Source organism: Sulfitobacter sp. W027 (genome assembly GCF_025143985.1).
Classification (GTDB): domain Bacteria; phylum Pseudomonadota; class Alphaproteobacteria; order Rhodobacterales; family Rhodobacteraceae; genus Sulfitobacter.
Genome location: NZ_CP083564.1, coordinates 394,238 through 492,500, shown reverse-complemented (window position 1 = coordinate 492,500; position 98,263 = coordinate 394,238). Strand labels below are relative to the sequence as shown.

The 98,263-nt window shown below is 61.7% G+C and carries 93 protein-coding genes and 1 tRNA gene (2 of these 94 cut by a window edge); 39 read left to right on the top strand and 55 right to left on the bottom strand.

All coding sequences use genetic code 11. From position 1 onward, the window contains the following. Positions 1 to 429: the 5' end (the start) of a protein-methionine-sulfoxide reductase catalytic subunit MsrP gene (msrP, locus tag K3759_RS02415; RefSeq protein WP_259984175.1), read on the bottom strand. 477 nt of this gene lie to the left of the window's left edge; the window shows 429 of its 906 coding nt (coding positions 1–429); it begins with the start codon at positions 427 to 429; the stop codon falls past the left edge of the window. A gap of 122 nt (positions 430 to 551) precedes the next feature. Between msrP and K3759_RS02410 the strand changes: the two genes are divergently transcribed. After that, positions 552 to 986: a DUF302 domain-containing protein gene (locus K3759_RS02410; protein ID WP_259984174.1), complete on the top strand. Its 435-nt coding sequence runs from the start codon at positions 552 to 554 to the stop codon at positions 984 to 986. A 72-nt stretch (positions 987 to 1,058) separates the two neighbouring features. On the opposite strand, the gene clpB is transcribed toward K3759_RS02410, so the two are convergent. Then, complete coding sequence (gene clpB / locus K3759_RS02405; RefSeq protein WP_259984173.1) at positions 1,059 to 3,674, bottom strand: ATP-dependent chaperone ClpB; 2,616 nt, start codon at positions 3,672 to 3,674, stop codon at positions 1,059 to 1,061. A 354-nt stretch (positions 3,675 to 4,028) separates the two neighbouring features. On the opposite strand from clpB, the gene K3759_RS02400 reads away from it, so the two are divergent. Next, a complete protein-coding gene (locus K3759_RS02400; protein WP_259984172.1) occupies positions 4,029 to 4,343 on the top strand; it encodes an orotidine 5-phosphate decarboxylase in 315 nt (104 codons plus the stop codon). A 244-nt stretch (positions 4,344 to 4,587) separates the two neighbouring features. Continuing rightward, the gene (pyrF, locus tag K3759_RS02395; protein WP_259984171.1) at positions 4,588 to 5,283 is read left to right on the top strand and encodes an orotidine-5'-phosphate decarboxylase; all 696 of its coding nucleotides are present in this window, start codon (positions 4,588 to 4,590) and stop codon (positions 5,281 to 5,283) included. Between the two features lie 182 nt (positions 5,284 to 5,465). Here the strand turns inward: pyrF and K3759_RS02390 are convergent, their stop codons facing one another. Continuing rightward, the gene (locus K3759_RS02390) at positions 5,466 to 5,900 is read right to left on the bottom strand and encodes an NUDIX hydrolase (protein WP_259984169.1); all 435 of its coding nucleotides are present in this window, start codon (positions 5,898 to 5,900) and stop codon (positions 5,466 to 5,468) included. 60 nt (positions 5,901 to 5,960) lie between these two features. On the opposite strand from K3759_RS02390, the gene K3759_RS02385 reads away from it, so the two are divergent. Continuing rightward, positions 5,961 to 7,214: a DNA polymerase IV gene (locus K3759_RS02385; RefSeq protein WP_259984168.1), complete on the top strand. Its 1,254-nt coding sequence runs from the start codon at positions 5,961 to 5,963 to the stop codon at positions 7,212 to 7,214. Positions 7,215 to 7,216: 2 nt separating this feature from the next. On the opposite strand, the gene K3759_RS02380 is transcribed toward K3759_RS02385, so the two are convergent. Beyond that, positions 7,217 to 8,077, bottom strand: coding sequence for an N-formylglutamate amidohydrolase (locus K3759_RS02380; RefSeq protein WP_259984167.1), 861 nt, complete (start codon positions 8,075 to 8,077; stop codon positions 7,217 to 7,219). Between the two features lie 145 nt (positions 8,078 to 8,222). On the opposite strand from K3759_RS02380, the gene K3759_RS02375 reads away from it, so the two are divergent. The 4 genes from K3759_RS02375 to K3759_RS02360 all read left to right on the top strand — a co-directional run bounded on the left by K3759_RS02375 (position 8,223) and on the right by K3759_RS02360 (position 10,649). Continuing rightward, positions 8,223 to 8,297 (top strand) — tRNA-Val (locus tag K3759_RS02375). Positions 8,298 to 8,373: 76 nt separating this feature from the next. Beyond that, positions 8,374 to 8,499, top strand: a complete 126-nt coding sequence (gene ykgO / locus K3759_RS02370; protein WP_005850168.1) for a type B 50S ribosomal protein L36 — start codon at positions 8,374 to 8,376, stop codon at positions 8,497 to 8,499. A 128-nt stretch (positions 8,500 to 8,627) separates the two neighbouring features. After that, entirely contained in the window at positions 8,628 to 9,503 is an 876-nt protein-coding gene (gene yghU, locus K3759_RS02365) for a glutathione-dependent disulfide-bond oxidoreductase (protein WP_259984165.1), read from the top strand. A 129-nt stretch (positions 9,504 to 9,632) separates the two neighbouring features. After that, the gene (locus tag K3759_RS02360) at positions 9,633 to 10,649 is read left to right on the top strand and encodes a Fe(3+) ABC transporter substrate-binding protein (protein ID WP_259984163.1); all 1,017 of its coding nucleotides are present in this window, start codon (positions 9,633 to 9,635) and stop codon (positions 10,647 to 10,649) included. 163 nt (positions 10,650 to 10,812) lie between these two features. On the opposite strand, the gene K3759_RS02355 is transcribed toward K3759_RS02360, so the two are convergent. The 9 genes from K3759_RS02355 to K3759_RS02315 all read right to left on the bottom strand — a co-directional run bounded on the left by K3759_RS02355 (position 10,813) and on the right by K3759_RS02315 (position 21,721). Beyond that, positions 10,813 to 12,483 (bottom strand): iron ABC transporter permease, encoded by a 1,671-nt coding sequence (locus K3759_RS02355; protein WP_259984161.1) that lies wholly within the window; start codon positions 12,481 to 12,483, stop codon positions 10,813 to 10,815. 53 nt (positions 12,484 to 12,536) lie between these two features. Then, positions 12,537 to 13,763: a phenylacetate--CoA ligase family protein gene (locus tag K3759_RS02350; RefSeq protein WP_259984160.1), complete on the bottom strand. Its 1,227-nt coding sequence runs from the start codon at positions 13,761 to 13,763 to the stop codon at positions 12,537 to 12,539. Positions 13,764 to 13,846: 83 nt separating this feature from the next. Further along, positions 13,847 to 14,683 (bottom strand): ABC transporter ATP-binding protein, encoded by an 837-nt coding sequence (locus K3759_RS02345; RefSeq protein WP_259984158.1) that lies wholly within the window; start codon positions 14,681 to 14,683, stop codon positions 13,847 to 13,849. A gap of 66 nt (positions 14,684 to 14,749) precedes the next feature. After that, entirely contained in the window at positions 14,750 to 16,033 is a 1,284-nt protein-coding gene (locus K3759_RS02340) for an ABC transporter substrate-binding protein (protein ID WP_259984156.1), read from the bottom strand. A gap of 80 nt (positions 16,034 to 16,113) precedes the next feature. Continuing rightward, positions 16,114 to 17,190: a branched-chain amino acid ABC transporter permease gene (locus tag K3759_RS02335; protein ID WP_259984154.1), complete on the bottom strand. Its 1,077-nt coding sequence runs from the start codon at positions 17,188 to 17,190 to the stop codon at positions 16,114 to 16,116. Between the two features lie 63 nt (positions 17,191 to 17,253). Further along, entirely contained in the window at positions 17,254 to 18,243 is a 990-nt protein-coding gene (locus K3759_RS02330) for a branched-chain amino acid ABC transporter permease (protein ID WP_243262196.1), read from the bottom strand. A gap of 56 nt (positions 18,244 to 18,299) precedes the next feature. Beyond that, entirely contained in the window at positions 18,300 to 19,118 is an 819-nt protein-coding gene (locus tag K3759_RS02325) for an ABC transporter ATP-binding protein (RefSeq protein ID WP_259984152.1), read from the bottom strand. A gap of 50 nt (positions 19,119 to 19,168) precedes the next feature. Next, on the bottom strand, positions 19,169 to 21,139 hold the full coding sequence (locus tag K3759_RS02320) for an AMP-binding protein (protein ID WP_259984150.1): 1,971 nt from the start codon (positions 21,137 to 21,139) through the stop codon (positions 19,169 to 19,171). Between the two features lie 159 nt (positions 21,140 to 21,298). Beyond that, complete coding sequence (locus tag K3759_RS02315; protein ID WP_259984148.1) at positions 21,299 to 21,721, bottom strand: cytochrome c; 423 nt, start codon at positions 21,719 to 21,721, stop codon at positions 21,299 to 21,301. A 126-nt stretch (positions 21,722 to 21,847) separates the two neighbouring features. On the opposite strand from K3759_RS02315, the gene K3759_RS02310 reads away from it, so the two are divergent. Further along, a complete protein-coding gene (locus K3759_RS02310) occupies positions 21,848 to 23,758 on the top strand; it encodes a PAS-domain containing protein (protein ID WP_259984146.1) in 1,911 nt (636 codons plus the stop codon). After that, positions 23,755 to 24,471, top strand: a complete 717-nt coding sequence (locus K3759_RS02305; RefSeq protein WP_259984145.1) for a response regulator transcription factor — start codon at positions 23,755 to 23,757, stop codon at positions 24,469 to 24,471. Before K3759_RS02310 ends, K3759_RS02305 begins: the two co-directional genes overlap by 4 nt. Before the next feature lie 6 nt (positions 24,472 to 24,477). On the opposite strand, the gene K3759_RS02300 is transcribed toward K3759_RS02305, so the two are convergent. Continuing rightward, the gene (locus K3759_RS02300) at positions 24,478 to 25,671 is read right to left on the bottom strand and encodes a Zn-dependent hydrolase (protein ID WP_259984143.1); all 1,194 of its coding nucleotides are present in this window, start codon (positions 25,669 to 25,671) and stop codon (positions 24,478 to 24,480) included. A gap of 15 nt (positions 25,672 to 25,686) precedes the next feature. After that, positions 25,687 to 28,452: a formate dehydrogenase subunit alpha gene (gene fdhF, locus K3759_RS02295; protein WP_259984141.1), complete on the bottom strand. Its 2,766-nt coding sequence runs from the start codon at positions 28,450 to 28,452 to the stop codon at positions 25,687 to 25,689. A gap of 162 nt (positions 28,453 to 28,614) precedes the next feature. Between fdhF and K3759_RS02290 the strand changes: the two genes are divergently transcribed. From K3759_RS02290 to K3759_RS02280, 3 genes are read left to right on the top strand one after another with little or no spacing between them, the layout of a single operon-like run. After that, positions 28,615 to 29,265: a histidine phosphatase family protein gene (locus K3759_RS02290; protein ID WP_259984139.1), complete on the top strand. Its 651-nt coding sequence runs from the start codon at positions 28,615 to 28,617 to the stop codon at positions 29,263 to 29,265. Between the two features lie 26 nt (positions 29,266 to 29,291). Continuing rightward, complete coding sequence (locus tag K3759_RS02285; protein ID WP_259984138.1) at positions 29,292 to 29,915, top strand: glutathione S-transferase family protein; 624 nt, start codon at positions 29,292 to 29,294, stop codon at positions 29,913 to 29,915. Further along, positions 29,912 to 30,967, top strand: a complete 1,056-nt coding sequence (locus tag K3759_RS02280; protein WP_259984137.1) for a saccharopine dehydrogenase — start codon at positions 29,912 to 29,914, stop codon at positions 30,965 to 30,967. Before K3759_RS02285 ends, K3759_RS02280 begins: the two co-directional genes overlap by 4 nt. A 2-nt stretch (positions 30,968 to 30,969) precedes the next feature. On the opposite strand, the gene K3759_RS02275 is transcribed toward K3759_RS02280, so the two are convergent. From K3759_RS02275 to K3759_RS02220, 12 genes are all read right to left on the bottom strand, one after another. Continuing rightward, positions 30,970 to 31,701, bottom strand: coding sequence for an SDR family oxidoreductase (locus tag K3759_RS02275; RefSeq protein ID WP_259984135.1), 732 nt, complete (start codon positions 31,699 to 31,701; stop codon positions 30,970 to 30,972). Next, the gene (locus tag K3759_RS02270) at positions 31,698 to 32,264 is read right to left on the bottom strand and encodes a DUF3833 family protein (protein WP_243262183.1); all 567 of its coding nucleotides are present in this window, start codon (positions 32,262 to 32,264) and stop codon (positions 31,698 to 31,700) included. Before K3759_RS02270 ends, K3759_RS02275 begins: the two co-directional genes overlap by 4 nt. Beyond that, positions 32,261 to 33,496 (bottom strand): MFS transporter, encoded by a 1,236-nt coding sequence (locus K3759_RS02265; RefSeq protein WP_259984132.1) that lies wholly within the window; start codon positions 33,494 to 33,496, stop codon positions 32,261 to 32,263. The genes K3759_RS02270 and K3759_RS02265 overlap by 4 nt, the downstream gene beginning before the upstream one ends. Continuing rightward, complete coding sequence (locus K3759_RS02260; RefSeq protein ID WP_259984130.1) at positions 33,493 to 34,281, bottom strand: DUF1365 domain-containing protein; 789 nt, start codon at positions 34,279 to 34,281, stop codon at positions 33,493 to 33,495. The genes K3759_RS02265 and K3759_RS02260 overlap by 4 nt, the downstream gene beginning before the upstream one ends. Beyond that, entirely contained in the window at positions 34,278 to 35,597 is a 1,320-nt protein-coding gene (locus K3759_RS02255) for an NAD(P)/FAD-dependent oxidoreductase (protein WP_259984128.1), read from the bottom strand. Before K3759_RS02255 ends, K3759_RS02260 begins: the two co-directional genes overlap by 4 nt. A 136-nt stretch (positions 35,598 to 35,733) precedes the next feature. Beyond that, positions 35,734 to 36,747, bottom strand: a complete 1,014-nt coding sequence (locus K3759_RS02250) for a pyridoxal-phosphate dependent enzyme (protein ID WP_259984126.1) — start codon at positions 36,745 to 36,747, stop codon at positions 35,734 to 35,736. Continuing rightward, positions 36,748 to 37,992: a DNA recombination protein RmuC gene (locus K3759_RS02245; RefSeq protein ID WP_259984123.1), complete on the bottom strand. Its 1,245-nt coding sequence runs from the start codon at positions 37,990 to 37,992 to the stop codon at positions 36,748 to 36,750. Next, a complete protein-coding gene (gene mutL / locus K3759_RS02240; RefSeq protein ID WP_259984122.1) occupies positions 37,989 to 39,860 on the bottom strand; it encodes a DNA mismatch repair endonuclease MutL in 1,872 nt (623 codons plus the stop codon). The genes K3759_RS02245 and mutL overlap by 4 nt, the downstream gene beginning before the upstream one ends. A gap of 283 nt (positions 39,861 to 40,143) precedes the next feature. Then, positions 40,144 to 41,073 (bottom strand): metal ABC transporter permease, encoded by a 930-nt coding sequence (locus tag K3759_RS02235; protein ID WP_259984121.1) that lies wholly within the window; start codon positions 41,071 to 41,073, stop codon positions 40,144 to 40,146. Next, positions 41,070 to 42,275: a metal ABC transporter permease gene (locus tag K3759_RS02230; protein ID WP_259984120.1), complete on the bottom strand. Its 1,206-nt coding sequence runs from the start codon at positions 42,273 to 42,275 to the stop codon at positions 41,070 to 41,072. The genes K3759_RS02235 and K3759_RS02230 overlap by 4 nt, the downstream gene beginning before the upstream one ends. Beyond that, on the bottom strand, positions 42,272 to 43,066 hold the full coding sequence (locus K3759_RS02225) for a metal ABC transporter ATP-binding protein (protein WP_259984118.1): 795 nt from the start codon (positions 43,064 to 43,066) through the stop codon (positions 42,272 to 42,274). Before K3759_RS02225 ends, K3759_RS02230 begins: the two co-directional genes overlap by 4 nt. A gap of 3 nt (positions 43,067 to 43,069) precedes the next feature. Beyond that, positions 43,070 to 44,059, bottom strand: a complete 990-nt coding sequence (locus tag K3759_RS02220) for a metal ABC transporter solute-binding protein, Zn/Mn family (RefSeq protein ID WP_259984116.1) — start codon at positions 44,057 to 44,059, stop codon at positions 43,070 to 43,072. Between the two features lie 175 nt (positions 44,060 to 44,234). On the opposite strand from K3759_RS02220, the gene deoC reads away from it, so the two are divergent. After that, positions 44,235 to 45,248: a deoxyribose-phosphate aldolase gene (gene deoC / locus K3759_RS02215; RefSeq protein WP_259984115.1), complete on the top strand. Its 1,014-nt coding sequence runs from the start codon at positions 44,235 to 44,237 to the stop codon at positions 45,246 to 45,248. 44 nt (positions 45,249 to 45,292) lie between these two features. Continuing rightward, positions 45,293 to 47,638, top strand: coding sequence for an aldehyde dehydrogenase family protein (locus K3759_RS02210; RefSeq protein WP_259984114.1), 2,346 nt, complete (start codon positions 45,293 to 45,295; stop codon positions 47,636 to 47,638). Positions 47,639 to 47,695: 57 nt separating this feature from the next. On the opposite strand, the gene K3759_RS02205 is transcribed toward K3759_RS02210, so the two are convergent. From K3759_RS02205 to K3759_RS02180, 6 genes are all read right to left on the bottom strand, one after another. Beyond that, positions 47,696 to 49,018 (bottom strand): pitrilysin family protein, encoded by a 1,323-nt coding sequence (locus tag K3759_RS02205; RefSeq protein WP_259984112.1) that lies wholly within the window; start codon positions 49,016 to 49,018, stop codon positions 47,696 to 47,698. Next, positions 49,015 to 50,361: a pitrilysin family protein gene (locus K3759_RS02200; protein WP_259984111.1), complete on the bottom strand. Its 1,347-nt coding sequence runs from the start codon at positions 50,359 to 50,361 to the stop codon at positions 49,015 to 49,017. Before K3759_RS02200 ends, K3759_RS02205 begins: the two co-directional genes overlap by 4 nt. Positions 50,362 to 50,425: 64 nt before the next feature. Continuing rightward, on the bottom strand, positions 50,426 to 50,938 hold the full coding sequence (locus K3759_RS02195; protein WP_259984109.1) for a DUF3035 domain-containing protein: 513 nt from the start codon (positions 50,936 to 50,938) through the stop codon (positions 50,426 to 50,428). 52 nt (positions 50,939 to 50,990) lie between these two features. Next, on the bottom strand, positions 50,991 to 51,479 hold the full coding sequence (gene lspA / locus K3759_RS02190; protein ID WP_259984108.1) for a signal peptidase II: 489 nt from the start codon (positions 51,477 to 51,479) through the stop codon (positions 50,991 to 50,993). A gap of 15 nt (positions 51,480 to 51,494) precedes the next feature. Then, positions 51,495 to 53,081, bottom strand: coding sequence for a bifunctional phosphoribosylaminoimidazolecarboxamide formyltransferase/IMP cyclohydrolase (gene purH, locus K3759_RS02185; RefSeq protein WP_259984107.1), 1,587 nt, complete (start codon positions 53,079 to 53,081; stop codon positions 51,495 to 51,497). A 16-nt stretch (positions 53,082 to 53,097) separates the two neighbouring features. Continuing rightward, positions 53,098 to 54,846, bottom strand: a complete 1,749-nt coding sequence (locus K3759_RS02180) for a heparinase II/III family protein (protein WP_259984105.1) — start codon at positions 54,844 to 54,846, stop codon at positions 53,098 to 53,100. 165 nt (positions 54,847 to 55,011) lie between these two features. Between K3759_RS02180 and K3759_RS02175 the strand changes: the two genes are divergently transcribed. Next, positions 55,012 to 55,761 (top strand): phosphate/phosphite/phosphonate ABC transporter substrate-binding protein, encoded by a 750-nt coding sequence (locus K3759_RS02175; protein ID WP_259984103.1) that lies wholly within the window; start codon positions 55,012 to 55,014, stop codon positions 55,759 to 55,761. Here the strand turns inward: K3759_RS02175 and K3759_RS02170 are convergent. After that, entirely contained in the window at positions 55,741 to 57,036 is a 1,296-nt protein-coding gene (locus K3759_RS02170; protein ID WP_259984101.1) for an RsmB/NOP family class I SAM-dependent RNA methyltransferase, read from the bottom strand. The two genes, K3759_RS02175 and K3759_RS02170, sit on opposite strands and share 21 nt — an antisense overlap. A gap of 97 nt (positions 57,037 to 57,133) precedes the next feature. Here K3759_RS02170 and K3759_RS20230 point away from each other — a divergent pair, with 97 nt between their 5' ends. Beyond that, entirely contained in the window at positions 57,134 to 57,436 is a 303-nt protein-coding gene (locus K3759_RS20230) for a DUF1674 domain-containing protein (protein ID WP_269341648.1), read from the top strand. Positions 57,437 to 57,442: 6 nt separating this feature from the next. Here K3759_RS20230 and K3759_RS02155 read toward each other — a convergent pair whose 3' ends face one another. Continuing rightward, positions 57,443 to 57,802 carry a dihydrodipicolinate reductase gene (locus tag K3759_RS02155; protein WP_259984100.1) on the bottom strand — a complete coding sequence of 120 codons (360 nt, stop codon included), beginning with the start codon at positions 57,800 to 57,802 and terminating at the stop codon, positions 57,443 to 57,445. Between the two features lie 78 nt (positions 57,803 to 57,880). Further along, on the bottom strand, positions 57,881 to 58,699 hold the full coding sequence (dapB, locus tag K3759_RS02150; protein WP_259984099.1) for a 4-hydroxy-tetrahydrodipicolinate reductase: 819 nt from the start codon (positions 58,697 to 58,699) through the stop codon (positions 57,881 to 57,883). Positions 58,700 to 58,797: 98 nt separating this feature from the next. On the opposite strand from dapB, the gene rbfA reads away from it, so the two are divergent. The 9 genes from rbfA (at position 58,798) to K3759_RS02105 (ending at position 66,976) form a co-directional block, all read left to right on the top strand. Beyond that, a complete protein-coding gene (gene rbfA, locus K3759_RS02145; protein ID WP_067626238.1) occupies positions 58,798 to 59,229 on the top strand; it encodes a 30S ribosome-binding factor RbfA in 432 nt (143 codons plus the stop codon). Beyond that, positions 59,226 to 59,972 carry a phosphodiester glycosidase family protein gene (locus tag K3759_RS02140; RefSeq protein ID WP_259984098.1) on the top strand — a complete coding sequence of 249 codons (747 nt, stop codon included), beginning with the start codon at positions 59,226 to 59,228 and terminating at the stop codon, positions 59,970 to 59,972. Before rbfA ends, K3759_RS02140 begins: the two co-directional genes overlap by 4 nt. A gap of 78 nt (positions 59,973 to 60,050) precedes the next feature. Next, entirely contained in the window at positions 60,051 to 60,977 is a 927-nt protein-coding gene (gene truB, locus K3759_RS02135) for a tRNA pseudouridine(55) synthase TruB (protein WP_259984097.1), read from the top strand. After that, positions 60,978 to 61,493, top strand: coding sequence for a DUF1643 domain-containing protein (locus K3759_RS02130; RefSeq protein WP_259984096.1), 516 nt, complete (start codon positions 60,978 to 60,980; stop codon positions 61,491 to 61,493). Positions 61,494 to 61,604: 111 nt separating this feature from the next. Continuing rightward, the gene (locus K3759_RS02125; RefSeq protein WP_311199016.1) at positions 61,605 to 62,543 is read left to right on the top strand and encodes a calcium-binding protein; all 939 of its coding nucleotides are present in this window, start codon (positions 61,605 to 61,607) and stop codon (positions 62,541 to 62,543) included. Positions 62,544 to 62,711: 168 nt separating this feature from the next. Then, positions 62,712 to 62,981: a 30S ribosomal protein S15 gene (rpsO, locus tag K3759_RS02120; RefSeq protein WP_174859461.1), complete on the top strand. Its 270-nt coding sequence runs from the start codon at positions 62,712 to 62,714 to the stop codon at positions 62,979 to 62,981. A gap of 281 nt (positions 62,982 to 63,262) precedes the next feature. Then, on the top strand, positions 63,263 to 65,404 hold the full coding sequence (gene pnp, locus K3759_RS02115) for a polyribonucleotide nucleotidyltransferase (RefSeq protein ID WP_259984092.1): 2,142 nt from the start codon (positions 63,263 to 63,265) through the stop codon (positions 65,402 to 65,404). Between the two features lie 61 nt (positions 65,405 to 65,465). Continuing rightward, a complete protein-coding gene (locus K3759_RS02110) occupies positions 65,466 to 66,170 on the top strand; it encodes a glycosyltransferase (protein WP_259984090.1) in 705 nt (234 codons plus the stop codon). Positions 66,171 to 66,223: 53 nt separating this feature from the next. Next, positions 66,224 to 66,976, top strand: coding sequence for a glycosyltransferase family 25 protein (locus tag K3759_RS02105; protein WP_259984088.1), 753 nt, complete (start codon positions 66,224 to 66,226; stop codon positions 66,974 to 66,976). A 7-nt stretch (positions 66,977 to 66,983) separates the two neighbouring features. On the opposite strand, the gene K3759_RS02100 is transcribed toward K3759_RS02105, so the two are convergent. From K3759_RS02100 to K3759_RS02085, 4 genes are all read right to left on the bottom strand, one after another. Then, positions 66,984 to 67,637 carry a peroxiredoxin gene (locus K3759_RS02100; protein ID WP_259984087.1) on the bottom strand — a complete coding sequence of 218 codons (654 nt, stop codon included), beginning with the start codon at positions 67,635 to 67,637 and terminating at the stop codon, positions 66,984 to 66,986. Positions 67,638 to 67,817: 180 nt separating this feature from the next. Then, complete coding sequence (locus K3759_RS02095; protein ID WP_259984086.1) at positions 67,818 to 68,465, bottom strand: RluA family pseudouridine synthase; 648 nt, start codon at positions 68,463 to 68,465, stop codon at positions 67,818 to 67,820. Positions 68,466 to 68,513: 48 nt separating this feature from the next. Further along, on the bottom strand, positions 68,514 to 68,972 hold the full coding sequence (locus K3759_RS02090; protein ID WP_259984085.1) for a GAF domain-containing protein: 459 nt from the start codon (positions 68,970 to 68,972) through the stop codon (positions 68,514 to 68,516). 72 nt (positions 68,973 to 69,044) lie between these two features. Then, entirely contained in the window at positions 69,045 to 70,217 is a 1,173-nt protein-coding gene (locus K3759_RS02085; protein WP_259984084.1) for an acetyl-CoA C-acyltransferase, read from the bottom strand. An 87-nt stretch (positions 70,218 to 70,304) separates the two neighbouring features. Here K3759_RS02085 and K3759_RS02080 point away from each other — a divergent pair, with 87 nt between their 5' ends. From K3759_RS02080 to ggt, 3 genes are all read left to right on the top strand, one after another. Next, the gene (locus K3759_RS02080) at positions 70,305 to 70,643 is read left to right on the top strand and encodes an STAS domain-containing protein (protein WP_259985538.1); all 339 of its coding nucleotides are present in this window, start codon (positions 70,305 to 70,307) and stop codon (positions 70,641 to 70,643) included. 4 nt (positions 70,644 to 70,647) lie between these two features. Continuing rightward, the gene (locus K3759_RS02075; RefSeq protein ID WP_259984082.1) at positions 70,648 to 71,115 is read left to right on the top strand and encodes an ATP-binding protein; all 468 of its coding nucleotides are present in this window, start codon (positions 70,648 to 70,650) and stop codon (positions 71,113 to 71,115) included. 226 nt (positions 71,116 to 71,341) lie between these two features. Then, positions 71,342 to 72,919, top strand: a complete 1,578-nt coding sequence (ggt, locus tag K3759_RS02070; RefSeq protein ID WP_259984080.1) for a gamma-glutamyltransferase — start codon at positions 71,342 to 71,344, stop codon at positions 72,917 to 72,919. A 37-nt stretch (positions 72,920 to 72,956) separates the two neighbouring features. Here ggt and hspQ read toward each other — a convergent pair whose 3' ends face one another. Continuing rightward, positions 72,957 to 73,283: a heat shock protein HspQ gene (gene hspQ / locus K3759_RS02065; RefSeq protein WP_067261750.1), complete on the bottom strand. Its 327-nt coding sequence runs from the start codon at positions 73,281 to 73,283 to the stop codon at positions 72,957 to 72,959. 305 nt (positions 73,284 to 73,588) lie between these two features. Here hspQ and K3759_RS02060 point away from each other — a divergent pair, with 305 nt between their 5' ends. Beyond that, positions 73,589 to 74,179, top strand: coding sequence for a lytic transglycosylase (locus K3759_RS02060; protein ID WP_259984079.1), 591 nt, complete (start codon positions 73,589 to 73,591; stop codon positions 74,177 to 74,179). 74 nt (positions 74,180 to 74,253) lie between these two features. On the opposite strand, the gene K3759_RS02055 is transcribed toward K3759_RS02060, so the two are convergent. From K3759_RS02055 to K3759_RS02040, 4 genes are all read right to left on the bottom strand, one after another. Beyond that, positions 74,254 to 74,859: an outer membrane lipoprotein carrier protein LolA gene (locus K3759_RS02055; RefSeq protein WP_259984078.1), complete on the bottom strand. Its 606-nt coding sequence runs from the start codon at positions 74,857 to 74,859 to the stop codon at positions 74,254 to 74,256. Positions 74,860 to 75,038: 179 nt separating this feature from the next. Beyond that, on the bottom strand, positions 75,039 to 77,951 hold the full coding sequence (locus K3759_RS02050; RefSeq protein ID WP_259984076.1) for a DNA translocase FtsK: 2,913 nt from the start codon (positions 77,949 to 77,951) through the stop codon (positions 75,039 to 75,041). Between the two features lie 12 nt (positions 77,952 to 77,963). Further along, positions 77,964 to 79,148: an aminotransferase class I/II-fold pyridoxal phosphate-dependent enzyme gene (locus K3759_RS02045; protein WP_259984074.1), complete on the bottom strand. Its 1,185-nt coding sequence runs from the start codon at positions 79,146 to 79,148 to the stop codon at positions 77,964 to 77,966. A 120-nt stretch (positions 79,149 to 79,268) separates the two neighbouring features. Beyond that, positions 79,269 to 80,603 carry an amidase gene (locus tag K3759_RS02040; RefSeq protein WP_259984072.1) on the bottom strand — a complete coding sequence of 445 codons (1,335 nt, stop codon included), beginning with the start codon at positions 80,601 to 80,603 and terminating at the stop codon, positions 79,269 to 79,271. Between the two features lie 85 nt (positions 80,604 to 80,688). Here K3759_RS02040 and K3759_RS02035 point away from each other — a divergent pair, with 85 nt between their 5' ends. After that, positions 80,689 to 81,915 carry an FAD-dependent monooxygenase gene (locus K3759_RS02035; RefSeq protein WP_259984070.1) on the top strand — a complete coding sequence of 409 codons (1,227 nt, stop codon included), beginning with the start codon at positions 80,689 to 80,691 and terminating at the stop codon, positions 81,913 to 81,915. Positions 81,916 to 81,930: 15 nt separating this feature from the next. Here K3759_RS02035 and K3759_RS02030 read toward each other — a convergent pair whose 3' ends face one another. The 5 genes from K3759_RS02030 to K3759_RS02010 all read right to left on the bottom strand — a co-directional run bounded on the left by K3759_RS02030 (position 81,931) and on the right by K3759_RS02010 (position 85,533). Continuing rightward, the gene (locus tag K3759_RS02030; RefSeq protein ID WP_259984068.1) at positions 81,931 to 82,113 is read right to left on the bottom strand and encodes a Trm112 family protein; all 183 of its coding nucleotides are present in this window, start codon (positions 82,111 to 82,113) and stop codon (positions 81,931 to 81,933) included. Next, positions 82,110 to 82,754, bottom strand: coding sequence for an LON peptidase substrate-binding domain-containing protein (locus K3759_RS02025; protein WP_259984066.1), 645 nt, complete (start codon positions 82,752 to 82,754; stop codon positions 82,110 to 82,112). Before K3759_RS02025 ends, K3759_RS02030 begins: the two co-directional genes overlap by 4 nt. Positions 82,755 to 82,781: 27 nt before the next feature. Next, entirely contained in the window at positions 82,782 to 83,711 is a 930-nt protein-coding gene (gene trxA, locus K3759_RS02020; protein ID WP_259984064.1) for a thioredoxin, read from the bottom strand. A 55-nt stretch (positions 83,712 to 83,766) separates the two neighbouring features. Next, positions 83,767 to 84,555 (bottom strand): exodeoxyribonuclease III, encoded by a 789-nt coding sequence (locus K3759_RS02015; RefSeq protein ID WP_259984062.1) that lies wholly within the window; start codon positions 84,553 to 84,555, stop codon positions 83,767 to 83,769. A 291-nt stretch (positions 84,556 to 84,846) separates the two neighbouring features. After that, positions 84,847 to 85,533: a response regulator transcription factor gene (locus K3759_RS02010; RefSeq protein ID WP_007118732.1), complete on the bottom strand. Its 687-nt coding sequence runs from the start codon at positions 85,531 to 85,533 to the stop codon at positions 84,847 to 84,849. Between the two features lie 162 nt (positions 85,534 to 85,695). Here K3759_RS02010 and ribA point away from each other — a divergent pair, with 162 nt between their 5' ends. Both ribA and K3759_RS02000 read left to right on the top strand, forming a co-directional pair. Beyond that, complete coding sequence (gene ribA / locus K3759_RS02005) at positions 85,696 to 86,787, top strand: GTP cyclohydrolase II (protein ID WP_259984060.1); 1,092 nt, start codon at positions 85,696 to 85,698, stop codon at positions 86,785 to 86,787. Then, positions 86,784 to 87,278: a L,D-transpeptidase gene (locus K3759_RS02000; protein WP_259984058.1), complete on the top strand. Its 495-nt coding sequence runs from the start codon at positions 86,784 to 86,786 to the stop codon at positions 87,276 to 87,278. Before ribA ends, K3759_RS02000 begins: the two co-directional genes overlap by 4 nt. On the opposite strand, the gene K3759_RS01995 is transcribed toward K3759_RS02000, so the two are convergent. Both K3759_RS01995 and K3759_RS01990 read right to left on the bottom strand, forming a co-directional pair. Next, positions 87,268 to 87,921: a YggS family pyridoxal phosphate-dependent enzyme gene (locus K3759_RS01995; protein ID WP_259984056.1), complete on the bottom strand. Its 654-nt coding sequence runs from the start codon at positions 87,919 to 87,921 to the stop codon at positions 87,268 to 87,270. The two genes, K3759_RS02000 and K3759_RS01995, sit on opposite strands and share 11 nt — an antisense overlap. 102 nt (positions 87,922 to 88,023) lie before the next feature. Then, positions 88,024 to 88,974, bottom strand: coding sequence for a porin (locus K3759_RS01990; RefSeq protein ID WP_259984054.1), 951 nt, complete (start codon positions 88,972 to 88,974; stop codon positions 88,024 to 88,026). A gap of 280 nt (positions 88,975 to 89,254) precedes the next feature. Between K3759_RS01990 and K3759_RS01985 the strand changes: the two genes are divergently transcribed. The 5 genes from K3759_RS01985 (at position 89,255) to K3759_RS01965 (ending at position 94,473) form a co-directional block, all read left to right on the top strand. After that, a complete protein-coding gene (locus K3759_RS01985; RefSeq protein ID WP_259984052.1) occupies positions 89,255 to 89,749 on the top strand; it encodes a DUF3576 domain-containing protein in 495 nt (164 codons plus the stop codon). Between the two features lie 82 nt (positions 89,750 to 89,831). Next, positions 89,832 to 92,378 (top strand): leucine--tRNA ligase, encoded by a 2,547-nt coding sequence (gene leuS, locus K3759_RS01980; protein WP_259984050.1) that lies wholly within the window; start codon positions 89,832 to 89,834, stop codon positions 92,376 to 92,378. Continuing rightward, entirely contained in the window at positions 92,365 to 92,865 is a 501-nt protein-coding gene (lptE, locus tag K3759_RS01975) for an LPS assembly lipoprotein LptE (protein ID WP_259984048.1), read from the top strand. The genes leuS and lptE overlap by 14 nt, the downstream gene beginning before the upstream one ends. Next, on the top strand, positions 92,862 to 93,860 hold the full coding sequence (gene holA / locus K3759_RS01970; protein ID WP_259984046.1) for a DNA polymerase III subunit delta: 999 nt from the start codon (positions 92,862 to 92,864) through the stop codon (positions 93,858 to 93,860). The genes lptE and holA overlap by 4 nt, the downstream gene beginning before the upstream one ends. 19 nt (positions 93,861 to 93,879) lie before the next feature. Next, a complete protein-coding gene (locus tag K3759_RS01965; RefSeq protein ID WP_259947196.1) occupies positions 93,880 to 94,473 on the top strand; it encodes a glutathione S-transferase family protein in 594 nt (197 codons plus the stop codon). On the opposite strand, the gene K3759_RS01960 is transcribed toward K3759_RS01965, so the two are convergent. Genes K3759_RS01960 through K3759_RS01950 form a run of 3 tightly spaced genes read right to left on the bottom strand, consistent with a single transcriptional unit; the run spans position 94,470 to position 97,035 of the window. Then, positions 94,470 to 95,648 (bottom strand): TIGR03862 family flavoprotein, encoded by a 1,179-nt coding sequence (locus tag K3759_RS01960; protein WP_259984044.1) that lies wholly within the window; start codon positions 95,646 to 95,648, stop codon positions 94,470 to 94,472. The two genes, K3759_RS01965 and K3759_RS01960, sit on opposite strands and share 4 nt — an antisense overlap. After that, the gene (locus K3759_RS01955; RefSeq protein ID WP_259984042.1) at positions 95,645 to 96,289 is read right to left on the bottom strand and encodes an enoyl-CoA hydratase/isomerase family protein; all 645 of its coding nucleotides are present in this window, start codon (positions 96,287 to 96,289) and stop codon (positions 95,645 to 95,647) included. The genes K3759_RS01960 and K3759_RS01955 overlap by 4 nt, the downstream gene beginning before the upstream one ends. After that, a complete protein-coding gene (locus K3759_RS01950; protein WP_259984040.1) occupies positions 96,286 to 97,035 on the bottom strand; it encodes an SDR family oxidoreductase in 750 nt (249 codons plus the stop codon). The genes K3759_RS01955 and K3759_RS01950 overlap by 4 nt, the downstream gene beginning before the upstream one ends. Before the next feature lie 143 nt (positions 97,036 to 97,178). Here K3759_RS01950 and K3759_RS01945 point away from each other — a divergent pair, with 143 nt between their 5' ends. Further along, a protein-coding gene (locus K3759_RS01945) for a DUF2125 domain-containing protein (RefSeq protein ID WP_259984038.1) crosses the window boundary here: on the top strand, positions 97,179 to 98,263 show its 5' portion. The gene runs 445 nt beyond the window's last position; only the first 1,085 of its 1,530 coding nucleotides appear in the window; it begins with the start codon at positions 97,179 to 97,181; the stop codon falls past the right edge of the window.

Here is a 98,263-nt window from a genome sequence, read left to right as displayed (position 1 = left end):
CACCCCCGCCATATTCAGCAGATCGGCCAATTCGAACCCGTTCCACGGCACCACCATCGACCACGCCTCGACACAGCGCAAACGGTAGATGCGCTCTTCAACGGTCATCGCCTTCATGATGTCCTCGAAAGCGTAGTCACCGGGCTTGTCGACCATGCCTGCGATGGTCACCGTCCAAGGGGCGGTCGTCAGCGCAGCGGCGTATTTCGCAGGGTCGCCTTTGTCCGTGCCGAACTCGTAATAGTTGTTGTATTCGGTGATGTCTTCGTAGGCATTCGGGGTCAGCCCCTCTTGGGCCACGGCCCCCTGCCCCAAACCGGCAAGGCCAATCCCCGCTACAGCACCGCCCATGATCTGACGCCGGTTGAGGTACTGCGCCTCGTCTGTCACGTCTCGGTCTGTCAGTCGATTGATCCAGCGATTGGCCATTTCAGCGCTCCCTACTATACTCAATAGAAGTTAGCGCCCGCCGCGAGCGGCACCAAATCCTTTCGCTCGGATTTCAGCCAGCACACCGGAATGTTAGGCGCCGTTATTAAAGGAGTGCTGCGATGTTCCGTTTTCTTATTTCTGCCGGGCTGATCTGGGCCAACGCCGCGCAGGCAGACGAGATGGTCACCTACACCACCGATCAGAGTTTCGGCGATGTGACCTTTGGGATCGAGAATGCGATCCTGAACCAAGGGCTGATCCCCGAGAACGTCAGCCATGTGGGTGAGATGCTGGACCGAACACGTGCGGATGTCGGCTCTGACGTGGTGCTGTTTGAAGCGGCAGATGTCTTTAGCTTTTGCTCTGCCGCGCTGTCGCGCAAGGTGATGGAGGCGGATGTAATGAACATCGGCTTTTGCCCCTACGATATTTTCGTCATGCAACTGCCCGAGAGTGACGAGGTGACCATTGGCTACCGCGCCTTCCCCGAAGGCGCGATGCAGGAGGTGCAGACCTTGCTGGATGACATCGTGAAGGAAGCGATTGGCGAGTAGAGGCGGCCATCGCGGCCGTTCACCGAAGCAAAAAAGGCCGGGAAAACCCCGGCCTTTTTCATGTCTCTGCGCTCAATGCACCGTGGCGTCATCCGGCTTGGGCCGGTTTGATGCGGCTACCTGATCGCCTATGATCAACCCGTCGGCCCCTGCGCGGACGGTGACTGTATCGCCGTCCTTCACATCGCCAGCCAAAAGCATCTCAGCCAGCGGATCCTGCACGACGCGCTGGATCACCCGCTTCAAGGGCCGCGCCCCGAACACCGGATCATAGCCCTCGTCCGCCAGCCATTTGCGGGCGGCGTCATCCAGATCAAGCGTGATCTTGCGCCCCGCCAGCCGCTTGAGGAGCCGCGCCATCTGGATCGTGACGATTCCGTCCATGTCCTTGCGGCCCAGACGGTCGAAGATGATCGTCTCGTCCAGACGGTTCAGGAACTCGGGCCGGAAATGCGCCCGCACCGCATCCATCACGTCACGTTTGGCCTGCGCCATGTGTCCGCCATCTGGCAATTGGCTGAGCGCCTGCGCTCCGAGGTTGGAAGTCAGCACGATCAGCGTTTGCTTAAAATCTACCGTGCGGCCCTGACCATCGGTCAGCACACCGTCGTCAAGCACCTGCAAGAGCACGTTAAACACATCCGGATGCGCCTTTTCGACCTCATCGAAGAGCACGACCTGATAGGGCCTGCGCCGCACCGCTTCGGTCAGCACACCGCCTTCGTCATAACCGACATAGCCCGGAGGAGCGCCGATCAGACGGGCGACGCTGTGTTTCTCCATGAACTCGGACATGTCGATGCGCACCATGGCGCTGTCGTCGTCAAAGAGGAACTCGGCCACGGCCTTGGTCAGTTCGGTCTTACCCACACCGGTTGGCCCGAGGAAGAGGAAGCTGCCCAGCGGGCGATTCTCGTCGTTCAGCCCAGCACGCGCACGGCGCACCGCATTGGCGACGGCTTTCACAGCGGCACTCTGCCCAATCACCCGGCCATGCAGCTGGTCTTCCATCCGTAGCAGCTTGTCCCGCTCCCCTTCGAGCATCTTGCCCGCGGGGATACCGGTCCAACGCTCCACCACGCTGGCAATCTGATCCGGGCGCACGGCCTCTTCGACCATCATGTCGTCCTCGCGGCCTTCGGCAGCCTCAAGGTCGCGCTCCAACTGCGGGATCACGCCATAGGATAGCTCACCCGCACGCGCGAGGTTGCCTTCGCGTTTCGCGATGTCGAGCTCGGCCCGCGCGTGGTCTAGCTTCTCCTTGATGTCGCGCGCACCAGCCAGCTTGTCACGCTCGGCCTGCCACTGCGCTGTCATCTCAGCGCTGCGGTCCTGCAGATCGCTGAGATCTTTTTGCAAAGCCTCCAGCCGATCCTTGGACGCGGTATCATCTTCTTTCTTCAGCGCTTCGGCCTCGATCTGAAGTTGCAGGATCTGACGGTCCAGCGCGTCCAGCTCTTCGGGCTTGCTGTCGACTTCCATGCGCAGACGGCTGGCGGCCTCATCCATCAGGTCGATCGCCTTGTCGGGCAGGAAACGGTCGGTGATATAGCGATGGCTGAGCGTCGCCGCCGCCACCAGCGCGGTGTCAGAGATGCGCACACCGTGGTGCAACTCATACTTCTCTTTAATACCGCGCAGGATCGAGACGGTGTCTTCGACCGTCGGCTCCTGAACCATCACCGGCTGGAACCGCCGCGCAAGCGCCGCGTCCTTTTCGACATATTTGCGATACTCGTCGAGGGTCGTGGCACCCACACAGTGCAACTCACCCCGCGCCAGTGCAGGTTTCAGCAGGTTCGACGCATCCATCGCGCCATCGGCCTTACCGGCACCGACCAACGTGTGCATCTCGTCGATGAACAGGATCACCTCACCCGCCGCTTCCGTGACCTCGGTCAGAACCGCTTTCAAACGTTCCTCGAACTCACCACGATACTTTGCGCCAGCAATCAGCGCGCCCATGTCGAGCGCCAGCAGACGTTTGTTGCGCAGGCTCTCGGGCACGTCGCCATGCACGATCCGCAAGGCCAGGCCTTCGGCGATGGCAGTTTTACCAACGCCCGGCTCACCGATCAGCACCGGGTTGTTCTTGGTCCTACGGCTCAGCACCTGCATGGTGCGGCGGATTTCCTCGTCGCGGCCAATGATCGGGTCAATCTTACCCTCCTCAGCCCGTTCCGTCAGATCAAGGCTGTATTTCTTCAGCGCGTCATAGCCCTCTTCCGCCGTAGCGCTGTCGGCTTTGCGGCCCTTGCGCACGTCATTAATGGCTGCGTTCAGCCCTTGGGCCGTTACCTTGCCAGCTTCCAATGCAGTTTTCGCGCCGGATTTCACCAAGCAGAGCGCCGTCAGAATACGTTCAACAGTGACGAAGCTGTCGCCCGCCTTCTTCGCCATGGCCTCGGCCTCAGCCAAGACCTTGGCCGTGGTGCCGTCTAGATAGACTTGCCCTGCGTCGCCGGTGACTTTTGGAACCTTGCCAAGCGCCAATTCCAGCGCCTGCATCACACGTGCGCCATCACCGCCCGACGCAGCAATCAGATTGCGCGCGAGCCCCTGGTCGTCGTCCAGCAGTGCTTTGAGTACATGTTCAGGAGCCAGCCTCTGATGGCTTTCCCGTGTTGCAATGGTCTGCGCCGCTTGAATAAAGCCGCGCGATCTTTCCGTGAACTTGCTTAAGTCCATGGGTCTCTCCTTTTCTACAAGCGCCCTAAAATGCTGCGCCCGATCAGTGGCACGCAGCGGTCTGAGCCTCGGTATCAATTTGGGAAGCGGGGCCGCCGGTTCAAGACCAGTATGTCGCAAAATGGCGTCGATAAAAGGACGGCTCACATGTGTCATCGAACCAATAAGGCAGAAATGCGGCAATTTTACATCAAAAATTACCGCGCTATGCCATTGATATACATAGATCCTTAACCTTTATCCACAGAAGCTGTCACCATAATGAAACCATTTGGCTTCGTCCTGCGTTTATCAATCAGACGAGAGCAGGACGACAAAGCCTGCCGGGTTCAAATGAACGCAAGAGGTGAAACGATGCAGACGCGCCCTATCCAGTTGACCGATGTCATCTACAACGCGGCCACTCAGTGTTTCGAAGCGCTGGTCACCGTCCAAGACGGGGAGCAGCTGCGCCGCTACGCTTGCGCCATCGATGCTCCAATCACCATGTCATACCGCGACGCCGCTGACGGGCTGTCCCGTCAAGCGCTGCGCCGCCACGCACAGAAGCGTGGATTGAATTCCGAAGTCCTGCGCCACGTGCCCGCCCAGCGGGCGGGACGCCGCAGCTTCGATCCGCTACGCTGGCTGGAAGAGGTCATGCACCTTTCCGGTCGCGACGCGGCCTAACCCTCTTCCGCGCGGCTCCTGCCTGCCGCGCGGCTGCCCGCGGACCTGCCGCCACCTCATCTGTCCCGAGTTGGCGATCCGCATACCAGAGACCAGTGCCTGCCTGCTAAGTCTCTGAACACTTGGCCCGGACCCGCGATGCGGTGTTCGGGCCTCTTTTTTGCCTGCTACCCTCATGAAAGATGGACTTGCCCCGCCCCGCGGCGTAGGTCAAAGCCGTTTGAAAATTGGCAGGAGCCCTCGCATGTCTGATGACCGTCTGATTGTCGCCCTTGATGTTCCCCATGCGGTCGCGGGGCTCGAACTGGCCCAGACCCTTGGCGATGCCGTGGGCTTTTATAAAATCGGCCTTGGCATGCTGACGGGTGGTGGGTTGGCGCTGGCCAACGAGCTCAAACAGGAACATGGCAAGCGCATCTTCCTCGATATGAAGCTTTTCGACATTGGCGCGACCGTTGAGGCGGCGGTGCGTGGCCTTGCGCAGTTCGATCTGGATTTCCTGACTGTCCACGGCGACCCGCATGTGGTGGCAGCGGCCAAGCAAGGGGCCGCCGGCACCGATATGAAGATCCTCGCCGTCACGATCCTGACCTCACTTGACCGCGCCGATCTTGACGCCGCACTGATCCAACCGGGCGATCTGGGCGATCTGGTGCTGACCCGCGCAGGCCGCGCGCTGGATGCGGGGGCGGATGGCGTCATCGCTTCCCCACAAGAAGCCGCCGCGATCCGCGCCCTCCCCGAAGCGGTTGGCAAGCTCATTGTCACCCCCGGCGTGCGCCCCCAAGGTGCCGCCCTAGGCGACCAAAAGCGCGTCGCCACCCCCGGTCAGGCGATTGTGGATGGGGCCGATCACATCGTGGTAGGCCGCCCGATTTGGCAATCCGAAGACCCGGCTTCCGCCGCCCGCGCAGTGCTCATGGAAATTTCCAAGCATTAACAATGCGCTTTCTTCTGTCTGTAGCAAATCGACCACAGACCGCCAGGATGCGCCAAGGTTAAGACGATCATTGTTAGGCAGAAACTGCGTAACATGTTATGTTGAACTCAGGTGATACTCCCCGACGAACTGGTTCTTCCTGATGTTCGTCACCTCCCCCCGCTGACGCAGGCGGGGGGCCTTTATTTTCTCTGCACGATTTGAGCGTTCTCCGTCGCGGTCTGTGTCAAATAGACCCGCAGTCGATCCTGAAATGCTGGCACGGCGCGCGGATGGGTCAGGAACTCGTCCTCATCCATCAAACGCCAACGCTGTCCCTCGTCACCAAAAACGATTTCAGCCTCCGCTTGCGCAGGCATCCGCGCGACAAAGAACCATTTGGTCCGACCCGCCTCATCGAAGCTGCCCTGCCAGACAACGGCTTCTTCTGGCACCCTGATGCCCAATTCTTCGTGGCATTCGCGCAGCGCGCAGGCCAGCGGGGTCTCTGCCCCTTCGCGGCCGCCGCCGGGTAAATCCCAATGATCTGCGAACAAAAGTCCCGGCGTATCATCGCGCAGGATCACGGCCAGCTTCTCTCCGAGGTAGAGCGCTAGCTTGGCACCATCAAAGCCCATGTTCAAACCCTCGAGATCTAGTTAGAATCGTCGCCCGAACCCTGCCCTCTCGGTGTACCCATGGCTACCCTCTGTCGCGACTGTCTGAATGAAATCGTGCCTGCACGACGCTGTCCACGTTGTGGCAGCCCGCGCGTGCTGTCGCACCCGGAACTGTTCGACCTGTCGATCGCCCATATGGATTGCGACGCCTTCTATGCCTCGGTCGAGAAACGCGACAATCCTGAACTCGCGGGCAAACCGGTTATCATCGGCGGCGGGCGGCGCGGGGTCGTGTCGACTGCTTGCTATGTGGCGCGGATCCGGGGTGTGCGCTCTGCCATGCCGATGTTTCAGGCGCTCAAGCTTTGCCCCGAGGCGGTGATCATCAAACCGCGGATGGAGGCCTATGTCGAAGCCTCCCGCGCGATCCGCGCGATGATGGAAGAGATGACCCCGGCAATTGAACCTCTGTCCCTTGATGAAGCCTTCCTCGACATGACCGGCACCGCGCGGCTGCACGGCCAGCCCCCTGCTGTCATGCTGGCGCGTCTGGTGCGACGGATGAAGCTGGAATTGGGACTGACTGGCTCCATCGGGCTTAGCCATAACAAGTTCTTGGCCAAGGTTGCGTCGGACCTCGACAAACCACATGGTTTTTCGGTGATTGGCGCGGGGGAAACTGCTGCTTTTCTGCGCGACAAACCTGTCGGTATGATCTGGGGCGTTGGGGCGGCCACACAAACCTCGTTGGAAAAAGCAGGCATCCGCAGCTTCTCCGATCTGTTGCGGTGGGAGCAGACCGACCTCATTGCCCGCTTCGGCAGTATGGGCGACCGGCTGTGGCACCTTGCACGCGGCCAAGACAAGCGGCGCGTGTCAAGGCACCGTCCGGTAAAATCGATCAGCAATGAGACGACATTCTTTGACGATACCGGCGATGCGGAGATTCTCGACGGCCACATCTGGCGCTTGGCGGAAAAGGTCGCGGACCGGGCAAAGGCGAAAGAGATTGCAGGCCGGGTGGTGACCCTAAAGCTCAAACGTGCCGATCACTCTTTGCTGTCCCGCCGCCTGTCGCTGCACGACCCGACGCAACTGGCCGACCGCATCTATCGCACCGCCCGCGCCCTTTTCGATCAGGTCGACCACAAAACCTCCTACCGGCTTATTGGCGTGGGGCTGTCGGACCTTTCGGGTGCAGAAGGCGCAGATATGGCAGGTGATTTGCTTGACCCCGGTGCCGCACAGCGTGGCCGTGCCGAACGCGCGGCCGATAGTATCCGCAGCCGCTTTGGAGAGAAGGCGATCGTGAAGGGCCGCGCCCTGCGCTGACGTTACTCCGCCGCGAGCGGAAGACGTTCCTGCCCGATCTGTGCCACTTCGGCGACAACACGTTGCAGCGCCGCCTGCACCGCCTCGAAAGCGCCATTCGGGCGAATCAGACGCTCGTTCATGTAAAGCGCGCGGTCGATCTCAACCTGCACCGCATGTTGCCCACGTGAGGGGCGGCCATAGGCTTGGGTGATATAGGCACCGGCAAAGGGCGAATTGCGTGTCACTACGAAACCGGCATCGACAAAGGCCGCTTCGATTCGGTCGACCACGTCTCCGCCCGCCGCCGCGCCAAAGCGGTCGCCCAGCACCACATCGGGCCGCCGCATGCCGCCACGCGCCACGCCGTCCATGGCCTCATGCGGCATGGAGTGGCAATCAACCAGCACCGCCTGCCCAAAACGGCGATGCGCCCGGGTCAGCAATTCCTGTAATTTTGCATGGTAAGGCCGCCAGTAGCTGTCGATTCGCAACTGCGCCTCTTCTAGGGACAGCTTGCCACGGTAGATCGCACGGCCATTGGCCACCACGCGAGGGATTACCCCCAGTCCGGAAGCCACGCGCGGATTATGCCCCTGTCGCGGTATTCCTTCGATGACGGATGGGTCCAACTCCTCCGGCGCGCGGTTGAGATCGATATAGGCCCGCGGAGCGCCTGCCCTGATAAAGGATGCCCCATGAAGCGGGGCACAATTGAACAATAGATCGACAAAGGCATCCTCAGAAGAGCGGATCGCATGTTCATCCAAAACCGACCGCCGCAGAAAAGACGCTGCATAATCGCGCCCTGAATGGGGCGACGCAAAGACCACACAAGAGCGGTTGCGGTCAGGATGCAGTACTTCGTAGGCGGTCATAGGCATAATAAATCCCTCTGCGTCGAACATAGCGTGTTTATTCCGCGTCAAAAGCCCTTGATCCTCCTGCCGACTCCTTTTATAGCACCCAAACGGCGCGAAATTTCGCGCCCCATTTTTGTTTGGGGCCGATTATGAAACGTCGTTAAGTGGGTGATTAGCTCAGCGGTAGAGCACTTCGTTGACATCGAAGGGGTCACTGGTTCGATCCCAGTATCGCCCACCATTTATTCATCGACCCGCCTTGGCGGGTTGCCCGCAACCCAGGCGCTGGCCCGCGCCACGACATGAGGAGACCACCTATGAAGGTTCGCAATTCGCTCCGCTCGCTCAAGAATCGGCATCGCGATTGCCGTGTTGTGCGTCGCAAAGGCCGCGTTTACGTCATCAACAAAACGCAGCGCCGGTTCAAAGCCCGTCAGGGCTGAGACTTGCAGCAATTCGATTTTTAAGGCCGCTCCTTCTTGGGGCGGCCTTTTTCGTTGCGGCACAGCGCTTGCAAGCGCTGCGCAAAGCCCCACCTACAAAGCAGACCCGAATAACAAGGAATATCAACATGTCGGATACGCCCGAATATACGCCCCCTAAAGTTTGGAAATGGGAATCGGAGAGCGGCGGCAAATTTGCCAGCACCAACCGGCCCATCGCCGGTGCGACCCATGACAAAGACCTGCCCGTGGGCGAGCATCCGTTTCAGCTGTATTCGCTGGCCACGCCGAATGGGGTGAAAGTCACGGTGATGTTCGAAGAACTGCTGGAGGCCGGCCATAAGGCGGCGGAATACGACGCTTGGCTCGTCGATATCTCTGAGGGTGATCAATTCGGCTCCGGCTTTGTTGAGGTGAACCCCAACTCCAAAATCCCCGCTTTGATGGACCGCTCTGGTGACACACAGCAGCGGGTCTTCGAATCGGGGGCGATCCTGCTTTATCTGGCCGAAAAATTCGGTGCCTTCCTCCCCAAAGACCCTGTGCGCCGCACCGAAGCGCTGTCGTGGCTCTTCTGGCAGATGGGCAGCGCGCCTTACCTTGGCGGTGGCTTTGGTCATTTCTATGCCTACGCGCCTGAGAAGTATGAGTACCCCATCAACCGCTTCGCGATGGAGACCAAGCGACAGCTTGACGTAATGGACAAGCATTTGGCCGAGCATGAGTATTTCGCCGATGAATACTCCATCGCGGATATGGCGATCTGGAGCTGGTATGGGCAATTGGTGCTCGGACGGCTCTATTCTGCGGCGGAGTTTCTTGACGTGACCTCCTATAAAAACGTGATGCGATGGGCCGAAGCGATTGATGCCCGCCCTGCCGTGAAACGTGGCCGTATGGTCAACCGCGCCTTTGGCGATGACCTGTCCCTGCAGCTGCACGAGCGCCACGACGCCAGCGATTTCGACACCAAGACCCAAGACATAATTGGCAGCAAAGACTGACTGCGCTGCCGTCGGCCACAACAGGCCGGCGGCTTTCCGACAAATTCCCTCGGAATTGGTTGCAGTGGCGTTTAAAATCTGTTTCTTACTGTTTCAGTCAAGTTATCCCAAATGAAACAGGACCCTGATATGACCTTCTGCAAAACATCGACTGCCGCCGCCGCGCTGATGTCGCTGGCCCTTCCCGCGCTGGCCGATGGCGAGCTGAACCTCTACTCCTCGCGTCACTATGACACCGATGAGCGGCTCTACACTGACTTCACCGAAGCGACCGGCATCACCATCAACCGCATCGAAGGCAAGGCTGACGAACTGCTGGCCCGTATGGAAGCCGAAGGCGCGAACTCCCCCGCCGATGTGCTGCTGACCGTCGACACCAGCCGCCTCAAGCGCGCCAAGGACATGGGACTGTTGCAATCCATTGAGAGTGACACGCTCGAAGAGCGCATCCCCGGCAACCTGCAAGACGACGACAATCAGTGGTTCGGTCTGTCGCAGCGCGCGCGGATCATCTTCTACAACAAGGAAACGCTGGACAACCCGCCCGCGACCTACATGGATCTTGCCGATCCGGCCTACAAAGGTCAGGTCTGCATCCGGTCCTCCACCAACACCTATAACCAGACGCTACTGGCCTCCATCGTCACCCACGAGGGCGAAGAAGCCGCAACCGAATGGGCGCAGGGCGTGGTCGACAACATGGCGCGCGCACCACAGGGCGGCGACACCGACCAGCTGCGCGGTATCGTCTCGGGAGAGTGCGACATCGCCGTGTCCAACAGCTACTATTTCGCCCGCGCGATCCGCACCGACGTGGACGGCGTGAGCGCAGATATCGGTAAGATCGGCCTGGTCTGGCCGGACCAAGAGGGCAACGGCGCGCATATGAACCTCTCCGGCGGTGGCGTGGCCAAGAACGCGCCGAACCGCGAGAACGCTGTGAAGTTCCTTGAGTATCTCGCCTCGGATCAGGCGCAGGTCTACTTTTCGGCGGGCAACGACGAATTCCCGACCGTGGAAGGCGTGGAGCTGGCCGATAGCGTGAAGCAACTGGGTGAGTTCAAAGCCGATGACGTGAACCTGTCGGACGTGGCCGAGAACATCGGCACTGCGCAGAAAATCTTCGACACGGTTGGCTGGGAATAATCAGCACGATATTCGAGCAGGAGGCGGGCTTTCAGGCCCGCCTTTTTTTTTGCGCTGACCTCTTCTTCAAACGCCCCGCCCGGCGCACCCCGGGCCGGAATCAAGCCGCAGGCGCCGGGCCATCGCCTGCCCGTCCCAGCGGGCAGGCGATGGCCCTCGGTTCCTACCGCTGCCGCCCCACCTGCCGGCAGATCAGGATCACCGGCAGCAATCCCATCGCTACGATAACCAAACTCGGCACCGCTGCCCCGTTCAACCGCTCATCACTCGCCAGACGATACGCCTGCACCGCCAGCGTGTCATAGTTAAACGGCCGCATGATCAGCGTCGCGGGCAGTTCTTTCATCACATCGACAAAGACGATCAGCAGCGCGGTCAGCAGGCTCGGTGCAAGGATTGGCAGATGCACTCGGCGCAGCGTGCCCAATGGCGTCTGCCCCAGCGATCGCGCCGCGGCGTCCATATTGGCATGGACCATCGCCTGCCCGCCTTCATATGCGCCAAGCGCCGCCGCAAGGAAGCGCACCAAATAGGCCAGCACCAAGAGCCAGATCGACCCGGTGATCAAGAGCCCCGTGGAGATGTCGAAAGTCGCGCGCATCCAAGCATCCAGTGCATTGTCAAAGGCCGCGAAGGGCACCAGCAGCCCCACCGCGATCACCCCGCCCGGCACCGCATAGCCCAAACGCGCCACATAAGCCGCACTTTGGGACAGCCGTCCGGGCCGCAGCCGCCGAAAGAACCCCACGCTGATTGCCGCCAGCACAGTCAACACGGCAGCAATGCCGGCCAATGTTACAGAGTTGCGCATGAACCCCAGATAGCGCGGGCTAAACAGGTTTTGCTCAGACTCCAAACCCATGGTCACGAGGATCACCACCGGCAAGACCGCCCCGAATAGGACCGGCACGCCACAAAGCACGATCGCCGCAGCCGCGTGCACACCCTTCAATTCCGAAGGCGGGGCTGACTGAGTGCGCCGCGCCGGATCATGGTATTTCGCCTTCCCACGCTGTGCACGCTCTAGCATCGCCAGCAGCAGCGCGAAGCTCAGCAAACAAAGCGCAAGCTGCGCTGCCGCCGCACGGTCGAACATGGAAAACCAACTGGTGTAGATGCCCGTCGCAAAGGTCTGCACGCCGAAGTACGCAACGGTGCCGAAATCCGCGATGGTCTCCATCACCGCCAACAATACGCCCCCCGCAATGGCAGGACGTGCCAGCGGCAGGCTAACCTTGAAGAACGCTGCCCATGCGCTGGCACCAAGCGCGCGGGCAGCCAGAAATGTCGTCCCGCTCTGCTGTAAGAACGCAGCACGGGCGAGCAGGTAAACGTAGGGGTAAAGCACCAGCACCAGCATCGCTGCCGCACCGCCAAGGGATCGGATTTCTGGGAACCAATAATCGCGCGGCTCCCATCCGGTGACGTCCCGCAGCGTGGCCTGCACCACCCCGGGATGGTCCAGCACATGGGTATAGGCATAGGCCAGCACATAGGCAGGAAAGGCCAGCGGCAGTACCAGCGCGATCTCCAAAACCTTCGCGCCGGGGAATCGGGTCATCGTCACCAGCCAAGCTGCACCGACCCCAATGGAGAACGTGCCGATCGAAACCAAGAGCACCAGCAACAGCGTCGTGACCGTATAGCGGCCCAAAACGGTATCAATCAAATGCTGCACCGTCTCCGTCCCGCCGCTGAGTGCAGCGATCAGCACGGCGAGCATCGGCAGCGCACAGAATGCAGCAACGGCCAGCGCCGCGCCGGAAAGCGCGCGCAGCCCGTCGCGGGCGCGGGTGAGTTGTGGCGTGGCGGAGGGGGCGGCGTTTGGCGTCATACGCCCTATTTCGACCATTTCACTCGGAAATGCCAGAGCCCGCGAAAACGCCCCTAGTCGTAGCTGCGCTGATCCTCAATCACCAACCCGTCGCGCGGCAGACTGCCGGGGGCAACCAGTTCGACCTTACCTTTGAGCTTGAGGAGGTCTGCCACGGACTGCGCATAGCCGTCCTTGTCCGCCCCGGTGGTTTCGATTTGCACCGTCATCACATCCGCCTCACCCTCACGGCTGGCAATAACACGGGCCTTTTCGATCTCCGCATGTTGGGCGACCAATGCCGCGACCTGCTCGGGGCGGACAAACATACCTTTGATCTTAGTGGTTTGATCGGCGCGGCCCATCCAGCCCTTGATGCGCATGTTGGTACGGCCACAGGGGCTTTCACCTTCAAGCACGGCGCTCAGATCACCAGTCGCGAAACGGATCAGCGGGTAGTCGGGGTTAAGCGTTGTAACGACAACCTCACCCACCTCGCCCGGCGCAACCGGAATGCCGGTGCCGGGGGTGACGATTTCGACGATGACCTGCTCGTCCACGATCAGCCCCTCCATCGCGGGGCTTTCATAGGCGATATTGCCCAGATCGGCAGTGGCATAGGACTGCAGACAGGTGATGCCGCGCTCTTGATAGAAGGCCCGCAGACTGGGGAACAGCGCCCCGCCGCCCACCGCAGCCTTGGTGATCTTCAACTCGACCCCCATGGCATCGGCTTTTTCGAGAATCACCTTTAGGTAATCCGGCGTGCCAGCATAGGCGGTCGAGCCAACATCCCGCGCTGCGGTGACCTGAAGCTCCGTCTGTCCGGTGCCCGCAGGCAGCACAGTCGCGCCAACGGCCCGCGCGCCTGATTCAAAAATCATGCCAGCTGGGGTCAGGTGATAGCCAAAGCAGTTGTGCACGATGTCCCCCGCACCGATGCCCGCCGCGTGCAGGAACCGTCCCATGCGCCACCAATCGGGATCGTTGCTTGACGGCTCATAAATCGGGCCGGGGGACTGGAAGACGTGAGAAAACTCATGCACCGGCTTGGTGGTAAAGCCGCCAAAGGGTGCCTGACCCGCCTGCGCCTTGCCCAGTTCAGATTTGCGCAGCACCGGAAGCTCGGCCAGCGCCTCGGCAGAGGTGATCTGTGTCGCATCCACACCCTTTAGCGCATCGCCATAGCCCGGCAACGCCTGAGCGCGGGCGATCTGGCGCGGCAAAGCCTTCGCCAGATCGGCGGCACGCTGGTCAGCGCTGCGGGTTTCCAGATCGTCGAAATGGGGCTTGGTCAGCATCCCTGTCACTTTCCTGCTATGGCATCACTAGAGAGGGCATAGGCCCGCGTCTGTTGTCACGTTGGTTTCGGTCTTTGGCCGGCTTAGCTGAGCCAGCGTTTGCGGCGGCGGTAGCTGCGCACATCGCGGAAGCTCTTGCGGCCTTCGTCGGACATGCCAAGGTAGAATTCTTTCACATCTTGGTTCTCGCGCAGATCCTTGGCGGGGCCGTCCATCACGACGCGGCCGGATTCAAGGATGTAGCCGTAATGAGCAAAGCGCAGCGCGACGTTGGTGTTTTGCTCGGCCAGAAGGAAGGTCACGCCTTCTTTTTCGTTCACCGACTTCACAATCTCGAAAATCTGCTCAACCAACTGTGGGGCCAGACCCATCGAGGGCTCATCCAAGAGGATCGTCTCGGGTCGGGACATCAGCGCGCGGCCAATGGCGCACATCTGCTGCTCGCCACCCGAGGTATAGCCAGCCTGCGAACGGCGGCGCTCCTTCAGGCGGGGGAAATAATCATAGACCATCTCAAGATCACGCTGGATCGCGGCATTGCCGTCAGTTCGGGTATAGGCACCGGTCAGCAGGTTTTCCTCGATGGTCAGGTGCTCAAAACAGTGCCGGCCTTCCATGACCTGCACGACGCCTTTCTTGACGGTCTCGGCAGGGTCCTGATGCTGGATCGGGGTATTGCGGTACTTGATCGAGCCCTTGGTGACCTCGCCGCGCTCCGATGCGAGAAGCCCCGAGATCGCCTTGAGCGTCGTCGTCTTGCCGGCGCCGTTGCCGCCCAGCAACGCGGTGATGCCGCCCTTGGGCACGTTCAGGCTGACGCCCTTCAGCACGAGGATGACGTGATTGTAGATCACCTCGATATTGTTGACCTCAAGCAGGTTTTCGACTGCGACGTCAGTGGTATTGGCAGCATCCAGCATGGGAATGACCTCTCTTAAGGCTTGGAAGTCCCCGGCCACCCTGTTCGGAGTGGCCGGGAGCGTGGTTTACTTGCAGTTGCCTTCGATGGCGTTCTCGGTTGCGTAGGCCGAGGAGTCTTCGTCGATCAGCGGCTGGATCACGTCCTGATCCGACTGCATGAAGTCAGACACGAGGTTCCACTCCTTAGCTTCCGCATCCCACTGGGTCACGGCGACAAAGCCCTCACCGCCGTGGTTCTCGCAAGAGACCGAGAACTCGGGGCCGAAGTCCGGCAGACCGAGGGCCGCCATTTTCTCTTCGGTGATCTCAAGCTGCTCCATCCCGTCGCGCATCTGCCCGCCGGTGATGTCGGTCACACCGTGGATTTCCTGCGCCGTCCGGGCGGCCTCAGACACCAGCATGGCTGCATAGACGCCACGGTTGTAGAGCACCGAACCGACCTGATCGCCTGCACCGGCTGCTTTGCCCGCATCGACGACGTATTTCTGCAGATCGTCATAAAGCGGGTAATCGGAGCCAACGTTGTGGAAGGTCAGCGCTTTGTAGCCATCAGCCTTGGCACCAGCAGACAGAACGTCGTTTTCCGAGCCGGACCACCAGATGCCAATGAACTTGTCCATTGGGAAGCGGATGTTGGCGGCTTCTTGAACCGCAACTTGGTTCATCACGCCCCAGCCGTACATAATGACATAGTCAGGCTTGTCACGGCGGATTTGCAGCCACTGCGATTTCTGCTCCTGACCGGGGTGATCGACCGGCACTTCATTCAGTTCAAAACCGTGCTTTTTGCTCAGCTCTTGCAGGGTGCGGATCGGCTCCTTGCCATAGGCGGAGTTGTGGTAAACCAACGCGATCTTCTTGCCGCTCAGGTCACCGCCTTCCTGCTCCATGATGTGCTTGATCGCAACCGAAGCGCCGTCCCAGTAGTTAGCCGGGAAGTTGAAGACGTGGCTGAAAGTGTTGCCGTTCTTGGCCGAGGTGCGGCCCAGACCCGATGTCAGCATCGGAATGTCATCGGCGGTGACCTTGGGAATCAGCTGGTAGGTGATGCCGGTCGACAGCGGCTGATAGACCAACGCGCCTTCGCCCTTAGTGGATTCGTAGCATTCCACGCCCTTCTCGGTGTTGTAGGCGGTCTCGCACTCCGGCACCCGGATGGTTTCGCCGCCGATGCCGCCGTCACGCTCGTTCAGAAGGGTAAAGTAATCGGCATAGCCGTCAGCGAAGGGGATGCCCCCTGCCGCATATGGCCCGGTGCGGTAGCTCAGCGATGGAAAGACAAGGTCTGCCATCACGGGGCTTGCGGCCATCAGGCCTGCAACGGCCAGTGTTCCCAGTTTATATTTCATCGGTGTTTCCTCCCTTGGATTGTCCGATTTGGTTTTTGGGCCGGGTTTCCTCCCCCCGCCTCAATTCTCGTGGCGCCCCCTTAGTGCGGGAAGGGCCACAATCTCAGTTTTTCCTTGGCAACGCGCCAGAGCTGCGCCAGCCCGTGGGGTTCTGCGATCAGGAAGATGATGATCAACCCGCCGACGATCACAAGCTGCAAATGCGCCACGATATCCGTGGGCCAGCCCAGCCAGTCGACGCCGACGATCTTCAGCAGCACCGGCAGCAACACAAGGAACGCCGCCCCAGCAAAGCTGCCAAAGATGCTGCCCAAGCCGCCGATGATGATCATGAAGAGCACCAAGAAGCTTTTCTGGATGCCAAAGGCTTCGCCGACTTCAACCGCGCCCAGATAGATCGAAAAGAACAGCGCGCCGGAGATGCCGATGAAGAAGGAACTGACCGCAAAGGCCGTCAATTTCGCCCGCAGCGGGTTCACTCCGATGATCTCGGCCGCGATGTCCATGTCGCGGATCGCCATCCATTTGCGGCCCACAGAGCCGCGCGTCAGGTTGCGCGCCACCAGCGCACTCCCGACGGTGAAGATCAGGCAGAACATATAGGTCGCCCAAGCATCGGCACTTGGCCCGGTGATCAGGATGCCAAAGGTGTCGCGCTCAGGCGCGCTGATCTGGCCCGAAGCGGAGTAGTTGTAGAACCACGGCACCCGGTTAAACAGCCAGACAAGGAAGAACTGCGCCGCCAGCGTGGCCACGGCGAGATAGAACCCTTTGATCCGCAAAGACGGCAGACCAAACAGCGCCCCAACTGCCGCAGTGATCACCCCGGCCAACAGCACATGAATGAACATGCTGACATCGGGAAACGCCGTCATCAGCTTGTAGCAGGCATAGGCGCCCACCGCCATGAAACCGCCGGTGCCGAGGCTCACCTGCCCGCAATAGCCCACAAGGATGTTCAACCCGATCGCCGCAATGGCGTAGATCAAAAAGGGCAGGAACAGCGAGTTCACCCAGTAGTCATTGACCAAAAATGGAATGACAAAGATCGCGACAAAGAGCACCACATAGTAGCGATAGCGGTCGAACTTGATCGGAAAGGTCTGCTGGTCTTCGGCGTATGTCGTGCTGAAATCGCCTGCTTCACGATAGAACATTAGACTGATTTCCCTTCTGCGATCTTTGTGTCGTTGGATGCACAGCGGCGCATCATGCCTGTATCAAACGCGCTCAATGATCTTCTCCCCAAACAGGCCCTGCGGGCGGAAGACGAGGAAGACCAGCGCCAGCATATAGGCGAACCAGTTCTCGGTCGCGCCGCCAAGGAAGGGGGCACCGATCAGAAACTCAAAGAGTTTCTCGCCCACACCGATGATCAGCCCGCCGACAATCGCGCCGGGGATCGAGGTGAAGCCGCCCAGCATCAGCACCGGCAGCGCCTTCAGCGCGATCAGCGACAGCGAGAACTGCACGCCCGATTTAGCGCCCCACATGATGCCCGCAACCAGCGCGACAAAGCCCGCCAGCGACCAGACCAAGATCCAGATGAAGTTGAGCGAGACACCAACCGAAAGTGCGGCCTGATGGTCGTCCGCCACGGCCCGCATGGCGCGGCCCTGTTTGGTGTATTGCGCAAACATCACCAGTCCGATCACAAGGATCGCCGCGACGATGGAGGCCACGATATCGAGGTTGTCGATAAAGAACCCGTAGCCGGTGGCCTCAAAAGTGAACTCATCAATCCAGACGTTGATGCCCTGCGGCAGACCGACATCGAGCGTCTTAATCTCGGACCCCCACATCAGGTCGCCGACACCTTCGAGGAAATAGGCCAGACCGATGGTCGCCATAAAGAGGATGATCGGCTCTTGTCCCACAAGGTAGCGGAACACGAAACGTTGCACGCAATAGGCCAGCACGATCATCACGATCATCGTCAACACGATGGCGAGGAAGGCAGGCACATGCCAGCCGAAGTGATGTACTTCGGTGCCGAGGATGGCGTTGATCAGATGGCTGAAGGGCACCTGCCCCTCCATGATCCCGACCAGCGTCAGCGCGGCAAAGAGCGCCATGACGCCTTGGGCATAGTTAAAAATGCCCGAAGCCTTGTAGATCAGCACGAAGCCAAGCGCCACGAGCGCGTAGAGCACCCCGGCCATCAGCCCGTTCATGAAGACTTCGATTGTAAACGCCAGTTGCTCAGGCATCATTGGCCCTCCCCAAAGTCAGAACGGCTGTGTCATTGCGGGTGATGGTGCGGCGCTCAGTCATGCGCCACCCCGAGATAGGCGTCGATCACCTCTTGGTTATTGCGCACGTCATGCGGCGAGCCGTCACCGATCTTGCGGCCATAGTCCATCACGACCACGCGGTCGCTGAGGTCCATGACCACGCCCATATCGTGCTCAATCAGCGCGATGGTGGTGCCAAACTCGTCATTCACATCGAGGATGAAGCGGGACATGTCCTCTTTTTCCTCGACGTTCATGCCCGCCATCGGCTCATCGAGCAGCAGGATCGTCGGCTCCGCCGCCAAGGCGCGGGCCAGTTCAACGCGTTTCTTCAGACCGTAGGGCAGACGCGCCACCGGCGTCTTGCGGATCGCTTGGATTTCCAGAAAGTCGATGACCTTCTCGGCAATTTCGCGGTTTTCGATTTCTTCGCGCTCGGCCTTGCCCTTCCAGATCGACTGCGCCAGCAGCCCTGATTTCATCTGGGTCAGACGGCCCGTCATGACGTTGTCAAGCACCGACATGCCCTCGAACAGCGCGATATTCTGAAAGGTCCGTGCGATGCCCTGCTGGGCCACCTCAAACGGCTTCATCGGCGGACGGCGTGCGCCCTTGTACCAGACCTCGCCCTCTTGCGGGACATAGAAGCCGCTAATCACATTGAGCATCGAGGACTTCCCCGCCCCGTTCGGCCCGATGATCGCGCGGATTTCGCCCTCGCGGATGTCGAAGGAAATGTCCTTGATCGCTTCCACACCGCCAAAGCGCAGGGTGATGTTTTTCATCTCCATCACCGTGGGGCCAATGGTGCGGCCGTCGTCGGTGACATAGCTGTCAGCCTGATCTTTCACGCTGTCCCTTTCCATAGTTCCGGGCTGTCCGCCGCTCGCCTGCGCCACGCTCATTCCGCCGCCATCTGGTGGCTGGTCGGCTGCACGGCAGCTTCGCGAATTTCGAGTGTCGCCTTGATCGAGCCTTTGCGCCCATCCTCATAGGTCACTTCCGTCTCGGTGCTGACCTGTTTGGAGCCGTCATAGAGCGCTGCGATAATGTCGGCGTATTTCTCTTCGATGATCTTGCGGCGCACTTTGCGGGTGCGGGTCAATTCACCGTCGTCGGCGTCGAGTTCTTTGTGCAACACGACAAAGCGGTGCACCTGACAGCCCGAGAGCATCTCGTCTTCCGCGACCGAGCGGTTCACCTCTTCCACATGGCTTTGAATTGTGTCCATCACCTGCGGATGCCGCGCCAGTTCCTGGTAGGAGGCGTAGCCGATGTTGTTGCGCTCGGCCCAGTTGCCCACCGCCGTGAGGTCGATGTTGATAAAGGCGGTGCATTCGCTGCGCTTGTTGCCAAAGACCACGGTCTCCAGAATGTTCGGGAAGAACTTCAGCTTGTTCTCCACATATTTCGGCGCAAAGAGCCGCCCGTCGGCCATCTGGCCCACATCCTTGGCGCGGTCGATGATGCGCAGGTGGCCGCTTCCCTCCTCAATGAAGCCCGCGTCGCCGGTGGCGACCCAGCCTTCGGCATCTTTGGTGTCGGCGGTGCTTTCGGGGTTCTTGTAATATTCCACAAAAACGCCAGGCGAGCGGTAGAAGACCTCGCCATTGTCCGCGATCTTCAGCTCCACGCCCGGGCAGGTCACGCCCACGGTGTCGCTGCGCACCTCGCCATCGGGCTGCGCGGTGATGAACACCGTCGCCTCGGTCTGGCCGTAGAGCTGTTTTAGGTTGATGCCAAGCGAGCGGTAGAAATCGAAAATCTCCGGCCCGATCGCCTCACCGGCGGTATAGCCCACGCGGACGCGGCTGAAGCCAAGCGTGTTCTTCAGCGGGCCATAGATCATCAACTCGCCCAACGCATATTTCGCGCGGTCCATGAAGGACACCTTCTTGCCGTCCAGAATGGCGGGGCCGACCTTGCGGGCATGGGCCATGAAGGTGTCGAAGAGCCACTTCTTGAACCGGCTCGCGTCTTCCATGCGGATCATGACGGAAGTGAGCTGCGTCTCGAACACCCGCGGCGGGGCGAAGTAATAGGTCGGCCCGATTTCACGCAGATCGACATGCATTGTCTCGGCGCTTTCGGGGCAGTTGGTGCAGAACCCGGTCCAAAGCGCTTGACCCACGGAAAAGATGAAATCGCCGACCCATGCCATCGGCAGATAGGCGAGGATTTCATCATCGCGGCGCAGATTGTCGAACTCGGAGGAGGATTTCGCCGTCTCGATCACGTTGCGGTTGGACAGCACCACGCCCTTGGGCTTGCCGGTGGTGCCTGAGGTGTAAAGCATCACGCCGGTGGAATCATAATTCAGCTTGGCCTGACGCGCCTCAAGCTCAGCGATATGCTTCTCGCGGTTGGCGCGGCCCAATTCCTGCACAGCGCTGTATTGGTCGAGCTTGGAATGGTCGTATTTGCGCAAGCCACGCGGATCGAGGTAGATCATCCGCTCAAAGTCGGGCAACTGACTTTGCACTTCGATGATCTTGTCGACCTGCTCCTGATCGCCCACGACGGCAAAACGTGCGCCACAGTGGCCCATGACATAGGCCATCTCTTCGGCATTGGCGTCTTGGTACAGCGGCACCGGCACGGCCCCGGCCATCTGTGCGGCCATCATTGCCCAATAGAGAGTTGGCCGGTTGCGGCCAATAACGGCGACAAAATCGCCCTCGTTCAGACCCAACTCCAAGAACCCGAGTGCCAGCGCCTCAACCTCGTCACGGGTCTGCGACCAGGTCCAGCTTTGCCAGATCCCGTATTCCTTCTCCCGATAGGCGGGGGCGTTTGCGAATTCACTTGCGTTGCGGTGCAACAGCGCCGGCACGGACTGAGGTCCGTCGGCACGCGTCAGCGGCTTAGCCAAATTGTCTTCCTCCCATGCCCGCCCTCCCCGGCGGGTTCGATCGCTTGTGCGATTCTATGATCTCACAAGTGACGTTGTCTTAGGTGTGGGGGTCAACTTTTTCCTGATCTTTTCCGAATCCTAACGAATTGTTACAGCGCGATTTAGTCGCCTTCGCGGCTAGTCGATGCCGTTGGCGCGCTGCACCTCGCGCACATAGCTCACGATGGATTTGATCTCTGCCGGGGTGATCCCTTCGACCGGGGGCATATTGCCGAAAGACCAGTGATGCTGACGCACGCCATTGGTCGCTGCAACCATGAAGGCCCCGTCGCCATGATGGCTGGGCTCATAAATTTTATGGATCAGCGGTGGGCCTGCGCCTTCGCGCCCGGCGGCGTTGATCCCGTGACAGGCCGCGCATTTCGCTTCAAAGGCGCGCGCGCCGATCTGCGCCCCTTCGCTCAGGCTATCCGGTAGGGTCACTGTCACCATAGCCTCCCCGCTGGCAGTGGGCGCAGGGCTCTCTTGGCCACTCCACCAAAGATACCCGCCAATTGCGGCCACTCCAGCCAATGCCGCCACTCCGATTTTCTTGTTCATGCTCTGCCTTTCGCGTTTCATTTGTCGCGCTTCTCAGGGCCTCCAGCGCAAGAAGGTCAAGCGCGATTTGCGCGCGGCTCTTTGCCTTTCGCCCGTGCGATGCTAGCCCTATGCGAAAGGATGCCAATGCAGATCACCGAAGACCAAACCAAAGCGCTGACCCATGCCGGTCTGAACCTGATAGCTCAGGCGCTAACCATCTATGATAGTGATCTGCGCCTCGCGGTCTGCAATGCGCCGTTTCAATCGATGTTCGATCTGCCCGATGCGCTGGTCACCCCCGGCGCCCCCTTTGAGGATACGATCCGCCATCTCGCCGGGACCGGCGAATATGGGGAAGTCGGCGATGTCGATGCCTTTGTGGCCGAACGTGTGGAGCAGGCCCGCGCCTTCGTACCGCATTATATGGAGCGCACCCGCGCCAATGGGCGCACCATCAGCGTCGAAGGTTCCCCCCTGCCGCAAGGCGGCTGGGTCACGGTCTATACCGACATCACCAACACCAAGCGGCAAGAGGCGCTGTTGCGCGCGCGGTCCGATGCGTTGAGCGACCAACTGCTCTCCCATGCCGAACAACTTGCCGCCAGCAACCGCAAGCTCGAAGCGACGATCACGGCGCTGGAAGAAGCCAAACGGCAGGTCACCGAAAGCGAAGCCCGCACCCGTTTGACGACCGAGATGATGCCTGCGCATATCGCCCATGTGGACGAGAATGGCCGCTATATCTATTCCAACCGCCGCCTCAGCAGTGTGATGCCGGGACGGCCCAGCAATATCTACGGTCTGCACATCAGCGACGCGCTTGGGGCCTCTGCCTATGCGCGGATCAAACCCGCGCTGACCCAAGCCTACGCGGGCAGCCCGGCGGTGATCGAATTTACCCATGACGCCTCTGCCCGGCGGATACGCGGTGCCTTCACCCCCGATGGGCGCGGCGGGGTCTATATCCTGTCAATGGACATCACCGAGGAAACCCAGACCCGTGTCGCCCTGCAACAGACGCTGAAACGCGAGTTGGCCTCTCGGATGATCTCTGGGCTGGCGCATGATTTCTCAAACCTTTTGACCATCATTCTTGGGATGCAATCGAAACTTGCCCGCCTGCCCGACATGCCGCCGCAAGCGGGCGAATTGGTCGAAGGCACGCTTGCGGCCGCACGACGGGGCGGCACGTTGCTCAGCTCCATCGCCGATGTGACCGAACCCCGCGCCCTGCGCCCGGCGGCCACCGATATCGCCGACCTGCTGAACGAGCTTTCGACCCTCGCCGCCCCGACCCTGCCCCCGAAATGCGCGCTGGTGGTGCGCAATGACGCGCCGGAGGGGTCGGTGCTGCTCGACAAAGGCCGGGTGCAGGATGCGCTTTTGAACCTCATCCTTAACGCACGCGACGCCTGCGGCGCGCAGGGCACGATCACACTGACCCAACGGCTAGTGCATGACACTTGGATCGAATGGGTGATCCATGACACCGGACCGGGCTTCTCGCCTTCGGCACTGGAACGCGGGGTTGAACCGTTTTTCACCACCAAGGGCAGCGAAGGATCGGGGCTGGGTCTGTCGATGGTCTATGACATGACCAAATCCGCAGGCGGCGATCTGCGGCTGAGCAATGCACCCGAAGGCGGCGCACAGATCAGCCTGCGCTTGCCCTACCGCGCTGCTGTGCCTGCCACCACGGGGCTGGTTTTGCTGGTCGAAGACACCACCGACATTCGCGCTGTGGTGCGGGACATGCTGATGGATCAAGGCCATTCGGTGATCGAGGCCACCAGCGCCGATGAAGCCACGGCGCTGATTGCCGATCTGCCCGACATCACCCTTGTCCTCTCGGACATCCAACTCACCGGCGAAGGCACTGGCATCGACCTTGCCCGCCGTGTCGGCAGCAGCCTGCCGCTGTTGCTGATGACCTCCCTACCCGCTGATCACCCACTGTTTGTCGAGGCGCAGACCCTCGCGCCGGTGCTGCGCAAACCTTTTGACGCCGACGCGCTTTTGTCGCTGATCGCCCCATTGAAAGCCACCGCCCCATGAGCCGTGATACCGCCCCGCGCCCGCTGGTTACCATTCTGGATGACGAGCCTGAAATCCGCAGCATGCTGTCGGACACGCTTGAGGAAGCGGGCTTCGACACACTCAGCTTTGGTCGCGCGCGGGCTTTTGAAGCCGCACTGGCCACCCATACCCCCGATGTCTGCCTTGTCGATCTCAGCCTGCCTGACACCGACGGTCTGACGCTGGTGCACCGGTTAGCGCTGGAACAAGGCGCGATCGTGATCATCATCTCAGGCCGCGCACAGGTGCAGGACCGAGTGACGGGGCTGGAACTGGGCGCCGATGATTACATCATCAAACCCTTCGATCCTGCCGAAGTGGTCGCCCGCATCCGCGCCCGCCTACGCAGCGCCAAACCGACGCCACAGGCCGGCACCACCGCGCGGTTTAACGGCTGGACCGCGCATTTCGACCGCTATGTCTTGCAGGATGCACAGGGGACCGAGGTCACCTTCTCCCATGCCGAAGGCGAGGTGCTGCGCCTGTTCCTCGACGCTCCGAAACGCCTGATCAGCCGCGCGCAGATGCAAGAAACACTCGGCGGCGTAGCTTCCGAGAGTTTTGACCGGGCGATGGATGTGCGCATCTCGCGGCTGCGGACGAAGCTTGGCGAGGACCCTAAGAACCCGCAGCTGATCAAGACGATCTACGGTGCGGGCTATATTTTCCTTGGCGATGTGCACTGGGACTGACGGCGCTTAAAGCGCCGCGACGGCCCGCCCCAACACCTCAACCGCCGCGACCAGATCGTCTTCCGCCGTGTCCTCTTCAAAGGCATGGCTGATCCCATTGATCGAGGGCGCGAACAACATCGCCACGGGCATCAATCGCGCCACATTGGTTGCGTCATGCAAGGCACCCGAAGGCATCTTGCGCCATTTGCCGGGGGCCACCGCCTCTGCCGCCTCGGCCAGCGCATCTTGCAATCGCGCATCCATCGCCTCAGGCTCCAGCCCCAGCATCGGGCCATAGGTCAGGTCCATCCCGCGAGACTTGGCCACCTCCTCGGCGGTCTCGCGGATGATCGCTTCCATCCGCCCCAGACGGTCACTGTCGCCGTCCCGCCACTGCATCGAGAACACCGCCTTGCCCGGCACGATGGATGACGCATTGGGATGCAGGCTGACATGGCCAATGGTCCAGACCGTGGTCGGCGTCACCACATTGCGCAGCCGGTCGTTCAGCAGGCTGTTGAACTCAGACACCGCCTGAAAGGCATCGCGGCGCACCGCCATCGGCGTGGTGCCTGCGTGGTTCTGCTGGCCTTCAAAAGTCACCTTCATGTCGCGAATACCAACGATGTCGCTGACCACGCCAATCTGCTCTCCGCTATCATCCAAGGTCGGCCCCTGTTCGATGTGCAACTCGATATAGCCGGTGAACTGCGCCGGATCGACCGGACCAGTCACCATGCCCGCCATCGCCTCGCGCGCCTCGGCCAAGCTGACCCCGGCGTGATCGGTGAGACCGTCAGCCTCCGTCTGATCCAAGGCGCCGGACCAAACGGTCGAACCGGTGGTCACGCCAAAGCGCCCCTCTTCATCTTGGAACGACACGACCGATACCGCGGGGCCCCCGGTCTCACGCGTCGCGCGGGCGACTTCGAGCGCCGCGATCACGCCCAAGGCACCATCCAGCCAGCCCCCCTCGGGTTGGCTGTCGGAATGCGACCCCAACAGGATCGAGGGCCCCTCTGCCAGGCCAAAGAGGTTGCCCATCGCATCGACTTCGATCTTGAGCCCCGCCTCGCGCATCCGGCCCGCAAGCCACTCCCGCGCCTCTACATCGGCGGCGGAATAGGCCGGGCGCACCACGCCCTTACCCACCCCTGCCGCACCAATGGCACGCAGATCGTGCAAATCCTTCAGAAATCGCGCGGCATCAATCTTCATTTCTCGGTACTTTCCTTACTCGGCGGCGACGGCCTCTTTCGCCGCTTCCACCCTGACGGCAGAGAATTTAAACTCCGGGATCTTGCCGTAAGGGTCAACCGCTGGATTGGTCAGAATATTCGCCGCCGCTTCGACATAGGCGAAGGGGAGGAAAACCATATCGGGGGCCACGGCGCGGTCTTCCCGGGCCATGATCTCGATACTGCCGCGTTTGGTAGAGAGTCGCACATGTTCGCCCGGAGCCACCCCAAGACGGCGTAGGGTTGACGGATGAAGTGAGCAGTTCGCCTCCGGCTCCAATCCGTCCAGCACCTTGGAGCGGCGGGTCATTGAGCCCGTGTGCCAATGTTCCAACTGCCGCCCGGTCGTCAGTATCATCGGGTAGTCCGCATCCGGCACATCATCGGGCGCCACAATTGAGGCAGGGGTGAATTTGGCCCGGCCCTCAGGGCGCGGGAAGCCCTCGCCAAAGACAATTGCCTGCCCCGGATCATCTGCGCTCAGTGACGGGTAGGTCACTGCATTCTCGCGCGCCAGACGGTCCCATGTGATGTTGTCGAAGGACTTCATGTTCAGCTTCATCTCGGCAAAGACATCCGCCGGGCTTTCATAGCTCCAGTCCAGCCCCAGCCGCTTGGCCAGTTCCACTTCGATCCACCAATCCTCCCGCGCTTCGCCGGGTGGTGTCACCGCCGGGCGGCCCATTTGGACCTGACGGTTGGTGTTGGTCACCGTACCAGTCTTTTCAGCAAAGGCGCTGGCGGGGAGGATCACATCGGCGTAATTCGCCGTCTCAGTCAGGAAAATATCCTGCACCACAAGGTGATCCAGCTTTGCCAGCGCATCGCGCGCATGGTCGACATCGGGGTCCGACATCGCCGGGTTTTCCCCCAGCACATACATCGCCTTGATGTCCCCATCATGCACCGCATCCATGATCTCGGTCACGGTCAGCCCCTTCTCGGCGCTGAAATCGCCCGAACCCCAGACCTCGGTAAAGGCCGAGCGCACGCCGTCGTCCTCCACCGGCTGGTAATCGGGCAGGAACATCGGAATGAGGCCCGCATCCGACGCGCCCTGCACGTTGTTCTGCCCCCGAAGCGGATGCAGCCCAGCGCCGGGGCGTCCAATCTGGCCGGTCATCAGCGCAAGAGAGATCAGGCAACGCGAATTGTCGGTGCCATGGATGTGCTGGCTCACCCCCATGCCCCAGAAGATCATTGCCGCATTGGCCCCCGCGAAGGTCCGCGCCACATCGCGCAGCACTTCGGCTTCGATACCGCAGATCGGGGCCATTCTTTCGGGGCTGAAGTCCTTTAGGTGCGCCTTTTCGGCCTCCCAATTCTCGGTATAGGCCGCGATATATTGCGCGTCATACAGCCCTTCTTCGACGATCACATGCATGATCGCATTGAGCATCGACACATCGGTTCCAGGGCGGAATTGAAGCATATGGCTGGCGAAACGACGCAGCCCCACACCGCGGGGGTCCATCACGATCAGCTTGCCACCGCGTTTGGTGAATTGCTTGAAATAGGTCGCGGCGACGGGGTGGTTCTCAACCGGGTTCGCGCCGATGACGATGGCCACATCGGCGTTTTCGATCTCGTTGAAGGTCGCCGTGACAGCGCCCGATCCGACGTTCTCCATCAGCGCTGCCACGGATGAGGCGTGGCAGAGCCGCGTGCAGTGATCGACGTTGTTATGGCCAAAGCCCTGACGGATCATTTTCTGGAACAGATAGGCTTCTTCATTGGTGCATTTCGCACTGCCAAAGCCCGCCACCTCGCGCCCGCGCCCCTTGAGGCCCTGTGCTGCGAAATCCAGCGCCTCGTCCCATGTGGCCTCGCGGAACACCTCGCCCCAATTGCCCGGATCGACATTCAGCCCTTTGGCGGGCGCGTCCTCGCGGCGGATCAGCGGTTTGGTCAGGCGGTGATCGTGGTGGATATAGTCAAAGCCAAAGCGCCCCTTGACGCAGAGCCGCCCTTCGTTCGCCGGGCCGTTGATGCCTTCGACGTATTTGACTTTATTGTCCTTCACCTTGAGCGAAATCTGACAACCGACGCCGCAGAAGGGGCAGACGCTGGCGACCTCATTGTCGTAATCCGCCGAGTCGCCCACCTGCGCCGCGTCCACCACCGTGGCGGGCATCAACGCGCCCGTTGGGCAAGCCTGCACGCATTCGCCGCAGGCAACGCAGGTCGAGGCCCCCATCGGATCGTCGATGTCGAAGACCGGGTAGGCGTCATGGCCTCGCCCGGCCATGCCGATCACATCGTTGACCTGCACCTCCCGGCAGGCGCGGACGCAGAGGTTGCACTGGATGCAAGCGTCGAGGTTCACGCGCATCGCGACATGGGTGTCGTCGAGAAGCGGCACACGGTCGCGCTCCAACTTCGGGAAACGGCTTTCTTCCACGCCATTCAGCGCCGCCATTTCGCGCATATGGCTCGATTTGTCATGCGCCACCTCCTGCGCGGGTTGGTCGGCCAGCAGCAGCTCCATCACCATTTTGCGGGCATTCTCGGCGCGCGCATTGTTGGTGGTGACGACCATCCCCTCGGCAGGCTCGCGGATGCAGGAGGCCGCCAGCACCCGCTCTCCTTCGATCTCGACCATACAGGCGCGGCAGTTGCCGTCGGGGCGGTAGCCGGGGGCGGGCTTGTGACACAGATGCGGGATTTTAAGACCCCGACCATTGGCCACTTCCCAAATGGTCATGCCAGCCTCTGCCTCAACGGTTTGCCCATCAAGCGTGAATGTGATCCTCTCGGCCATGGCTGCCCCTCCCGCTAGCTATTGCCCAAACTATAAGCAAAACTCGGCCCTTGTCAGGGGCCAATCCCGACACCCCGTCACGGATAAACGCCGCGGCGGTGCATTGCATTGTATGGCCCGACAAGCTGCCCTATCACTTGGGCGAACAGTGAAAGCCCTTTGATGTCCCACATTACCCTGATCCGCCACGGCCAAGCCAATTCCACCGCCAAGGACGAGTTAAGCTATGACCGCCTCAGCCCGCTGGGTCATGAGCAGGCCGCGTGGCTGGGCGACCATTTGCGCCAGAGTGAAACCCACCACACGCGGCTTTATACCGGCACGTTGACCCGCCACATCGAGACGGCGGAGGGGATGAACACCGGGCTGGAACCCATTCGCGACGCACGGCTGAACGAGTTGGAGTATTTCACCCTCGCCAATCTGATGGAGCAGCAGCACAAGGTGCCCTTTCCCCGCGCGGGCGAGTTTGTGCATCACCTGCCGCAGGTCTTTGACTATTGGAAAGCGGGCAAGCTTGCCGACACGCCCGAAACCTATGAGAACTTTGAAACGCGGGTGCAATCGGCTCTGGCTGAAATTGCCGAAGGTGAAGGCCCGGCGCTGGTGGTGACTTCGGGCGGGCTGATTTCTTTAGCGATGGCGCAGGCCATGGGCGTGGGCATCCCGGCCATGGCGCGTTTGGCGCTGGCGATCATGCATACCTCGATGCACCGGCTCTTTCCCATCGGCGGGCATTGGTCGCCCGTGCTGTTCAACGCTGTGCCACATCTTGACCGGCCCGACCGCCGCCTTGCACAAACGCATATGTAACCCCCTCGCCCGCGAAAGGCTGACCCATGCTGAAACTTCACTACGCCCCCGGCACGATCTCGGTCGCCGTCGCCATCGCCCTCGAAGAAGCGGGGCTGGCCTATGAGCCGGTGAAGGTCGATTTCGCCGCCGCCGAACAGACCGCCGCGCCCTATCTGGCGCTGAACCCCAAGGGCCGGGTGCCGACCCTCGTGACCGAAGCGGGCAGCGCCCTGACCGAGACTGGCGCGCTGTTGGACTATGTCGCCGCCCGCGCGCCCGAGGCGGCGCTGGTCCCGGCTGACCCTGAACTCGCGGCCCATATGCGCGGGGTGATGTACTACCTCGCCTCGACCATGCATGTGGCCCATGCTCATAAGATGCGCGGCCACCGCTGGGCCGATCAGCAATCCAGTTTTGACGATATGAAAGCCAAGGTGCCGCAGACCATGGCCGATTGCGCGGCCTATATCGAAAACCACGCCTTCCGAGGTGACTTCGTTGCGGGCGATGCCCTGTCGCTGGCCGATCCCTATCTCTTTGTCGTCTCGGGATGGCTGGCCGGTGACGGGGTCGACCGCGCGGCTTACCCACGGCTCGATGCCTTCGCCGCCCGCATGGAAGACCGTGCCAGCCTCAAGGCCGTTCGCGCGAAAGGGATCTTGGCATGACCCATCTATGGCTCCGCGCCGAGCAGCGCGATAATGAGACACGCACCGGGCTGACACCTGAAGGGGCTGCCGCGCTGATCGCCCTAGGCATGAAGGTGAGCGTCGAAGACAGCGACAGCCGCGTGATCCCCACCGCCGCCTATGCGCAGGCGGGCTGCGAGATCGTTCCGGCGCATAGCTGGCCCGACGCCCCGCGCGATGCGGTGATCTTTGGCCTGAAGGAGCTGCCCGAAGACGGCACGCCCCTGCCGCATACCCACATCATGTTCGGCCATGCCTACAAGGGGCAATCCTCGGGCCGCAAACTACTGGAACAGTTCAAGGCGGGTGGCGGCACGTTGCTGGATTTAGAGTATTTGACCGATGACGCGGGCCGCCGCGTTGCCGCCTTTGGCTATTGGGCCGGGTTTGCCGGGGCTGCGATTTCCGTTAAATGCCGCATCGCGCAACTGCGTGGCAAGACCTGCGGCCCGGTGCAGCCCTACCCCGACGCCGAAGCTCTAAAAGCCGCGCTGGCCGAAGAACTCGCTCAGGTTGACGCAAGCGGCGACCGCGCGCTGGTCATCGGGGCCTTGGGCCGGGTGGGCCGTGGGGCCAGCGATCTTTGCGCGGCTCTGCGCATCCCAGTCACCTGCTGGGACATGGCAGAGACCACCCATGGCGGGCCGTTCCCGGAAATTCTCGACCACGCCTATTTCTTCAATTGCATCCTCGCGGGCCCGGACACTCCGGCCTTCGTCCACCCTGACGCCCCCAAGGCCGAGCGCGCCCTGCGCGTGATTGGTGACATTGCCTGCGACCCCGACAGCGCCTTCAACCCGGTGCAGGTCTATGACCGCGCGACCACTTGGGCGGTGCCAGCGCTGCGCGTGCATGACACTCCGCCGCTGGATGTCATGGCCATCGACAACCTGCCCTCAATGCTGCCGCGCGAAAGCTCGGAAGATTTTGCTAGCCAGTTGTTGCCAACGCTGCGGGCCCTGCCAGAAACGGACAATGCCGTCTGGCAACGCGCGCGAAAGCTGTTCGATCAGCATGTCGCCGAAGTCTGAACTCAGGAAAAGAACCGGTAGTACAGCCAATCCGGCAGGAACCGCCCCAAACGGAACAGCAGCGAGAACCCGTACGGGAAATCCAGTTTGAAACTGTCGCTGTTCATATGCTCATAGACCCGCCGCGCGGCGTCTTCCGGCGCCATCAAGAAGGGCATTTTAAAGTCGTTCTTGTCGGTCAACTGGGTCTTGATGAAACCGGGGTTGATGACCTGAACCTGCACGCCTGTCTTGCGCAGATCGGCGTGCATACATTCCGCCAAAGACATTGTTGCCGCCTTGGAGGCCGTATAGCCGATTGAGCCGGGCAGCCCCCGATAGGCGGTCAGGCTAGAGGTGATGACGATATGCCCCTCATCTCGGGCAACCATCTGCGGCACGACCTGTCCCAGCACGCGCAACAGGCCGGTAAAGTTCACATCCGCCATGGTTACGGCGTGACCCGCTTGCCAATCCTTCGCACCGAAGGGCCAATAGGCTCCGGCCAGATAGACCAGCCCATCAATCGGACCGATCTCCTGCGCAGCGGCGGCGACATCGGCCTCATCGGTCACATCCAAGACCCGCACCCGCGCCCGCCCCGGCAGGGCTGAGGCCAATTCGGTCAGCTTGTCCTCTGACCGGGCGGAAAGGATCACCTCCGCCCCGGTGCGGCTGAGTTGATGGGCCAGCGCCGCGCCAAGTCCGTCGCTTGCGCCCACCAGCCAAAAGGTCTTGCCTTGCCAGTCCTTCATCGTTCCTCCGCCGGTCGCAGCGTGGCGACCAATTCTGCTACTTTAATCCCGAATTTTCGAAACTGGCTGCGGTTCACGATGGTGCCGTCGGGGGTCAGATACATCCAATCGACCGTTTTCAGCACATGGCTGCCAAGCTCTTCGGGCAGACGGATACGGTAGCGTAGCAGCAGTGTCGGCCCTGACTGGATCCCCTGCCCCTCACCGATCACATCCGGCGCGGTGCTGGTGAAATTGCCGTTCTTGCCCAGCGTCACGGTCCATTCCCGCTCCTGACGCGAACCGTCATTGTAGCGGAAAGTCTCGGCCACCGTCGCCACGTTGCCCTCCCAGGACACGTCGAAATTCGCGGTAAAACTGCTGGTAACACGGCCCAGGGGGCCAAAGATCACGCCCTCGCAGATCATTTTGTCCCGCAGATGCAAGCGCAGGTCGAAGACAGGGAAGGAATCGACATAGTCGCTCGGCGATTGCCCGTGGAACTCTCCCAAACGGCGGCGCAGAAAGGTCAGCAATAGACCAAGCGCAAGCCCGACAGCGATAAAGATCAACGGCTCTGTCACAGTTTCTCCACGTCATTGGTACTGGCAAGCAGAGCGATCGCCAGCAATTTCAAAGCGCAAGGTACACCAGCATAGAACCAGATCAACAGGGAGATGGATGTGTCGGAACTGTCTCCCGCACCGGTCTGTAACCCTGCGCGTTCTAAAGCTGGAAGTAGGGCCGCCGCCGCGAAAGCCAAGGTCAATTTAGATACGAAGGACCAAAGACCGAAACCTTCGGCAGCGGAGGGGGCGATCTGCGCCATACGGGTGGCGAACATGGCGGGCAAAAGCGTCAAATCCGCGCCCAGAACTGCGCCAGAGGCCAGACAGACCAGCGCGAAAAGCATCACATCCCCCGGCCCCAGCAGCAGCGCGCCACCAAAGGCCACAATGCCTAAGGTCATCGCAAACAACAAAACCTGCCGCGCGCCAAAGCGTTCGGCCAGCATTCCCCAAATCGGGGCCGCCGCCGCAGCAGCAAGAAAGAAGAGCAGCAAAAGCGGCCCTTCCCACCCCCGCGCGTCGAGCGCCAACTCAACGTAGAACAGAAACAGGGTCGACGTAACGGCCACCGGCGCGGCATTAACCAGCGCGATCAGCAGCAACCGCCGCGCCTGCTGGTCCCGCAAAACGGTGCCAAATCCGCTGGCCATGGGCGGCCCCGCCGCGCGCCATTCGCCGCGCATCGCAGTGATTGCCCAGAGGGCCAAGATGGCAAAGCCCACTGCAAGACCGGCAAAGGGCCGTTCGAGGGCCAAGCCCAGCAGCAATGGGGCCACGGATGCCACACAAACGCCCAACAGCGCCCCGGTCTCACGCCAACGCGCCAGCGTCAGATGCCCCGCACCGGGGAGCATGTCAGCCTTTGCGACCCCCTGCGCGTAAAAGCAAATGGTCAGGAAACTGAAAGAGGAGAAAACCAGCGTCAGCATCAGCGCGAACCATAGCACCGGAGCCACAGGGGCCGGCACGGCAAAAAGCCCCAGCATCGCCAGCGCCATTACCGCGCCTGCCCCCGCCACCGCCGCCGCCCGCTGGGCACGAAGCCTTTGAGCCAACCAACCGAGTGCAGGGTCTTGCACGACATCGAGCAGCCGCAGCGCAAACAGGACAGAGCCGAGAGCAGCCAGCGATACGCCATATTCATCGACATAGAATTTCGGTGCATGGATGTAGATCGGCAGCCCCGCTGCTGCGAGCAGTGCCGCGAAGAGCGCATAGGCGGGCAGTCGCGCCGCAGGCCTCTTCATCTGCCACCCGCGCCATGGGCGCTGTCGCGCGAGACTTCGATCTCGGGCGCCTCAGGCCGACCGCGAAATCCGGCGCGCTTGAGCCAGAGTTTCAGCGCCTGCCAATGGATTAAGGCCAGCACCCGCCGCGCACCGAAGGGTCGGCGCAGCAGCGACCAGAGGATGCGGCCGTTCGTCAGCGGCGCACGCGGCCCGGTCAATGTCGCGATCAACCCATTCTCACCATCCGTGAAATCGATCCAGATGCCGATCCGCTCAGGGTTAATATCAAACCGAAACACATAACCGCCCGAGACATCCTGAAAGGGTGAGACATGCATGAGTTTAGCCGCCTCCAGCCGATCCTCAGGCAGAATAGGCCGCAGGTCAGGGTGATGGCAAAGATAAGAATGCCGGTCGCCGTAGGTATTGGTGACCTCAGCAATCACCGCAATCAGCGCGTTGTCCGCCCTGCGACAAAGCCAGAAGCTGACGGGATTAAAGACATGACCTAGCACACGCGGCTGCGCCAAAAGCTCTATCCGCGCCACGCCAGAGATGCCGTGTGCCGCCAACACATCGCGCGCCCAAGCAGCGCCGCGCCCCTGCCCCGGCGCGCCGCCATGGTCGCTGTCTTGCAGGCTGGTCAGCCCCGTACCATTGCGGGCGAACAGCGCGGGCGTGGCCAATACCTCGGTCTCCGCATCGCAAAGCACATAGTCTACCGAATAGCGAAAGCGGTTTTCGACCGCGCCCTTGCGGCCATGGAAGGTCTGACCGCTGATATGATCGACGCCTGCCGTCACTCCGCCGCCAAGGGCGCCGCCCGCGCGGTCTGCATCCGCTCAACCACATCCACCGCACTGGCCAGCCCGTCTTCGTGAAAGCCGTGCCGCATCCAAGCGCCGCAGAACCACGTATTCTGGCTGCCGTTAAACGCACGCACCTCCTCCTGCGCGGCCAAGGCGGCAAGATCATAGACCGGATGGCGCAGGGTGACTTGATCGTAAATCAGCTCTTCGCGGATCGTGCGTTTGGTGTTGAGGGTCACGAAATGCGGATCATCCTGCGGGATCGATTGGAGCGAGTTCATCCAATAGGTCAGGTCGATCCGGTCAGACTTCTGCTCCCGATCCTCAGTATAGACCCAAGATGCCCATGTGGAGGGGCGCTTGGGCATGATGCTGGTATCTGCATGCAACACAATGTCATTAGGCTGGTAGCGGATCGCCCCGAGCGCACGCTGCTCAGCCTCGGTCGGGTCAGAAAGCATTGCCAGCGTGTCATCGGAATGGGTGGCAAAGATCACTTCGTCAAACGCCTCCCACTCACCGCCCCAAACATGGACCTCAACACCCTGCGCGGTTCGCCGCACGGCCTGCACGGCGCTGTCGGTGCGCAACGCGACGCCCTTGGCGCGCAGGGCGCTCTCTAGCCGGTCGACATATTGCCGCGAGCCGCCCTTCACCGTGTACCACTGATGCTGGCCGGAATAGTTCAGCAGCGCGTGGTTCTCGAAAAAGTTGACCATGGCATGGGCCGGGAAGTCCATGATCTTTTCGGTCGGGGTGGACCAGATCGCACCGGAAAGCGGCGAGAGGTAGAAGTCGCGGAAATAGCGCCCGGTGCCAAGCCGGTCGAGAAACTCGGCAATGGTCATCGACGGATCGCGCGAGACAGCCAGAGCGTTTTTGTTGAAATGCACGATATCGCGCAGCATCCGCAGGAAAGGCGGGCTGAACATATTGCGTTTCTGAGCAAAGACCGCGTTAAAATTGGTCAGCGCATATTCCAGACGCCCGCCGTCAATCGACGCGCCAAAGCTCATGTTCGACGGCACAACCGGCACGTCCAACTCCGCAAAAAGCGCCGCAAGATGCGGATAGTTGGCATAATTAAACACGATAAACCCGGTATCTACCGGCTGATCGCCGTTTTTGCCCGCCATCACCGTACGGGCATGGCCACCTATTTGCGCGCCTGCCTCAAACAGGGTCACCCGGTCTGCGGGCGCCAGCATATGTGCCGCCCCCATACCGGAAATTCCCCCGCCAATCACCGCGACCCGTCGGTCGAGAGGATGCTGGGGGTGGATGGCGTCGTTCAGAGCTTCAAAAGGCATAGGGGTCCTGCTTTGGTCCGGGACTTTGGATATGGGGCAAACACGGATAAAGGGGAGTTAAAGTTGCAGCGCCCGGTACATTTTCTTGGGTGTTTTCACAGGGCCGAAAGGCCACGAGCAGTGTGGAAAGGGGCCGCTAAGACAGCAGGCTTTCAAGCGCTGCCTGCCCACGGGTGAGTTGCGCCAGATAGCTGTCAGTGTCGATATTCGCCCCGCAGACAATCACGCCGACACGCCGCCCTGCCAGTTGCGCGCGCAAGGGGCCAAGCGCCCCGGCCATCGCAGCCCCGGCGGCAGGCTCCACCGCCAGTTTCGCCGCCTGTTGCAGCACCACCATTCCGGCGCAGATCGCATCATCGCTGACCGTCACCACATCGTCGACATAGACCGCACAGAGCGCATGACCGAAGGGCAACGCCATCGGCGGGCCGAGGCTGTCGGCGATTGTGTTGACCTGCGGGATGGTGACAGGCGCGCCAGAGGCGAGACTTTGCGACATGCTGTCGGCGCCTTCAGGCTCCACACCGTAGACCCGGCAGGCGGGGTTGATCGCCTTGACCGCCGCAGCCACCCCGCTAATAAGCCCGCCGCCGCCGACCGAGACGACGACCGCATCAAGATCCGCCACCTGTGCCATCAGTTCCAGCCCCAGGCCGGCAGTTCCGAGCGAGGTGTGCAGCCCTTCAAATGGGTGAATAAAAAACCGCCCCTCATCACGCACGAGCCGCTCCGCCTCGGCGAAAGTCTCGGCTCCCGGGGGTTTCATGATGACCTCGGCCCCAGTGGCACGGGCGAGGGCAACGCGAAAAGGATTGGCGTTGTCCTGCATCACCACCTTGGCGCTGATGCCGAGCTTGGCCGCGGCCCAGCCTGCTGCGATGGCGTGGTTGCCCGCACTGGCTGCGGTGATCCCGCGCCCGCGGGTGTCATCGTCAAGCTGTCGCGCCACCGAAAGCGCGCCGCGGGCCTTGAAGGTGCCGGTATGCTGAAAACACTCCAGCTTAAGCGCGATCCGCGCGCCACCCAACACATCATCAACCATAGGAGAGGACAACGTCACCACCGGCGTTTGCAAGATATCGCTGCGTAACGCGGCGGCCCGCGTTTGCATCGCCTCCAGCGTCATACCGGTAATGTCCACGTCGTTCATTCAGCCGTTCCCTTTGGGTGTCCTTAAGGGAACAATAGCCTCGCTTTTCTCTTCTGCCAGTTCTTCGAAGTCGAAATTATGCAGACGGCCTGCGCGTTTGGCGGCTTTCTCGCTGCTGACTTTGATCTCTTCGACATCGCGCCGCGCTTGGCTGAAGTGCCGGTCGAGGTTGCCGACACGCATCGCTAGACGCTCAACGTCCTTGTTCAGATTGCCCAACTCACGGCGGATCGCCCCCGCTTGTTCACGCATCCGCGCATCTTTCAGGATCGCGCGCATGGTGTTGAGCGTGGCCATGCAGGTGGTCGGGCTGACGATCCAAACACGCTTTTCAAACCCTTCGCGCACCAGTTCGGGGAAGTTGGCGTGCAACTCGGCATAAACCGCCTCAGAGGGCAGGAACATCAACGCGCCTTCAGCGGTCTCGCCCTCCAGAATATACTTGTCGGCAATCGCATTCAGATGCACCCGCACGGCAGTTTTCATCTGCTGTGCCGCGGCGCGGGTCTCAATCTCGGTCTTGGCCCGGCGCAGCGCCTCATAGGCTTCCAGCGGGAATTTACTGTCGATTACGATCGGCCCCGGCGGGTTGGGCAGGTGGATCAGACAATCGGGCCGCTTGCCGTTGCTGAGGGTCGCTTGCAGCGAATAGCTGTCACTCGGCAGCGCTTTGGACACGATGTCACGCAACTGAATTTCGCCGAATGAGCCGCGTGTTTGCTTGTTGCTCAGGATGTCCTGCAGCGACAGCACATCGCCCGAAAGTTTGGTAATGTTGTCCTGCGCCTTGTCGATGGAGGCGAGCCGCTCTTGCAACTGCGTCAGGCTGGTGGTGGTGCGCTTTGACGAGCCGTGCAGCGTTTCGGTCATGCGCTGCTGCATCTCGGCCAAGGATCGGGCCGAGCGGGCGGCGTTGTCGGCCAAGCGGTCCTGCATCTGCTGCTGCACATGGGCCAGCCGCGCCTCCATGCTCTGCATCATCTGCGCTTGGGTGTTGGTTTGGGTGTCCGAGACCATCTGCAACCCGCCGCGCAACTGCTCCTGCCCCTGCCCCAACTGCTGCACATGCCCTCCAAGAATGCGCATCTGCTGTGCCAAGGGTGCCGCCACACGGGCCGAGCGGCCAGCGGCGCGGACCGCCATGATCAGCAGGATAACGATGAGCAACAGCAGCCCGGCGCCGGCAAGGGCGGCCAGCGTCACAGGGTCAGACAGGTTCAACGTCGTGCCGCCAAGCTCCATCAAGTGCGCCCGAAAAGCCGTTCGATGTCGGCGAGTTTGAGTTCGACATAGGTTGGCCGCCCGTGGTTGCACTGGCCCGAATGCGGCGTCGCCTCCATCTCACGCAAGAGCGCGTTCATTTCTTCGGCGCGCATCAAGCGGCCCGAACGGATCGAGCCGTGACAGGCCACGCGGCTCAGGATCGCTTCGATTTTGGCCTGCACGATGTTGCTGCTGTCGCCGTCGTCCAACTCGTCCAACACATCAAGGATCAACGCGCGGGCGTTGACGGTGCCGAGGATCGCAGGCGTCTCGCGCACGGCGATGGCGCTGCCGCCAAAGCCTTCGATGCCAAGGCCTAGCTTCGCGAGTTCGGCGGCAAGCTCCAGCAGACGGGCACAGTCATTTGCAGACAGTTCAACGATTTCAGGGATCAGCAACGCTTGCGCGGCGACGCCGTTGTCATTCATCTGGCGTTTCAGTTTTTCATAGACCAACCGCTCATGCGCCGCGTGTTGGTCAACGATGACCATGCCGTTGGCGGTTTGGGCGATGATGTAATTCTCATGCACCTGCCCGCGGGCCGTGCCGAGCGGGTAGTCCGGTGCTAGCGTCTCGGACGCCTGTGCATCAGCCGGTGCTTCGGGCATCGGCGTGCCCTCCACCCGCCCCCAAACGCCAGCGGTCTCGGCAAAGCCCGGCGCTTGCGCCTGATATGCGGCCTCACGTGCGGCGGGGCTGGGGCGCTCCATGCCAGCGCGGTCCATCTGATAGACCCGTGCACCCTGTGGCTCTGGCCGCATCGCGCCCAAGGTTGCCTGCGCCACGGTTGTCGAAGCACGGTGTCCGGCTTCGGCCAGCGCATGACGCAAGGCCGAGACGATCAGCCCGCGTGCCAGCCCGGGATCGCGGAAGCGGACCTCGGATTTGGCCGGGTGTACGTTCACATCCACCAAGGTCGGCGGGCATTCGACAAAGAGCGCCGCCGCCGGGTGGCGGTCCCGGCTGAGGAAGTCGAAATAAGCGCCCCGCAGCGCCCCGGTCAGCAGTTTGTCCCGCACCGGGCGGCCATTCACGAAGAGATACTGTGCCACCGCAGAGCCGCGCGAGTAGGTCGGCAGGGCAGCGAAACCGGTCAGATGCAGCCCTTCGCGCATCGCGTCGATGGCCAGGGAATTTTCGGCAAACTCGCGGCCCAGCACCTGTGCCAGACGGCCATGAAGCGCCTCAAACAGATCGCCTTGCTCGGCCTCGGCCCGGAAAACGTCGCGGCCTTTGCCATCGCCCGAGACATCACGCAGCACAAAGCGCACGAAGGGTTCGGCCATGGCGAGCCGTTTGATGACATCGCCGATGGCCTGCGCCTCTGCCCGGTCGGTGCGCAAGAACTTCAGCCGCGCGGGCGTTGCAAAGAACAGGTCGCGGAGGGTAACGATGGTGCCGCTGTTGAGCGCAGCAGGGCGCACGTCGCCCATGCGTCCGCCGTCGACGGTGATCTCGGCCCCGCCAAACCCCGGCGCTCGGCTGGTGATCGTGAGCCGTCCCACCGCGCCGAGGGACGGCAATGCCTCCCCCCGAAAGCCAAAGGTGTGGATGTCGAGCAGGTCGGAGCCATCGATTTTGGAGGTCGCGTGCCGGGACAAGGCCAGCGTCAGATCCTCGGGCGCCATGCCGCACCCATCGTCAGTCACACGGATCATTGTCTTGCCGCCGTCGGCATATTCAACGGTGATCCGCCGCGCGCCCGCATCGATGGCGTTCTCGACCAGTTCCTTCACCGCAGAAGCCGGACGTTCGACCACCTCGCCCGCCGCGATGCGGTTGATCGCGGAATCGTCCAACTGGCGGATGACGGGGCGGTTTTCGCTTATATTGGGGGTCGGGCTTGGCATACCGCAAGACCTAGCATGGCCAATTCCGATTCTGCCAGATCGGAATGCGTCTATCAGAGCGGGAGAGAAGAGTCAGCGGACCGCCGCCAAGACTGGGGCGATCCGCTTCTGGGTCGGCTTCTCGGCGCGCTGGTGCTTTTGTTATTCCGGTCTTATCAGAGCGGCGGGCGACCCGGGTACAAGTGGTCTCCGGGGGAGCTTGCCACCTGTATAGACGCAGGACGAATCACAGGTCAAAGTAAAAACGAATCGGTTCGTAAGAAAACGAATCGTTGCGATTCGGTTAAGCGGCGGGGGCGGCGGCACCTCTGTGCCGATGCGGCCCCATCAGCGCCGCCAGCCCAAGGATCACGCCAGAGACCGTAGCAATCATTCCCGCCGCCGACACCGAATCCCGCATGCCGATCCAAAGCGGCCCGTACCCCGCCAGCACATAACCCATTATGGCGGCCAAAGTTGCAAACAGCACCGACCATGCAATCTGATGCTCTAACCGATTGGTCATCATCCGGGCGGCAGCGGGCGGGCAGATGAACATGGCGATGACGATGATACTGCCCACCGCGTCAAAAGCGGCGACAGCGGCAATCGCGGCGACGATCACCAGCCCAAGGCCGAGTGGCCCTGTCTTCATGCCGATGGTGCGCGCGAACCCTTCGTCAAAGGTGCTGATCTTCAGCGGTCGCCAGAAAATCACCGTGAAAAGCGCGACAAACAGAAGCGTGACAGCCATGCGCGGCAATTCGACCGGGAGGGTCGCCAGCACCTCGGGGTCCAACAAAGACCCCCAGCCGGTCGCATCCAGCCAAATCAAGCTTTCGAGGTTGCCGTAGAGCGCATGTTCCACGTCAAGATGCACATTGCTGGTGTCCGATTGCTCAAGCAGCAGCACGCCGCCCGCGAACATGGCGGTAAAGACCACGCCCATCGCCGCCCCGGATTCGATTTTGCCCAGTCGTCGCACACCCTCAATGGCCAGCACAGAAATCAGCGCCGCGCCTGCAGCGCCCAGCAGCATCGGCCAAGTGCTGACCACCCCGGTCAGCAGGAACGCCACCACGATCCCCGGCAGCACCACATGGCTGATCGCATCGCCGATCAGCGCTTGGCGGCGCAGGACAAGGAAGTTCCCTGGCAGGGCGCAGGCCACGGCGACGAAGATGCCCGTCAGCATAGGCACCAGCGACAGGGGGACGAATTCAGAACCGTTCATGCCATTACCCCGCCACGCATGTCGATGCGGCTGTCAATTTCGCGGATTTGGTCGGCGGTCAGCACAGTCTCTATCGGGGTCAGACCGTCATATTGCTGGGCGGCGGCCTCATAGGCCGGATCGCGGCGGATGAGCTGCCAGCGGGTCTCATCCCGCAGCGCCTTGGCCGCGCGGCCCCTGCCCGCTTTGGTGGCCACTCCGTCGGGGAGCACATAGCCCTCGGCGCGTAGCAGGCGTAGGGTGAGTTGTTCGTAGATCGGTTGCCCATGGGCCAACGCCAGCAGCCCCTGCCGCAGATGCACCCGGCGTTGGTATCGGCGGTGGCGCAGCAGAGCCGACAGCGCCCCGCGCCCCGGCGCCAGCAACAGCGATAGAGCAAACAGCGCAAAGCCCACCAGCACAATAATCGGCCCCGTTGGCAGGTTCGGCTGCGCCGCCGACAACGCCGCACCGACATAGGCTGCGATACCGCCAAGTGCGCCTGAGATCAGCACCACGTGATCGGTGCGCTCGCTCCAGAACCGGGCTGTGACGGGCGGGATGATCAGCAGCGCGACGATCAGGATCAGCCCGACGATCTTGAGCCCCACCACAGTCACGGCCAATACCAGCCCCATCATCGCCAGATCGGTGCGCGGCACGTTCTGGCCAATGGCGGTGCCATATTCGGGATCGAACGACGCCAATGTAAGTGGGCGGCGCAACAGCAGCACAAGCGCCAGCGTCAGCGCCGCTGCCACCGCGATAATCAGCGCATCGTTGCGAAGCATCCCGGCGGTGGACCCCAGAAGGAAATCCTCCAGCCCCGCTTGCCGTCCGGCGCTCATGGTCTGGATCACCGTCAGCAAGACGATGCCGAGCCCAAAGAAAACCGAGAGGACCGAGCCAATCGCCGCGTCTTCGGCCAGCCGCGTGCGGTTGCTGAGCCATGAGACCAAAAGCAACCCCGCCGCCGCAGACAACGCCGCGCCCAGCAGCAGGCCGATCAGGTTGCGGCCGTCACCGCCGAACGCGACCATCGCCATGAAAGCCAGCGCCACACCGGGCAGCGTCGCATGGGAGATCGCGTCGCTGACAAGCGCCCGTTTGCGCAGGAATAGGAAGGTGCCGCCAACACCCGCAGCCATGCCCAAAAGCGTGGCCCCGAGTGTCACCAGCGTGGCATTATAGCCCAGTTGCAGCGTCAGCGCGTCCCAGATCATGACAGTTGCAACGCATCCATCTGCGCGCCTGCCAAGCGACCACCATAGGCGTCTTGCAGGTGGTTGGCTTGGAATACCTCCGCGACACTGCCTTCGGCGACGCGGTGGGTATTGATCAGAAAAACATTGTCGAAATACTCGGCCACGGTCGACAGGTCATGGTGCACGGCCACAACGGTCTTACCTGCATCCCGCAGAGATTTCAGCACGGCGATGATCGCTTTCTCGGTTGCGGCATCGACCCCGGCAAAGGGTTCGTCCAGCAGGTAGAGATCCGCCTCTTGGGCCAAGGCGCGGGCGAGAAAGACCCGCTGCTGCTGGCCACCGGAAAGCTGGCCGATCTGGCGGGTGGCGAAATCTTCCATCCCGACGCGCGCCAGACAATCTGTGGCGCGGGCGCGGTGCACGGGGCGGATGCGGCCCAGCAGCCCCAGCTGCGGGTAAAGGCCCATCAGCACCACGTCGACCACGCGGGTCGGAAAATCCCAATCCACGCTGGCACGCTGCGGCACATAGGCGATGCGGTGACGCTGCTCAGCCACCGGCTTGCCAAAGACAGTGGCGGTGCCAGCCAGCGGGGTAAGAATGCCCAAAGCGGCCTTAAGCAAGGTCGATTTGCCGGCGCCATTCGGGCCGATGATTGCGGTCATCTTTCCCGGCTCGACGGTCATATCGACTGAAAAAACCGCAGGCTTTTGTCCGTATGAGACGGTCATGCCGCGCACAGCGAGCGGGCTGTCGGCACGCGATGTCAGCGCGGCCTCACGGTTGCTGGCGAGTTCAAGTGTCATGGATCAGCTCCCCTGTACCAGCTTGCCGTTCATCCCGCCCGCATCCACCGGCGCGCCAAGCGCGCGGGCGATGGTGGTGACATTGTGATCGATCATACCGATATAAGTACCCTCATAGCTGCCGGGTTCCCCCATGGCGTCACTATAGAGCGACCCGCCGATCACGACCTCATGCCCCCGCGCCGCAGCGCCTTCGACCAGCGCGCGCATGTTGCGGTCGGAAACGGAGGTTTCGACAAAGACTGCGCCAATCTCACGCTCGACCAATTCATCAACCAGTGAAGAGATACGGTTCAACCCAGCCTCGCTGTTGGTTGAGATGCCCTGAATGCCGATCACCTCGAACCCAAAGGTGCGTCCAAAATAGCTGAATGCGTCGTGGGCTGTGACCAGCACGCGCTGGCTCTCTGGCACCTGTGCCACAGTCTCGGCGGCATAGGTGGCCAATTTTTCCAGCTCGGCGCGGTAGGTGGCTGCGTTCTGGGCGAAAGTCTTGGCCCCTGCGGGATGCGCCTCGGTCAGGGCGCGGGTGACTTCATCGACCACGGCGATCCAAGTTTTCGGGTCCATCCAAACGTGGGGGTCATAACGCCCCTCGTAGTCCGGGTGGCTGAGCAGATCGTCCTTGGGCAGCGCATCGGCCACGGCAACCACGGCCCGCTTGCGGCCCAGATCTTCGAAAAACCGCTCCATCTGCGCCTCAAGGTAAAGACCATGCCAAAGCACCAGATCGGCCCGTGTCAGCGCCACGATGTCACTGCGCGTCTGGCGGTAACTGTGCGGATCGACCCCTGAGCCCATGAGCGAGCGGACCTCGACCAGTTCGCCCCCCACGCGGCGAGCGGCGTCGGCGATCATCCCTGTTGTCGCGACAACGTTAAGTTTTTGCGCTGCGAAGGCGGCTGGCGCAGCCCCGAGAAGTGCCAAGACACTGATGCCACCGATTAAAGCGGTGCGGCGGGAAGGGCGAAGCAGGTCAGATGTATGTTTCATGAGACATTAATGAGAACGATTCTCAATTAAGTCAACAGTTGAGAATGGTTCTCATTAACAATCGCGGCATCTTGCCTGTATTTCAGGCAGTCGCCCCGTGACGCGGGGTTAGCGTCGCTTGCCTTGCCCCCGGCCCCATGCCATTTTGCCCGCCTGACCAAACCGGAGAGACCCGATGGCCACTCAAACGACCCCGCGCGAAAGCACGACTGAAACCGGCGCCACCGGCCATCTGCCGCAGGTGACCGAACGACGTGTCGAGCCTATGCCGCTTGATATGGACTGGCTGCGCTCGGTGCAGGCGAACACCTCGGCGATCGAACGCCGTGCCGCCGCCCTGCCCGCGCGGCGTTCGCTGAAAAAGGCGCATCAGGCCGCGTGGCTGCTCCGCGCCGTGACCTGTATCGACCTGACGACCCTCTCGGGCGATGACACTGCGCGCCGGGTTGAGCGGCTCTGCGCCAAGGCGCGCCAACCGATTGCGCCCGATCTGCTTGATGCGCTTGGTATGGCCCCGATCACCACCGGTGCGGTTTGTGTGTACCACGAGATGATCCCCGCCGCGCGGCGCGCGCTGGAAGGCACGAATATCCCCATCGCCGCCGTCTCCACCGGGTTCCCGGCGGGTCTGTCGCCTTTGGAACTGCGTATCCGCGAGATTGAGATGAGTGTGGAAGAAGGGGCCAGCGAGATCGACATCGTGATCTCGCGCCGTCATGTGCTTTCGGGCAACTGGCAGGCGCTTTACGACGAAATGCGCGCCTTCCGCGAGGCCTGTGGCGAGGCGCATGTGAAGGCGATCCTTGCGACGGGCGAATTGGGCTCACTGCGCAATGTGGCGCGTGCGTCGCTGGTCTGCATGATGGCCGGGGCCGATTTCATCAAGACCTCAACCGGCAAGGAAAGCGTCAATGCCACCCTGCCTGTCAGCCTCGTGATGATCCGCGCGATCCGTGAGTATTATGAACGCACCGGGGTGCGTGTGGGCTACAAGCCCGCGGGGGGCATCTCGAAAGCTAAGGATGCAATCACCTATTTGGCGCTGATGAAGGAAGAGCTGGGCGACCTTTGGTTGCAGCCCGACCTGTTCCGCTTTGGGGCGTCTTCGCTCTTGGGCGACATCGAGCGGCAGTTGGAGCATCATGTGACCGGCAATTATTCGGCGGCTTACCGCCACGCGACCTCCTGAGCCTGTTGCAGGCTGCAGGACGGTATTTGGAAAAGGATGAAGGCATGAGCGTGTCCGAGATTTTTGAGAGCATGGAATACGGGCCAGCCCCGGAATCGGCGGCAGATGCGCTGGCGTGGATCGTCGACCAGGGCGGGCGCTTTGGTCATTTCATTGATGGCGCTTTCACCGCGCCGGGAGCGGGTTTCGACAGCACCAACCCGGCGACGGGCGAGGTTTTGGCGAGCCTGACGCAGGCGACGCAGGGTGATGTCGATAGCGCCGTCAAGGCGGCGCGCAAGGCGCAGCCGAAGTGGGAGAAGCTGGGCGGCCATGGCCGGGCGCGGCATATCTATGCACTGGCGCGGCTGTTGCAGAAGCATGCGCGGCTGTTTGCGGTGTTGGAGGTGCTGGACAACGGTAAGCCGATCCGCGAGGCGCGTGATATTGATGTGCCCTTGGCGCAGCGACATTTCTATTATCACGCGGGCATGGCGCAGTTGATGGAGAGCGAACTGCCCGATGTGCAGGCGCTTGGGGTTTGCGGGCAGATCATTCCGTGGAACTTCCCGCTGTTAATGTTGGCGTGGAAGATCGCGCCCGCGCTGGCGATGGGCAATACCGTGGTGTTGAAGCCTGCGGAATATACCTCACTAACCGCGCTTTTGTTTGCCGATATCTGCCGACAGGCGGGGCTGCCGAAGGGTGTCGTAAATATCGTAACGGGCGATGGCAGCGTGGGCGAGATGATCGTCGGCCATGAGGATATCGACAAGATCGCCTTTACCGGCTCTACCGCCGTGGGCCGCCGCATTCGTGAGGCGACGGCAGGCTCGGGCAAGGCGTTGACTTTGGAGCTTGGGGGCAAATCGCCCTACATCGTCTTTGATGACGCCGATCTTGATAGTGCCGTTGAAGGCTTGGTCGATGCGATCTGGTTCAATCAGGGGCAGGTCTGCTGTGCAGGCTCGCGTCTGCTGGTGCATGAGCCGGTGGCTGATCGTTTCTATGCCAAGCTGCGCACGCGGATGGAGAAACTGCGCATCGGCGATCCCTTGGACAAGAGCATCGACGTCGGCGCGCTGGTGGACCCGGTGCAGTACAAGCGTGTGAGCGAGATGGTGGCGGCGAACACTGCGGGCGAGCGGTTTGTCACGCCGGGCGCGATGCCTGAGAATGGGTGTTTCTATCCGCCGACGCTGATCACCGGGCTGAACCCGGCAGATACGCTGATGCAGGAAGAGATTTTTGGCCCAGTGTTGGTCTCGACCACCTTCCGCACGCCTAGCGAGGCCGTGCAACTGGCCAATAACACGCGTTATGGTCTGGCGGCGACGGTTTGGACAGAGAATGTGAACCTCGCGCTTGATATTGCGCCGCAGTTGGAGACTGGGATCGTCTGGGTCAATGGCACCAATATGATGGACGCCGCCGCCGGCTTTGGCGGCAAGCGCGAGAGCGGCTTTGGCCGTGAGGGCGGCTGGGAAGGTTTGGCGAGCTATACCAAGCCCAAGACCGCTCAGAAGCCGTTGAAAGAGATCGAAGCCTTCAGCGGTGAAGGCGGTCCGGAGGATGGGATCGACCGCACGGCAAAGCTTTATATCGGGGGCAAGCAAGCCCGGCCCGATGGGGGGTATTCCGCACCGGTTTGGGGCAAGTCTGGTGGACTGTTAGGTCATGTGAGCCTCGCCAGCCGCAAAGATGTCCGCAACGCCGTTGAGGCGGCGCATGCGGCGAAGGGGTGGTCGAAGACCACTGGCCATCTGCGCGCGCAAATCCTGTATTATATTGCCGAAAACCTCTCAGCGCGGGGCGATGAATTCGCCGCGCGGCTGGATGCGATGCAAGGGACAAAGAATGGTCGCAAAGAGGTTGATGCCGCTATTGACCGGCTGTTCACCTATGCGGCTTGGGCCGACAAATACGACGGTCAGGTGCACGGCGTGCCGATCCGGGGCGTGGCGCTGGCGATGAAGGAACCTGTGGGCGTGATCGGGGCGCTTTGCCCGGCAGAGGCACCGCTTTTGGGCCTGATCTCTTGCATGGCCCCCGCCATCGCCATGGGCAACCGCGTGATCCTTTCGGCGAGCGAACCCTTCCCGCTGGCGGCGACCGATTTCGTGCAGGTGCTTGAGACATCCGACGTGCCTGCGGGTGTGGTGAATATCCTGACCGGGCCGCAGGCCGATCTGGCCGACCCGATGGCGCGGCATATGGACATTGATGGCGTCTGGAGCTTTGGCGCGGCGGAACTCTCGGCCGTGGTCGAAAAAGGGGCGGCGAGCAATATCAAGCGCACTTGGGTCAACCACGGCATGGCGCGCGATTGGTTCGGGGCCGAAGGCGCGGGGCGCGAATTCCTGCAAGCCGCGACCGAGGTTAAGAACATCTGGGTGCCCTACGGCGAATAAGCCCTAACGCCCGAGACAAGATGAAAGCGCCGCCCCTTTTCGGGAGCGGCGCTTTTTTCATTCCTGCGGTGGGGTTGACGCCTCAAGCCCTTCTGGCTGGCCGACGACGACGAAATGCAGGTTTTCGGGGTCCAGCAAATCTGCCGCGACGCGCTTGACGTCCTCCAGCGTGACCGCTTCGACCTTGTCATTGCGGGTGGCGATATAGTCGGTCGGCAGGCCGAGCATCTGCATGCCGACGAGGATATTGGCGATCGGGCTGTTGCCGTCGAAACGCAGCGGATAGGCGCCAGTGATATAGGTCTTGGCGGCCTCCAGTTCCTCTTGGGTAATGCCTTCAGCAGCGGCTTTGGACCATTCGGCGCGGATCACCTCGATTGCCTCGCCGATACGGTCATTGGCCGAACTGACGGAGCCGAGATAGGTCTCAGCCAGATCGCGCGGGGCGAGGTAGGAATAGACGCCGTAGGTCAGACCGCGCTTCTCGCGCACTTCGGTCATCAAGCGGGATTCGAAACCACCACCGCCGAGGACGTGGTTTAGGACCGTGGCGGTAAACCAATCGGGATCATCTTGGGCAAGGCCCGGCTGGCCGAAGATCGCGACGGATTGCGGTGTGGCGAAATCGACCAGCGTGGTGCCAGCAGGAATATCGACTTCGGCGCGTGGGGGCATCGGCGCGCCTTCGGCGGGCAGATCGCCAAGCAGGGTGTCGAGCAGCTCGCCCAACTCTTCGGGCGTGATGTCCCCCACCGCACCCACATAAATACGGTCACGCGCCAGCACGGCGCTATGTGCCGCGATCAGATCGTCGCGGGTTAGCCCGGCCACCGTCTCCAAGGTGCCGTTCAGCGAACTGCCGTAGGGGTGGTCGCCAAAGGCGATCTTGTCAAAGGTCTCGCGGGCGATCTCATTCGGATCTTTCTGGTTCGACTGGATGTTCGAGATCACCTGTCCGCGCACCCGCTCTACCGCGTCTTCGTCAAAACGCGGCTCCAACAGCGCGGCCCGCAGCAGATCGATGGAGGCATCACGGTTCTCGGTCAGAAAACGGGCGGAGACGGACAGTGCGTCATCCGACACGTCAAAACTGAGACTTGTGGCCAGCGCTTCGGTCTCGCGGCTGAAGGCACGCGCGTCCATGTCGCCTGCGCCCTCTTCCAGAAGGCCGGTCATCAGATTGATCGCGCCGCGTTTGCCGGGCGCGTCCAGCGAAGCGCCGCCTCGGAACCGTATTTCCAAGGCGACAAATGGGATCGAATGCTCCTCGACCAACCAAGCGGTGATGCCGCCGGGGCTGGTAACGGGCTGGATGTCGACTTCGGCACGGGCGGGGAGTGCGGCAACTACCGTCAGGATCAGGGCGTAGAACAGTCTCATTGCGCGTCCTCCTTCATCAGCCAACCGGTGACCGATGCGCGTTTGTCGAACAGGGTGCGGGCCGCCTGCATGATGTCTTCGGCGGTAACGGCTTGCAGCACATCGGGCCAGTCCTGCACGTCTTTGACGGTCAGACCGATGGCGAGGGCCGAGCCGTAGCGGTTCGCCACGCGGTCGGCATCGTCGCGGGCATAGATTTGATCCGCACGCAGCTGCGCTTTGAGACGCTTAAGATGTTCTGGGTCCACCCCAGTTTCCATGAATTGCACCAATACCTCGTCCATCGCCTCTTCGGCTTGCTGAAGGCTGACCCCGGGCACGGGCAGCACGACGAGGTCGAAGGTCGTGTCGTCTAGCGTGTCGGCCTTGTAGAACGCGCCGGTGTAATTGGCGATCTGTTCGTCGAATTGCAGCTTTTCGGCCAGATAGGAAGTTGTGCCGCCGCCGAGCAATTCGCTTAGCAACAGCAACGCTGCCGCCTCCTCTTGGGCACCGCTGTCGCGCTCTTGCGCGAGGTAGGAGCGGCGGACATAGGGTTGGGCCACGCGGGCGTCCTTGTAGATCAACCGGCGTTCTGCGACTTGCGGTGGCTCTGCGGTGCGCAGGCGTTCGGGCAATTCGGGGTTAGCGGGGATTTTGCCATAGGTGGCTTCGGCCAATTCGCGTACTTCCTCGGGCGTCACATCGCCCGAGACCACGAGGATCGCATTATTGGGCGAATAGTAGAGTTTATAGAACGACAGTGCATCTTCGAGGTCCAACTCCTCCATCTCATGTTTCCAGCCGATGATCGGCACGCCGTAGCGATGGTTGAGATATTGCGCGGCGTTGAGCTGTTCGCTGAACAGGGCGGCGGGGTTGTTCTCGGTCCGCTGGTTGCGCTCTTCCAAGATCACATCGCGTTCGGTTTCGATGTTTTCGGGGGTGAGGCGGATGTTCTTCATCCGGTCGGCCTCCATCTCCATCATCAGGCCGAGACGGTCAGCGGCGACGCGCTGGAAATAGGCGGTGTAGTCGTAGCTGGTGAAGGCATTGTCGCGCCCGCCGTTGGCGGCCACGGTGGCGGAAAACTCGCCCGACTCCAGCTTATCGGTGGCCTTGAACAGCAGGTGTTCAAGGAAATGCGCCACCCCGGATGACCCTTTTGGTTCATCCGCCGATCCCGCACGGTACCAGACCATCTGCTGCACGACCGGGGCGCGGTGGTCTTCGACGACCACCACCTCCATGCCGTTATCGAGGGTGAAATGGGTCACCGCCTCATTCTCATTATCGCGCGCCTGCGCGGAGGGGGCTGTGAAGAGCGTCGCCACCAGGGCCGCCATCATCGGCAGTCGGATCATTGCTTACCTCGAAATATATCGCCTCCCGCATTACCTACGCGGTCTGGCGCTACATTCAAGAAGCCTAGCGAAAACGTGTGTCGTGTGGCGGGTAAGACGGCGTACGCCCGCCTGCGTTGCGCCAGCGCTCCGCCTCGCTATGGGCGTCAAGGGATTGCCGCTGGTAGGCTTGGCTGTAGCGATCCACCGGCACGATGCGGAACTGGGTGAAGCGACCCTTACGCTTGCGGAATTCGGCGTCAGATTGCGCCAAGCTGGCGCGAATGCCCGGTTGCACACCCATGCGGCTCGTGTGTTGCACCAGTGCGGCATCTCCGGCTGGTATGCCTGTCGACGTATCCAGCCGCCCGCCAAACGCCGCCACACCTTCGGCCACCGCTGACCGATCCGTCAGGTTCGCCTGCCCCGGCATGGGGGTCGGCAGAGCGTTCAAATTTTCGGGGCGTTCCAGTGGCTTGACCGGTTGGATCAGGAATTCATCCGGCCCTTCGGAGACAGGCTGCAAGTCGCGAAGGCCCTGATTGCTGCAGGCGGCGAGGGCCAGCGGGATCAAGCTGATGAAGGCAATGCGGCGCATGGTGTCTCCTTTCGGGGTCTGCTTGTTCAATATCGCAGGCGAGCAGGCAATGTCACTGACCTTTTTTGCCCCGGCGCTTGGGCGCGCTTTTCGGCTCTCCGGTAAAGAGGATCAACCCTAAGGCACCGGCGAAGATAAAGACATCGGCAAGGTTGTAGACGAAAGGGTTGTTGATCCCGCAGCAGGAGTTGTTCAGGAAATCTAGCACATAACCATAGATCAGCCGATCCGCCACATTCGCCAAGGCCCCGCCGACCAGCAAGCCGCCGCTGAGCTGCGCCCAACACCCATGAGGGCTGCGCCAGAGCCAGAGGGTGACGCCCGCGCAGATCGCCAGCGCCACCGCAATCAGCACCCATTGGCTCATGTCGCCACCAAGGCCAAAGTTGATGCCCCGGTTTTCGCCGTAGCGGAAATTCAGCACCGGGGGCAGCACTTCGATGGACCTGATGCGTGCCAGTTCCATCATGTGAATGACCACATATTTGCTGATCTGGTCGATCAGAAAGGCCACGAAGGCCGCGATGCTGAATACCCGCATGGTGCTGCCCTTCGCTTAGTGCCGGAAGTGGCGCATGTTGGTAAAGACCATGGCAAGGCCCGCTTCATCCGCTGCGGCGATCACCTCGTCGTCCCGCATGGAGCCGCCGGGCTGAATCAGCGCCGTGGCACCGGCCTCTGCCGCCGTGATCAGACCGTCCGCGAAGGGGAAGAATGCGTCGGAGGCCACCACGGAGCCTTGTGTCAGCGGTGCCTCGATATCCATCACCTCGGCCATGTCCTGCGCCTTGCGCGCGGCGATGCGCGTGCTGTCCACCCGGCTCATCTGGCCCGCACCGACGCCGACGGTGGCGCCGTCTTTGACATAGATGATCGCGTTGGATTTGACGTGTTTGGCCACGGTCCACGCGAAAAGCATGTCGTCCAGTTCTTGATCCGATGGCTTGCGCTTGGTCACGACCTTGAGGTCGTCGCGGCTAACCCGGCCCACGTCTTTGTCCTGCACAAGGAACCCGCCCGAGACCTGACGCACGGCCAAAGCAGCGGCGGCAGGGTCGGCCAGACCTTCGGTGGTCAGCAGGCGCAGGTTCTTCTTAGCGGCAAAGATGCGCTTGGCCTCCTCATCCGCGCCGGGCGCGATGACAACTTCGGTAAAGATCGCGGCAATCGCCTCGGCGGTCGGGCCGTCGAGCGGTTGGTTCAGCGCGATGATGCCGCCGAAAGCGGAAGTGCGGTCACAGTCGAAGGCGCGTTTATAGGCGTCGAGCATTGTCTCGCCCCGCGCCACGCCGCAGGGGTTAGCGTGTTTGATGATCGCGCAGGCAGGGCCATCCTTGGGGTCGAACTCGCTTACCAGCGCAAAGGCGGCGTCGGTGTCGTTGATGTTGTTGTAGGACAGCTCCTTGCCCTGATGCTGCACGGCGTTCGCCAGTCCCGGCGCGGTGGAGCCATCGGTGTAGAACGCGGCCTGCTGGTGCGGGTTCTCGCCATAGCGCAGGGTTTGCGCCAGCGTGCCGCCAAAGGTGCGGCGGCGCGGGGTGCCTGCGACCTGCTCAGCCATCCATGTGCTGACTGCCGTGTCATAGGCGGCGGTGCGGGCGTAGGCGGTCTGAGCGAGGCGCTGGCGCAGGGCGTAGGTGGTCTGACCGTCGTTGGCCTCCATCTCAGCGATCACCTCGGCGTAATCCTCGACATCGACCACGACGTTGACGAAACCGTGGTTCTTGGCCGCCGAACGGATCATCGCTGGTCCACCAATGTCGATATTCTCGATCACCTCGGCATATTCCGCGCCCTTGGCGACGGTTTCCTCGAAGGGGTAAAGGTTCACCACAACCAGATCGATTGCGCCGATGTTATGCTCGGTCATCGCGCCGACATGGGCGTTGTTGTCGCGCAGCGCCAGCAGGCCACCATGCACCACCGGGTGCAGCGTCTTCACGCGCCCATCCATCATCTCGGGAAAGCCCGTCACATCGGCCACATCCAACACCTCAAGCCCCGCGTCGCGCAGTGCTTTCGCGGTGCCGCCGGTGCTGAGCAGTTCCACGCCGCGTGCCGCCAAAGCTTTGCCAAGGTCCAAAAGACCGGTCTTGTCGGATACGGAAAGAAGCGCGCGTTTGATGGGATAGAGATCGGGCATGGGGCTGGTTCCTTGGTCAGTCTTCATCAGCATAGGGATCGTCGATCGACAAATCTCGCACGCCAATCGCAGTTTCCTGCGCTTTTGACAACGACCAGCGCACCCGTGTGGCATAGTTCATGGCGTATCCAGTCAACACAATCTGCTGCGCAGAACGGGGCTTCAGCCGGGTGCCTTCGAGGTAAACCCCTGCTTCCAAAGACAGATTATGCGTCCCATCGTGGCGAAACACCCAAATCTCCCCACTTTTCAGCGCCATCGAGATCGCAGCGCCGCCAAGGTCCACGGTGGCATCCACATCCGGGTGGAGGTGGAAACGGATGTCAAAAGGCACGCCCTTCAGTTGGGTAGCGCTCAGCACTTTATCAAAGCGCCGCTTCTCCGCCCCCTCTATCGCAAGCAGCATATCCTCCCCCGTCAGACTGCGCCCATCCGAAGTCAGTTCCAGCCGCCGCGCGTGGGTCAGCCCATGACTGCTGAGATAGGCATCATGGCCGCCCTCAAAGCGCAGGCCCTCATCGGCCTCTCCCATCTCCACCGGCACATGGCGCGGCCCGTTGATCAGCGCCTCTTCTCGCGTGTAGCGATCGGGCTCTGCCAGCCGCGCGCTGGAATGGCCCACGAGCGATAGCGCGGAATGCGATGGGGTGGCCCGCCCTGCCCGACGCCACTCCAACCCAAATGACGCGCCGGAGCCGCAGTTCACCACCAAGGGCCGCCGCCCCGAGGTCAGCTCGAACGCCAATGTCGAGGCATGGGCATTGCCAGAAGCCGCGCCGCCCGGCGGGGCCGCCGCATCCACAATCACGCTGGTCCGCCCCGCCGACAGCCTTGCATAGCCCATCGCCAGCCCATCGGGCTGCCGCGTCTTGACCTTGGCTGCCGCCAGCGCGTGATCCAGCCAGCCTTCCATGCCGCGCCCACCGCCGTGAAAGCGTGCCAATGCGCCATCGGCATGACGCAGGCTGCGCAGGGTGGGTGCGATACGCTCAATCGCGGTTAGGTGCTCTTTGGGCGTGCTGCGGCCTGCATCGCTGAGCGCGGCGGCGGCCCAAGTGAGCAATGTGAAAACGGCGAGCAGTTCTTCGGGGTTGCGCGTGGGCAGGCCGCCTTCGGCATCTATCTGACTGGCGCATTCCCGCGCGAGGGCTTTGATCGCGGGATCGGCCAGTTCCTCCAACCCCTCCAATGAAAGCCCCGCATAGATCAACCCAGTCAGCGCTTCGAACCGCGGCAAGCCCGGCGCAGAGGCGCGCCAGCGTTTTGACAGGAAGCGGGTCTGTTGCTCCAATGAACGGTAGAAAGCATCGCTCTGCTCGGTCTCCGTCCCCCGCAGCATGAACAGCGCGTGGTTAATCCAGCGAATCAGCCGCCGCCCGGTCAGCGCCGGGGTCCAGCCAAGTCCCTGCCCGCGCCCAAAACGGTCAATCCACCCCCACAGCCAGACCTGCGCCGCGGCCCGCGCCCGCGCGTCCCCCACGGCGGCAAGGTCATCCAGCCATGCAAAACCGTGTAGCTCCGCGGCAAAGGCAGGGTCAGGCGGGGTCAGATCCCACATCGCGGTCTGCGGCGCGGTAAGCAGGCTCCCCGCAAAGAGGTAATTCCCCGCCATCAGCTGCCGCCCCCGCGCGAAAGAGCCGATGGTACGCGGCTCGGGCGAGGCGGTGAAGCCCAGCACCCGCCCCCGGCCACGGGTCGCGCGCCATGCGTGCCAGCGGTTCAAAAACCGCGCCCTCCGGGCCATGACGCTGGAAAGATGAATCATATCAAGCTGCCCCTGACGCTCTGATGGCGTTTGGCGGCAGCATAGCCGTAGCCCCGCAATGAGTCACCGGATTTTCCCCGCCCGCGGGGGGATCGGCGGGGATCGGACGGTTGCCTGTGCGCGGCGGCGCGGCCTAAACAAGGGGACCTCAACCGGAGCGCACCGATGATCGCTAGCCTAATGATGTACCTGCGCCCCGAGACCGCCGCGGCCACGGCCCGCTACTGGGCTGTGATCCAAGAAGAACTGCATGCGCGGGGCATCGCGGCACCAGAAATGTTGAGCAATATTGCCTACGAATTCGAGGTCTGGAATGATCCTGATCTGACCCTCTCGCAAACCTGCGGGATGCCGTATCGCCTATGGCTGCACGACCATGTCACCCTGATCGGAACGCCGGACTTTGGCGTCGAGGGCTGTCCGCCGGGGTATTACAACAGCGTTTTCGTGGTCCGCGCCAATGATCCCCGTGAAACAATTTCGGATTTCCGCGCGGCGCGTTTCACATACAACCAGACATTCTCGCAGTCTGGCTATGCCGCCGCCTATGCGCATTGCCGGGCGGAGGGATTCTGGTTTGAAGACCGCGCGCAAAGCCACGGGCACCGGAACTCTGCCAAAACCGTCGCCGAAGGCGGGGCGGACATTGCGGCGCTGGATGCGGTTTCGTGGCGGTTGATCCGGCGATATGACGCTTTCGCGGGTCGTTTGCGGGTGCTAGACAGCACGACACCGACGCCCGGCCTGCCTTATATTGCAGCGGCGGGCGCAGATCGGGCCGCGACAGCCGCCGCCCTCAGGGATGCCATTACCCGGCTTACACCAAAGGATGCTGAAACACTGGGCCTGCGCGGCTTGGTCGATATCTCCAAAGCCGCATATCTCGCCGTGCCCTCACCGCCCTACGGCGCGTGACGCTTCGCCTTTGCGCAAACAGGCGATGTAGAATCCGTCCATCCCGCCTTTGTCAGCCCAGAAATCGGGCCGCAGACGCAATCCGCCCTCTTCGGTCTGCCATGCGGCCTCAACCCCCGGCAGATCAAGCGCGGCGCGGTCGACGGTCATGTCGCCATGCCGCTCCAGTGCCTCATCGACCTGCACTTCGCCCTCATCCGGCAGCAGGCTGCAGGTACAGAACACCAGCCGCCCGCCGGGTTTCAGCAGGCTCCATGCGTGGTCGATCAGCTCGGATTGCAACTCGATCAGATCACCGAATTCCGAGCCGTCTTTGGCATGGGGCAGATCGGGGTGGCGGCGGATTGTACCGGTGGCAGAGCACGGCGCGTCGAGCAGGATGGCGTCGAATTCCCCTTCTACGGCACGCGCGTCTTTGGTCAGCGTCTTAGCCTTAAGACCCACGCGGGTCAGATTTTCCTTCACCCGCTGCATCCGGGGATGGGACTGGTCGACGGCAGTGACAACGGCCCCGGCAGCGGCGAGTTGCATGGTTTTGCCCCCCGGCGCGGCGCAGAGGTCCAGCACGGTCTCGCCTTCTTTCGGGGCCAGCACCCGCACCGCAATCGCGGCGGCAGCGTCCTGCACCCACCAGTCGCCTTCGGCAAAGCCGGGCATGGTCGAGACCTGCCCGGCATCCGTCACCCGGACCGAGCCGGTCGGCAGCAGAGTGCCGCCCACGGCCTCGGCCAAAGCGGCAGGGTCACCTTTGGCGGTCAGATCAAGCGGCGCGCCCGCGAAATGCGCCTCTTCCATCGCGGCGATGGCGTCCGTTCCCCAAGCCTCAGCCAGCGGGCCGCGCAGCCATTTGGGCAAGCGCGGTGCGCGCAGGGCGCCCCATGCTTCGGGGCCCTGCGCGGCTATCTTACGCAAGACGGCGTTGGTCAGACCCTTGAGGTGGCTCAGCGTGCGGTGCTGGGACACGAGATTGACCATCGTGTTCACGACCCCATGCGCCGCCCCGCCCTGACAGAGCTCCACCGTACCGACGCGCAGCACGTTGCGCACGGTCAACGGGGGGGGCTTTTGCAGATGTTTTTGCAACAGCCGGTCGGCACGCTCCAACCCGCGCAGCGTGTCCTGTGCCAGACGTTGTGCCCGCGCCCGGTCATCGGGGGGCAGCTTGTCCAACGCGCCGGAGGCGAGCAGTTCCGACATCAGACGTGGTTCTTCGCCCAAAACCTGATCCAGCAGATATACCGCGCTTCTGCGGGCCTGAACGCCTGTGTCTGCCATGATCTTATCCTATCTGGGTCTTGCTTCGGGGGTTGCCGGGTTGTCTGGGCCAGCGCGCGACGTATATCAAGGGAGAACTTGGCTCAAGAGGACCATGATGCCCGATCAACGCCCCATTCCCGACAGTAGACCCGGCCCTGACCCAACTCCAAGCCCCGCGCCGGACCTGCCCCCGCAGCCCAAACCGGGCCCGAAACCGATCCCCGACACGCCGCATGACCCGACACCGGCCCCCGGCCCGGACCTGCCCGCCGCCGCGCAACGCGCCTTGGCCGAAGCTGCCGCACGGCGCGAGGCCGCCGCAGCACTGGACCTGCCCGCCGAACTCGGCGGGCGCGATGGGCCAGAGCCGGTGCGCTATGGTGATTGGGAGAAAAAGGGCATCGCTGTCGATTTCTAAGTGGCCTTAGCGCAGGGTCAGCACCGCCGATTCACCCGTCCCCTTGTCTGAGGTGAAACGGATTTTCGCGCCATCGCGCATGACCACTTGGCAGTTATAGCCCAGATCCTTGCCGCCCCAGACCAGCGTCCGACAGAAGAAACCGTCTTTCCACGTCCAAGTGCCCGTGACCTCCCAAACCGCGCCTTTGCCGGAAATGGCTCCGCCAGAGGTCACCCGCAGATCGACGAGCGGGCGGGTCAGCCTTTTGCCATTCACCGCCGCGACGAAGTCGGATTTGCTTTGGATACGGGCATATTCCGCCGCCGCGGGCAGGGCGCTCAGCGCCAGCACCGCAGTCGCGGCGAGTGCAAAGATAAACCTCATCGAAACCTCCCATCAGTGAATTGCCTTCGGCATTCACGTAGCTCACGCGGGTAAAGTTTCAGATAATCTGCGCTATTATCAGGTTTTCAGGCCCAGCACATCCAGCATGTCATATTCGCCCGGCGCCTGCCCCTGCCCCCAAAGCGCTGCCTTGAGGGCGCCTCGCGCAAACAGTGCCCGGTCAGAGGCGATGTGGCGCAGGATGATCCGCTCGCCAGCGGCGGCGAACATCACATCATGTTCCCCCACGATGTCACCGCCCCGGATCGCGGTGAAACCGATGTCACCCTTCTTCCGTGCGCCAGCGATGCCATCGCGTCCCCGGTCTGAGACATCGGCAAGTTTCACGCCCCGCCCCTCGGCGGCAGCTTCGCCCAACATCAAAGCGGTGCCTGACGGTGCGTCCACCTTTTGATTGTGATGCGCCTCAATGATCTCAATGTCGTAGTCAACATCCAGCGCGGCGGCGACCTGACGGGTCAACTGTGTCAGCAGGTTCACTCCAAGGCTCATGTTGCCCGCGCGGACGATGACAGCCCCCTGCTCGGCTGCTGGGGCAAGCTGCGCGATCTCCTCATCGGTCATCCCGGTGGTGCCGATGACATGCACGATCCCGGCCTTCGCGGCCTCGGCAGCAAAGGCAATCGTAGCTTGCGGCGCGGTGAAGTCGATCACGGCTTGCACCTTGGCAAACGCCTCGGCTGCGTCGTCAGTTACGGTCACACCAGACGCAGTGCCCCCCATCGCTTCGCCCACGTCGCGCCCCACCCAGTCATGACCGGGACGCTCCACCGCCGCGGCCAGATGCATTTTGTCGCTGGCGGTGATCTCACGGATCAACATCTGGCCCATGCGGCCAGAGGCGCCGGTAACGGCGATGCCGGGGGTCTGTGTCATGGGGGTGTCTCCTGCAGTTCGGGGGCATGAATGGCTCGGCTGGTTTAGCCCGTCGGCGAGCGCTTGGCAAAGTGCAACCGAAGCCTTAGATGGGGTTCATGGCAAAGAACAAGTTTCATGAGGGCGCAGGCCCGTCGCAACGACAACTCCGCGTGGGCGAAACCGTCCGCCGCGCCTTGTCTGATGTTCTCGCACGCGGGGACGTGCATGACACCGACCTCAACCGTCTGTCGATCACCGTGGGAGAGGTGCGCATTTCGCCCGATCTCAAGATCGCCACGGCCTATGTGCTGCCGCTGGGCGGTGAAGGTCAGGATGAGGTGCTCAAGCTGCTGGCGCGCAATAAGAACGAATTGCGCCGACAGGTGGCTAAGAAACTCACGCTCAAGTTCTCTCCTGATCTGCGGTTCCAATTGGATCGCACATTCGACCGGATGGACGACACGCGCCGGATGTTGAACCAAGACGTGGTGCGCCGCGATGCGGATGCGCCTGACGATGACGCTGCCGACAGCGCGCCGGATCAGTGATCCGGGCCGGTTTAATCGCACTGGCGCTGATCGCGCTGAAAGGCACGCCTTCGGATGCTGCCGAATGTCGCAACATCACGTTTGACGGCAGCTCCTACACCATTTGCGAAGTTGATCTGGACCGTGACGACCTGCGGCTCTTTCTTAACGATGACGCAGGCGCGCCCTATGGGTTCTTCGGCTCGCTCGATGAGGCCTTGAAGGCGCAGGGCTTGCGGCTGGGCTTTGCGATGAACGCGGGCATGTACCACGAAGACCGCTCTCCGGTGGGGCATTACGTCGAAGAAGGCGTCGAGGCGCGCGGCGTGATCGACAGCGCGGGGCCCGGCAACTTTGGCCTGCTGCCCAATGGGGTCTTTTGCCTGCGCGATGGCCGCGCCGATGTGATCGAGACCAAGCGTTACCTCAAGGACAAACCTGACTGCCGCTTTGCGACGCAATCGGGGCCAATGCTGGTGATCGACGGGGCGCTGCATCCGCGATTCTTACCCAACAGCACCTCGCGCTATATCCGCAACGGCGTTGGCACCACGGCAGACGGAAAACGCGCGGTTTTCGCGATTTCCAATGACGTGGTAACCTTTCATGAGTTTGCCCGGCTCTACCGCGATGAGCTGGACCTGCCTAACGCGCTGTATTTCGACGGCAATATCTCACGTCTGCGCGCGCCGGGACTGCGCCGCACCGGGGCGGGCTTCACCACGCTAGGGCCGATCATCGGCATCGTCACGCCTGCAAAGTGACTTTTCCCCGGCGCTAGGGCTGGGCAGCGGCGCGCGGCTCCGTTAGAGGGCAGCACCACAAAGGCGAAGGGGCAAGACATGGCACGCAAACGCAAAGGTCGCGACATTTCCGGTTGGCTGGTGGTGGACAAACCCGCCGGGCCGACATCGACCGCCGTGGTCAACAAGGTTCGCTGGGCGCTTGAAGCCAAGAAGGCGGGCCACGCGGGCACGCTTGATCCCGAAGCCACCGGCGTTCTGGCCATCGCCTTGGGCGAAGCGACCAAGACCGTGCCCTATATCACCGACGCGCTCAAAGCCTATGAGTTCACCGTGCGTCTGGGGATTGCCACCAACACCGACGACGCCGAAGGCGAAGTCATCGGCACCTCCGATCTGCGCCCCGACGATGCGGCCATCAAGGATGCGCTAAGCAATTTTATCGGCGATATCCAACAGGTACCGCCGCAGTTCTCTGCCGTGAAGATCGACGGCCAGCGCGCCTATAAACGCGCCCGCGATGGCGAAGAGATGGACATCGCCGCCCGCCCGCTTTGGGTGGAAAGCCTGCTGCTGCTCGACCGGCCTGACGCCGATCACGTCACGCTTGAAATGGTCTGCGGCAAGGGCGGCTATGTCCGCTCCATCGCGCGCGATCTTGGGCAGAAACTTGGTTGTTTGGGTCACGTCCGCGAATTGCGGCGCACGTGGTCCGGCCCATTTGACGCCGCGAACGCGCTGACGCTGGCACAGATCGACGAAATCGCCCGCACGCCGGAACTCGACACGCATCTTTTGCCCTTGGCCGAGGGGCTGGTCGACCTGCCCGAGGTCAAAGCCACGCCCGAAGGTGCCACCCGTCTGCGCAATGGCAACCCCGGCATGGTCATCGCCCATGACGTGGAATATGGCGACGAATGCTGGGCTTCGCTGGATGGCCAGCCCGTGGCCTTGGGCCGCTTCAAAGCGGGCGAATTGCACCCCAGCCGGGTGTTTAACCTCTCTACGGACACGAACGAGGGCTGAATGCCCCTCATCACCCGCAGTCATACGAAGGGCGATGCGCCCTCAACGGCGGTCTACTCTGCTTGCGAGCAGTACCGCTACAGCCTCACACGAGTCTGGGACAGCGCTGCGCTGCGGGTGATGTTCGTGATGCTAAACCCCTCCACCGCGACCGAAGTGCAGAATGACCCGACGGTCGAGCGCTGCGAGCGCCGCGCGCGGGTGCTGGGTTTTGGCGGTTTTCGGGTAACCAATATCTTTGCATGGCGCGCCACTGATCCGCGCGACATGCGCGCTGCCGCTGATCCCATCGGGCCGGACAATGACAGCACGCTGATCGACGGGGCCGATTGGGCCGACCGTATCATTGCGGCCTGGGGCGTGCACGGTGCCCATCTGGACCGCGGTTTGACCGTTGCCGCGCGGCTGGCTTCGGGGGCCAAACCGCTCTATCACCTTGGACTGTCCAAAGCGGGGCACCCCCGACATCCGCTCTACCTGCCCTACACGCAAGAACCGGTTTTGTGGCAGCCCTAGCGTCGCAGGCTGGCAGGCATTCGTTAACCACTTTCCCGCTATTCCTTTGAATTTAAAGCCAAGCCATGTCCTTTTGGAGCTGGGATGATGTGTGGGGCATCAGGCAAATGAATGGTGGAACTGCGCATGTTGTGGCTGGCTGGTGTGATGGGTCTGATGGCGGTCGGCGCTGTCACTTTCGTTGAAATTGAAACGCCGCCCGGGGAGGATGTTCCGGAAGGTGACACTCCGCGCGGGCCCAACACCGTCGGAGACATCCTGTCGGGCAGCGATGGCGATGAGACGCTGCAAGGCGGCGCGGGCGACGACCAACTTGGCGGCTACGGCGGGAATGATCTGCTTTATGGCGCTGCTGGAGATGACGATCTGCACGGCCACGACGGCAATGACACGCTGCACGGCGACGATGGCGACGACAGCCTGCACGGCAACGACGGGGATGATGACCTTTTTGGCGGCGCAGGCGACGATAGCCTTTTTGGCCATAATGACGATGACTTCCTTTATGGCGGTGCGGGCGATGACGCGTTGCAAGGCTCTGCGGGTGATGACGTGCTGAATGGCGAAGCTGGGAATGACGCGCTCCAAGGCGGGCTTGGCGATGATGCGCTGCGCGGTGGTGCGGGTGAAGATACGCTCTTTGGCGGCTGGGGGGATGACACGCTTACCGGGGCGGACGACCTGCAAAGCCGCGATTACCTGAACGGCGGCGGCGGGGATGACCTCATCGTCGCGGGAGCACAGGATGTGGTGACGTCAGGCGAAGGTACGGATCAGATCATTTTCGGAGATTGGATTGGCGCAGAAGGTGCAGCACAGATCATGGATTATCACGCCCAGGATGATTCGCTCTTGTTTGTCTGGGATGACAGCGATGCCACCGGGGCGGAGCCGCCCCTTTCCATCCTGCCCGACCCAGATCACCCGAACCAGACGCTCGTCCTGCTGGATGACATCATCGTCGCGCGGGTGGCGGGGGACAGCGTCACGCTGGACGATATCGCGCTGATCCCGCTGTCTGCGGCCTTTGACCTTGGCCTTGCCGCGTGATGCTCCCGGCTGCCGTCGCAGAAATCACCCTTTGCCAAAGGCGCAAATTCCTCCTATACGCCCCCATCGCCTGCTGATTCCGTCAGCGGGTGGTATCTCCATGGGCCTGAGCTGGACGACATCCCGGCCTGAGCCATCCATTTAAACTCTTTTCGAAAGGAGACCCCGATGTCGATTACTGCTGAAGAAAAAGCAAAAGTCATGAAAGATTTCGCAACCAAAGAAGGCGACACCGGTTCGCCCGAAGTTCAGGTTGCCATTCTGACATCGCGCATCACCACGCTGACCGAGCACTTCAAGACCCACAAAAAAGACAACCACGGCCGCCGTGGTCTTTTGAAAATGGTCGCGACGCGCCGCAAACTGCTGGATTACGTTAAGGCCAAAGACGAGTCCCGTTATCAGGACCTGATTAAACGCCTCGGCCTGCGCCGCTAATTGCGGACAGCCCGCCGGAAAATCCGGTAACAAGACGATCAAAACCTCCCGGCCCGCGCCGGGAGGTTTTTTGTTGCGCGCGGACCTTGGCCCGGCGCAGTGGAAAGAAGCCGCCGCTTACCCCCCCGCCCTGACAGAACGCTTCCCATTTGCCTTGAAAACATGTATGCCCGCGCAATCTGAAATCCGGCGCCCGGACTCCAGCGCCTGAAAAGAAGATACCGGAGTCAGGGGCAATACGGCCCCTATGCAATGGCCAATGGGCCAAAAAGGAAACGTAGATGTTTAATGTAACGAAAAAATCGATCCAGTGGGGCGAAGAGACGCTGACACTGGAAACCGGTAAGGTTGCCCGTCAGGCGGACGGGTCGGTGATTGCCACGCTGGGGGAAACCAGCGTTATGGCCAACGTGACGTATGCACGTCAGCAAAAGCCGGGCCAGGATTTCTTCCCCCTGACCGTGCACTACCAAGAGAAATACTATGCCGCCGGTAAAGTACCGGGTGGCTTCTTCAAGCGTGAGGCCCGCCCCACCGAGAAAGAAACCCTGACCGCGCGTCTGATCGACCGTCCGATCCGCCCGCTCTTCGTCCCCGGCTTCAAAAACGAAGTTCTGGTGATGTGTACCGTGCTGAGCCACGATCTGGTCAACGACCCCGATATGGTCGCCATGATCGCCGCCTCCGCCGCGCTGACAATTTCCGGCGCGCCGTTCCGTGGCCCGATTGCTGGCTGCCGCGTCGGTTACGAGGGCGGCGACTACGTCCTGAACCCGACAATCGACGACATGCAGGACCTGCGCCTGAACCCCGATCAGCGCCTCGATCTGGTTGTCGCCGGTACCAAAGACGCCGTGATGATGGTCGAATCCGAAGCCTATGAGCTGTCGGAAGAGGAAATGCTGGGTGCGGTGAAATTCGCCCATGAGCAGATCCAGCCGGTCATCGACCTGATCATCGATCTGGCCGAAGACGCAGCGAAAGAGCCCTTCGACTTCCAGCCCGACGATTACTCGGATCTGTCTGCCGCTGTAAAAGCTGCCGGTGAAGACGAAATGCGCGCCGCATTCGCCATCGCCGACAAGCAAGAGCGCACCGCCGCTGTTGCCGCCGCCCGCGAGACGATCAAAGGGAAGCTCAGCGAAGAGCAGCTTGAGGACAAGAACCTCGGCTCCGCGATGAAAGGCCTTGAGGCCAGCATCCTGCGCGGTGACGTGGTGAAAACCGGCAAGCGTATCGACGGCCGTCGCACTGACGAAATCCGCGATATCGTGGCAGAAACCGGCATCCTGCCGCGGACACACGGCTCGGCGCTCTTCACCCGTGGTGAAACCCAAGGCTTGGTCGTGACCACGCTCGGCACCGGCGACGATGAGCAGTTCATCGACGCGTTGCACGGCAACTTCAAATCTAACTTCCTGCTGCACTATAACTTCCCCCCCTACTCGGTTGGTGAAGTTGGTCGCGTGGGCCCTCCCGGCCGTCGTGAAGTTGGCCACGGTAAGCTCGCTTGGCGTGCCCTGCAGGCGGTTCTGCCCGCAGCGACAGACTTCCCCTACACCATCCGTCTCGTGTCCGAGATCACCGAATCCAACGGCTCTTCGTCGATGGCATCGGTCTGCGGTGGCTCGCTGTCCATGATGGACGCAGGCGTGCCGCTGAAGTCGGCTGTGGCCGGTGTGGCGATGGGTCTGATCCTCGAAGACGACGGCTCCTACGCGATCCTGTCGGACATCCTGGGTGACGAAGACCACCTCGGCGACATGGACTTTAAAGTGGCCGGTACCGAAGCGGGCATCACGTCGCTGCAGATGGACATCAAGGTCGCCGGCATCACGCCCGAGATCATGGAAAAAGCCTTGGCCCAGGCCAAAGAAGGCCGGATCCACATCCTCGGCGAGATGAACAAAGCGCTGTCGGGTGCTGCGGACTTCTCCGTCCACGCCCCGCGCATTGAAACCATGCAGATCCCCACCGACAAGATCCGTGAAGTGATCGGTTCCGGCGGCAAGGTGATCCGCGAGATCGTCGAAGTCTCCGGCGCCAAGGTCGACATCAACGACGAAGGCATCATCAAGATCGCCAGCGCCAATGGCGACGCCATCAAAAAGGCCTATGACATGATCTATTCGATCGTGGCAGAGCCCGAAGAAGGCGCCGTCTACACCGGCACCGTGGTCAAGATCGTCGATTTCGGCGCTTTCGTGAACTTCTTTGGCAAGCGCGACGGTCTGGTCCACGTATCCCAGATAGAAAACCGCCGCCTGAACCACCCTTCGGACGTTCTGAAGGAAGGTCAGGAAGTGAAAGTGAAGCTCTTGGGCTTTGACGATCGCGGCAAGGTGCGCTTGTCGATGAAAGTCGTCGATCAGGAGACTGGTGAAGAGATCGCTGCCGAGAAGAAAGAACCGGCAGAAGGTTGATAAAAACTGTTGCGGACCCTTACCGGGGTCCGCAGCTTTCTCCCTCAGGGCAGCGAGAGATATGAGCGCAGAGAAACTGGTAACGATTTGCATCACCATGGGGCTGCGCCCCGATGTCCTGCAACAAACGCTCGAAAGCCTCGGCCCGGACCTGCGCAAGCTGCCCATCATTGGCATCAATGACTTTGGCGATGCCGAAACAAGCGCGGTTTTCGACCGGCTCTGCCCCCATGGGCAACGCATCGATCTGGGCACACAGGTCGGCCACCACCCTGCCGTTGACGCAATGTATGCCAAGGTGCGCACGCCTTATGTCTTTCATATGGAAGACGATTGGGAATTCACCCGCCACGATTTCCTCGACGATGCCCTGCGCCTGCTCGAAGCACATCCCGATGTTTCCTCGGTCTGTTTCCGCGACACCGATAACTTCTTCATCGAAGACGCGGCCCGCGCCCAGATTGTCACCGAAGAATGCGCCGGCATCCCCTATGCACGGATGGATGCGCTCAGCCCCAAATGGTATGGCTATACCTTCAACCCGCATCTGGCCCCCCTCTCCCTCTGGAAAGAGGTCGGCTGCTTCAGTGGTTTCAAGCGCGAGAGCCACATCTCACGCCAGCTGCGGAAACAGGGTAAATTCACGGCCTTCCTGAAACCCGGTGCTTGCCAGCACATCGGGTTTGTCAGCGTCGCCCACAAACCGCCTTCGGCCTTCAAACGGTTCAAGAATTGGCTCCGCGGTCGGCCAACCCCCAACGTTTAAAAAGAAATATGCTATCGACAGCCCCAAGAGACGACAGGGATGAGGTCAAAACCATGCTGCCACGCCCCAAGGGTTTCGTCATCAATCTGGCCGCCTCCCCGCAACGGCTCGACAGCGCAAAGGCAGAGTTGACAGGCGCGCAAATTGAGCCGATCCGCGTAGATGCCTTCGACGGGCGCGAGATCGACTTGGCCCAGTTCGCCGCCTATGACGACGACAAAGCCCGGCGCTTCATGGGCCGATCCATGACCCAAGGTGAGGTCGGGTGCTATGTTTCCCACCAACGCGCCGCCGCAGCCTTTTTGGAAAGCGGCGATGAGATCGGCTTCGTTTTCGAAGACGACATCGCCCTGCAGCCTGAGTTCAAAACCGCAATTCCACAGGTGATAGAATGGCTTTGCGGCCGCGAAGATTGGCACTGCGTGAACTTGGGCGCAACGCGCTTGAAGATCACCAGCCCCGTGGCCAAGGTCGCAGGCATTGAGGTGCTCCGCGCCCACTATTTCCCCATGCTCGCCCACGCGCTGATCTGGAACCGCGCTGGAGCAAATGCCTTCCTTGCCGCCTCTGAGCCTATTTTCTGCCCCGCAGACAATATGTTAAGGCAAGTCCTCACACGTTCTGACATGGGGCTGGCAACCGCCCAAAGCCTCGTGACCGCTGGCCAGTTCGACAGTGATATTTCCGCCCGTTCAAGCGGAAATCGGGGACAGTTCCGTCGGTCGCCGCTCTATGGTCTGCGCAAACAGCGCCGCTTGCTGCATGAAAAAGCGATGGCCTTCGCGCATAAGCTCGGCCATCGCTAACAGCGCATCAACCCGGCAACCTAGCCTTACGCAGATAGGGCAAAACAGTATCAAACGCCCCGAACTTCGCCTTGGCATCCTCATCCGACACAGTCGCAGGAATGATCACATCCTCGCCAACCTGCCAATCCGCAGGCGTCGCCACACCGTTCTTCCCGGCGGTCTGCAACCCATCCAACGCACGCAGTACCTCGGCAAAGTTACGGCCCACGTTCATCGGATAGGTCATACTCAGCTTGAGCTGCTTATCCGGCCCAATGATAAAGACCGACCGCACCGTAGCGCTGTCATTCGGCGTGCGGCCATCGGGCATATAGGCTTCTGCAGGTAGCATATCAAAGGCCTTCGACACCTCCAGCCCGGCATCCGCGATGATCGGGAAACCAGCCTTGGTGCCTGCAACCTTCTCAATATCGCCCTTCCATTTCTTATGCTCTTCAACCCCATCGACACTGACGCCAATCACCTTCGTGCCGCGCTTCTCCCATTCATCGGAAAGCCGCGCCACGGCACCGAACTCGGTCGTGCAAACGGGAGTAAAATCCTTCGGATGGGAAAACAAAATCGCCCAGCTGTCACCGACGAAGTCATGCAGCGAAAAACTGCCCTGATCGGTTTCAACTGTAAGATCGGGAATAGTGTCGTTGATACGCAAGCCCATGATATCCTCCGGGTCAATCTGTGAACAGATAGGCTAGAGGTAAGCGCAAACCTTGCCGGTTTCACCCCCTCGCGGGCGACAAAGCGAAACTTCACCGCAGCCCCCCCCTTCCCCTTCATCCTTTCTTAAATACCGATCCCGCACCCACCTCACATCGAAACGCTGGGCACGGAGCGCCCTTCAGAACGGCGCCTTCGCCCGTACCTTGGTCGATGTCCCGCCCTGCGGATGGTTAAACCGCAATTCCTCACTATGCAGCATCAACCGCGGAAAATCCCGCGCAGGCCCGGTAGCATAGAAAGGGTCGCCCAAGATCGGATGCCCAAGCGCCAGCATATGCACGCGAAGCTGGTGGCTGCGTCCGGTCTTGGGGAACAGCCGAACGCGGGAGGTTTCTCCATCAGTCTTGAGCATCTTCCAATCTGTTTGTGCGGGTTTGCCCGTTTCATGGCAGACCTTTTGCAAGGGCCGATTGGGCCAATCAACGATCAACGGCAGATCGACCGTGCCGGACTTCTCTTCCGGCACACCCCAGACCCTTGCGACGTAGGTTTTCCGCGTCATGCGTTTTTCGAACTGCAGGCCAAGGTGGCGCTGCGCATGGGGCGTCATGGCAAAGATCATCACGCCCGAGGTGTCACGGTCCAACCGATGCACAAGCAGCGCTTCGGGAAAGACCGCCTGCACCCGCGCGATCAGGCAATCGGCCAAATGCTCGCCCTTGCCCGGCACGCTGAGCAGCCCCGCGGGTTTATCGACCAGCAGCACTTCGGCGTCTTCATGCAGAATGACCAGCGGGTCCTGCGGCGGGTTATATTCGCTATCCATGGCTTCCCCTCGCAGATGACGCCCCGCGGATCAAGCAGGGCGCGGCCTTTAGGCGACTGCGGCGAAACTGTCTTTGAGGATCACCGACAGCTTATCGGCATCCGCTTGGGTGAAGGCGTTTGGCTGGTCGCTGTCGATGTCAAAAACCCCCAGCAGCTCCCCCGCCCCGTTCCAGACCGGCAGCACCAGTTCCGAGCGTGTCGAAGAGGCGCAGGCGATATGGCCCGGAAAGGCGTCGACATCCTCGACCAATTGCACCTCGCCGGTGCGCGCCGCGGCCCCGCAGACCCCACGCGAAAATGGGATCACCAGACAACCGTGCCCGCCCTGATAGGGGCCGATCTTCAACAATTCAGGCGCGGTCACCCGGTAAAAGCCCGTCCAATCAAAACGGTCATCGGATTGATGCACTTCGCAAGCGATGGTGGCCATCAAGGCCACGGCGTCATCTTCGCCGTCGGTCAGGGCGGCGATGGTTTTGGCAAGGGTTTGGTAGTCGACTGTCATGGTGAAACTCTTATTTCAGACGGGAAAAGGGAGGCGACCCGCCCCCCTTCTGGTTCCTGAATGATCCGTAAATCAGGGACGCTCAATCGCGATGGCGGTGCCTTCGCCGCCACCAATGCAAATCGCCGCGATACCGCGCTTCAACCCGCGCTTTTCCAGCGCGTTCAACAGGGTCACCATGATCCGCGCGCCGGAGGCGCCGATCGGGTGGCCAAGCGCACAGGCGCCGCCGTTGACGTTCACGATATCATGCGAGAGGTCCATTTCATGCATGAAAGCCAGCGGCACCACGGCGAAGGCCTCATTGACCTCCCAAAGATCAACGTCCTCTTTCTTCCAGCCAATCCGCTCCAGCAGTTTTTGCGCTGCGGGCACGGGGGCGGTGGTGAAAAGCCCCGGCGCTTGGGCATGGCTGGTGTGGCCCACGATCCGTGCACGGATGTTCAGACCCTTGGCATTGGCGCTGTCCTCATCCGCTAGAACCAAGGCCGCCGCCCCGTCTGAGATCGAAGATGAGTTTGCCGCCGTCACCGTGCCGCCCTCGCGGAACGCGGGTTTCAGTTGCGGGATCTTCTCGGGTCGGGCGCTGGCGGGCTGTTCATCGGCGCTGACCGTGGTGCTGCCTTTGCGCGAAGTCACTTCAATGGGGGCAATCTCATCGGCGAAAGCACCACCCTCTTGGGCCTTGATCGCGCGCGACAGCGACGCCAGCGCATAGTCGTCTTGGGTCTCACGGGTGAACTGGAACCGTTCGGCGCAATCCTCGGCGAAGGTGCCCATCAGGCGGCCCTTGTCATAGGCGTCTTCCAAGCCATCAAGGAACATATGGTCGATCACCTGCCCATGCCCCAGCCGCGCGCCGCCGCGCATCTTGGGCAGCACATAGGGCGCATTGGTCATGCTTTCCATGCCGCCCGCGACCATCACATCGGTATGGCCAAGCGCGATTTGGTCAAAGGCCATCATCGCCGCTTTCATGCCCGAGCCGCACATCTTGTTGAGCGTGGTGGCCGGCACCTCTTCGCCCAGACCCGCCTTGAAGCCTGCCTGACGCGCGGGCGCTTGACCCTGCCCTGCGGGCAATACGCAGCCCATCAGCACTTCCTGCACAGCACTCGGGTCCATCGTCCCCAAGGCCGCTTTGATCGCGCTGCCGCCCAATTCAGCAGCCGTAAGCCCTTCGAAAGCTCCCTGAAAGCCGCCCATCGGGGTTCTGGCTGCACCGGTAATCACGACATTGCGCATCACGTCCTCCTAGAGTTGCACCGCATACCACTTGGTAAGGTTTTACGGTTAATCACGTCTCGAACTTCAAAGTCTTGAGGCATGTCTATGGAAGTTTCGGCCAAAACAGAAGACCGCTTTTGCGTGGTCAGCGTGCTGCACGAACGGATCGACGCCGCTGCGGCGTTGGAGTTTAAAGACGCTATGCGCCATGCCACGGCCAGCGCCCCGCCGGTGGTGATCCTTGATCTGCACCGGGTTAATTTCATCGATTCCAGCGGGCTGGGCGCGATCGTGGCGGCAATGAAACATCTGGCACCACAGCGCGCTTTGGTGCTGGCGGGGCTGACCCCGCCGGTGGAAAAGGTCTTCACCCTGACCCGGATGGATACGGTCTTTGGCATCTTCGTCACCTTGGACGCCGCCTTGACCGCGTATCGGGGATAGAACGGTGCGGCGGCCCGCCCCGCGGTCTGCGCTCTCCCCGTTTGAGATCAGCATCCACAGTGGCCCCCATGCCGCGCGGGAGGCGCTGGCGCTTTTGTTGGATGGGCTCACCTGCCTTGCACTGGAGGCTGAGGAGACCTGTGTGGTGCGGTTGGTCGTGGCGGAGATGCTCAATAATATCGTTGAGCACGCCTACCCCGATCCGGATTACCCCGGCCCAATCCACATCGCTTGCCACCATGAACCCGACGGTCTTCATCTTGCCGTTTGGGACGAAGGTCTGCCGATGCCCGACCTGCAAGCGCCCTTGGGCCTGCCACAAGAGATTGACCGTCCGATCTGCGACCTTCCCGAAGGGGGCTTTGGCTGGTTTCTGATCCGAGATCTGGCAAAAGACCTGAGCTACCAACGGCTTGCGCAGGAAAACCGGATAGAGCTGAGGCTGGCGGTGGGCCTGTCTTCACCGGATTAACCTCTGCGGCGGGACGGCACGCATCTTTCGCAAAACGGCCCTGCTGGGATCATATTTGCGCCTTGGTTGACGGCCATAAAGGTACCTGTAGCTGCATATGGCTTCCCTCGGTGCCGTGTTTAATAGCCCCCACCCAGTACGCGGCACCGAGGATCTTTCCCCCCGCATTGGCAGAACTGAAATGACCGTCTAGGGTCACGTTGACGTATATCAGCGAGGGGCAGCAATGCGCGATTTTCACCATCCGGGCCGTTCAACCGTTTTGGCAACCAATGGCATGTGCGCCACTTCGCACCCGCTGGCAGCCCGGGCGGCGGTCGATATCCTTGCGCGCGGGGGCAATGCAATGGACGCAGCCATCGCCGGGGCGGTGCTGCTGGGCATTTGCGAGCCGCAGATGACCGGGATTGGCGGCGATTGCTTTGTGCTCTACTCCCCAGCGGGCAGCGAAGAGGTCCACGCGCTCAACGGCTCTGGCCGTGCGCCTGCTGCGCTAGATGCTGCCAAATTGCGGGACAAGGGCGAGAAGACGGTGCCGCTCCGATCTGCCGATGCGGTGACCATCCCCACCGCCATTGACGCCTTCTGCCACCTGTCTGAGAGCTTGGGCAAGCTGGGGTTGGACGCCCTGCTCGCCCCTGCGATCCACTATGCCGAGGCTGGCGTACCCGTGGCCCCGCGCGTGGCCTTTGACTGGGCCACGGATGGCGGCACCCTGCAGGGGCGCGCGCGGAATCACTTCCTCGTTAACGGCAAAACGCCCCGTGTTGGTGACCTCTTCCGCGCGCCGGGACAGGCCGAAGTGCTGCGTCGGGTGGCCGCGAAGGGGCGCGATGCTTTCTACACTGGAGAGATCGCGGAAGACATGATCGCCACCCTGCAAGCCGCAGGCGGCAGCCACAGCGCCGAGGATTTCGCCAACGCCCGCGCCGAGGTCACGACACCCGTGTCGGGCCACTACAAAGATCTTGAGGTGGTCGAGCATCCGCCCAACGGCCAGGGCGCCACCGCCCTTTTGCTGATGAATATCCTCGATCACTTCGACATCGCCGGAATGGACCCGTTGGGAGCCGAGCGACTTCATATCGAAGCCGAAGCCACTAAGCTTGCCTATGACGCGCGCAATCGCTTTCTAGCCGACCCGGATCACACGACGCGGTTGGACCACATGCTCGCGCCGGAAACAGCCCGCGCCCTCGCCGCGCTGATTGACCCCAAACGCGCCATGGCCGCCGCCGCCCCGATCAGCGAGGCCGTGCACAAAGACACGATCTATATCACCGTGGTGGATGGCGACGGAATGTCGGTGTCGCTCATCTATTCGATCTTCCACGGCTTCGGCTCTGGCATCGCGTCAGACAAGTTCGGCATCCTGCTGCAAAACCGGGGCGCGGGCTTCACGCTGGAAGAGGGTCATCCGAATGAGTTAAAGGGCGGTAAGCGCCCTATGCATACGATTATCCCCGGCATGATCCGCGAGAACGGTCGCGTTACCATGCCCTTTGGGGTGATGGGCGGGGCCTATCAGCCCTGCGGCCACGCGCGCTTTGCCTCAAACCTCACCGATTTCGGCATGGATGTGCAAAGCGCCATTGATGCGCCCCGCGCCTTTGCCGATGGGCAGGTGATGAAGGTCGAGCGCGGCTTTGGCGACGACGTACGCCAGAGCTTGAGCGATATGGGCCACAGGGTCGAAGTGCCTGAGACCGCGATCGGTGGCGCGCAGGCGATCCGCATTCGCGAAGATGGCGTGCTGGAAGGCGCGAGCGATCCGCGCAAGGACGGCTGCGCCTTGGGCTATTGATGAAAACGTCTGGCGGGCTGGCAACGGCCCGCCGGGCTCAGTTCATCTGGAAGTGCAGCGGATAGGCACCGTCGGTGAAGGGGCCAAACAGATCGGGGATGTCGGGGTGATCTACAGGCTCCCCCGAATAATCGGCCACGAGGTTCTGCTCAGACACATAGGCCACATAGTAGCTCTGATCATTCTCGGCCAAGAGATGATAGAAGGGCTGGTCTTTCACCGGGCGGTTCTCTTCGGGGATCGCTTCGTACCATTCTTCGGTATTGGCGAATTCCGGGTCGACGTCAAAAATCACGCCACGGAAGGGATGCTTCTTGTGACGGACAATCTGCCCGAGGTGATATTTTGCGCGCGTTCGTATCATAACATGCTGCCCCTACCCCTCGACGGTAGTCCTTTCAAGGGGCATTTGTCCAATCATGGCAGCGCTTGGCAGGGAAACAGACTGTGAACCTAAGGCCGACAGTACGTTTTACCTTTGTCCTCTATGGGTAAGATCAATGCGCATATCCGACCTTTTCGAAATACCGCCTGCGGGATGCTGCGCTGTCAGCGCATTATCGCCCAGTCCTGCGCGGATTTTCCCAATTTAATGATGTGATGACGGGTCGGAATCGGTTAAACTAGCTGGAAAAACGTACCCATAAAAAAACGAGAGGCGAGAGGCAGATGAGCAAGCATCTTCGCGCAATGATTATCGTGCTGCTGGTAGCGTCCTGCGGCGGCGGCCCTCAAACGGCCCCGCGTGATCTGGATAACGCCTGCACGATTCTTAAAGAGCGCCCTGACTACCTAAGAGCATTCCGCGCGACCGAGCGGAAATGGGGGGTTCCCATCCACGTTCAGATGGCCACCATCCATCAGGAAAGCAAGTTTGTGGCCGATGCCCGGACGCCGTTCAAATATGTGCTGGGCGTGATCCCGATGGGCCGCCAGTCCAGCGCCTTTGGCTATTCTCAGGCTTTGGATGCCACTTGGGATGAATATCTCAAATCTGCAGGCAGCCGCCGCGCCAAACGCGACGAGATTCGCCACGCGAGCGATTTCATGGGCTGGTATATGAACCAAACCCGTGAGCGGAATGGAATCTCGCTGCATGATGCGCGCAATCAATACCTCGCCTATCATGAGGGCCACACCGGCTATGCCCGGCAGAGCTACAACAGCAAAGCGTGGTTGGTCGGGGTCGCGGGTAAGGTCGATTCTCGCGCCAAGCTTTACCAAAACCAGATTGCAGGCTGCCGCCTTCGCGGTTGGTAATTACGGTCTAGCAGCTTAACGCAAAACGCCCCGGCTCATCGAACCGGGGCGTTTTTGGTTTAAGAGGGCGCTGCTTAGCGTTTGCTGCCCGCCCGTGCGCCGCCCGTGTCAAACAGGCTGTTGGAGATATTGCCCCCCACCTGCATGTCACCCAGCACGACGGTTGTGGAACTGCCATTGCCGTCGTTAATGATCCACTGACGCAGCTGCACCGGGTTGCCGGTGAACTTCATCTGGATGTTACCATACTGCGGGTTCGCGGGGTCTTGGGCCGTGACAGTTGTGGCAGTGCCATCATAGCTGTGCCCGGTCACCATTTTCGCACGGCCCAGATTAACGTTGTCCGCCAAGATGATCGACAGCGGGGTGCGCGCCAGCGGATAGGTTTCTGCCGGTTGGTTGGATTTCTTGTCATAGATCACAACCGTATTGGCACCGGCGACGACCAGCCCGGAATCAGGCGCGTTATATTCAAAACGGACCTTGCCGGGGCGTTTGATATAGATCGTACCCGAACTGATCGAGCCATCGTCATTGATCTGAGTAAATTCCCCCTTGGCTGTCCGAAGCTGGTTCAGATAGCCCGAGATTTCGTTCAGCGAAAGTTGCTGCGCCGCCGCCGCGAGGGGGGCGGATACGGCCAAACCAATCGCCAGAATCGCAGAAGTAAGTTTACGCATGTTGTTCGTCCTGTGTTGCCTCACGCTCTGACATAGGGCTGGTTGCGGTGATATTCGATATCAGGGCGCGGTTTTTCGCTATCGTCCCTCACCCGGGCCATAAAAAACACCGCCGGGACAGTGATCCGGGCGGTGTTTTTAAGTTCAACCCCCAAGAGGGGAGGGGGAGATCGCCCCCCCTATGCCTGTTCCGGCACCAGAATTTCGCGCTTGCCGACGTGGTTGGCCGGAGAGACAAGTCCTTCGTCTTCCATCTGCTCCACCAGTCGCGCGGCCTTGTTATAGCCGATCGCCAGTTTCCGCTGGATGTAGGAGGTCGAGCATTTGCGGTCTTTGATGACCACCTGAACGGCGGTGTCATAAAGCGCGTCTTCGCCATCGGTATTGCCGCCAAGACCCAGCACCGCGTCGATGTTGCTTTCCTTATCCTCGGACGGCCCTTCGACCACGCCGCCGACATAGTCCGGCTCACCGAACTGCTTAAGGTGGTTCACGATCTCCTCGACCTCTTCGTCGCTGACGAAGGGGCCATGGCAGCGGGTGATCTTGGCCCCGCCTGCCATATAAAGCATGTCGCCCATGCCCAGCAGTTGCTCAGCACCCATCTCACCCAGAATCGTGCGGCTGTCGATTTTCGAGGTCACTTGGAAGGAAATCCGCGTGGGGAAGTTCGCCTTGATCGTGCCGGTGATGACGTCCACGGAGGGACGCTGCGTGGCCATGATCAGGTGAATGCCGGAGGCGCGCGCCATCTGCGCCAGACGCTGGATGCAGGCTTCGATCTCTTTGCCCGCGACCATCATCAGGTCTGCCATCTCGTCGACGATGACGACGATATAGGGCAGCGCCTCTGGTGTTGTTTCCTCGGTTTCAAAGATCGGCTCGCCGGTGTCATCGTCAAAACCGGTCTGCACGGTGCGGGAGAACATCTCGCCCTTAGCCAACGCTTCGCGGACGCGACCATTGTAGCCTTCGATGTTCCGCACGCCCATCTTGGACATCTTGCGATAGCGCTCTTCCATCTCGCCCACGGTCCATTTCAGCGCGACCACGGCCTTTTTCGGGTCGGTCACAACCGGGGACAGCAGATGCGGGATGCCGTCATAGACCGACAGTTCTAGCATCTTGGGGTCGATCATGATCATCCGGCATTCCTGCGGCGTCAGCTTGTACAGCAGCGACAGGATCATCGTGTTGATCGCCACGGATTTACCCGAACCGGTGGTCCCCGCGATCAGCAGGTGAGGCATCTTCGCAAGGTTGGCGACAACCGGATCGCCGCCGATGTCCTTGCCAAGCGCCAGCGGCAGGCGCTGGTTGCCGTCCCCAAAATCACGGCTCGACAGGATCTCGCGCAGGATCACCTTCTCGCGGTTCTCGTTGGGCAGTTCGATCCCAATCACGCTCCGGCCCGGCACGGTGGAGACACGCGCCGACAGAGCGGCCATGGAGCGCGCGATGTCATCCGCCAGACCGATCACACGGCTGGCTTTAAGGCCCGGCGCAGGCTCAAGTTCATACATTGTGACAACCGGGCCAGGGCGCACGGCAACGATCTCGCCTTTGACGCCATAGTCATCCAGCACGGTTTCCAGCATGCGGGCGTTCTCTTCCAGCGCCTCGTCACTAAGATGCAGGCGTTCCACCCGCTCGGGGCTTTCCAAAAGGCTGAGCGGGGGGAGTTCAAAGCCGGGGTGCGTGTCTTCGAAGGTCAAGGCAGGCTGTGCTTCAACCTGTGCCTGTTTAGACGGCTGGACGACCCTCCGGATCGGCTGCTGGACCACTTTGCGAGGCTCGGCTACGGGGATTTTCATCGCTTCCGGTGCGGGCGCTTGCTGTAGCGGCAGTATTTCGGAGGTGACGGTATCTTCGTAACGCTCGACCATCGGGTCTTGCATCATCGGCTCTTCGACCATCGGCTCCGGTGCTGACTCAGGCTGCACCTGCGGTTTGCGCAGCAGCGGCTCAGAGCGCAATGTGGCAGCGCCTGCGGTCAGCGGCGGCTCGGCCCGCAGGGTGGCAGGCTGGCTGGTGTTCAGCAGTAGCGGGTCCGGGCCACGGCCCCGGCCCTTGGTCAGCGGCGCGGTCGTCGGCGTGTGGATCGCATTGGCATTGCGAACGCGGTTCTTGATCACATCCGCGATCTTGCTCTTGATGCGCTCTTCGCCGGGGGTCTCGTCGACGATGGCGTCGCTATAGGTCTCGATCAGCTCGGGCTCGGGCATACCGGCTTCGGGGCGTTTGATAAGGCCCGGCATCCGTCCAAACAGGCTGCGCGGCTCTGCTTCCGGCTCGGCCATGGGGGTTTGCTGCGCGTAGTAATCCTGACCTGCGTCCTGTGCGGCCCAAGTGTCGGCTTCCTCAGCCTCTTGCCGGCGGCGCTCACGACGCTCGGCCTGACGGGCCGACAGGTTCTGCGCGGCCACAACGGCCCCGCTGGCGCCCCGGCCCAGAAGGGTCATCAACCCAGCATAGGCCATGATCAGACCGACCAGTAGGAACCGCGTGATGCGCATCAACTCGGCCTTGGTGAAGCCCAGCACAAACGCGCCCAGAGCCAAAATCGCCACGCCCATCAGAAGCGACATCAGCTTGACCGTCAGGGTTGAGCCAATGGGCAGGATCGTCAGCAGCGCGCCCATGACGGTATCGCCAAAAAGCCCGCCCAGACCAAAGCTATGGGTCAGCAGCCATTCCTGACCGGGGGCGAGCGTGGCGGCATAGATGGCCCCAAGCGCAACGGCGATGGGGGCAAAGATCAGACGTCCGATGGCACGGTCGTCGCCCTGATGCAGCGCGAAACGCCCACCCCAAAACAGCAGGACGATGGCAATGCCCCAAGCGCCCCAACCAACGATCATAAACAGCGGTGCAGCGATGGAGGCACCGATCCGGCCCATCCAGTTCTGCACCGGCGCATCGGTCGAGACCATCCAGTTGGGATCGTCGGGCGTGTAGCTGCCGATCATCATGGCAGCCATGACGCCCAGCATGATCAGTGCCAGCCCCAGCAGTTCACGACCGCGCTTTTCGATTGCCTCGGCCATGTTGCTGTCTAGCAATGGATCGCGTCCCCGTGTCTGATATGCCATGTCGTCCCTCGCTTATGTCGAATACAGACAGTCGCGGATCGCTTCCAACCCGCGCGTCGTTTCGTCTTTTGGGGCCACCAAAGCGACCCGAATGTAATCCTGACCGGGGTTGGTCCCGGCAACGTTCTGCGCTAGATAGCTGCCGGGCAGCACCCGCACGCCTGTCTCGCGCCACAGTCTCAGCGCCGCGGCCTCATCATCCTCGACCGGGAGCCACAAGAAGAACCCCGCCTCGGGGCTCGCATAGCCCGGCACATTGCCAAAGATACGGTCAGCAATGGCGTATTTCTCTTGGTAGAGCGCGCGGTTCTTTTCCACATGCGCTTCATCTGCCCAAACGGCGGCAGCGGCCTGCTGCAAGGGCAGCGGCAACGGCGCACCGGCGTAATTGCGCAACTGTTTGATCTCACGCATCGTCTCTGGTCCGCTGGCGGCAAAGCCCGAACGCAGTCCCGGCAGGTTGGAGCGCTTCGACAGCGAGTGAAAGATCACCACGCGGTTGCGGTCGGTGCCGAGTTCCTTAACCACCTCCAACGCGCCGGTGGGGGGAGTGTCGCGGTAGATCTCGGAATAGCATTCATCGGCGAAGATCAGGAAATCATATTTCTCGGCCAGCGCGATCAGTTCGGCCCAATAGTCGCGCGAGGCGACAACGCCCTGCGGGTTGGCGGGCGAACAAAGATAGGCCGCCGTGGTGCGGCGCAGCACGTCTTCGGGCAGGCTGGTGAAATCGGGCAGATGGCCGGTCTCAGCCGTGGCAGGCACCATGATCGGCTCCGCCGCGCCTGAGATCGCGCCGATCATATAAACTTGGTAGAACGGGTTCGGCATGAGGATCGCCGACGTCTCGCCGTTCTTGGTCGGCGGGCAGAGCGCGATAACGGCGTTATACAGCCCCTCGCGGGTGCCGTTCAGCGCCATAACCTCGCTGTCGGGGTCCATTTCGACACCATAGCGCCGGTCGATCCATGCGGCGATCGCGCCGCGCAATTCGGGCGAGCCGTCGTTCGGCGGGTATTCGTTGAAACCTTCGGCGTGTTTCGTGATCTCATCCGTGACCCAAGCCGGAAACGCATGTTTCGGTTCGCCAATGGTCATGTGAATAGGCGTACCGCCGCCCTCATGCCCATCAAGCAAGGCGCGCAGGCGCGGCCACACGTGGGCCGGAAGGTTCGAAAACCGCTCGGAATACATCATCAAAACTGCCTCGGATCGGGATCATTCATGCCCCGTTTGCCCCAAGGTACCCAAGGCCGCCTCCCCCGTCCAGAAAAACCGGGAGATTTGCGGCCCTTGTGGCTTTTCGGTCGTGCGCTGTTATGCCTCGCGCAGGGCCGCTTCAGCCGCTGCACCAAGGCGCAAAAGCTGTTCCTCGGCATTGGGCGCGGCCATAAAAGAGATGCCGCATGACGGCGCGCCGGTCGGCAACGTAAGCGCGCAAAGCCCCATTAGATTCGCGACCCGCGTGTTGCGCAGAGACAAGAGATTCTGCGCGAGGTAGTAGTCATGGTCGCTGTTCAGCCGCTCAATGTTCGGTGGCAGCATCGGTGCAGTTGGCACCAGCACCGCGTCATAGCCTGCAACGGCACGGTCATAGCCCGCCCGCGCCAGATCAAGCTTGGCCCAAGTAGCAACGTAATCGGGGCCGGAGAACCCCTTACCCAACCGAAAACGCTCAAGAATTTCGGTGAACATCGCCTCTGGATTGGCCTCGATGACATCTCGCCAAAGACCGTAGGCTTCGGTGGTGTAGAGGCAAGAGCTCAGCGGCATCGCGTCTTCGACTTCGGGCACGACGATTTCATCGACAGTGACACCTGCGTCTCTAAGCCGCTCTACTGCCGCTTCAAAAGCCGCTTTCGGCTCCTCGGAAAGCTCTTCCATCACCACATTGGTCAGCACCGCGAAGCGACAGCCCTCCAATTCGCTTTCCTGCAAGTCAGCAGGCTTTGCCCCTTCCAAAATACCCAGCAGCAGCGCCGCGTCCTCAACAGAACGGCAAAGCGGGCCGACCGTATCGAACTTCGCCGCCAGCGGCACAGTTCCGGCCAAAGAGACCCGACCAGCTGTGGTTTTCAGCCCTACCAGATCGTTCCACGCCGCCGGGATACGCACAGAGCCGCCCGTATCAGAGCCAATCGCCGCCGCCGCCAGCCCAAAGGCCACCGACGCCGCGGCTCCGGAAGATGAACCGCCCGAAACACTGTCCGGCTCGTTCACACAAGGCGGTGTCGCGGTGCTGGGGTTATGACCAAGGCCCGAGAAGGCCAATTCGCTCATGTGGGTCTTGCCCAGACAGACCAGCCCCATCGCCGTCGCATTGGCCAGAACTTCCGCATCACGCTCCGGCACGCGGCCTTCTAGCAGCTTGGTCCCCGCCTCCGTCGCTGTGCCGGCGGTATCGAATAGGTCTTTCCAAGAGATTGGCACACCATCGAGCGGCGACAAGCGCTGATCGTCGCGGGCGCGCTCTGCCGCTGCGGCGGCTTCGGCGCGGGCGCGGTCATGGGTGACGCGGGCATAGATACGGTCGCGCATCGGGTGCGCGTCGATGGCATCGAGATAAGTATCGCAGAGCGTCACCGGGTCGATGTCCCCTGTCGCGATCCCGCGGCCCAGATCCGCTGCCGTCATTTCCAACCATTCGCGCATGTCGTACCCCTTACCGCTGTTCTTGGCGAACCTAGCGACCGTTCAGCACATGGACAATCCCCGCGCGCAGGTCATATCTAGGGCCATGGATTTTGACCACGATATCGCGATCATCGGCGGCGGACTGAACGGCCCTGCCCTTGCCTTGGCCCTCAGCCGCGCCGGGTTGCGCGTGGCGGTGATCGACGCCCTGCCCGCGCAGACCTTTGAAAACGCCGAATTCGATGGCCGCGCCTATGCGCTGGCGCTGACCTCGGTGCGACTGATGGAAGGCATCGGCATCTGGCCCGAGATTGCGGATGACGCTCAGCCGATGCTGGAAATCAAGGTGACCGACGGGCGCGCGGGGACCGGCCCCTCCCCCATGTTCATGCATTTCGACCATGCCGAAATCGAAGAAGGCCCCATGGGCCATATGGTCGAAGACCGCCACCTGCGCCGTGCATTGTTGAAGGCGGTGAACGACGATCCGGCGATTACCATGTCGAACGACACCCGCGTCACGGACCAAACGGTAGAGCCGACCGGCATCACCCTGACCTTGGACGGCGGCAAGACTCTACGTGCGCGACTGGCCGTGGGGGCCGATGGACGCGGCAGCGGGACCGCTGAACGTGCCGGGATCAAGCGCATTGCATGGTCCTACGCGCAGACGGCGCTGGTCTGTGTGGTCAATCACGAAAAACCGCATCACGGCATCGCGCATCAGTTCTTCATGCCACCCGGTCCGCTGGCTATTCTGCCGCTGAAGGGTAACCGCTCGCTCATCGTTTGGAGTGAAGCCAAAGCCAATGCAGCCGCAATCAACGCCCTGCCAAACGCGCAATATCTCGACGTGCTGCGCCCGCGCTTTGGCAGCTTTCTGGGGGAGCTCTCCCTGACCGGTCCGCGCTACAGCTATCCGCTGGGCTTGTCGCTCGCCCATTCCATGACCGCCCCGCGCGTGGCGCTTTTGGGAGATGCGGCACATGGGGTGCATCCCATCGCCGGTCAGGGGTTAAACGCAGGCCTGCGCGATGTGGCGGCCTTGGCCGAGGTGATTGCCGATGCGGTGCGCCGTGGTGAAGACCCCGGAAATGACGCCGTACTGGCACGCTATCAGGAGTGGCGGCGGTTCGACAACGCCAGCCTTGCGCTGGCGACCGATAGCTTCAACCGGCTGTTTTCGAACGATAATGCGTTTTTGCGCCTGGCCCGCGACATGGGCATGGCCGCAATCAACGCCCTGCCCGGCCTGCGCCGGACCTTTATCCGCGAAGCCGCAGGGCTGACAGGTGAGCTGCCCCGATTGATGCGCGGAAAGCCCCTGTGACAGGGCCGGGGCCTATTACAGCGTCCGCGCCTCATCCGGCAGCATGACCGGAATGCCATTACGGATCGGATAAGCAAGCCCGGCAGCTTTTGACACCAGCTCCTGCTTTTCGGCGTCATAGGCCAGCGTCGTCTGGGTGCGCGGGCAGATCAATGCCTCCAGCATCCGGCGATCGAATTGAACGGCCGCATCCGTCATTGCATCAAACCCTCTTCCTGACCGCCGCGCATTGCGAATTCGATCAATGTCACCAATGTCTCGCGCCGGGTTTCCAGCGATGGCGCTTCCAGAAGCGCCTGTTTGTCCTCGTCCTCGAACTCCAGCATCATCGACAGCGAGTTGATGAGCAGCTCGTCTTCGGCCTCTTTCAACGTATCCCAATCAGCAGAAAGGCCGCGCGCATCGAAATAGCGGCTCAACAGGTCGAGGAAGCGGGCCCGGTCGAAGGTATCGTCCACCTCATCCTCACCCAAATCACGATCAAAACCCGACCAATTCACGTCACAGCGGCGATAGGGACAGAAACCGTCCACCTCTTCCACGACGCGGAAACGCGAAACGCCGCCCAAGGTGACCATATAGCGGCCATCCTCGGTCTCGGAAAACTGAGTGATGCGCCCGGCACAGCCGATCTGGTGCAGACCGGTGCCGTCGCGGCCGGGCACCTCGTTGGGCTGAACCATCCCGATCAGGCGCGTGTCGGTTTTAAGCGCGTCTTCGATCATTTGAAGGTAGCGCGGTTCAAAAATATGCAGCGGCAGACGCGAGCGGGGCAGCAGCAGTGCCCCTGCCAACGGAAAGATCGCAATAGTCTTGGGCAATTCTGCGGGCTTGATCATGACAAGGGACTTAGTGCGCCCGTCTCCTCAGGCAAATATCATTGACGACAGTTTACGACGGCCATTGAGCACCACCGGATCATTGGGTTTAAGCGCCTCGAAAATGGTGAAAAGCTGCATTTTGGCGGCGCTGTCATTCCACTCGCGATCCCGACGGAACAGTTCCAACAGGTGATCGACAGCGGCTTCAGCATCGTTCTGCGCGTAAAGCGCTTGGGCCAGATCGAACCGCGCCTGATGGTCGTCGGGATTGGCTTCGACCTTCTCGGTCAACTCGGCCACGGGGCCTGCATCCGCAGCCTGATGTGCCAGTTGCAACTGGGCATGGGCCGCTTCGAGTTCGGGAGCCTTGGAAATCTCAATCGGCGCACCGTTCAACAGGGCTTCGGCCTGCTCCAGCTCGCCCATCGCTATATAGGACCGGACCATGCCGCCATAGGCGGAGGCGTTCATCGGGTCTTCTTCCAAAATCGCAGCAAAGGTCTGCGCTGCATCCGTAGCGGTGCCTTCGGCCAGCATCTCTTCGGCGGCGGCCACGGCATCGGCCAGCGTATCACCGGGGGCTTCGCCGCCACCGGCTTTCACCACGCGGTCAACGAAGGCCTTGATTTCGGACTGCGGCAGCGCGCCTTGAAAACCATCAACGGGTTGGCCTTTGTAGAATGCATAGACCGTCGGAATCGATTGGATTTGCAACTGCCCCGCAATCGCTTGGGCTTGATCGACGTCGACCTTCACCATTTTCACCGCACCCTTAGCCGCGCGAACCGCGTCTTCCAGCATTGGGCCGAGCGTTTTACAAGGGCCGCACCACGGTGCCCAGAAATCGACGATCACCGGCACGGTCTGCGAGGCTTCGACCACATCGGCCATAAAGGTTGCTTCGGTCGTGTCCTTGATCAGGTCAGCGTCTACAGGAGCGTTGGCGGCGCCAGTGGAAAGGTTCAGGTCGATCATTGTGTCATCCTCGCTAAATCGCGTTTGGCTTTATATGGACGCGCGGGGGCGCGATTCAAAGGTCAAAACTGGCAAAAACCGGTGCGTGGTCGCTGGGTTTCTCCCAACCGCGGGCATCGCGGACGATATGGCTGGAGTGTCCGGCCTGTGCGATATCAGAGGTGGCCCAGATGTGATCGAGCCTGCGGCCTTTATCAGCGGCATCCCAATCGGCGGCGCGGTAGGACCACCAGCTATAGAGATTGCCCGTCGGCACGTCCTGCCGAGTGATGTCGACCCAATTGCCCGCATCCTGCACCGCGCCAAGCGCTTCGACCTCGACCGGGGTGTGGCTGACGATCTTCAACAGTTTTTTGTGGTCCCAGACGTCATCCTCGCGCGGGGCGATGTTCAGATCACCCACAAGGATCGACTTCTCGGGTCTGTCGCCGTGAAACCAATCGCGCATTTCCGAGAGGTAATCGAGCTTTTGGCCAAACTTCTCATTGATCTCGCGGTCGGGTTTGTCACCGCCAGCGGGGACGTAGAAGTTGTGGATCGTGGTGCCGTTTTCCAGTTTGGCAGCCACGTGGCGGGCATGGCCCAGCATGGCGAAGTCCTGATCGCCCGCGTCCAGCAGCGGCAGTTTTGACAGGATCGCCACGCCGTTGTAGCCCTTCTGCCCGCGCGCCACCATGTGCGTATACCCCGCCGCTTGAAACGCCTCGACGGGGATTTTGTCTACGGGGCTTTTGCATTCCTGCAGGCACAGCACGTCCGGCCCATGTTCGGCCAGCAGTTTCAGCACCAAAGGCTCGCGCAGGCGGACAGAGTTGATGTTCCAAGTGGCGAGGGAAAAGGACATGGGGCAGGCTCCGGTCTGGGATCAGGTCGGCACAGTAACGCGGGTGGCGCGGGGGTGCCATGATGAAATCTGCGCACAGGTCGCGGGGGCCAATGTACAGGGCCCAAAGTACGGGGGCCGAAGATGGACGTTAGATAAAAAAAGGCCGGGCACTACGGCCCGGCCAGTCCAACAGGGAGGTATGTACCTTTACCCGGGTACAAAAGTCGGGCTTCAAACCGAGTGGCGGGTCATGAAAACCCCGCCTCTCAGGGTTTCCAACCAAGATAGGTTGGAAATGGTTCCCGGTTTTTATGCCATCAGGCGATATCCGCCGGATTCCGTCACCAGCAAACGGGCATTCGAAGGGTCGGGCTCGATCTTCTGGCGCAGTCGGTAAATATGGGTTTCAAGCGTGTGGGTCGTGACGCCAGCGTTATAGCCCCAGACCTCGTGCAACAGCACATCGCGCGGCACGACACCATCGGTTGAGCGGTAGAGGAATTTGAGGATATTGGTCTCTTTCTCGGTCAGACGCACCTTGCGGTCGTCCTCTGTTGTCAGCACTTTCATCGCGGGTTTGAACGTATAAGGCCCAAGCTGGAACACCGCGTCTTCGGACTGCTCGTGCTGGCGCAACTGCGCGCGGATGCGGGCCAAAAGGACGGGGAATTTGAATGGCTTCGTGACGTAATCATTCGCCCCGGCATCAAGGCCAAGGATCGTATCTGCATCGGTGTCATGGCCCGTCAGCATCAGGATCGGGCTTTTCACCCCCTGCTTGCGCATCAAGCGACACAGTTCGCGCCCATCGGTGTCCGGCAGGCCCACATCAAGGATCACCAAATCGTAAAGCGCCTCTTTGGCTTTGGTCATCGCCTCGGTGCCGTTGGCGGCTTCGAAAACGTCGAAATCCTCGGTCATGATCAGCTGTTCGCTTAGCGCTTCGCGCAGGTCATCGTCATCATCAACGAGCAGGATTTTCTTAAGCTGGGCCATCTATCTCTCCGTCTGTTGTCTTATACATGCGCTTCGGCACGGTGTCCGACAAGGGATGTGACCACTGTCTCACAGCCTCGTGTCAACAAAGCGTGAAATGTTTCAATTCCTTTGGATATAACTTAGATAAACGCTGAAGCCTTTGCGGAGTTGCAACAAAACATGAGTTTCGCCCCGGACATCACCGAACAACTGGCGCGTGCGCGGGCCGATTTACGCATGGGCGTGCCCGTGGTTTTGGCGGATGGGACGCAGGCCGCCCTCGTGCTGGCGGCGGAGACGCTGACCGCACAGCGCCTTGCGGATGTGTTGGCCTTGGGAGGAGCGCCCGTGCTAGCAATCACCGCGCGGCGAGCCGAAACGCTGAAAGCCCGCGCCTATGATGGCCAACTGGCCCGCGTGCTGCTGCCCCACGGCGCGACACCGGCTTGGGTGCAAAGCATCGCTGATCCGGCGGATGACCTGCGCGCCCCGATGAAAGGTCCGCTGCAGACCGCGCGGGGCGGTGATACGACCGCGCATAGCGCCGCGCTTGATTTGGTAAAAGCCGCGCGAATGCTGCCTGCTGCGTTGGTGCTCGATCTGCCGCAGGGCGCAGACTTCGCGCGTCTGCACGGGCTGACCCTGATCGACCTCGCCGCTGCCGCCCCGATCCTTGCGCGGCGCAGCGCCCTGCATCCGGTGGTCAACGCCCGCCTGCCGATGGAGGTGTCTGAGGCGGGTCGTTTGCATATCTTCCGCCCCGAGGACGGCGGCGAAGAACACTACGCCATCGAGATTGGCCGCCCTGCCCGCAACACGCCCGTTCTCTGCCGTCTGCACTCAGCCTGTTTTACCGGCGATCTGATGGGCAGCCTGAAATGCGACTGCGGCCCACAGCTTCGCGCGGCACTGGCGCAGATGGGCGGCGAAGGCAACGGCGTGTTGCTCTACCTCAATCAAGAGGGGCGCGGCATCGGCCTTGCCAACAAGATGCGCGCCTATTCTTTGCAGGATCAGGGTTTTGACACGGTTGAAGCCAATCACCGCCTCGGCTTTGAGGATGATGAGCGCGACTTCCGCCTCGGCGCGGACATTCTGCGGTCGATGGGTTTCTCCGCCGTCCGGTTGCTGACCAACAACCCGCGCAAAGTGGGCATGATGGAGCAAAGCGGCGTTGCCGTCACCGAACGGGTGCCATTAGCGGTGGGCGAGAACCGCCACAACAGCGCCTATCTGGCTACCAAGGCCGCGAAATCGGGGCATCTTCTGTGACGCCGAATGACATGGTTTTGACGCCGACGGGCCTGCGATTTCAGGGGCGGCGCTATGCCTGTAGTATTGGCAAGGGCGGTCTGACCCATGACAAACGCGAAGGCGACGGGGCTACGCCGCGCGGGGTGCATCGTTTGGTGGGGATGCTCTATCGGCCTGACCGTATCACTGCCCCGAGCGCTTGGGCGCAGCCTATCGGCCCGCGCGACCTGTGGTCCGACGCCAGTGGTCAACCCGATTACAACCACCGTGTCCGCGCCCCCTATGACCATAGCCACGAGGCGCTGCAGCGGGCGGATCCGCTCTATGATCTGGTGATCCTGACCGATTGGAACTGGCCGGAAGCCGAAGCTGGACGTGGCTCCGCGATTTTTGTCCATCAGTGGCGGCGTCCGGGATATCCGACCGAGGGCTGCATCGCTTTTTCACGCGGGAATTTGCACCACATCGCCGCGCGGGTGGGCCCGGCAACGCGGCTGATTATTCGCTAACCCGTTCACCAAAGATAGCAGAGCCGACGCGGACATGGGTCGCTCCAAGGGCAATGGCCTGCTCAAAGTCACTGCTCATGCCCATCGAAAGGCCGTTCAGATCGTTGCGTGCGGCGATCTTGGCGAGCATTGCGAAGTGCAGCGATGGCGCCTCATCTACCGGGGGAATACACATCAACCCCTTGATCGGCAGGTCCAGCGCCCGGCATTCGGCGATGAAGTCATCTGCCTCGCGGGGCATCACCCCGGCTTTCTGATCTTCTTCACCCGTGTTGACCTGAATGAACAGATCAGGGCAGCGGCCAATCTCCTGCGCCAAGCGCGCGATGGTCTTGGCCAGTTTGGGACGGTCTACCGTGTGGATCGCCTCGGCCAGTTCCATCGCCTGACGGACCTTGTTGGACTGCAAGGGGCCGATGAGGTGCAGGTCAATGCCGTCGAAATCTTCACGGAAACCGGGCCATTTGCCCGCCGCTTCCTGCACGCGGTTCTCACCGAACGAACGGTGGCCTTCTTCCAAGACCGCACGCACGCGGGCGTCAGGCTGAACCTTGCTGACGGCGATCAAGGTGACCGACCCCGCCGCGCGGCCTGCATCGGCTTCGGCTGTCGTGATGCGGTGTTGGATGTCGCTGAGACTCATTTTCGGCCCTCCATGTCAGGCGCGCAGAAAACACCAGCACCGGGCAAAAGAAAAGGGGCAGACCGAAAGGCCTGCCCCAATATTCAGAGTATGTCGTTCAACTTAGAAGTTGAAGCGAACACCCATGTCGGCACGGTCGTCGCCGTTGAAACGGTGAGCAACACCACCACGCAGGGAGACGCCGCCGCCCAGGTCGTGGTTGAAGTCAACGCCGTAACCGGTGTCGTTGCCTGCGCCGTCTTGGTCAGCAACATAGACTTCAACGTCTGTCGCTGCGCCAACGTCGAAACGACCGGCCAGAACGATACGGTCACCGTTGGTGCCGTTGTCAGCAAACGCCAGGGTCACGTCGGCGATGCCGAAGGAACCGCCAGCTGTCGCTGTGAACTCGGTGTCGCCTGCGTCGTCGGAGTCTTGACCACCAACCGCGAAGGTCCAGCCGCTCCATGTGTAAGCGACATAACCGGCAACGCGGTCATTGTCGTCGGAAGCCGACACGTGCACTGCCAGGTCACCAGCGGAGTACATGACTTCTACACCGTTGGAGCCAGCTGCGCCGTTACCACCGGAGGAGTATGCGTCGCCGTTGCCGTCGTAGGCGGTGTAGTCATAGCCCAGGCCGGTCAGGCCGAGGTCGATCGGGTACTGACCCGGCATGGATTCCAGAGCACCGAAGATGTTGCCAACGCCGACTTCAAAGCCACCGGAACGAGCGAAGAAACGAACGCCGTTGATGCCTGTGCCTGCGGGACCAGCATTTTCTGCGAAGTCGTCAGCTGTGCCGAGAATGTTGTCGGGACCAGCGTTGATCGACTGCTGCTCATCGGAGTTGTTCTGCTGGATACGTGCACGGGCACCAACAACAACGCCAGCGTCGGACTCAGCTGTCGCGTCGATCTGCAGACGGAAACGGCTGGTGACGTCTGTGGAGTCGCCTGCTGCTGTGTCGTTGTACAGAACACCAAAACGGCCGTAGCCGCCGAATGTTACGTCTGCTGCTGCTACACCGGCGGTCGCAACCAGGGCTGTTGTAGCGAAGAGAACTTTTTTCATGAGTTTTCCCTCGGTTTGAATTCATATGCCCAGACCGGGGAATCCGGTAAGGGTATGAAGGGTGTTTGCCCCCAATGCCCTGCACTTGGCAAGGTTCACGCGCCCCCCACCCTCAATGTCGCCGGGGTTGGTGCAGCTATGCCACAGTTTCGCCGCCCCACGGTTGCAGCAGCCCCTTTAGCGGTGCCCATCGCCAGCCAGCAGGCTCCTATGACATAGACCTTGCCGATAAGGGCCCGCTTGGATAGACCGGAGCGCAAACAGGCAAAGGAAAGCTGCAATGGCCCTTCGTACCGCTTGCAAGATGGCAATCTCCGTTCTGGCGCTTAGCGCTCTCACCGCCTGTGGTGGGGGCTTTGGCAGCCCGGCCACGGAACGGCCCGATCAGTATACCAACTCGAACAACCCCAATAACATTGAGACCAATCCGGAAAACACGATTTGGTCGATTTTCAATCGCAAGAATACGGATACCAGCGTTTCGGTGAACAAATACCTGTGGTCGGCCTCGCTTGAAGTGCTGAACTTCCTGCCGGTGCAATCAGTCGATCCCTTCACCGGCGTGATCGTCACGGGCTACGGCACCCCGCCGGGCGGTGGCCGCGCCTATCGCGCGACCGTGCTGATCGACGATCCGGCACTGGATGCGCGGTCGCTCAACGTGGCGCTGCAAACCTCTGGCGGTCAGCCCGTGGCACGGGCCACGACCCGCGCGGTGGAGGATGCGATCCTCAGCCGGGCGCGGGAGATGCGCGTGTCCGACAGCAAATTCTGAGCCCGCTTAACTCAACACGTTTTCAACGCCGGGCCTTGTGAAAGCAGCAGCCCGGCGTTTTTCATGTCATAAGGTCCCCGTCATGCCCCGCTATACCCCCGCCGAGATCGAAGCCCGCTGGCAGCAAGCCTGGGAAAAGGATGGTTTCTTTCAGGCCACCCGAAACGCTGACAAGCCGAAGTACTATGTGCTTGAGATGTTCCCCTATCCGTCGGGCCGCATCCACATGGGGCACGTGCGCAACTACACGATGGGCGACGTGATCGCGCGCTACAAGATCGCCACCGGGCATAACGTGCTGCATCCGATGGGTTGGGACGCCTTTGGCATGCCCGCCGAAAACGCCGCCATGGCTATTGGCGGCCACCCGGCGGATTGGACCTATGACAACATCGCCGAGATGAAAAAGCAGATGAAGCCGCTCGGCCTGTCGATTGACTGGTCGCGCGAGATTGCAACCTGCCACCCCGGTTACTACGGCCAGCAGCAGGCGCTGTTTCTCGACTTCCTCAAAGAGGGTCTGGTCTACCGCAAGAACGCCGTGGTGAACTGGGACCCGGTCGATATGACCGTGCTGGCCAACGAGCAGGTCGAAAACGGCTGCGGCTGGCGCTCTGGCGCGCCGGTGGAGCGGCGCGAGCTGACGCAGTGGTTCTTCAAGATCTCCGACCATTCCGAAGAGCTGCTCTCGGCGCTCGACAGCCTCGACAACTGGCCCGCCAAGGTCAAACTGATGCAGGCCAACTGGATTGGCAAATCGCGCGGGCTGCAATTTGCCTTCTCGACCATCGAAGCGCCCGAGGGTTTTGACCGCATCGAAGTCTATACCACCCGCCCCGACACGCTGTTGGGCGCGTCTTTTGTTGGCATCTCGCCCGATCACCCGCTGGCCAAAACGCTGGAACGGGACGACGAAGCCGTCGCCGCCTTCTGCGCCGAATGCCGTAAGGGTGGCACCACCGAGGAGGCGATCGAGACCGCCGAGAAGCTGGGCTATGACACCGGCATCCGCGTGCGCCATCCCTTTGATACGGCGGCTGAACTGCCCGTCTATATCGCCAATTTCATCCTGATGGACTACGGCACCGGCGCGATCTTTGGTTGCCCCGGCCACGACCAGCGCGATTTTGACTTTGCGACCAAATACGATCTGCCGATCATCTCGACCTTCCTGCCCTCCGAGGAGGCCTCGCCCAAACTCTCTGAAGCCTATGTGCCGCAGAAGTCGGAAAAGGTCTTCTACAACCGTGGCTTTGCGGGCGATCAATGGCAAACCGGGGAACAGGCCGTCGATGCCGCCATCGCTTTCTGCGAAGAAAACGGCATTGGGCAAGGCGTCACCAAGTTCCGCCTGCGCGACTGGGGCCTCTCGCGCCAGCGTTACTGGGGCTGCCCGATCCCGGTTGTGCATTGCGACGACTGCGGCGTGGTGCCTGAAAAGAAAGAGAACCTGCCGGTTGAGCTGCCCTACGATGTCACATTCGACACCCCCGGCAACCCGCTCGACCGGCACCCGACATGGCGCAACTGCGCCTGCCCGGCCTGTGGCAAGGATGCGCTGCGCGAGACCGACACGATGGACACTTTCGTGGACTCATCGTGGTACTACGCCCGCTTCACCGCGCCCCATGCGGACACACCCACGGACCTCGAAGAAGCCGCCTATTGGATGAACGTCGATCAATATATCGGCGGTATTGAGCATGCGATTCTGCACCTGCTCTATGCCCGCTTCTTTGCCCGCGCCATGCAGATCACCGGGCATCTGCCTGAGGGCGCGGCCGAGCCTTTCGACGCGCTCTTTACCCAAGGCATGGTGACGCATGAGATCTACCAGACCCGCGACGCCAATGGCCGCCCGGTCTATCACCTGCCCGAAGACGTCACCGATGGGAAACTGGCAGACGGCACCGAGGTGGAGATCATCCCCTCCGCCAAAATGTCGAAATCCAAGAAAAACGTCGTCGACCCGCTGCACATCATCTCGAACTACGGCGCCGACACCGCGCGCTGGTTCGTGCTGAGCGATTCGCCCCCCGAGCGCGATGTCGAATGGACCGCCAGCGGGGCCGAGGCGTCTTATAAGCACCTCTCTCGCGTGTGGAACATCTGCGACCGCGTCAGCGAAATGGACCGCGACGCGGCGGGCACCGGCGATGACGACCTCCTGCGAGCGCTGCACAAGACGATCCACGATGTGACGATGGGCGTCGAATCCTTCGGCTTCAACGCGGCGATTGCAAAACTCTATGCCTTCACCGCTACCTTGCAGAAGTCCAAAGCAGGCTATGCCGCGCAGCGCGAAGCCATCATGACGCTGGCGCAGCTGATGTCCCCGATGACCCCGCATCTGTCGGAAGACATCTGGGCGCATCTGGGCGGCGAGGGGCTGATCGTCAACGCGCCTTGGCCCAAGGCAGACGAGGCGATGCTGGTCGATGACACCGTGACCCTGCCCATTCAGATCAACGGCAAACGCCGGGCGGAAATTCAGGTGCCCGCCGATATGCCGAAGGAAGAGGTTGAAAAAATCGCGCTGGCGCATGAAGCTGTCATTCGAACGCTGGACGGGGCCTCCCCGAAAAAGGTCATCGTCGTGCCCGGACGGATTGTGAATGTCGTTGCCTAAAGCCACCCCCTCGCGCCGCCGCTTCCTAGCGGCCCTGCCCCTGCTGGCGCTCGCTGCCTGCGGGTTCGAGCCACTCTATGGCCCCGGCGGCGCGGGCACGGCTTTGCAAAACCGCGTGTTGGTGGATGCGCCGGAAGACCGCTTTGGCTATTTTCTGGTGCGTGAGGTGGAAAGCCGTTTAGGCCGCGCGGCCACGCCCCGCTGGGGTTTGGCGCTGACCACCACGACTTCTGAGGACGGTCTGGCCATTGACAGCGAAGGCAACACCCGGCGCTATAACCTGCTTGGCACCACCTCTTACGCCCTGCGCGACCTCGACAGCGGGCAGATCGTGACTTCGGGCAAGGTCGAAAGCTTCACCGGCTATTCCGCCACCGGCACCACCGTCGCCACCCGCGCCGCCGAGTTGGACGCGCAGGAACGCCTGATGGTGATTCTGGCTGACCTCGTCGTGAGCCGCCTTTATGCGGCTGACTTGCCGCAATGAAGCTCACCCCGCGCGAGGCGAAACCCTATTTCGCGCGGCCTGATCCCGCGCGGACGGGGCTTTTGATCTACGGCAGCGATGCCATGCGCGTGGCCTTGAAACGGCAGGAATTCCTGAAAAACCTGCTTGGCGCCAACGCCGAAGAGGAGATGCGTCTGACCCGGATGCCCGCAGGTGAATTGCGCCGCGATCCGGCGATGCTGCTGGATGCGATCAAGGCCGTCGGCTTTTTCCCCGGCCCGCGTGCCGCGCTGGTGGAAGAGGCTAATGACAACATCGCTAAAATCCTGCTCGACGCGCTGAAGGAGTGGCAACTGGGTGACGCGCAGATCATCGTCACTGCGGGCGATCTGAAAAAGACGTCCAAGGTGCTCAAGGCTTTTGAGAGCCACCCCAACGCCTATGCCACGCCGATCTACGACAACCCGCCCGACCGGGCGGAGATTGAACAGATGCTGAAAGACGCGGGCCTCACGCCCGAAGCCGATGCCATGGCCGCGCTGAGCGATCTGGCCCGCACGCTCGATCCGGGCGATTTCCGCCAGACGCTGGAAAAAATCACGCTCTACAAGCTGAACGATTCCACCCCTATTGGCCTTGATGACATCGCCGCCTGCGCCCCCACCTCGACCGAGGCCGAGGTGGACGACATCTTGCATGTCGTGGCCGAAACCCGCGCCGCCGAGATCGGTCCGGTGATGAGCAAGCTGCAAGGCCAAGGCGTCAACGCCGTGACCTTGATCATCATGGCCACCCGTCATTTCCGCACCCTCTACCGCATCGCTGCCAACCCCGGCGCGCCGATCTACGGTGTGCGTGACCGCGACCGCGCGATGCGGCAGGCTCGCAACTGGGGCGCGGTCAAGCTTGAGACGGCGCTTGCGGTGCTGACCGAAACCGACCTCAAGCTGCGCTCTGCCGGGCAGCACGCCCCGGCGCTGGCTTTGGTCGAGCGGGCCTTTATCCGTCTGGCAATGCTGGGCGCACAACGTTGATTTTGGGAGAGGAAATTCAATGTATACTGTCATCGGCGGCACCAAATCGCGCGCTTTTCGCGTCATGTGGATGCTCGAAGAATTGGGCCAGCCCTACACGCTGAACCCCGCAGCACCCCGCTCGGAAGAGGCGCGCAAATACAACCCTTCGGGCAAGATCCCCGCGCTTGTGGACGGCGATGAGGTGCTGACCGATTCCCTCGCGATCATGACCTATCTGGCCGACAAGCACGGCGCGCTGACCGCCCCCGCAGGCACGCCCGAACGCGCGCGGCAGGACGCATTGACCTTTTGGCTGATCGACGAGTTTGACGCGATCCTCTGGGCGGCGGCGAAACACAGTTTCATCTTCCCCGAAGAAGCGCGCGTGCCCGCGATCAAAGACAGCCTCAAGGCCGAGTTTGAACGTGCGGCCAAAAACCTGTCCGACCGCCTAGAGGGGCCGTTTCTGATGGGCGATCAGATCACCGTCCCCGACCTGCTGGCGGTGCATTGCATCAACTGGTCCATCGGCGCGAAATTCCCGCGTGTGGATGACAAACTGAACCTCTGGGCCAAATCCCTACGCGAACGCCCCGCTTTCGTCGCCGCGATGGCCAAGGAAAACGGTTAACGCCGCGCCCATTCCACAGCATGGCGGCCCGCCCAATGGCCGGTCGCCAGACAGCCATTGATCAGATAGCCGCCCGTGGGCGCTTCCCAATCCAGCATTTCCCCGGCGGCAAAGACGCCCGGCAGGGCGCGCAGCATCAGCCCGTCGTCAAGCGCGTCGAGCCGAATGCCCCCCGCCGTCGAAATCGCCTCATCCATGGGGCGCAATCCGGCGTGGGCGATGGGCAGGTTCTTTAGCAAGGCGGCCAGAGCTTCGGCATCCTGCGGCAGCGGGCGCGCCATTTCTTGGAGCAGCGCAATCTGCGCGGGGGTCAGTTTCAACCGCTTGCGCAGGTGGTTCGCCTGACTGTCCTTGCCGCGCGGTTTCGCCAAACGTGCCGCCACGTCGCCAACCTGCAAGTCCGGCAACAGATCAAGCGCCAGCCCATGTCCTTCACGCAGCCCGCGCGAGACGGAATAGATGCCACCACCCTCCAGCCCTTTGGCTGAGATCACCGCCTCCCCGCGAGAGTGGTAGGGGCCGGCAGACCATGCCCCCCCCTTTAGCGCCGCGCCGAAATGGCGGGTCATATGCGGCGACCAATCGACCAGCAGCCCGACATTGGCCGGGGCGAAATCCCGCAGGGCCACCCCGCGCTCCGCGAGAAGAGGCGCCCATGCCCCCGTTGCGCCAAGCCGCCGCCAACTTGCACCGCCAAGGGCTAGCACGGTCACATCGGGATCGATCACTTCCCGGCCACCCGGCGTATCAAAGGCCAAGGCATCCCCGTCCCAGCCCTGCCACTGCCAGCGGGTGTTGATCGTCACCCCACGCTCGGCCAGCTGCGCCAGCCAAGCGCGCAGCAAAGGGGAAGCTTTCATTGCGCGGGGAAACACGCGTCCGGTTGAGCCGGTAAAGACCTCTTGCCCGAGCCCTTCAGCCCAATCCTGCACCGCTTGGCCATCAAACGCCTTAAGTATCGGACGCAGGGCGGGGCTTGCCTCCTGAAAGGCTGCGAGGAACGGGTCGAGCGGCTCTGCCTTGGTCAAGTTCAGCCCGGATTTGCCCGCCATTAGAAACTTCCGCCCAACCGAGGGTTTTGCTTCACAGAGCGTCACCGACAGCCCTGCATCCACCATGACCTCTGCCGCCATCAACCCGGCGGGGCCGCCTCCGATAACCAGCGCGCTCTTCATCGACGAGTCTGCGGGTCGAAGACGCCGCCCTCTGGCGCACACATTTCTTTGATGCCGCTGGCGATCTCGGCAGGTGCTGCAAGTGTATCAGCGGCGAGCTGGGCGGCGTGGGTAAGCAGGTCGTCCCCTTCAACGATGCGGTCGATCAGGCCAAAGGCCAGCGCTTCTTCCGCCGTGATCTTTTGCCCGCCCATCAACATCAGCTTGGTTCGCGCAGGGCCGATGAGCGCCGCCATCCGTGCCGGGTCCGAAGGCTGCGGCAGAAAACCGAGCTTCATCACCGGATAGAAAAACTTCGCCCCCGGCACCGCGATGCGCAGATCGCAGGCCAGCGCCATGCCCATCGCACCACCCGCCAGCGTGCCGTTAAGGGCGGCGATGCTCAGCCCCGGCAAGGCCGCCACCGCGCCCGAGAGACGTTCCCAAACATCCGATTTGGCAAGTCCCGCGCGGGCCTCGTCAAGATCGGCCCCGGCGCTGAACACCTTGCCACGCCCCGTGAGGATTACCGCGCGGGCGGTCTGCGCCGCTTCCATAATCTCGGCCAGTTCGACCAGCATGGCATGTGTCAGGGAATTGGCTTTGTCGGGCCGGTTGATCGTGACGGTCCAGATGTCGCTGGCGCGGTCGACCTCAATCATATCAGGCCCACCGCCTTGCGAATGCCCTCGTCCCGCAGGGAAATCTCATCGCCCAAGAAACGATCCGCCTCAGGGCCACACATCCACAGCAGGGCACGCGCGGGCCAATCGGCTGGGATATGCACGTCCCAGTCAAGCTGGCTGACCGGGTTCACGCCGCTGTCCTTAATGTCGCGCTGCATGTCGGTGGCGACCGTGCCGGGCGACAGGCCGATAGCGCGGATGCCGTTGCTGCCCTCTTCGTGATGCAGGCATTGGGTCAGCATATTCGCCGCAGCCTTAGAGGCGCAGTAGTGGCTCCATGCCTCGACCGGGTTATGGGCCGCACCCGAAGAAATCGTCAGCACTGTGCCACCGCCGTTTTCCTTCATCAGCGGCAGGGCCGCGCGCATCCCGTGGAACACGCCCGTCACGTTGATATTGATCGCCTTGGCCCAATCTGCCGGATCAGCCTCCCCCATAAGGGAGATCGGATCAATCACGCCTGCGTTGTTGATCAACACATCAAGCCCCCCAAAAGCCTGCCGCGTCGTCTCAACCGCCGAGGTCATCTCGTTATAGCGGGTCACATCGCAGGGGATGGCGATGGCCTGTTTGCCCAGTTCGCCGGACAGGTCGGCGATGGCATCCTGACTGCGCGCCAGCAGGGCGACATTGCCCCCCGCCTCAACGAATACACGCGCGGCGGCGGCGCCAATACCCCGGCTTGCGCCGGTTATCATGATCGTCTTGCCTGTCATGTCCATATCGTGATCCTTCCGCTGATTTTATAGATTGCTTGAGGGCTGTGGTAATCCGCCGATCAATCCGGGTCCAGCCTCGCGTCGCTTGACCCTGCTCGGGGATTGGCAGACTCTATGCGCAACTCATTGCCGAAAAGGATTTTCTGATGTCCCGCATTCCCACAGCATCGCTGTTTCTCGCTCTCCCGGTATCGCTAGCATCGACGGCCCTCTGGGCCGATCTGACCCCGGCAGAGGTCTGGGGCGATTGGCGCCAATATATGGAGAGCATGGGCTATCAGGTTCAGGCAAGCGAAGCCTTCGACGGCGAAGACCTGACGGTCAGCGATGTGACCCTGAAGATGGATATGGTTGAAGACGGTGGCGATTTCTCCATGTCGCTCGGCACGCTGAGTTTTCAGCCGGAAAGCGACGGCGCGGTCAACATCCGCATGCCCAATGTCATGCCGATGACCATCAAAGTCGCCCCGGAAACGCCCGAGGATGAACCGGTGTCGATGGTGCTCAACTATGCCCAGACCGCGCCCGTGATGCGCGCCAGCGGCAGCCCCGACGCGCTGCAATACGACTATGCCGCCGATACGATCTCGCTCACCCTTGCGGGGCTCAAGGTCGGTGAGCAGAGCTATACCGAAGAAGAGGCCAAGTTCAGCGTCACCGGCAGCGGCGTCAGCAGCCGGACCGAGATGACGGGCACGGAAACGCGCCGCTATGATCAGACAGGCCGCATCGACAGCCTGCAGTATGACGTGGTGATGAAAACCCCAGACGACCCCGCCCGCGTCGCGGTCAAAGGCGGCGTAGATCAGGTGGTCTTTGACGGCAGCGGCGCTTTGCCCATGTTGGAAGCTGGCTCTGACATGGCCGCGATGATGCGCGCGGGCCTCACCTTCGACGGCAGTTTTACCGCCGGCGCGGGCCGCACCGACATGCAGGTCTCCGACCCCGAAAATGGGGAGTTTCAACTGGTTTCGAGCTCGACCGGGGCGAAGCTGGGCGTTGCCATGGGGCCGGAAGGGCTTTCCTATGAGGGTGGCCAGCAGGACATCGAAGTCAGCGTCACCGGCGCCGACATGCCCTTCCCGATCCAGTTCAGCATGGCACAAAGCGCCTTTAACCTCAAAATGCCGGTGATGAAGTCCGAAGAGCCACAGGATTTCGCCTTTGGCATCAAGCTCGACAGCTTCAAGATGTCAGACATGATCTGGGGCATCTTTGACCCGACCGGCCA

Bases quoted from the DNA above. Each gene is read 5' to 3' on its own strand.
- K3759_RS02410 (WP_259984174.1), top strand. From the start codon at position 552: ATGTTCCGTTTTCTTATTTCTGCCGGGCTGATCTGGGCCAACGCCGCG.
- clpB (WP_259984173.1), bottom strand. From the start codon at position 3,674: ATGGACTTAAGCAAGTTCACGGAAAGATCGCGCGGCTTTATTCAAGCG.
- K3759_RS02400 (WP_259984172.1), top strand. From the start codon at position 4,029: ATGCAGACGCGCCCTATCCAGTTGACCGATGTCATCTACAACGCGGCC.
- pyrF (WP_259984171.1), top strand. From the start codon at position 4,588: ATGTCTGATGACCGTCTGATTGTCGCCCTTGATGTTCCCCATGCGGTC.
- K3759_RS02390 (WP_259984169.1), bottom strand. From the start codon at position 5,900: ATGGGCTTTGATGGTGCCAAGCTAGCGCTCTACCTCGGAGAGAAGCTG.
- K3759_RS02385 (WP_259984168.1), top strand. From the start codon at position 5,961: ATGGCTACCCTCTGTCGCGACTGTCTGAATGAAATCGTGCCTGCACGA.
- K3759_RS02380 (WP_259984167.1), bottom strand. From the start codon at position 8,077: ATGCCTATGACCGCCTACGAAGTACTGCATCCTGACCGCAACCGCTCT.
- ykgO (WP_005850168.1), top strand. From the start codon at position 8,374: ATGAAGGTTCGCAATTCGCTCCGCTCGCTCAAGAATCGGCATCGCGAT.
- yghU (WP_259984165.1), top strand. From the start codon at position 8,628: ATGTCGGATACGCCCGAATATACGCCCCCTAAAGTTTGGAAATGGGAA.
- K3759_RS02360 (WP_259984163.1), top strand. From the start codon at position 9,633: ATGACCTTCTGCAAAACATCGACTGCCGCCGCCGCGCTGATGTCGCTG.
- K3759_RS02355 (WP_259984161.1), bottom strand. From the start codon at position 12,483: ATGACGCCAAACGCCGCCCCCTCCGCCACGCCACAACTCACCCGCGCC.
- K3759_RS02350 (WP_259984160.1), bottom strand. From the start codon at position 13,763: ATGCTGACCAAGCCCCATTTCGACGATCTGGAAACCCGCAGCGCTGAC.
- K3759_RS02345 (WP_259984158.1), bottom strand. From the start codon at position 14,683: ATGCTGGATGCTGCCAATACCACTGACGTCGCAGTCGAAAACCTGCTT.
- K3759_RS02340 (WP_259984156.1), bottom strand. From the start codon at position 16,033: ATGAAATATAAACTGGGAACACTGGCCGTTGCAGGCCTGATGGCCGCA.
- K3759_RS02335 (WP_259984154.1), bottom strand. From the start codon at position 17,190: ATGTTCTATCGTGAAGCAGGCGATTTCAGCACGACATACGCCGAAGAC.
- K3759_RS02330 (WP_243262196.1), bottom strand. From the start codon at position 18,243: ATGCCTGAGCAACTGGCGTTTACAATCGAAGTCTTCATGAACGGGCTG.
- K3759_RS02315 (WP_259984148.1), bottom strand. From the start codon at position 21,721: ATGAACAAGAAAATCGGAGTGGCGGCATTGGCTGGAGTGGCCGCAATT.
- K3759_RS02310 (WP_259984146.1), top strand. From the start codon at position 21,848: ATGCAGATCACCGAAGACCAAACCAAAGCGCTGACCCATGCCGGTCTG.
- K3759_RS02305 (WP_259984145.1), top strand. From the start codon at position 23,755: ATGAGCCGTGATACCGCCCCGCGCCCGCTGGTTACCATTCTGGATGAC.
- K3759_RS02300 (WP_259984143.1), bottom strand. From the start codon at position 25,671: ATGAAGATTGATGCCGCGCGATTTCTGAAGGATTTGCACGATCTGCGT.
- fdhF (WP_259984141.1), bottom strand. From the start codon at position 28,452: ATGGCCGAGAGGATCACATTCACGCTTGATGGGCAAACCGTTGAGGCA.
- K3759_RS02290 (WP_259984139.1), top strand. From the start codon at position 28,615: ATGTCCCACATTACCCTGATCCGCCACGGCCAAGCCAATTCCACCGCC.
- K3759_RS02285 (WP_259984138.1), top strand. From the start codon at position 29,292: ATGCTGAAACTTCACTACGCCCCCGGCACGATCTCGGTCGCCGTCGCC.
- K3759_RS02280 (WP_259984137.1), top strand. From the start codon at position 29,912: ATGACCCATCTATGGCTCCGCGCCGAGCAGCGCGATAATGAGACACGC.
- K3759_RS02275 (WP_259984135.1), bottom strand. From the start codon at position 31,701: ATGAAGGACTGGCAAGGCAAGACCTTTTGGCTGGTGGGCGCAAGCGAC.
- K3759_RS02265 (WP_259984132.1), bottom strand. From the start codon at position 33,496: ATGAAGAGGCCTGCGGCGCGACTGCCCGCCTATGCGCTCTTCGCGGCA.
- K3759_RS02255 (WP_259984128.1), bottom strand. From the start codon at position 35,597: ATGCCTTTTGAAGCTCTGAACGACGCCATCCACCCCCAGCATCCTCTC.
- K3759_RS02250 (WP_259984126.1), bottom strand. From the start codon at position 36,747: ATGAACGACGTGGACATTACCGGTATGACGCTGGAGGCGATGCAAACG.
- mutL (WP_259984122.1), bottom strand. From the start codon at position 39,860: ATGCCAAGCCCGACCCCCAATATAAGCGAAAACCGCCCCGTCATCCGC.
- K3759_RS02235 (WP_259984121.1), bottom strand. From the start codon at position 41,073: ATGAACGGTTCTGAATTCGTCCCCCTGTCGCTGGTGCCTATGCTGACG.
- K3759_RS02230 (WP_259984120.1), bottom strand. From the start codon at position 42,275: ATGATCTGGGACGCGCTGACGCTGCAACTGGGCTATAATGCCACGCTG.
- K3759_RS02225 (WP_259984118.1), bottom strand. From the start codon at position 43,066: ATGACACTTGAACTCGCCAGCAACCGTGAGGCCGCGCTGACATCGCGT.
- K3759_RS02220 (WP_259984116.1), bottom strand. From the start codon at position 44,059: ATGAAACATACATCTGACCTGCTTCGCCCTTCCCGCCGCACCGCTTTA.
- deoC (WP_259984115.1), top strand. From the start codon at position 44,235: ATGGCCACTCAAACGACCCCGCGCGAAAGCACGACTGAAACCGGCGCC.
- K3759_RS02210 (WP_259984114.1), top strand. From the start codon at position 45,293: ATGAGCGTGTCCGAGATTTTTGAGAGCATGGAATACGGGCCAGCCCCG.
- K3759_RS02205 (WP_259984112.1), bottom strand. From the start codon at position 49,018: ATGAGACTGTTCTACGCCCTGATCCTGACGGTAGTTGCCGCACTCCCC.
- K3759_RS02200 (WP_259984111.1), bottom strand. From the start codon at position 50,361: ATGATCCGACTGCCGATGATGGCGGCCCTGGTGGCGACGCTCTTCACA.
- K3759_RS02195 (WP_259984109.1), bottom strand. From the start codon at position 50,938: ATGCGCCGCATTGCCTTCATCAGCTTGATCCCGCTGGCCCTCGCCGCC.
- lspA (WP_259984108.1), bottom strand. From the start codon at position 51,479: ATGCGGGTATTCAGCATCGCGGCCTTCGTGGCCTTTCTGATCGACCAG.
- purH (WP_259984107.1), bottom strand. From the start codon at position 53,081: ATGCCCGATCTCTATCCCATCAAACGCGCGCTTCTTTCCGTATCCGAC.
- K3759_RS02180 (WP_259984105.1), bottom strand. From the start codon at position 54,846: ATGATTCATCTTTCCAGCGTCATGGCCCGGAGGGCGCGGTTTTTGAAC.
- K3759_RS02175 (WP_259984103.1), top strand. From the start codon at position 55,012: ATGATCGCTAGCCTAATGATGTACCTGCGCCCCGAGACCGCCGCGGCC.
- K3759_RS02170 (WP_259984101.1), bottom strand. From the start codon at position 57,036: ATGGCAGACACAGGCGTTCAGGCCCGCAGAAGCGCGGTATATCTGCTG.
- K3759_RS20230 (WP_269341648.1), top strand. From the start codon at position 57,134: ATGCCCGATCAACGCCCCATTCCCGACAGTAGACCCGGCCCTGACCCA.
- K3759_RS02155 (WP_259984100.1), bottom strand. From the start codon at position 57,802: ATGAGGTTTATCTTTGCACTCGCCGCGACTGCGGTGCTGGCGCTGAGC.
- dapB (WP_259984099.1), bottom strand. From the start codon at position 58,699: ATGACACAGACCCCCGGCATCGCCGTTACCGGCGCCTCTGGCCGCATG.
- rbfA (WP_067626238.1), top strand. From the start codon at position 58,798: ATGGCAAAGAACAAGTTTCATGAGGGCGCAGGCCCGTCGCAACGACAA.
- truB (WP_259984097.1), top strand. From the start codon at position 60,051: ATGGCACGCAAACGCAAAGGTCGCGACATTTCCGGTTGGCTGGTGGTG.
- K3759_RS02130 (WP_259984096.1), top strand. From the start codon at position 60,978: ATGCCCCTCATCACCCGCAGTCATACGAAGGGCGATGCGCCCTCAACG.
- K3759_RS02125 (WP_311199016.1), top strand. From the start codon at position 61,605: ATGGTGGAACTGCGCATGTTGTGGCTGGCTGGTGTGATGGGTCTGATG.
- rpsO (WP_174859461.1), top strand. From the start codon at position 62,712: ATGTCGATTACTGCTGAAGAAAAAGCAAAAGTCATGAAAGATTTCGCA.
- pnp (WP_259984092.1), top strand. From the start codon at position 63,263: ATGTTTAATGTAACGAAAAAATCGATCCAGTGGGGCGAAGAGACGCTG.
- K3759_RS02110 (WP_259984090.1), top strand. From the start codon at position 65,466: ATGAGCGCAGAGAAACTGGTAACGATTTGCATCACCATGGGGCTGCGC.
- K3759_RS02105 (WP_259984088.1), top strand. From the start codon at position 66,224: ATGCTGCCACGCCCCAAGGGTTTCGTCATCAATCTGGCCGCCTCCCCG.
- K3759_RS02100 (WP_259984087.1), bottom strand. From the start codon at position 67,637: ATGGGCTTGCGTATCAACGACACTATTCCCGATCTTACAGTTGAAACC.
- K3759_RS02095 (WP_259984086.1), bottom strand. From the start codon at position 68,465: ATGGATAGCGAATATAACCCGCCGCAGGACCCGCTGGTCATTCTGCAT.
- K3759_RS02090 (WP_259984085.1), bottom strand. From the start codon at position 68,972: ATGACAGTCGACTACCAAACCCTTGCCAAAACCATCGCCGCCCTGACC.
- K3759_RS02085 (WP_259984084.1), bottom strand. From the start codon at position 70,217: ATGCGCAATGTCGTGATTACCGGTGCAGCCAGAACCCCGATGGGCGGC.
- K3759_RS02080 (WP_259985538.1), top strand. From the start codon at position 70,305: ATGGAAGTTTCGGCCAAAACAGAAGACCGCTTTTGCGTGGTCAGCGTG.
- ggt (WP_259984080.1), top strand. From the start codon at position 71,342: ATGCGCGATTTTCACCATCCGGGCCGTTCAACCGTTTTGGCAACCAAT.
- hspQ (WP_067261750.1), bottom strand. From the start codon at position 73,283: ATGATACGAACGCGCGCAAAATATCACCTCGGGCAGATTGTCCGTCAC.
- K3759_RS02060 (WP_259984079.1), top strand. From the start codon at position 73,589: ATGAGCAAGCATCTTCGCGCAATGATTATCGTGCTGCTGGTAGCGTCC.
- K3759_RS02055 (WP_259984078.1), bottom strand. From the start codon at position 74,859: ATGCGTAAACTTACTTCTGCGATTCTGGCGATTGGTTTGGCCGTATCC.
- K3759_RS02050 (WP_259984076.1), bottom strand. From the start codon at position 77,951: ATGGCATATCAGACACGGGGACGCGATCCATTGCTAGACAGCAACATG.
- K3759_RS02045 (WP_259984074.1), bottom strand. From the start codon at position 79,148: ATGATGTATTCCGAGCGGTTTTCGAACCTTCCGGCCCACGTGTGGCCG.
- K3759_RS02040 (WP_259984072.1), bottom strand. From the start codon at position 80,603: ATGCGCGAATGGTTGGAAATGACGGCAGCGGATCTGGGCCGCGGGATC.
- K3759_RS02035 (WP_259984070.1), top strand. From the start codon at position 80,689: ATGGATTTTGACCACGATATCGCGATCATCGGCGGCGGACTGAACGGC.
- K3759_RS02030 (WP_259984068.1), bottom strand. From the start codon at position 82,113: ATGACGGATGCGGCCGTTCAATTCGATCGCCGGATGCTGGAGGCATTG.
- K3759_RS02025 (WP_259984066.1), bottom strand. From the start codon at position 82,754: ATGATCAAGCCCGCAGAATTGCCCAAGACTATTGCGATCTTTCCGTTG.
- trxA (WP_259984064.1), bottom strand. From the start codon at position 83,711: ATGATCGACCTGAACCTTTCCACTGGCGCCGCCAACGCTCCTGTAGAC.
- K3759_RS02015 (WP_259984062.1), bottom strand. From the start codon at position 84,555: ATGTCCTTTTCCCTCGCCACTTGGAACATCAACTCTGTCCGCCTGCGC.
- K3759_RS02010 (WP_007118732.1), bottom strand. From the start codon at position 85,533: ATGGCCCAGCTTAAGAAAATCCTGCTCGTTGATGATGACGATGACCTG.
- ribA (WP_259984060.1), top strand. From the start codon at position 85,696: ATGAGTTTCGCCCCGGACATCACCGAACAACTGGCGCGTGCGCGGGCC.
- K3759_RS01995 (WP_259984056.1), bottom strand. From the start codon at position 87,921: ATGAGTCTCAGCGACATCCAACACCGCATCACGACAGCCGAAGCCGAT.
- K3759_RS01990 (WP_259984054.1), bottom strand. From the start codon at position 88,974: ATGAAAAAAGTTCTCTTCGCTACAACAGCCCTGGTTGCGACCGCCGGT.
- K3759_RS01985 (WP_259984052.1), top strand. From the start codon at position 89,255: ATGGCCCTTCGTACCGCTTGCAAGATGGCAATCTCCGTTCTGGCGCTT.
- leuS (WP_259984050.1), top strand. From the start codon at position 89,832: ATGCCCCGCTATACCCCCGCCGAGATCGAAGCCCGCTGGCAGCAAGCC.
- lptE (WP_259984048.1), top strand. From the start codon at position 92,365: ATGTCGTTGCCTAAAGCCACCCCCTCGCGCCGCCGCTTCCTAGCGGCC.
- holA (WP_259984046.1), top strand. From the start codon at position 92,862: ATGAAGCTCACCCCGCGCGAGGCGAAACCCTATTTCGCGCGGCCTGAT.
- K3759_RS01965 (WP_259947196.1), top strand. From the start codon at position 93,880: ATGTATACTGTCATCGGCGGCACCAAATCGCGCGCTTTTCGCGTCATG.
- K3759_RS01960 (WP_259984044.1), bottom strand. From the start codon at position 95,648: ATGAAGAGCGCGCTGGTTATCGGAGGCGGCCCCGCCGGGTTGATGGCG.
- K3759_RS01955 (WP_259984042.1), bottom strand. From the start codon at position 96,289: ATGATTGAGGTCGACCGCGCCAGCGACATCTGGACCGTCACGATCAAC.
- K3759_RS01950 (WP_259984040.1), bottom strand. From the start codon at position 97,035: ATGGACATGACAGGCAAGACGATCATGATAACCGGCGCAAGCCGGGGT.